We start from the raw sequence: 94984 nt of genomic DNA, 5'->3' as shown, positions 1-94984 counted from the left end.
GCCCACGCCAGGCGCAACGGCTGAAAACGGCCAGGGAGGGGATAAGGAATTCTCCCCTCCCCGGACCCCACCCCTCATCTTCTTTTTCAAGACTGCCGGGGAATGCGGCCCAGGGGTTTCGCCGAGGCTCCAAGAGCCTCGGCGCGCAACACGTTCCCCAGCCCCAACTCGAAGAAAAAGATGATGGGATCGAAGGCACTGCCTTCGATGGGGAAGAATTCCTTCTTCCCCTGGTCCGGGCGAACGCGAAGCGTTCGTCCCGAGGGCACGGGAGGCAACGCCTCCCGAACACTATCCCCCCGCCGCAGCCCTTCGCCGCCGCAGCACCACCACACCCCCGATCGCGATCGCGATGACGACCAGCGACATCCCCGTCGTCACCGTCCCCAGCGCGTAGATCTCCGGCGTCGTCACCGTCGTCGTCAGCCCCTGCAGTTCCAGCGGCAGCGTGTTCCGCCCCCCGATCGCCTGGCTCGTCCGCGCCACCTCGTCCCAGGACAGCGTGAACCCGAACAGCGCCACACCCACCAGGGAAGGCGCGATGATCGGCAGCACCACATGCCGCAGCGTCCGCCAGGGCGAGGCCCCCAGGTCCCGCGCCGCCTCCTCATAGGCCGGATTGAAGCGATTGAAGACGGCAAACAGGATCAGCAGCCCAAACGGCAGCGTCCAGGTCAGGTGCGCCCCCAGCGCCGAGGAATACAGCCCCGCCGCCGTCTCATACCCCTGCAGGAACCCCCACCCCGTCGCCTCGACCACCGCCTTCACCGCATCGTCCACGATCCGGAACCCCAACCCGATCCCGAGCGACACTACGATCGAAGGCACGATCAAACTCGCCACCGCGACATAGAACAGCGCCGACTGCCCGGCGAACCTCTTGCGGAACGCTAACCCCGCTGGCAGCGCCAGCAGCACCGTCAGCACCATCACCACCGCGCCCAGCCGCAGGGACCGCCCGAAGGCCGCCCAGATATCCACCACCCCCACGCCCTGCCAGAGCTTGGAGAACCAGAAGGTGGACACCCCGTTCATCGGAAAGGTCAGCCCGCCGGACGGCCCCTGGAACGACAGCACCACGATGGCCAGGATCGGCCCGTAGAGGAACAGCACGAACGCCGCGAACAGCGCCGCCAGCCACCAGAACGCCGCCGGCCGCCTCTCCCCACCCTTTCCTGTTCGGGGCCGGTTCACGTCACAGCTCCCGCCGGATATCGACCAGCCGCGTCAGCGCCCAGATCATCAGCAGCACGATCCCCAGCAGCACCACCGCATTGGCCGCCGCGATCGGAAACTGCAGGTAGCTCATCTGCACCTGGATCACCTTCCCGATGGAGGCGATCTGCTGCCCCCCCATGATCCCCACCGTGACGAAATCCCCCATCACGATCGTCAGCACGAAGATGGACCCGATCACGATCCCCGGCTTGCAAAGCGGGATCACCACGTTCCACAGCGTCTGCCACCCGGATGCCCCCGCATCCCGCGCCGCCTCGATCAGCGACCGGTCGATCCGCGCCATCGAGTTGAAGATCGGCACCATCATGAACAGCGTGTAGAGGTGCACGAAGGCCAGAACGACCGAGAACTCCGAATAGAGAAGCCAGTCCAGCGGCGCATCCGTCACCCCCAGCGCCTGCAGCCCCTGGTTCACCAGCCCGTTCCGCCCCAGCAAGGGCACCCAGGCCACCATCCGGATGATGTTGGACGTCCAGAACGGCACCGTGCAGATCAGGAACAGCGCCATCTGCATCGGCACCGTCCGCACATGAAAGGCCAGGAAGTAGGCAATCCCGAACCCCAGCACGAGCGTGCAGGCCCAGGCCATCAGCGCGAAGCGCAACGTGGACAAGTACGTCGCAAAGGTCACGCAAAGGCTCGGCAGCTTCGCGATGCAGCCGTCAAACACCTCCTGATAGTTCTCGAAGGTGAAGCCCGGCTGCAAACTGTACTCATCGTAGTGCCAGAACGAGACCGCCACTGTCAGGCACAGCGGCACGATGAAGAACAGCAGGAACACGATCGCGAAGGGCGCCGCCTGCCAATACGCCGCCCCCCGCGATCGCCGGGGCGCGGCGCGCAAGCCATCAACCACCACCGGCACGCCGCCCCCGTCCATCATCAGGCCGCCCCCTCAGGCAGCAATGAACTCGTTCCACTTCCGGATGAGATAGGTGTTCTCATCCATCACCGCGTTCCAGCAGGCCACCCCACCCATCCGCTGCTCGTAGGACCCGCCGTCGCGCACCGTCCCCGCCTTTTCCAGCAAGGCCCCGTCCGGCGCCTTGATGTCCTGCTCCGCCGGCTTCCCTTCCATCCAGTACGCCCACTCATAGGGCTGCATGTTCGCCTGCGCCGTCTCCAGCACCGCCGAGTAGTACCCCTGCCGGTTCAGGAAGGCCCCCGCCCAGCCCGAGAGGAACCAGTTGATGAACTCATAGGCCGCATCCAGCTTCCGCCCGTCCAGCGTGCGCGGCATGCCGAAACCGGACGCCCAGGCCCGGTACCCTTCCTTCAGCGGCTGGTACGTGCAGGCCACCCCCTGCGAACGCACCTTCGTCACCGCAGGCGACCACATGGACTGGATGACCGTCTCGCCGGAGGCCATCAGGTTCACGCTCTCGTTGAAGTCGGACCAGAAGGCCCGGAACTGCCCGGCCTTCTTCGCCTCCGTCAGCATGGCCATGGTGCGGTCGATCTCCGCCCGGCTCATGTTCCCCTTGTCCGGGTACTTATATTGCCCCGTCGCCTCCATCACCATCGCCGCGTCCATGATGCCGATGGACGGGATGTTGAGGATGGAGGCCTTCCCCTTGAACTGCGGGTTCAGCAGCTCCGCCCAGCTCTCGATCGGCCGCCCGATCAGGTCCGGCCGGATCCCCAGCGTGTCCGCGTTGTAGGTCGTCGGGATCAGCGTCATCCACTCGGTCGGGGATGTCGCCAGGTCCTTGCTGCCGCGCCCGTTGATGAACTGCACCTTCTTCGGCGCCGTCCCCTGCTCGCCCAGCGTCTTGCCGCCCGCCGTCACGCCGCGCGTGAACACCGGCGTGATCTTGTCGAACAGCTTGATCCGCCGCGCCTCGATCCCCTGCAGGTTGCCCGAGGGCAGCACGCGCTTGACCGAGAAATACTCCATGTCCAGCAGGTCGAAGGTGTTCGGCTGCGTCACCGCGCGCCGGATCACGTCGTCCGTCACCACCGGGACGTACTCGATGGTGATCCCCAGGTCCTGCTTCACCTTCGCCGCGATCTCGGCGCTCTGGTTCACCGCCGTGCCCAGGTAGCGCAGCGTCACCGGCTCCTGCGCGTGCACCGCTGGCGCCGCCAACCCGGTCGCCGCCCCCGCAACCGCCAGCCCCGCGCCGGCGCGCAGCAGCCCGCGACGATTCATTCCCGTCATGGCGAGATCTCCTCCAGGGCCGGCCTACCCGCCGGCGGTTGTCCATCACTCAGCGGATGGGCATCGCCCCTGCGCCAGCGCGCGGTCACGATGTCGCCCACCGCGAAAGGCTGGGCGGCGAAGCTGTTGTCCGGCAGCGCCGCGAACACCTCGGGCGCCCGCGCCGCATCCAGCGGCACCAGCCGCAGCTGCACGAAGCTGCCCTGGTACTCCACCGTCTCCACCCGCGCCGGCAGCCCGTCCGCCTCCGCCCCGGCCGAGAGCCGCATCCGGTCCACCCGCACCGCCACCGTGCCGCCGCGCGGCAAGGCGATCACGTTGTGCCCGCCGATGAAGCGCGCCACGAAGGCCGTCCCCGGCCGGGAGAACACCTCGCGCGGCTCGGCCGCCTGCTCGATCCGCCCCCCGTTCATCACCACCACCAGGTCGGAGAGCGCCATCGCCTCCTCCTGGCTGTGCGTGACATGGATGAAGGTGATCCCCAGCTCCGTCTGCAGCCGCTTCAGCTCCGCCCGCACCTGTACCCGCAGGAACGGATCCAGCGCCGAGAGCGGCTCGTCCAGCAACAGCACCGAAGGCTCCGTCACCAGCGCGCGCGCCAGCGCCACGCGCTGCTGCTGCCCGCCCGAGAGCTGCGCCGGCAACCGCGAGGCATAGCCCTCCATCCGCACCAGCGAGAGCATCTCCATCGCCCGCCTGCGCCGCGTCGCCTTGTCCACGCCGCGCATCCGCGGCCCGAAGGCCACGTTGTCCAGGCAGTCCAGGTGCGGGAACAGCGCGTAGGACTGGAACATCATCGCCGTCCCGCGCCCCGCCGGCGGCAGGTGCCCCACCTCGCGCGGCCCGATCAGGATATTGCCGTCGCTCGCCGTCTCGTGCCCGGCGATCATCCGCAGCGTCGTCGTCTTCCCGCAGCCGGAGGGCCCGAGAAGGCAGCAATACGACCCCGCCGGCACCTTCAGGTCGATCGAGTCCACCGCCAGGGCCGCCCCGTAGCGCTTGCTGACCTGGATCAGTTCAACGCTGGCCCCGCGCATCCGCCCCCGCTTCCCCCGGGCCACCGCCCGTTCCGCGGAAGCTACGCAAGGCCCATGCCACGGGAAGCGAAACCATCCCCCGCCGCTTGCCCCTCCCCGGTCACGGGACTAGCGTCCGCGCCAAGGGAGAGAGCGACAGGACGCATCGCGGGCCATGCTGCTGCAGCAGATCCGGTGCCTCGTCGCCGTCGCCGAAGCCGGCAGCTTCACCGCCGCCGCCGCCATCCTGAACCTCTCCCAGCCCGCCCTCGGCGGCCATGTCCGCAACCTCGAAGCCCAGCTCGGCACCCGCCTGCTGGATCGCCACTCCCGCGGCGTCGCCCTCACCCCCGCCGGCCAGGCCTTCCTCACCGAAGCCCGCGCCGTCCTCTCCGCCGTGGACCGCGCCCGCGCCGCCGTGCACCCCTTCATCGGCCGCACGGAGATGCAGGTCGCCCTCGGATTCACTCCCACCTCCGGCCGAACCCTCGTCCCCGACCTGCTCACCGAAGCCGCCGCCCGCCTCCCCGACCTACGCCTCCACCTCCGCCACGGCCTCTCGGACGACCACCGCCGCAACCTCCTCGCCGGCCATGAGCTCGCCGCCGCCTTCTGCTACGATCCCGAACCGCACGAGACCCTGAACATTCACCCCCTCTACGAGGAAGACCTCTTCCTCGTTGGCACCCCCGACCTCGTGGATCGCACCGCCGGCCCCATCCCCCTCGCGGAAACGGCAAGCCTCCCCCTCGTCCTGGACCACCGCTTCCACGGCGCCCGCCGCATCATTGAGGCCGCCGCCTCGACCGCCGGCATCCGCCTCAACATCGGCCTGGACGTGGAACCGGCCGAGGTGAAGCGCGCCCTCGTCATGCGCCGCACCCACTGCACCATCGTCCCCTACGGCCTTTTCATGGAGGAGATCGCCGGGGGCCTGATGGGCGCCCGGCGCATCACCGCCCCCGCCATCCACCGCACCCTCTCCCTCGCCATCCGGCGCACCCTGCCCAGCACCATGGCCCTGCAACTCCTCGGCCTCGTCCGCTCCATCGCCCAACGCAAGATCGCGGACGGCACCTACGGATGGCGCTCGCCCGGCGTTCATCACTGACCCGGCCATGGCGGTCGATGGCCAGGGAGAGGAAGAAGGAATTCTTCCTCTCCCCGGACCCCTCACCATCATCTTTTTTTCGAGTTGGAATCACCCGGCTGTCGGTGCGCCTGAGGTCGACGACCTTAGGCGACTGCAAGGGTAGGAAAGGGGCCCTTCACGAAGAACAACAGCGCAAGTCCGTCCCCGCGGCAGCCAGACGGGGGTCCAGGGGCCTCAGGCCCTTGGTGGGGGTTCCAGGGGGCAAAGCCCCCTGGTCCCGGACAGCGCAGAAGCCTCGCCTCACGCCGCGCTGATCTTCGCCTCCCGGATCACCCGCTCCCACCGCCGCAGGTCGTCCCCGATCAGCCGCGCAAAGGCCTCAGGCGTCCCCCCGGCCGCGACCATCCCCTGCGCCTGCAGCGCCGTGCGCGTCGCCGGCTCCGCCAGCCAGGCGTTGCAGTCGGCATTCAACCGGGACACCAGCTCCCCTGGCATCCCCGCAGGCCCAAGCAGCCCGTACCACAGCCCCACCGGCGGCATGGCCAGCCCGGCCTCGGCGATGGTCGGCAGGTCGGGCGCCGCTGCGGCCCGCGCCGCGCCGCCCACGGCCAGCATGCGGATCTGCCCGGCCTGGGCCAGGGGCAATGCGGTGTGCACGGGCAGGAACATCATGCCCACGCGCCTGCCGATCAGGTCCTGCACGGCGGGCGCGGAACCGCGATAAGGCACGTGGTTCAGCTCCAGCCCCGCCGTCAGCGCGAACAGTGCCATGGAGAGGTGCTGCGGCGTCCCGTTCCCCGGGGATGCGTAGTCCACCCGCCCGGGGTTGGCCCGTGCGTACTCCACCACGCCCCTCACGTCCCGCGCCGGAAAGTCCGGCTGCACCGCCAGGGCCAGCTCGGCGGTGGTCATCTTGATGATCGGCGCGAAGCTGCCCACGGGGTCGTAGGGTACCTGCTGGAATAGGCTCGGATTGATGACGAAAGCATTGCCCTGCATCATCAGCATGCGCCCGTCCGGCGCGGCCCGCGCCACCGCCTGGCTGCCGATGTTCCCGCTCGCCCCCGCGCGGTTGTCCACCACCACCGCCTGCCCGAGCCTCCCGGACAGGTAGGGCGAGAGCAGCCGCGCCAGGATGTCGTGCCCGGTCCCCGGCGTGTAGGGCACGACAAGGCTCACCGGCCCGTCCGGCAGGCGCTGCTGCGCCCCCGCCCTGGGCGCCGCCACCGGCAGGAGAGAGGCCGTGGCGAGGAACCGCCTGCGGGTGACCATCTCCGCTTCCTCCATTCTCGTTCTTCCGGGTGCCCGCCGGGGCGGCGCCGATCAGCGCGCCACGGTCAGCACGTCGGGGTCAGCACGTCGGGGTCAGCGCGCCAGGGTCAGCGCGCCGAAGTCAGCGCGTCAGGCCGAACAGCGCCTGCGCGTTGCGGAAGCTGATCTTGTCCCGGGCCTCCTGTGAGAGGTCGAGGGATTCCAGGATGGCGATGGTGTCGCGGATGTAGCCCGGCCCCCGCTCGGGATCGAAGGGCGAGTCCGAGGCGAACAGAACCTTGTCCTCCCCGTAGTACTCCAGCCCGCAGATCGTCGCGGGCCGGGACCCGAACACGGCCGTATCCGCGTAGAAGTCCTTGAAATACTCCGCCGGGCGGCGCTTCAGCCGCTTCAGCACCCCGCTCAGGTCCTCATCCGTGGTGCGCTTGCCCAGCTGGTCCCAGCCCGGCCCCACGCGCCCTTCGAAGTACGGCACCATGGCGCCGAGGTGGTGCGCCAGCACCTTCAGCTTCGGCAGCCGGTCCATGAAGCCGGAGAAGACCAGCCGCGCCATCGCCGCGCTCGTCTCGTAGGGCCAGCCAAAGGTCCACCAGATCTCGTAGCGGGACTTATCCTCCGTCGCGTAGTCCGGCATGCTGGACCCGCGGGAGGGATGCAGCAGCACCGGCTTCCCGTGCCGCGCCGCCGCCTCGAAGATCGGGAAGAACCGCTCCTCGTCCAGCGGCGCGCCGTTGACGTTGCTGTGGATCTGCAGCCCGTTCGCGCCCAGCTCCGTGAAGGCCCGCTCCGCTTCCCGCACCGCCAGCTCCGGCGCGTTCATGGGCAGGGAGGCGACGAAGCCCGCGAAGCGGTCGGGATAGTCGCGCACCAGCTCGGCCATGCCGTCATTGCCCAGCCGCGCCAACTCCAGCGACTCCTCCGGCGTCCCCAGCGCCTCCAAAGGCGGCATGCCCAGGGAGATCACCTGCGAGTAATCGTGGTGCCCGAACTGGTCCATCACCCGGAAGCGCTCGTCCAGGTCGTAGATCGCGGGAATGCCGCGCATCCGGCTCCCGATGTCCCGCGCAGCACCCTCGGAGGCGAGCATCCGCTCCCAGATCGCCTTGGGAAAGAAGTGGTTGAAGGCGTCGATGTAGCGCATGGCCCGGTTCCTCCCGCGTCGCGCCCCTTATCCCGCCGCCTCTCCCGCCCCCGCCAGAACGCTTTGCCGCGCCTTGCCATAAGTCCCGCTTACAGCTCCGCCCGCCGGCCGCTGTCGCGGCAGGGCCGGACAGCCTACCCGCCCCTGGCCCGCCACCAGACAGCAAGCGCCGCGTCATAGGGCAGCGCCGGCATCTCCCGCAGCCGCCAGCGCCATTCGGAGAACCCCGGCCCCGCCTTCGCCGCCGCCCCGCGCCCCAGGCGCAGGCCCAGCAGCCGCAGCACCGCCGCGCAACGCGGCAGATGGTACCCGGAGGACACGGGATGCACCGTCCCCTCCCATCCCCGCAGCATCCGCGCCACCGCCCGGGCGGAGGAGAGCGTGTCCGTCCCCGTCGGCTCCTCCTCGATGCGCGCGGGGTCGATCCCCCAGTCCCGCAGCAGCTTCGCCATCACGCTGGACTCGGTCGGCCCGTGCCGCCCCTGCCCGCCGGTCGGGATGAACCGCGCTTCCCCGCCCAGCCGCTCCCCCAGTTCCACCGCCGCCGTCACCCGCCGCCGCATGGTCTCGCTCGGCCGCGAATCCTGCCGCACCGCCGCCCCGAAGATAACGATCGCCTGCCCGCTCAAGCGGAGGGCGCCGCCAGCAGCAGCCGGTTCATCGGCTCCATCGCCGCTCGCAGGGCCGCGAAGTCCCGCGCCGCCTGCGCGGCGGGGGCCGGCACATCGGCCACCACCTCCGCCACGGTCCTCTTCCCGTCCACCCGGTTGAGGATCGCCCCTGCCAGCGGCGGCATCGGCAGCACCACCCGCAACCCATCAAAGGTCACGGGTAGCCCCCCGTTGCGGATGCCCTTGGCCCATTCCGCCCCCGTCCCGCTCCGCAGCACCGGCACCGCCCCCGGCGCGTCCCAGTCCGCCCGAACCTCCGGATCCGCCGCCCGCGCCAGGTAGGCGATATGAATCCCCATATTCCCTGCCAGCGCCTCCGCCAGCGCCGCCCGCTCGATCATGGACATCCCCGCCGTCCGTGCCCGCAGCTTCGGATCCGGCAGCAGGGGATCAGGATCATACCGAAGCGGCTCCACCAGGCAGGCGATCCGCATCCCAGCCCCCGTCACCAGCTCCACCAGCTGCGGCACCGTATAGGCCTGGTCCCGAGGGTTCAGCAGCAGATCATACAACCCCGGATCTCCCCCGCCCTGAGGCAGCGGCAGATGATCCGTGATCCAAGGGTTCTTCCGCATCCACGCCGTTTCCGGCAGATGCCGCATCACCCGCTTGGCGATGTCCACCCGCGCCGCCGGCGTCTCGGAAGGGGGCGCAATCCGCCGCAGCGCCTCCTGCAGCATGTACACGCCCGTGCGCCCGTGCGGCGCATAGACCATGATCCCCATCCCGCCCCCGGGGTTCAGCACCCCGGCAAGGTTCCGCAGCCCGGCATCCGGGTCCGGCAGGTGGTGCAGCACCCCGCAGCAATCCACATAGTCGAAGGTCCCGAGATCGGCGGGCATGTCGAGGATCGACCCCTCCACGAACCGGATGTTGGAAAGCCCCCGCGCCGCCGCCCGCGCCTCCGCCACCTTCCGCGCCGCCCCGGACCGATCGAGCCAGACAACCTCCCCCGGCCGCCCCGCCCAGGCCATCTGCTGCGCCAGCATGACCGCCCCGTCCCCGGTGCCCCCGCCCGCCACCAGCGCCCGCAACGGCAGGGAAGCCGCCCGCCGCGCCCCGAACACCCAGTGGTCCACCTCCGCCAGGTGCGAAGGGCTCCCCACGATCAGCCGGCGCGCCTCATCCCGAGGATCCCGCGCCGGATAGGGCAGCGCCTCGTACTGCGCGGCAAGCTGGGCATCGGTCGCATCGCTCATGCCCCCGGGAATAAGGCCCCCGCCCCACCCGCGAAAGCCCGGCCCCGCCCTTGCATGGCCCTGGGCCAACCGGAAAGGCCCCTCCCATGCTCCCCGGCATCGGCCACAACGGCGGCCCGCCCCTGGAGGAAGCTCCAGGCGCCACCGCCCGCCTCCTCCTCTGGCGCCAAGCCCACAGGAAGGCATGGAAAACTCCGCCCCGCGAGATCGCACTCCGCCGCCTCGCCCGCGCCGAAGCCCTCGGCATGACCTACCGGGAATACGCCCTCGAGATCATGGAGCGCGGCCGCCACCTCTGACGCCGCGCCCCCGGGCGGACCGCCGCGGCAGTTCAGCCCGCAGCCCAAAGCACCACGGCCCGCGCGGGCGGGCCGGGCCGGGCCGCCCTAAAGCAGCCCCTCCTTCGTCGCGTTCACCGGCTTGTCCTCCCGCATCGCCCGCTTCTGCCGCCGCAACTGCTTGGCCACCCGCTCCAGCGCCGTGGAGAACGCCGTGTAGGCGTTGTCGGCGTGCTCCCCATGCCCGTCGAAGAACAGCCCGCGCGCCGCATGGACCCGGATGTTGCACCCGAACCCCGCCCCCTTCCCGCCGGGGGAAAAGGTCACGGTGATGTCCTCCGCCCCGTCGAAATACTTGTCGGAAAGACGGGAAGCCTGCTCCGTCGCATGCGCCCGCAACGCCTCGCCCAACTCCATCTGATGGCCTGAGACGATGATCCGGCCCTCGTTCGTCACATCCGCCGGTGCCGCCATGCCACAATCCTCCTGACTTCATTCGGTAGAACGGGAAGAACGCCCCACCCCGCCCCGCGTTGTCCCCCGCGCGAAGATGACCGCCCCCATGCGGGATGGGCGGTTGAAGCCGCCCCCAATGGAGGACTATCTCCGGGGCCATGATCCGCCACGCCCCCGCCCTCGCGCTCGCCGCCCTCGCGGCCCTGGCTCTCGCCACCCCGGCCACCGCCCAGCGCGGCGCACGCCAGGCCCCGGCCGCGGAACAGCCAGCCCAGTCGGGCGGCCAAGCGGGCAGCCAGTCCGGCAACAGCCCCCAGCGCCTCGGCACCTTCGGGGAGTGGACCGCCGCCACCCACACGGAAGCCAGCGGCAAGGTCTGCTACGCCTTCACCCGCATGGAGGGCCGCAACAACACCCTCCTCACCGTCACCCACCGCGCCCAGGGCCGCGACCAGGTCTCGCTCCGCATCGGCCGCGCCTTCCCGCGCAACGCCGAGGTCAAGGTGGACGTCGGCAACAACGACCTGGACTTCTACACCTCCGGCGAGAACGCCTTCGCCCGCGACGGCCGCGCCACCGTCGCCGCCTTCCGCAACGGCCGCGACGCCGTCGCCAAGTCCCCCGCCCCGAACAACCGCAGCACCACCGAGACCTTCCCCCTCAGCGGCTTCACCGCCGCCTACGAGGCGATCTCGAAGGAGTGCCCCCCCGGATCCTCCTCCCGCCGATGAACGCCGAAACGCCGACCATCCCCGCGCCCGCCCCCCTCACGGCCACGGCCTCCCTCACGGAGGCCGAGCGCACCCGCATCCTCGCCAAGTCCGCCCTCTTCGCCCCCCCGGCGCAGGTGGACGAGAGCGGCCGCCGCGACCTCGTCGGCCTCTCGCGGGAGGAACTCGCGCAGGCCGTGGCCGAAATCGGCGAGAAGCCCTTCCGCGCCAAGCAGATCTGGCACTGGATCTACCACCAGGGCACCCGCGACTTCGCGGCCATGTCCAGCATCGCCAAGCCCCTCCAGGCCAAGCTAGCGGAACACTTCACCATCGGCCGCCCCACCGTCACCACGGAACAGACCAGCACCGACGGCACCCGCAAATGGCTCCTCCAGATGCGGGACCGCCAGCAGGTCGAAACCGTCTACATCCCCGATGACGACCGCGGCGCCGTCTGCATCTCCACCCAGGTCGGCTGCACCCTCTCCTGCCGCTTCTGCCACACCGGCACCCAGAAGCTCGTCCGCAACCTCTCCCCGGGCGAGATCGTCGGCCAGTTCATGGCCGCCCGCGACAGCTACGGCGAATGGCCCACGCCCAATGACGAGCGCCGCCTCGTCTCCAACATCGTCGTCATGGGCATGGGCGAACCCCTATACAATTACGAGAACCTCGCCCAGGCCCTGAAGATCGTCATGGACGGCGAGGGCATCGCCCTCTCCCGCCGCCGCATCACCCTCAGCACGAGCGGCGTCGTCCCCATGATGGACCGCGCCGGCGCCGAGCTCGGCGTCAACCTCGCCGTCTCCCTCCACGCCGTCACCAACGAGCTGCGGGACGAGATCGTCCCCCTCAACCGCAAATACCCCATCGAAGAGCTGATGGCGGCCTGCCACCGCTACCCCGGCGCCTCCAACGCCCGCCGCATCACCTTCGAGTACGTCATGCTGGACGGCATCAACGACAGCGAGGCCGAGGCCCGCGAGCTCGTCCGCCTCCTCCACGGCCTCCCCGCGAAGGTGAACCTCATCCCGTTCAACCCCTGGCCCGGCTCCCCCTACGCCACCTCCAAGCGCGCCCAGATCGAGCGCTTCGCCAACATCCTCAACGATGCCGGCTACGCCTCCCCCGTCCGCCGCCCCCGCGGCAAGGACATTATGGCCGCCTGCGGCCAGCTGAAGACCGAGAGCGAGCGCCAGAGGAAGGCCGCCCCGGCCGCCTGAAACGAGAGCAGGGGGAGAACGGATCTCCCCCTGCCCCCTCTCTCCCCTGTAAGAACTCCGCAGCCGTCCCGGCCGGGCCTCAGCCCGCCCCGGCCCGCCGCCGCGCGCGCGAGGCCCCGACCAGCCCCACCAGCCCAACGGCCAGCAACCCCAGCGAGGCCGGCTCCGGCACGCGCACGATCTGCCCGCGGATCTCCCCGCTGGCGAACTGCACCGTGTGGAAGTTGATGTAGGCCAGCCCCGCCAGGATGTTCGGCAGCTGCGCCGCCAGCGTCGTGTTGTTCCCCTCCGTCAGGTCCCACTTGGTCGTGACGGTCCCGCCCACCCCGTTCACCAGGGCCGTCACGATCGTGTCCGTCGGGTTGGTGTCGTTGAACGGCGTCCCGATGAACCCCCACACCACGCCCGCCGTCGCCCCGGGCGGGGCCGCCGCGTGGATATGCGCCACCGTCAGGTTGTCGTTCACATCGGTCGTCTGCGACCCCGTGAAGTCGATGTTGGAGACCGACATCTGCATCGTCAGCGCGGTCTGCGCGTCGTTCAGCTCAAGCGTGGCCGTCCCGAAGGAGGTCGGCCGCGGGGCGCCGGTGGTGGTGGTCGGCACCGTCGGCGGAACCTCCTGCGAGTTGGTCAGCGTGGCGCTGAACAGCAGCCCTGCATGGGCCTGGCCTGCCAGGAGCAAGGTGAGCGGCAGGGCAGCGAGCAAAGGACGAAGACGCATGGGCAGTGTCCTCCCTTGGCGTGGTCGTCCGTTGCTGGACGATCCGTCCGGACGGGCTTGGCCGGGGGGCGGAGCCGTTCCGGATTCGTGACGATAGGGGGAGCCGGGGGTGGGGTGGGCGACACGGTTTCGCGAGTGGGGGGCGGCGCTCTTGGCTCCGATCCGTTCATCTTCCTCATGGGACGCGCCCTGCCCGAAGCCCTTTCCGGAGTTGGCGCCGAGCTCGGCGTCAACCTCGCCGTCTCCCTCCACGCCGTCGCCAACGAGCTGCGGGACGAGATCGTCCCCCTCAACCGCAAATACCCCATCGAAGAGCTGGTGGCGGCCTGCCACCGCTACCCCGGCGCCTCCAACGCCCGCCGCATCACCTTCGAGTACGTCATGCTGGACGGCATCAACGACAGCGAGGCCGAGGCCCGCGAACTCGTCCGGTTGCTCCAGGGGCTGCCGGTGAAGGTGAACCTCATCCCGTTCAACCCCTGGCCGGGGTCGCCCTATGCGAATGCTTGACTAAGAGTATTTTTTCCTATACAACCAGAGCGGTAGCAGGAGCCCGCTCTGATGTGTTCCCTCACCCCACCCCGCTCCTTCGCCCCCCTCACCGACCTCCAGTGGCACGCCCTCCTCCCCTACGTCCTCCCCCGCTCCCCCCAGGGCCGCCGCACCGCTGATCTCCGCCACCGCATGAACGCCATCTTCCACCTCGCCCACACACCGGGCGATGCGTGGAAAACCCTCCCCTCCAGCTACGGCAACGCCCAAACCGTCGCCCGCTTCTTCCGCCGCCTCACCCATGGCGGCCTCTGGCACCGCCTCCTCGAAGCCCTGGCCGATTGCGCCCCCAACCACCCGCTGCGTCAGATCGAATACGCCATCTGCCGCGCCACCCGCCGCGCCGCCCGCCTCGGCGGCATGCCCCTTCTCCTGCTCATCAGGAAATTGGGCCTAAGAACCGCCCTAAACGGCCCGCCCTGGCTCCTGCCGGATCCCCTTTTGTCCGAAATGCTCGCCCGCTGCCCGCCACCCCGCTTCGCGGCCACGAAGGCGGCGGTCGCGGCGGCAAGGCAGCACCTCAAATCCATGGCCTGGCTCGCAAGGGCGGCGCTCGGCCGCAAATCCATGCCCCGGGTGGTCCGCTATGGCTGGCCGTAACCTGCCCACCCCCGCCACGGCGCCCAGCATCCCACCGTCCCGCGTCCTGCGTCGCGGGTGGGGCGGGACAACGCTGCGCGTTGCCCTGGTGCCTCACCCGGCCTCCACACGGGCGGCAGCGCTTCGCGCCGCGCTCGCAGCGCATCGGCTGCGGCAAGCCTCTGGCTTGCCCCGGCCGCTGCGCTGCGGCACATCCCGCCGGATTTCTCCCGCGGAAGGCGCATTCCCATGCCCGTGAAAGACGTGAAGAAGGTCGTCCTCGCCTACTCCGGCGGGCTGGACACCTCCGTCATCCTCAAATGGCTCCAAACCACCTACAGCGCTGAAGTCGTCACCTTCACCGCCGATCTCGGCCAGGGTGAGGAACTCGGCCCGGCCCGGGAAAAGGCCCGCCTCCTCGGCATCAAGGAGGAGAACATCTTCATGGACGACCTGCGTGAGGAATTCACGCGGGACTTCGTCTTCCCGATGTTCCGCATGAACGCGCTGTACGAGGGCTGCTACCTCCTCGGCACCTCCATCGCCCGCCCCCTCATCGCCCAGCGCCAGATCGAGATCGCGGAGAAGGTCGGGGCAGACGCCGTCTCCCACGGCGCCACCGGCAAGGGCAACGATCAGGTCCGGTTCGAGATCGCCTACTACGCCCTGAAGCCAGACGTGAAGGTCATCGCCCCCTGGCGCGAATGGGACCTCACCTCCCGCACCCGCCTCATCCAGTTCGCGGAAGAACACCAGATCCCCATCGCCAAGGACAAGCGCGGCGAAAGCCCCTTCTCCGTCGATGCCAACCTCCTCCACAGCAGCTCCGAAGGTAAGGTGCTGGAGGAGCCGTGGGACGAGCCGCCCGAGATCGTCTGGCAGCGCACCGTCTCCCCAGTCGATGCCCCGGACAAGGTCACGGAAATCACCATCCGGTTCGAGCGCGGCGACGCCGTCGCGATCAACGATGAAGCCATGTCTCCCGCCACCCTGCTCACCCGCCTGAACACGCTCGGCAAGGAGAACGGGATCGGCCGCCTGGACCTGGTGGAGAATCGCTTCGTCGGCATGAAGTCCCGCGGCGCCTACGAAACCCCCGGCGGCACCATCCTCTACACCGCCCACCGCGCGATGGAATCCATCACCCTGGATCGCGAAGCTGCCCACCTGAAGGACAGCCTCATGCCCCGCTACGCGGAGCTGATCTACAACGGCTTCTGGTTCTCCCCGGAACGCCGCATGATCCAGGCCATGGCCGATGCCTCCCAGGCCTCCGTGTCAGGCGAGGTCCGCCTGAAGCTCTACAAGGGCAACACCATCGTCACCGGCCGCCGCAGCCCCCACAGCCTCTACTCGATGAAGCACGTCACGTTTGAGGAAGACCAGGGCGCCTACGACCAGTTCGACGCCCAGGGCTTCATCAAGCTGAACGCGCTGCGCCTGCGCCTCGGCGCCATGGCCGGCCGCAAGGGCGGCGCTCTCTGATGCGCCGGGCCGCGGGGCAACCCCCCGCGGCCCCCCGCACCCCGCAAACGTCCCAAACCACCCCCGGCCCCCGCCGGACCACCACTCCCCAACCCCGCACCCGCCGGACCGCCACCCCCGAACCCGGCACCCACCGGAACACCACCTTCCAACCCGGCACCCCGCCGCGCCGCCACGCCCACCCGGCCTTGCCACCTCCCCGCGCGAGCAACCCCACCTGCCACCGTCCCACCCCCAACGGGCTGGACGCGGCCGCCCAGCCGGAATACCGCCTCCCCCGCCCGGCCCCCGCGCCAGGGCGGCCCGCAACGCGCCCCGGATCGGCAGCGGCGATGCGCCCTGAGGAGAACCAGCCATGATCCCCCGCCCCAACCGCGCCGGCATCATCGCCGCCCTGGACACGGGCAGCCCGGAACAGGCGGAACGCTGGGCGGATGCGCTGTCCCCCCATGTCGGTTGCCTGAAGCTCGGCCTGGAATACTTCGTCGCCAACGGCCCCGCCGCCATCGCCCGCATCGCCGCGAAGGCCCCGATCTTCCTGGACCTGAAGTTCCACGACATCCCGAACACCGTCGCCGGCGCCGTCCGCTCCGCCTGCGCCCTCCGCCCCGCCATGCTCACCATCCACGCCGGCGGTGGCCCTGCCATGGTGGAGGCCGCCCGCCGCGCCGCCGAGGAGTACGGCCCGGACCGCCCCGCCATCCTCGCCGTCACCGTCCTCACCAGCACCGATGCCGCCACCCTCGCCGCCACCGGCGTCTCCGGCGGCCCCGCCCAGCAGGTCCTCCGCCTCGCCCGCCTAGCACTGGACGCCGGCGCCGACGGCCTCGTCTGCTCACCCCGCGAAGTCCCCCTCATCCGCGCCGCCCACGGCACGCAGCCCCTGCTCGTCGTCCCCGGCATCCGCCCCGCCGGCAGCGCCGCCGACGACCAGTCCCGCATCGCCACCCCCCAGGAAACGGCGGATGCCGGCGCCGACTGGCTGGTGATCGGCCGCCCCATCACCGCCGCCCCGGATCCCGCCGCCGCCGCCGCCGCCATCGCGGAGTCCCTCCGCCCATGACCCTCGCCAAGATTTGCGGCCTCACCGACACCCCCGGCCTGGACGCCGCGCTCCAGGGCGGCGCCGACATGATCGGCCTCAACTTCTTCCCTCCCTCCCCCCGCTACCTCTCGCCCGAGGCAGCCGCCGCCCTCTCCGCCCACATGCCCGCGCAGGAGGACGGCGCCCCCCTCCGCGTCGGCCTCTTCGTGGACGCCACCGACGACGCCATCGCCGCCGTCCTCGCCGCCGTGGACCTGGACATGCTCCAACTCCACGGCGAGGAAACGCCGGAGCGCACCGCCGCCCTGCGAACCCGCTTCTCCCTGCCCGTCATGAAGGTCCTGGGCATCGCCACCCCCGCCGACCTCGACGCGCTGGAGACCTACGCCCCCGTCGCCGACGCCTTCCTGCTGGACGCCAAGGCCCCGCCCGGCGCCCCCCTGCCCGGCGGCAACGCAACCACCTTCGACTGGTCCCTCCTCTCCGGCCGCCCCATTCCCCGCCCCTGGCTCCTCGCCGGCGGCCTGACGCCGGACAACGTGGCCGAGGCCGTCCGTGCTACCGGCGCGCCGGGCGTGGACGTCTCCTCCGGCGTGGAGCGGGCGCGCGGCGTGAAGGACTCGGCCCGGATCGCGGCCTTCCTGCGCGCGGCGCGGGGAACATGACCGCCGCCACCCCCGGGAGGCTCCGCCTCCCGAACCCTCCGCCGGGGGAAGAAGGAGTCCTTCCCCCAGACCCCCATCATCTTCTTCTAGCCGTTGGTCCTGGGGAGACATGCCCCGCGCCGAGGCTCATGGAGCCTCGGCGAACCGCCAGCCGCGCCTTCCACGGCAGTCTCTCAGAAGGAGATGAGGGGTGGGGTTCCAGGGGAGGGGAGAATTCCTTCTCCCTCCCCCTGGGGCAACCCGCGTGAAGCCCTCTCACATCGCCCTCGCGCTGCTCACCACCGCGCTCTGGGGCTTCAACTTCGTCATGATCCGGGTGGCGCTGGATTCCGGCATGCCGCCGCTGCTGATGGCGGCGCTGCGCTTCGTGATCGCCGCCATCCCCGTGCTGTGGCTGCCCCGGCCGATGATCACCACGGGGCGGCTGCTGGCGATCGGCGCTTTCCTCTTCGTCGGGCAGTTCGCGCTGCTGTTCACGGGAATGGCGGCGGGGATGCCGCCGGGGCTGGCCTCGGTCACGCAGCAGTCACAGGCCTTCATGACCGGGCTGATCGCCGCGGCGGTACTGCGGGAGCGGCCGACCCCCCGCACCATCGCCGGAATGGGTGTAGCCTTCCTGGGGTTGGGGCTGATCGCGAGCACAGTGGGCGGTGGCGGAGTGACGGCGCTCGGGCTGGGGCTATGCCTGGCAAGCGCGGCCTGCTGGGCAGTGGGGAACGTGCTGCTGCGCGGTGCGGGCAGGACCGGGGATGCGCTGGGGCTGATGTCCTGGATGAGCCTGGTGCCCATCCTGCCCCTGTCCGCCATGTCCCTGGCGCTGGAGGGGCCGGACACGGTGGCCCATGCGCTGACGCACCTTCAATGGGGCGGGGTGGCGGGGGTGCTCTATGTCGCGGTGGCCGCCACCTCCATCGGCTATGGCATCTGGGGGTTCCTGATGGCCCGCTACCCGGCCACCACGGTCGCCCCCTTCGCGCTGCTGGTGCCGATCACGGGCGCGGCCTCCGCGGCGCTGGTGCTGGGTGAGAGCTTCGGGCCGGTCCGCCTGGCGGGGATGGCGCTGGTACTGGCGGGATTGGGAATCGGGGTCCTGCGATGGCGGCGTGACCCCGCCCCCGCCGCACGCTAAGACCCCCTCGCCCGTAATTTCGGGCCAACCACGCACGGGAGACTGCCGCCGTGAACAAGCCCCTCCCCAATTCCCTCCGCATGGGTCCGGACAGCCGCGGCCGCTTCGGCGAGTTCGGCGGCCGCTTCGTGGCCGAGACGCTGATGCCGAACATCACGGAGGTGCAGGAGGCCTACGACGCGGCGCGGAAGGACCCGGAATTCGAGCGGGAATGGCGGCGGCTGCTGAAGGACTATGTGGGCCGCCCTTCCCCGCTCTGGTTCGCGGAGCGGCTGACGAACCACCTGGGCGGCGCGAAGGTCTACCTGAAGCGCGAGGAGCTGAACCACACCGGCGCCCACAAGATCAACGCGGTGATCGCGCAGATCATGCTGGCGAAGCGCATGGGCAAGACACGCATCATCGCGGAGACGGGCGCGGGGCAGCACGGCGTGGCCACCGCCACGGCCTGCGCGCTGTTCGACCTGCCCTGCACCGTCTTCATGGGCGCGACCGACGTGGAGCGGCAGAAGCCCAACGTGTTCCGCATGAAGCTGCTGGGCGCGGAGGTGAACGCCGTGACCTCCGGCTCCGCCACGCTGAAGGACGCGATGAACGAGGCGCTTCGCTACTGGGTCGCGAACGTGGAGGACACCTACTACTGCATCGGCACCGTCGCCGGCCCCGCGCCCTATCCGCAGATGGTGCGGGACTTCCAGTGCGTGATCGGGGATGAGACGAAGGAGCAGTGCCTGGCGATCGAGGGACGGCTGCCGGACGTGGTGGTCTGCGCCGTCGGCGGCGGTTCCTCCGCGATGGGGATCTTCCATCCGTTCCTGGACGATGCCGAGGTGAAGCTGGTGGGTGTAGAGGCGGCGGGGCGCGGGATCGAGTCCGGCGCCCATGCCGCGGCCATCAACGGCGGCGCGCCGGGCGTGCTGCACGGGAACAAGACCTACCTGCTGCAGGACCGGCACGGGCAGATCACGGAGGCGCACTCCATCTCCGCCGGGCTGGATTATCCGGGCATCGGGCCGGAGCATTCCTGGCTGCACGAGATCGGGCGCGTGGAGTACGTGGCGGCGACCGATGACGAGGCGCTGGACGCCTTCCAGCTCTGCTCCAGGCTGGAAGGGATCATCCCCGCCCTGGAATCCGCCCACGGCCTGGCAGAGGTGATCAAGCGCGCCCCGACCATGCCGAAGGATTCCATCATCGTCCTCAACCTCTCCGGCCGGGGTGACAAGGACATTTTCACGGTGGCCCACCACATGGGGGTGGAGATCTGATGAGCGAGACGAACCCCGCGGCGGAGGGCTGCGTCGAGCCCGTGCCGGGCGGGCGCATCGCCCGGCGCTTCGCCAAGCTGCGCGCGGAAGGGCGCGGCGCGCTGATGCCCTTCCTGGAAGCCTACGACCCCGATCCGGCGACGAGCATGGCCATCCTGCGCGGCATGCCCGGCGCCGGCGCGGACCTGATCGAGATCGGCGTGCCCTTCACCGATCCCGCCGCCGATGGCCCGACCGTGCAGAAGGCCGGGCAGCGCGCGCTGAAGGCGGGCGGCACGCTGGCCGGCGCGCTGGCCATGGCGCGCGACTTCCGGCGCGACGACGAGGACACGCCGCTGGTGCTGATGGGGTACCTGAACCCCATCCTCGCCTACGGACCGGAGCGCTTCTGCGAGGATTGCCGCTGCTCCGGCGTGGACGGCCTGATCATCGTGGACATGCCGCCGGAGGAGGCGGACGAGGTGCAGCCCTTCGCCCACGGGCTGGACATGGTCCGGCTGGTGGCGCCCACCACCCTGGAATCGCGGCTGCCGGCCGTGCTCGATGGGGCGAGCGGCTTCATCTACTACGTCGCCATCACCGGCATCACCGGCACGCGCTCCGCCGAGGCGGCGGACCTGGCGGCGGCCATCCCGCGCATCCGGGCGGCGACCGACCTGCCCGTAGCGATCGGCTTCGGGGTGCGGACGCCGGCCCAGGCGGCGGATGCGGTGCGAGTGGCGGATGGCGCCGTCGTCGCCTCCTCCCTCATCGAGATCCTGGCGGGGACGCTGGACGAGGACGGGCGTGCCACGAAAGGCACGGTGCGCGCGGTGCTGGACGGGGTGCGGGCCCTGGCGGAAGGCGTACGCGGGGCGCGGGAGTAGGCTGGTCCGGTTCTGGGCTGGCGGTCTGTCCCGGGGAGAGGAAGAAGGAATTCTTCCTCTCCCCGGACCCCTCACCATCATCTTTTTCTTCGAGTTGTCCTGAACGTTGCTGACGGTGCGCCTCGGCTCGTGGAGCCGAGGCGACTGCAAGGGCAGGATAGGGACCCTCACCGGAGACCCCGTCTCAAACCAGTCTCCGCGGTAGCCCGATGCAGGTCCGGGAGGCTCAGCCTCCTGGCGGGGATCCAAGGGGCGGAGCCCCTTGGGGCCGGCGGACCGCCGCTACCGCCGCAGAGGCGGCCCGAGGAACTCCACGCCCCAGCGAGCGCCGAAGCTGTTCAGCACGTCGCGCGCCGGGATACCGCCGCGCATCAGCGCGCCCATGCCGGTGAAGAAGCCCAGGGCATCCATGCCCGGCAGGATCTGGATGGTCTGGCGGGCGGGGGCGTCGGTGAGGTTCAGGAAGGCGTGGGCGGCGCCGCCGGGGATGCAGACCACGTCGCCGGCACCCGCCTCGAAGCGGCGGCCGTCCACCTCGAAGAGGTAGCGGCCCTGGAGGACGCGGAAGACTTCCGTCTCACCGTGGCGGTGCAGGGGTGGGCCGTGGCCGGGGGCGTTCTCGGTATCGATCACGGTCAGGACGCCGCCCGACATTTCCGGCGGCAGGCGGACGCGGAGCGAGAGGCCGATCTCCGGCACCAGGATGGGCGGCTCCTCCGCGAGGGAGTGCCAGGGGTGGAAGGCCACGCGCAGTTCTCCGATTCCCGCGCGCAGGGTAGCGCAGTCCTGCGCCCTACACCTCCGTGCGGCGGAGGAGGTAGTCCAGCCCGCCCACGCGGAACCATCGGTAGCCGTAGGGCTCCATCAGGATGCGGTGGTGCTTGCCGTCGCCCGGTTCGCTGTGGTCCTCCGAGAGGAGATTGATCAGCAGACTGTCGTGGGAGCCGGACGCGCCGGGGTCGATGTCGATCTCGCGCGGCTCGGCGCCCAGGTTGTGGACGAAGAGCACGGAGTTGCCGCGCCAGTCGTAGCGGATGGCGAGGATGTCGTTCGCGCCCGTCGTTACCACCTCGTAGTCGCCCGAGCCGATCTCCGGGATCTCCTTCCGCATGCGGATCACGCGCTCCGTCCAGTTGAGGAGGGAGGCGGGGTCACGGCGCTGGGCGGCGACGTTCAGGTGCTCGAACCCGTAGGGGCCGCCGGAGATGACGGGGTTGGGCGGCTTTCCGTGCTTCGTGAAGCCGCCATGGGGCTCCGTTGACCACTGCATCGGCGTGCGGGCGCATTCCCGCTCGGGCAGGGAGAGGTCGTCGCCCATGCCGATCTCGTCGCCGTAGCGGATTACGGGGGTGCCGGGCAGGGTGAGCATGAGGCTCGTCGCCAGCTCGTAGCGGCGGCGATCGCCCTTCAGCATGGGGGCCAGGCGGCGGCGGATGCCGCGGTCGTAGAGCTGCATGGACTTGTCGGGGCCGAAGGCGTCGAACACCGTTTGGCGCTGGCGCTCCGTCAGGCGGCCGAGGTCCAGCTCGTCGTGGTTGCGCAGGAACATGCCCCATTGCGCGGTGGCGGGCTTGCCGCGCGTCTTCTCCAGCGCCTTGGCTAGCGGGCGGCTGTCGGCACTGGCGAGCGCGTAGAACAGGTGCTGGTTGACCTGGAAGTTGAACATCATGTGCATGCGGTCGCCGTCCTCGCCGAAGTATTCCTGGTCGGTCTTCGGCAGGACGTTGGCCTCGGCGAGGATGATGGCGTCGCCCTTTCGCCACTGCAGGAACTCGCGGAGGGAGCGGAGCATGTCGTAGCGCTCCACGGGCTTCGTGACCTCCGCGCCCTTTTTCGCGATCACGAAGGGCACGGCATCCATGCGGAAGCCGGAGACGCCCAGTTCCAGCCAGAAGCCCATGATCTTCAGGATCTCGGCCTGAACATGCGGGTTCTCGGTGTTGAGGTCGGGCTGGAACTCGTAGAAGCGGTGGAAGTAGTAGAGGCCTGCGGCCGTGTCGCGCGTCCAGGTGGTTTTCTGCACGCCGGGGAAGACCACGCCGTCGGCAGCGTTCGCGGGGCGCTTGTCGGACCACACGTACCAGTCCCGGTACTTCGAGTGCGGGTCGCGCCGCGCCTGCTGGAACCAGGGGTGCTGGTCCGAGGTGTGGTTGACGACGAGGTCGATGATCACGCGCATGCCGCGCTGGTGGCAGCCATGGGTGAACTCCACGAAATCGCCAAGCGTGCCGTAGCGCGGATCGACACCATAGTAGTCCGTGATGTCGTAGCCGTTGTCCTTCTGCGGGGAAGGCTGGAACGGCATGAGCCAGATGCAGGTGACGCCGAGGCCCTGGATGTAGTCCAGCCGGCGCGTCAGCCCCTCGAAGTCGCCGACGCCGTCGCCGTTGGCGTCCATGTAGCTCTCGACGGAGAGGCAGTAGACGACCGCGTTCTTGTACCAGAGGTCGTTGATCATCCGCGCCGCCCTGTCTGCCAGGGGGCGAAACCGGCTGTCCGGTCCTGGGTTTCGCGGCGGGCGCCGTGGATGGGGGTTCCTTCCGGCCGCGCCTGGGGCAAGGGCTGCGTGCGGAAGCACGAAAGGGGCCGCCGGCGGTCCGGCAGCCCCTCTCATCACCAGCTGGGAAGGCTTACCCGTGCTGGCCGGCGCCGCCCGTCGCGCCGCTCGTCTCCAGCAGCCTCAGCGCGGCGGCCCCGGCATCGTAAGTGGTGGCAGGATGGCGCGGGCCGAGCAGGCCACGCTCGGAGGAATCATAGGACCCGTAGGCGGAGCCGCCCTCATAGGGGGAGGAGCCCTCGGCAGCCAGGGCGCCATGGGCAAGCCCGGCCCCGGCCAGCACGGCCACGAGGCCGAGGGCCCGGATCGTCTTGAAAGCGGACATGATGCATATTCCGTGTAAATGGGGCGGCATTTTTTGCCGTCTAATGGCGGCCATATGCCCCTGCTCCGGGCGCCTCTACCCCTTCCTGACGAATAGCTTCCATCCATGGCGTGGATGTTCTAAGCCTTGACATCCTGTCGCGGAGTCGTCCCATGTCGCAGCGCAGCATCGAGACCGGCCTCCGCAAGTTCGACCTGAACCTCCTGCCGGTCTTCTGGACGTTGATGAAGACCCGCAGCGTCACCCGCACGGGGGAGGCGCTTTTCCTCTCCCAGCCCGCCACCTCCGCGGCCCTTGCGCGCCTTCGCACCGCCTTCAAGGACGACCTTTTCGTCCGCCAGGGCCGCACCCTGGAGCCCACGCCGAAGGCCGAGGCGCTGATGGAGCAGCTCGGCCCCTTGATGCAGGGCGTGGCCGGCGCGCTCGGGGAATCCATCCCCTTCGATCCTGCTACCGATGCCCGCACCTTCCGCATCGGCATGAGCGAGGACGTGGCCATGGCCGTCATGCCCGCCCTGCCGGCGATCCGCCAGGCCGCGCCGAACTGCCGCCTCATCATCCGGGCCGCCAGCTACCGCACCATCTCCGACATGTTCGGCACGCGGGAGATCAGCACGGCGATCGGCCATGTGGAGGAGCTGCCGGCCAGCGCGAAGCAGCGCGTGCTGCGCCGGGGCGGCTGGGTCGTGCTGCGCGACGCCGCCTCCTCCGGCCCCGTGGACCTGGACGAGTACTGCGCCCGGCCGCACCTCCTCGTCACCCCGCGCGGCGACCTGACGGGCTTCGCGGACGCGATCCTGGCGGGGCTGGGCCGCCAGCGGGAGGTGGTGCTGGGCCTGCCTGACTATGCCCTCATCCCCCGTGCCGTGCTGGGCACCAACATGCTCTGCCTCGTCAGCGAGATGGTGTACGAGGCCCTCTCGATCCTCGACGACAACCATCGGCTCGCCGCCGACCCGCCGCCCTTCCCCTGCGAGGATTCCGTTACCTACATCGCTTGGCGCAGCGCCGTGGACCATGATCCCGGCGAGATGTGGATCCGCAACCAGCTCATCCAGGCGCTCACGCGGCACTGAGGCGCTTCGGGGCAAGATTCCGCGAGGCGGACAGGTCCGTGGAGGGAAGGACTCCCTCCCTCCACGGGATCGGCGGGATCAGGCCGCCGCGGGCTGGATGCGGGCGAGCTCGCTGCCCAGGAAGGCCGCGATCGCGCCGGGACCGGAGCGGTCCGTTCCCGCCAGCCCGGCGGCTTCCTCGGCGGCGGGGTTGTAGTTGGTGTTGGTGTTCACGTCGTAGGTGAAGACCTCCCCCTCGGCCGTGCGGATGAACTCAATCCCCGCTACCTCGATCCCGTTGGCCGCCAGGAAGCCCTCCAGCTTCGCGCGCTGGCCCGCCTCAAGCCCTTCCGGCAGGACGCGGAAGCGCGGAGCGGGGGCGGAGGGGGCCCCGCCCACCGGAGTTTCGCCCACCGGGCAGAAGGCGTCCCCGACCGCCGCCGAGGGGGTGGGCACCTCGCACACATCGGCCGGGCAGAGCTCGAAGCCCGAGGAGGTATCCACCTCCACGGCGTAGAGGAAGCGGCCGCCGACGAACTCGGCGCGGGTGATGAAAGGCCGCGCGGCGCGGAGATAGTCCTGCAGCAGCCAGAGGCCGTCGGCAGGCAGCTCGTCCTCCGGCGCCTCGGCCAGGAAGGCGGCCAGTGCGTCCGGGTCGGCGAAGAGGCGCACGCCCAGGCCCTTGCCGCCGCGGTTCGGCTTCAGGATCAGCGGGCCGCGGCCGTAGCGGGCGCGGGCGGCCTTCACCACGTCCTCCGCCTCGCCCCGCACCACCACGGTGCCGGGCACGGCGACGCCGGCCGCCTCCAGCGCCGCGTACTGCCGGGCCTTGCTGATCTCCAGGTCCAGCGCGCGGGGGCCGTTCACCACCCGGCGCCCGTAGCGCTCAAGCCAGGCCAGCACCGCGGCCGTCAGCTCTGCCGAGTAGCGGTGCCCGCGCGTGTGGGAGGAGGCGGACATGCGGTTGTAGAACACGCCCTCCGGCGGCGGCCGGGAGAGGTCAAACGTGCCGGAGGAGAGGTTCCAGTCCGCCCAGGGCTGGCCTCGCTGGTCGAGCGCCGTGGCCAGGGGCGGAAGCCACTCGGGATTCTCGTGGATAATGTGGATCCGGGCCATGCTGGCGTCTCACGATGCGTTGTTGTGGCGGGCAAAGGTAGTGCGCCCCCTCATCGTGAAAAAGGAGGAGCCACGAAAGATGGGATCGGCGCCCCATCCTTCCGCCCGCCCCGGCACCCCGGCGCCAGGTCCTGGCCGGAGGCCGCTGGCTCAGCCGGCCACCTGCTCCCGCGCCGGCCCGCGCCGCTCCCGGAAGAAGGAGAGCCGGCGCTCCGCTGCCCAGTCCACCAGCTCGAAGCGGCCATCGGCGTGCTCGACCAGGGCGGTGCAGCTCTCCACCCAGTCGCCGTCATTCATGTAGAGAACGCCGCCGATGTCGCGCATCTCCGCGTGGTGGATGTGGCCGCACACCACCCCGTCGAAGCCCCGCTTGCGGGCTTCCAGCGCCAGGGCCTCCTCGAAGCGGTCGATCGCCTTCACCGCGCCCTTCACCTGCCGCTTCAGCCACATGGAGAGCGACCAGTAGGGATAGCCCAGGCGGCGCCGCGCCAGGTTGAACAGCCGGTTCATCTCCAGCGCGGCGTCGTAGGCCCAGTCGCCCATCAGCGCGATGAACTTGGCGTAGCGGACCACGCTGTCGAAGGCATCGCCGTGGACCACCAGCAGCCGCCGCCCGTCCGGGGTGACGTGCTCCGCCTCGGCCGCCAGCTTCACGCCGGCGATCTCCAGGCCCAGCCAGTCGCGGAAGGCCTCGTCGTGGTTGCCGGGAATGTAGACCACCTCCGTCCCGTGCCGGGCCATTCGCAGCACCAGGCGGATTACCTCGTCGTGGTGCGGGTCCCAGAACCACGACTTGCGCAGCCGCCACCCGTCCACGATGTCGCCGACGAGGTAGAGCTTGTCGCACTCCACTTGCCGCAGGAAGTCCGCGAGGAAGTCGGCCCGGCACCCCCGCGTGCCCAGGTGCACGTCCGAGAGGAACACGGTGCGATACCGCCGCCCTACCCCGGACTTGAGAATCTCACCCTGGTGCATCGGGCCCCCGTCGATCCGAACGGGGGCCGATTACCCGCGCGCCGGGGGCGTTCCCGTGAACGCCGCGTGACGGTCCTGCGAAAGCGTTACTTTTCGCGAAAGGCTGCAGGCCGCCCTAGTGGGTAGCCCTGGCTCTCCGCTGGTGGTGTGTCCCTCGATTGTTCTCAGGAGGGCTTCGCCGGGACGGAAGCGACCAACCCAGGCCCCTCGATCGGGCTGCCGCCGGTGCGATGCAGCACTGAAGCCTGCCGAACCCTTGTCAGCCAGGGCGCCGCGTCCAGTCGCCTAGGGTCATGGACCCTCGGCGCACCTCCAGTCCCACATCCCGCAGCAGCCCTGAAGAGAAAGACGAGAGGGGCGCAGCGGGGAGAGAACTCCTTCTCTCCCCCTGGGGCCGCACGGGGCCGGAACCCCGGAACGGGGTCAGTCCAGCCGTGCGCCGGAAGCCTTCACGATGCCCGGCCAGCACGCTGCCTCGGCCCTCACCAGGGCCGCGAACTCCTCCCGGCTGCCCGTGGCGAGGTCGAAGCCCTGGGCGCGCAGGTTGTCTGCCACCTCCGGGGTGGCCATGGCTTTGCGGGTCTCGGCGTGGAGGCGCTCCAGGATCGGCTCCGGCGTGCCGGCGGGGGCGAGGAGGCCCTGCCAGGTCACCACGTCGAAGCCGGGATAGCCGCTCTCGGCCACCGTTGGCACCTCGGGGAGGGAGGCGGCCCGGGCGGAGCCCGTGACGGCGAGGGCCCGGATGCGGCCCTGGCGGATGTACTCGATGGCCGCGGGCAGGGTGACGAGGAGACTGTCGATGTGGCCGGCCACCAGGTCCACCACGGCGGGGCCGCCGCCGCGATAGGGGACATGGGTGGTGCTGAAGCCCAGGGTCTGGCCGAGGAGGATGCCGCCGAGGTGGCCGATGCTGCCGTTGCCCTGGCTGGCGAGGGTGAGCTTGCCCTCGGACTCCTGCGCTAGGCGGCGGTAGTCGGCCAGGGTCTTCGCCTCCAGCGCGGTCTTCACCACCAGCACCTGCGGGGCGCGGACCAGCTCGGCGATGGGGGCGAAGTCGCGCACGGGGTCGAAGCCGAGCTTCGGGTATAGGGCGGGGTTGATGGCCAGGGGATCAGAGCCGACGAGGATCGTCAGCCCGTCCGGCCGGGCGCGGGCCACCAGCTCGAAGGCGATGTTGCTGCCGGCACCCGTGTGGTTCTCCACCACCACGGGCTGGCCCAAGGGGCCGGTCAGGGCGCGGGCGGCGCTGCGGCCGAGGATGTCCAGGCTGCCGCCGGGGGCCACGGGCACGATCATCCGCACGGGGCGGTCCGGCCAAGCGGTGGTGGCAGGTGCCTCGCCCTGGGCGAAGGCCGGGCGGGCGGTGGCAGGGCGGACGAGCGCCAGCGGCGCGGGCAGCGCCGCCGCCAGGGCGAGGAGGTTGCGGCGGGAGAGGTCGCGCATTGTTCGTTGCTCAGGTGTTCAGGGCCGCGGGAGAAGGTTTTTCTCCAACACGGATGAAAGTACCGCAATCGAAAGATTTTCCTGCTCTATATGGCTTGTAGCCTGGAAGGATTTGGCACGTGACAGCCCAACCAGAGATGGACCTCACCGATCGCGCGATCCTCCGCCTGATCCAGCGGGACGCCGCCCTCTCGCTCGCGGCCATCGCGGAAGCGGTGGGCCTGACCCCGACCCCTTGCTGGAAGCGCATACGCCGCATGGAAACCGCGGGGATCATCACCGGCCGGGCCACGCTGCTGGACCCGGCGAGGGTGGGGCTGCCCCTCTCCGTCTTCGTCTCGCTGGAAATCGGCGATCATTCCGCCGGCTGGATCGAGGCTTTCGCGCGGACGGTTTCCGCGATGCCGGAGGTGCTGGAGTGCTGGCGGATGGGCGGGGACGTGGACTACCTGCTGCGCGTGGCCGTGGCGGACATGCCGGCCTACGACGCCTTCTACCGCCGGCTGACGGCCGAGGTGCCGGACCTGCGGAACGTCACCAGCCGCTTCGCCATGGAGCGGGTGAAATCGACCACCGCCCTGCCAGTGTAAGGAACCCTGGCGTGTTGATGCCCTGGGGCGCCTGCCGCATAACGGCCCCGTGACACGCGCAACATCCCACCCCGTCCTGATCGCGCCCTCCCTCCTGGCCGCGGACTTCACGCGTCTGGCGGAGGAGGTGGAGGCCATCGAGGCCGCCGGCGCCGACTGGCTGCACCTGGACATCATGGACGGCCACTTCGTGCCGAACATCTCCTTCGGGCCCGCCATCGTGAAGGCGCTGCGGCCGCTGACGCGCATGCCCTTCGACGTGCACCTGATGATCTCGCCCGCCGATCCCTACCTGGCGGCTTTTGCGGAGGCGGGGGCGGACCTGATCTCGCTACACCCGGAGGCGGGGCCGCACCTGCACCGCTCGTTCCAGACCATTCGGGGCCTGGGCAAGAAGGCGGGGGTGGTGCTGAACCCCGGCACGCCGGTCGAGGTCGTGGCGCCCGTGCTGGACATGCTGGACCTGATCCTCGTCATGTCCGTGAACCCCGGCTTCGGCGGGCAGTCCTTCATCGAGAGCCAGCTGGGAAAGATCGCGGCCCTGCGGGGCATGATCGACCGCTCGGGCCGGGACATCCGGCTGCAGGTGGATGGTGGGGTGACGGCAAGGACGGCGCCGATGTGCATCGAGGCAGGGGCGGACGTGCTGGTGGCCGGCACCGCCGTGTTCGGCGCCCCCGATCGCGCGGCGGCGGTCGCGGCCATCCGCGGCCCTGTCGGCGCCGCCCGCAACATTGAGGATGCCCGGGCATGAGCGGCTGGCTGCGCGGCGCGCGCCGCACCCTCTCCGGCCTCAAGCCCATCCGCGTGCCGGAAGCTCCTTCCCGCGCCTTCCGCGACCTCTGGCCGGGCGATGTGACCCGGGCGGGGAAGCTGATGGAGGGCGAGCTGGAGGTGGCGGGCACGGTGCGCCCCCTGCCGGACGACCCCTCCGCCTTCGGCCCCGGCGCGGGCAGCCCGGCCTGGCGCGCGGCGCTGCACGGCTTCGCCTGGCTGCGCGACCTGCGCGCCCTGGGCACGGACGCCGCGCGGATGCATGCGCGGGACATCACCCGGCTCTGGCTGGAATCCGGCACCACGGACCCGGTGGCCGCCGCGCCGGAGGTGGTGGGCGCGCGGCTCTCCGCCTGGCTCGGCCACTGGGACTTCCTGGCCGCCACCGCCGAAGACGGGCTGCGCCGGGCCCTCATGGTGCGGCTGGCGGCCGATGCGCGGGGCCTTGTCGCCGGGCTTCCCGCCGAAGCGCGGCACCGCGGCGCGCTGGTGGCCCTGAAGGGCGCCCTGGCCGCGGCGGTGGCGCTGGAGGAGGAGCCCTGGCTCACCCGCTGCCTGAAGCTGCTGCCCGCCGAGATCGACCGCCAGATCCTGCCGGACGGCGCCCAGGTGGAGCGCAGCCCCGGCGTGCTGCTGCTGGCGCTGCAGGACCTGATCGAGATCCGCAACCTCCTCCACGGCGCGGGGATCGAGGCGCCGCCGCACCTGGCCCACGCGCTGGACCGCGCCGCCCCCGCGCTGCGCCTGTTCCGCCACGGCGATGGCGGCCTTGCCGCCTTCAACGGCACGCGGGAGGAGGCGGCGAGCCTGCTGGACCTCGTGCTGACGCAGGCCCAGGCGCGCGGGCGGGCGCCGCTGATCCTGGGCGACGCCGGGTTCCAGCGCCTGCAGGCCGGGCGCACCCTGGTGATCGCGGATTGCGGCACGCCGCCGCCGCGCAATGGGGCCACGCCCCCGGGCGGGCTGCCGCGCGGCGCGGACCGGCTGCACCATGCCGGGACGCTCGCCTTTGAGATGTCGATCGGGCGCGACCGCCTGATCATCAACTGCGGCGCGGCGCCGGCGGCCGAGGGCGCGTGGCGCGACGCGCTGCGGGCCACCGCCGCCCACTCCACCCTGACGCTGGCGGACACCAACAGCAGCGAGCTGACCGAGGACGGCCTCGGCCGCCGCCCCGAGCACGTGGAGGCCGAGCGCCACGAGGCGAGCGGCGCCCAATGGCTGGAAGCCACGCATGACGGCTGGAAGAAGGGCTTCAACGCCATCCACCGCCGCCGCCTGTACCTGGCGGAATCCGGGGACGACCTGCGCGGCGAGGACATCGTGGAGGCAGAGGACCTGCCCGCCTTCACCGTGCGCTTCCACCTGCACCCCGGCGTGACGACGACCATGGCCGAGGATGGCGGGTCGGTGATGCTGCGCCTTCCCTCCGGCAATGCCTGGCGGCTGCGCGCGAGGGGCGGGAAGCTCTCGGTGGAGGACAGCGTGCAGGTCTTCGGCGAGGCGCGGGCGGCGACCCAGGTGGTGGTCTCGGCCGAGGCCGGCGCCGGGCAGGTGCAGTGGGCCATCGGGCGGGTGGCCGCGACGGAAGGGTGATCCGGTGATGCCAGGGGGCGCCGCCCCTTGAATCCCCGGGCAAACGCGAAGCGTTTGTCCCGAGCCAGGAGGCTGGGCCTCCTGGACCTGCATCGGGCTACCGCTGGACTGACTTGAAGTGCGGCGCCTTACGGCCGGGCCCTATCCTGCCCTTGCAGTCGCCTCGGATCATCGACCCGAGGCGCACCGCCCGCGAAACCAGACCACCTCGAAGAAGAAGATGATGGTGAGGGGTCCGGGGAGAGGAAGAATTCCTTCTTCCTCTCCCCGGGACAGACCGCCACCCCACAACCCGCGCGCCCTCTCCACGTTTCCAAACCCGCGAGCCGCCGCACGGCGCCGCGGACGAGCGGGTCATCCCCGGGATTTCGAGGAGAGAGACATGGACAGCGATCGGATCATCGGAGCCGGCAAGCAGGCGGCGGGCGAGGTGCAGGAAGGCGTGGGCAACCTGATCGGCGACAGCCGCACCCAGGCCCAGGGCAAGAAGAACCAGGCCAAGGGCGAGGTTCAGAACCAGGTCGGGCAGCTGGAGGACTACATCCGCGACCAGCCGCTGACGGCCGCCGCGATCGCGGTGGGCTTCGGCTGGCTGCTGGGGCGCCTGCGGATCATCTGATCCCGCCGGGGCTTCAACCTTTCGTGGCGGCGCGCTGGTCCCCGTGGCTGGCGCGCCGTTTCGCGTTGGAGGCGGCGCGTAACGGATCGTCGCGCCCTCTTCGGGCCGGGGCGCTGTTTCCCATCTGCGCCGCATGATCCTTCTGCCGCGCCGGCCGCTGATCGGCCTTGCCCTCGGCGCCCTGGCGCGTCCGGTCCTTGCCCAGCCGGCCGGGGGTGCCCTCGGCGACGCCCTGCGGGAGGCGGCGGTGGCGCTGCCGCGCCTTCACAGCGTCACGGTGGCGCAGCAGGGGCAGGTCCTGGCGGAGATGCGCTTGCGCGGGCCGGCGCTGGACGTGCCGCACAACATCAAGTCCGCCTCCAAGACCCTGCTGGCCACGCTGGTGGGCATCGCGATCGACCGCGGCGTGCTGCGCGGGGTGGACCAGCCGGTGCTGCCGCTGCTCGGCCCGCGCCCGCCGGGGCTGGACCCGCGGGCGGAGGGCATCACCATCGGCCACCTGCTGACCATGCGGGCGGGGCTGGAGCGGACCTCCGGCCAGAACTATGGCGGCTGGGCGGCGGCGCGCGACCCGGTGGCCTATGCGCTGACCCGGCCCTTCGTGGACGAGCCGGGCGGGGCGATGCAGTACTCCACCGGCTCCACCCACATCCTCGGCGCCGCGCTGGCCCGCGCCGCCCGCCGGCCGCTGCTGGAGCTGGCGCGGGACTGGCTGGGGGAGCCCCTGGGAATCTCCGTGCCCTCCTGGCCGCGCGATCCGCAGGGCCGCTACTACGGCGGCAATGACATGCGGCTGACGCCGCGCGCCCTGCTGCGCTTCGGGGAGTGCTGCCGGCTGGGCGGGGCCTGGAACGGCGCCCAGGTGATCCCCGCGTCCTGGCTGGCGGAGAGCTGGGTGCCGCGCACGCAATCGGCCTGGAGCGGGCAGGCCTATGGCTACGGCTGGTGGATTGCGGCGGCGCGCGGCAGGCCGATCCACTTCGCCTGGGGCTATGGCGGGCAGATGCTCTACCTCGTGCCGCCCTTGGGGCTGACGGCGGTGATGATGTCGGACCCGGCCGCGCCGCGAGACCCGGAGCACATGGCGGGGCTGCATGCCCTGCTAACGGAAACGATCATGCCGGCGCTGGGTGCGGCGGGCTGAACCCATGGCCACTCCCCCTTGGCCACTCCCCCTTGGCCGCTCCCCCTGGCCGGCCCGCGCGGCCTAGCTCAGGATCGCGCGCCCCGGCCGGAGTCCGCGCATGATCACCATCCACCACCTGAACAACTCCCGCTCCCAGCGGGTGCTCTGGCTGCTGGAGGAGTTGGAGGTTCCCTACGAGATCCGGCGCTACCAGCGGGACCCCGCCACCATGCTGGCGCCGCCGGAGCTGCGGGCGGTGCATCCGCTGGGCAAGTCCCCGGTGCTGACGGAGGACGGGCTCACGCTCGCGGAGACGGGGGCGATCGTGGAGTACATCCTGGAGCGCCATGGCGGCGGGCGGCTGGTGCCGGAGAAGGACGGGCCGCACCACTGGGCCTATCGCCACTGGATGCACCACGCGGAGGGCTCGGCCATGCCGCCGCTGGTCATGGCGCTGCTGTTCAATGCCATGGGCAAACGCGTGCCGCCCGAGGCGCAGCCCATGGCGGAGAAGCTGGCCCAGGGCATGAAGGGCGCGATGGTGGAGCCGAACCTGGAGCGGCTGAAGGACTACTGGAACGCGGCCCTGGCGGAGACGGGCTGGTTCGCGGGGCCGGAGATGACGGCGGCCGACATCATGATGAGCTTCCCGCTGGAGGCCGCCTCCTCCCGCTCGCCCTTCGGGGACCGGCCGCACCCCGGGGCCTTCCTGGCGCGCATCCACGGGCGCCCGGCCTATCGGCGCGCGGTGGAGAAGGGCGGGGAATACGCCTACGCCCGGTGATGCGCCGGGATGCGTGACCGGGCGCGCGCAAGTAACGCTTCCCGCCCGGCCATGCCGACCCCAAAATAGGGGGATGGCTTCTCCTCTTCCTGTCCCGCACGACACGCCGGACCCCGACTTCGCCGATCTTCTCGCCCGGCGCCCGCACCTGAAAGCCCATGCGCTGGACGGGCTGGTGATGGACGACGTGCCGCTGGCGCAGATCGCGCGGCAGGTCGGCACCCCCACCTGGGTCTATTCCGCCGCCACCCTGCGGCGCCGCTACGGCACCCTGCGGGAGGCGCTGGACGGGGCGGGGCTGAACGCCTCCATCCACTTCGCGGCGAAGGCGAATGACAGCCTGGCGGTTCTGCGCGTGCTGGGGGCCGAGGGCGCCGGCGCGGACGTGGTGAGCGAGGGCGAGCTGCTCGCCGCCCGCGCCGCCGGCATCCCCGCGGGGCGGATCGTCTTCTCCGGCGTGGGCAAGACGGAGCGGGAGATCGCGCTGGCGCTGCGCGAGGGCATCCTCCAGATCAATGCCGAGAGCGCGGAGGAGATCGAGCGGATCTCCTCCGTCGCGGACGCGATGGGGCTTGCCGCCCCCGTTTCCCTCCGCATCAATCCGGACGTGGATGCGCGCACCCACGCGAAGATCTCCACGGGGCTGGCGGAGAACAAGTTCGGCATCCCCTACACGGACGCCCCGGCCCTCTATGCCCGCATGGCCTCGCTTCCCGGCATCCGGCCGGTGGGGCTGGCGGTGCATATCGGCAGCCAGATCACCGAGGGCATGGCGGGCTTCCGCGCCGCCTATGCCAGGGTGGCGGAGATGGCGGCGGCCCTGCTGGGGCGCGGCCTGCCGGTGGAGCGGCTGGACTGTGGCGGCGGCCTCGGCATCTCCTACCGCGACGAGGCGCCACCCGCCCCGGCGGCGCTTGCAGGGGCCATCAAGGCCACCCTCGGCCCGCTGGGCCTGCCCGTGATGCTGGAGCCCGGGCGCTGGATCGCGGCGCCGGCCGGCGTGCTGCTCGCCTCCGTGGTGCTGCAGAAGCGCGGGGCGAACCGGCGCTTCGTGATCCTCGACGCCGCGATGAACGATCTGGTGCGCCCGGCCATGTACGAGGCCTGGCACGGCATCCTGCCCGTGGCGCCGGACGCGCTCCACGCCCCGGCCTCCCCCGCCGATGTGGTGGGGCCGGTCTGCGAGACGGGGGACACCTTCGCGCGCGGCCGGGCCCTGCCGGACCTGCCGCCGGGGGCGCTGGTGGCCTTCCTCGATGCCGGGGCCTATGGCGCCACCATGTCCTCCACCTACAACGCCCGGCCGCTGGCCGCGGAGGTGCTGGTGGATGGGCACCGATGGGCGGTGACCCGGCCCAGGCAGCCGCTTGAGGCGCTGCTGGCGCATCAGGTGGTGCCGGACTGGCTGGGGGCCCAGCCTTCGGGAACCACGGCTTGAGCGGGCCCGGACCCCGCCAGACCGAACCAACGGGCCGGGCGGGCAGCCCCGTGCTGCGCCGCCTCGGCCGCCTCCGCGCAAGGGCGCGGGCCGCGCTTCTCTGGGAATCCCTCTGGCCCCGCGCCTGGCCGGCGCTGGGCGTGGTGGGGGTCTTCCTCGTCCTCGCCCTCTCGGGCTTCTTCCTCCTCCTCTCGCCACTCGCCCACCTGATCCTCCTGGCCGTGCTGATCGCGGCCCTGGTGCTGGCGTTGATGCGCGGCGCGCGCGGTTTCGCGGTGCCCGGGGACGAGGTGGCCGATCGCCGGCTGGAGCGAAGCTCCGGCCTCTCCCACCGCCCCCTTTCCGCCCTGCTGGACCGCCCGGCCGGGGGCGATGCCGCGGCCCAGGCCCTCTGGCGCGCCCACCAGGCGCGGGAGGCGGCGCGGATCCGGGCCCTGCGCGTCGGCCTTCCCCGCCCGGGGCTGGCCGCGCGCGATCCCCGCGCCCTGCGGACGGGTCTGGCCGTCGCCCTCCTCGCCGCCGTCGTGATGGCGGGCGGGGAGGCGCCGGAACGGCTGCGCCGCGCTCTCTGGCCCGAAGGTCCTGCCGCTGCCCCGCCCCTGGCCGCGAAGCTGGAGGCCTGGGTGACGCCGCCCGCCTATACGGGCGCGCCGCCGGTCTTCCTCGATCCCGCAGGCGGCAGCGTGACGGTGCCGGCGGGCAGCCGGCTGCGCGCCGTGCTCTCCGGCGGGCCCGCCATCGGCACGGCGCCCGAGCTTCTGCGTGACGACAGGTCCCTCGCCGCCTTCCAGCCCCTCGGCCCCGGCAGCCATAGCGCGGAGGCGGTGCTGGATGCGGGCGGGCGCCTCGTCATCCGCCAGGGCGGCGGAGAGGTGGCTGGCTGGACCGTGGCGGTGCAGGAGGATGCCGCGCCGCGCATCGCCTTTGCCGAGCCCCCGGCCCAGGCGGCGCGCGGCCTGGCCACGCGCATTCCCTGGCGCGCCGAGGATGACTGGGGCGTGGCCGCGGCTTCCGCCGAGATCCGCCTCGCCGCCCGGCCGGAGGCGCCGCCCCTCTCGATCGACCTGCCCCTTCCCGCGGGCCAGCCGAAGACGCCGCGCGGCGTGGCGCAGCCCGACCTTTCCGCCCATCCCTGGGCCGGCCTGGCGGTGCGGATGCGGCTGGTGGCGCGCGACGGCGCCGGGCAGGAGGGGCGGTCCGAGGAGGTTGCGCTGACCCTACCGGAGCGGGGCTTCAACCACCCCGTGGCGCGCGGGCTGGTGCTGCTGCGCAAGGGCCTCTCGCTGGATCCCAATGCGCGCGGGCGGGCGATGGAGGGGCTGGACCGGCTCTCCGAGCAGCCCCAGGCCTTCGAGAACGACACGGCCACGGCGCTGGCCCTGCGCTCCGCCCGCGGCCGGCTGGAGGACCAGCGGCCGGAGGCGGTGGGCGAGGCGCAGCAGACCATGTGGGACACGGCGCTGGCGCTGGAGGAAGGCCGCGCCGACCGCACCGCCCGCGCCCTGGCCGAGACGCGGGAGCGCCTGCGCGAGGCCCTTCGCGAGCGCGAGCAGCAGGAGCGCGAGCGCGCCGAGGCCCAGCGACAGGAGCAGGAGGCGCGCCGGGAGGCCGAGCGGCAGGACGAGGCCCGGCAGCAGGCCGAGGCGAACCAGCGCCCCGAAAGTGAACAACAGAACCAGCAGCGCCCGGGCGAGAACCGGGACCAGGCTTCGCGGCAGGAGCAGCAGCAGGCGCAGCGCGAGGCGGAGGCCCAGCGCCGCGAGGCCGAGCGGGACGCCAAGCGCGAGGAGACGGACCGCCGCATCCAGGAGCTGCGGGAGGCCGTGCGCCGCCATCTCGATGCCCTGGCCGAGCGCCTGCAGCGCGAGAACGGCGAGGAGAATGCCCCCCGTCCCCGCGCCCGCCAGCAGGAGCAGCGCGAGGCCGAGCGCCGTACCGACCGCATGCGCGAGCAGAACCGCGAGGACCGCCCCGAGGACGCCGAGCGCGAGCTGGCCGAGCTGGAGAAGATGCTGGAGGAGCTGGAGAACGGCCGCATGGCCGAGAACCAGCGGGAGGAGCGCCGCCAGCGGCGCGAGCGCGGCCAGCAGCAGATGGGCGTGATCCAGGACATGGTGCGCCGCGAATCCCGCCTTCTGGACGGCGCCCACCAGCGGTCCGAATCCGATGCCGCCCGGCGGGAGCAGGCGCGCCGCCCCAACTACCCCTGGAATCGCACCCCGCCGCCGCCCGAGCCCCCCGCGGCCGCCCCGGCGCCGACCGCCGATGCCCGCACCCAGCGCGCCCTGCGCCGCGCCCTGGGCGAGCTGATGCAGCAGCAGGGCGACCTGACCGGCGACGTGCCCGCCCCGCTGGGCCGCGCCGACCAGGCGATGCGCGAGAGCGCCGAGGCCCTGGCCGGCGGCGGCGACCCGCGCCCGCACCAGGAGCGCGCCATCCGCGAGCTCTCCGAGGGCGGGCGCCAGATGGCCCAACGGATGCAGCGCCAGTTCGGCCGCCCCGACCAGGGCGAGCAGGGTGAGGAAGGCGAAGGTGAGGGCCAGGGCGACGCCATGGCCGAGGGCGGTGAACAGGGCGGCGAGGGCCAGGATCAGCTGGCCCAGAACGGCGAGGGCCGCGATCCCCTGGGCCGCCGGCTGCGCGAGGGCACGGGCACGGCCGAGGAGGGCGGAGACACCCGCGTGCCCGACGAGGCCGAAATCCTCCGCACCCGCCGCCTTCAGGAGGAGCTGCGCCGCCGGCTGGCGGAGCGCGAGCGGCCGACGACGGAGCTGGACTACATCGACCGGCTGTTGCGGCTGTTCTGATTGGTCCGGCACCAGGGGGCGCCGCCCCCTGGACCCCCCGGGCAAACGCGAAGCGTTTGTCCCGAGCCAGGAGCCCCGGGGCACCTGGACCTGCTTCGGGCTGCCGCGGGGACTGACTTGAGAAGTGGCGCTGACGATGGGGCTTCATCCTGCCCTCGCAGTCGCCTCGGCTCTTTGAGCCGAGGCGCACCGTCAGCGAGGTTCAGACCAACCCATAGAAGAAGATGATGGTGAGGGGTCCGGGGAGAGGAAGAATTCCTTCTTCCTCTCCCCGGGACAGACCGTCAGCTCAGGACAGGAACCCCTGTTCCCGCAGCAGCGGCGCCGCGATCGCCCGCGCTTCGGCGAAGCCTTCTTCGGTCTGGCGGCTGATGGGGCCACTGACCACCAGGGCGCCGAGGAAGGTGCCGTCGTTCTCGCGCACGGGGATGGCGATGGAGGCGAGGCCGGGGTCGCGTTCCCCGGCGGTGGAGAGCCAGCCCTGGTGTTGGAGGGTTTCAGCCAGGGGGGTGGGGCTGCCGGTGCCGGCCAGGAGGACGTGGGCAGCGGCGCCGCCGGCGGAGAGGGGCAGGCGCTCGCCGGGTTCGACCTGGTGGCGTAGGGAGCGGGGGGCGTTGACGCGGCAGAGGCAAAGGCGGTCATCGCCGTCGCGCTGGTAGAAGGCGGCGCTCTCGCCGGTGCGCTCCATCACGGCCTGCAGGACAGGCATGAGGCGGGCGGTGACGTCGTGCGTGGCGGCGTAGAGTGCGCCTAGGCGGAGAGGGGCCGGGCCAGGGGCGTAGCGGCCATCGGCCTCCCTCCGCAGGTAGCCGTGGGCGATGAAGGTGCCGAGGATGCGGAGGAGGGTGGCCTTGTCCAGGCCACTGAGGGCGGCCAGTTCGCGCAGGTGCAGGCGCGGATGTGCATCCGTGAAGCAGGCGAGGACGAGGAGGGCGCGGTCCAGCACACCGGAAGGGGGCTTGGTGGCGGGGGCCGTGTTGGCCATGATGGCAAGGGCTGTCCTGGTTGTCTTTGCTTGACGCCGCCGGGCGCGTCCCGGACAGTTCATTCAGTAAAAGAGATTTCATCCAGTGAAGCAAGGCGGAGGGCCGCGCCCGTCGCCGGGAGAGGCAGCCCGATGAGCGAAGCCCCTGAGAAGACCGCTCTGCGGAACCACAGCGCGCATTGGGGGGTGTTCCGCGCGGGCTGGGCCGATGGGCGGCTGGTGGTGCAGCCGCACCCCGGCGATCCCGACCCCTCCCCCATCCTCGGCAACTTCGCGGACGCGCTGCACCACCGGGCCCGGATCGCGCGGCCGATGGTGCGGCGGGGCTGGCTGGAGAGGGGGCCGGGGCCGGACCGGCGGCGCGGGCGCGACGAGTTCGTGGAGATGGGCTGGGACGAGGTGCTGGACCTGCTGGCCGGGGAGCTGCGCCGCGTGAAGGAGGCGTACGGGCCGGAGGCGGTATTCGGCGGTTCCTATGGCTGGTCCTCGGCGGGGCGCTTCCACCACGCGCAGAGCCAGGTGCACCGCTTCCTGAACACGACGCTCGGCGGCTACGTGCGCTCGGTGAACTCCTATAGCGCGGGCGCCTCGGCGGTAATCATGCCGCACTTCATCGGGCCGTTCGACGCGGTGGCGCGGCGGGGCGTGACCTGGACGCAGGTGGTGGCGCATACGGACACGGTGCTGGCCTTCGGCGGCATGGCGCTGAAGAACTCGGCCGTGGCCAGCGGCGGCGTGAGCAAGCACATCGAGCGGGATTCGATGCGGCGCGCCCAGGCACGGGGCACGCGCTTCATCAACATCTCCCCGCTGCGGAGCGACCTGCCGGAGGAGGCGGGGGCGGAGTGGCTGCCCGTGGTGCCCGGCACGGACACGGCGCTGATGCTGGGCATGGCGCACACGCTGGTGGCGGAGGGGCTGCACGACACGGATTTCCTCGGTCGCTTCTGCGTGGGCTTCCCGCGGTTCGAGCGCTACCTGACGGGCGCGGAGGACGGGCAGCCGAAGGACGCTGACTGGGCGGCACCGATCTGCGGCGTCGCGGCGGAGACGATCCGCGCGCTGGCCCGCCGCGCGGCGCAGGGGCGCACGCTGGTGGCGATGGCGCACGCGCTGCAGCGCGCGGAGCACGGTGAGCAGCCCGTGTGGATGGGGGCGGTGCTGGCGGCGATGCTCGGCCAGATCGGGCTGCCGGGCGGGGGCTATGCCTACGCGCTCGGGGCGCTGGCGCATTACGGGCGGCAGCAGAACGCGGTGCCGATCCCGACCCTGCCGCAGGGCACCAACGGCGTGAAGAACTTCATCCCCGTAGCACGGATCAGCGACATGCTGCTGAACCCTGGCGCGCCCTTCGACTACAACGGCAAGCGGATGAACTACGCCGACATCAAGCTGGTGTACTGGGCCGGCGGCAATCCCTTCCACCACCACCAGGACCTGAACCGCCTGCGCGAGGCCTTCGCACGGGTGGACACGCTGGTGGTGCACGAGACGGCCTGGACCGCCACCGCCCGCCACGCCGATATCGTGCTGCCCTGCACGATGACGCTGGAGCGCGAGGACATCGGCGCCGCCGCGACCGACCCGCTGATGGTCGCGATGCACCGCCTGGCCGAGCCCTTCGGCGAGGCGCGGGACGACTACGCGATCTTCGCCGAACTCTCCCGCCGACTGGGCGCAGAGGAGGCCTTCACGGAGGGGCGCGACGCGGCGGGCTGGCTGCGGCACCTGTACGAGCGGACGCAGAAGGCGCTGGAGGCGAAGGGGCTCCCTGCGCCGGACTTCGACACCTTCTTCCGCGAGGGCGAGCTGGCCGTGCCGCAGGAGGAGGATGACGGCGGCATCGTCGGGCGCTTCCGGCGCGATCCCGATGGCGCGCCGCTGCCGACGCCGAGCGGGAAGCTGGAGATCTTCTCAGAGACCGTCGCCGGCTTCGGCTACGACGACTGCCCTGGTCACCCCGCCTGGCTGCCGCCGGTTGAGGTGCCGGATGCGCGGCACGGGCTGCGGCTGGTGGCGAACCAGCCCTACACGAAGCTGCACAGCCAGCTCGACTTCGGCGCCTATAGCGCGGGCGAGAAGCGGCGCGGGCGCGAGGTGGCGCGGATGAACCCGGCGGACGCCGCCGCGCGCGGCATCGCCGAGGGCGACATCCTGCGCCTGTTCAACGAGCGCGGCGCCTGCTTGGCGAGCGCGGCGCTGACGGAGGACGTGATGCCCGGCGTGGTGCAGCTGCCCACCGGCGCCTGGTACGACCCCGCCGATGCCTCGGACGACCGGCCGCTCTGCGTCCACGGCAACCCGAACGTGCTGACGCGGGACGTGGGCACCTCCCGCCTCGCCCAGGGCTGCACGGGGCAGCTGACGGTGGTGGAGGTGGAGCGCTTCGAGGGCAACCTGCCGCCGATCCAGGCCTTCGAGCCGCCTGTGCCCGCGTTGCGCGCGTGAGCCTCTACCGCGGCATGGACGCCGCGACGCTGGACGTGGAGTACAGCGCGCGCGCGACCACGGCTCCATCCAGCGCATTTCCGCCGCCGCCACGCAGAACGTGCGCAACGACTTGTACCTCGTCCCCGACACCATCCGCGGCCTGAAGAAGCAGGGCATGGCCTTCGACGCGGCGGAGACGGCGCGGCTCAACGCCTACCAGCGCGCGCTGGACGACGCGACGAGGTTCATCCCGGGCTGGGTGAAGATCGCGGTCGCCATCGCGCTCGGCCTCGGCACCATGGTCGGGTGGAAGCGCATCGTCGTCACGGTGGGTGAGAAGATCGGCACGACGCACCTGGCCTGCGCGCAGGGCGCCTCCGCCGAGATGGTGGCGGCCGTGACGATCGCCGCGGCGGACATGTACCACCTGCCCGTCTCCACCACCCACGTCCTCTCCTCCGGCGTGGCGGGGACGATGGTGGCGAACGGGTCCGGGCTGCAGTGGTCCACCGTGCGCAGCCTGCTGATGGCCTGGGTGCTGACCCTGCCGGCCGCCATCCTGCTCTCCGGCTGCCTCTACGCCCTGCTGCGCCAGTTCATGTAGCGGGTGCGGGCGCCGTGAGGTGTCACCGAACCGACATTGCACGGCGGCCCGTTCCCGTGATCAAGACGGCGCCGACCCGGAGGGATGCCGATGCAGGCCGAAGAGAGCGACTCCTCGTGGCTCAAGCTGGAGCTTGAGGACGACTTCGACGAGGAACTGGAGCAGGAGGTGGACGACGCCCGCCTGCCGCCCGAGCTGCGCGAGCTGCACCACCACCGGAAGAAGAGCGCGATCGACCGCGGCCTCTACTTCCGGGAGCTGCTTCGCCTGCAGGGCGAGCTGGTGAAGCTGCAGGACTGGGTGGTCCACAAGGGGTTGAAGGTCGTCGTCCTGTTTGAGGGGCGGGACAGCGCCGGCAAGGGCGGCGTGATCAAGCGCATCACCCAGCGCGTGAACCCCCGCCACTGCCGCGTGGTGGCCCTGCCCGCCCCTTCCGACCGCGAGCGGACGCAGTGGTACTTCCAGCGCTACGTGTCCCACCTGCCGGCGGCCGGCGAGATCGTGCTGTTCGACCGCAGCTGGTACAACCGCGCGGGCGTGGAGCGCGTGATGGGCTTCGCCGATGACGGGCAGGTGGAGGACTTCTTCCGCGACGTGCCGGACTTCGAGCGGATGCTCGTGCGCTCCGGCATCATCGTGGTGAAGTACTGGTTCTCCATCACGGATGAGGAGCAGCAGCTCCGCTTCCTCATGCGCATCCACGACCCGATCAAGCAGTGGAAGCTCTCCCCCATGGACCTGCAATCGCGCGTCCGCTGGGAGGCCTATACCCGCGCCAAAGAGGAGATGTTCCAGCGCACGAACATCGAGGAGGCGCCCTGGTACATCGTGGAGGGGAACGACAAGAAGCGGGCGCGGCTGAACTGCATCGCGCACCTTCTCTCCCTCATCCCCTACGAGGAAATCCCGCGCGAGACTGTGGAACTGCCGGAGCGGGTGTTCGACCCGGACTATGAGCGGCGGACGCTTCCGCCCGAACTCTACGTGCCGGAGAATTACTGAACGGCGGTGGGCGCGCCGGTGGCCCCAGGGGAGGCTTTGCCTCCCCTGGAACCGCTCCGCCGGGGGGCAAACGTGCCCTCCGGACCCTGCGATCGGGCCGCCGCGGATGCAGTGGTCGAAGAATGGCGCCGGGGGCCTTTGTGGCACCGCGTCAGTCCAGGCGGCCGTGTCGGTCGCCTGAGGTCATCGACCTCAGGCGCGCCTCCAATGCAGCATCCCGCGGCAACCCCAGAAGATGAGTGGTTCCAGGGGGAGAAAATTCCTTCTCTCCCCCTGGGGCCGCAAGCGCGCTCCAGAAAGGAAACTTCGTCCGCACGCTGATGACGGATGCGCTGGTCGGGCTTTGAGCCGTTCGGGGAGTAGCAGGGCGCGCGTGGCGAAAGGGCGGGTGACGGGCCCGGGCTGGTGCAGGGCTCAGACCGCCGGGGCGGGGTTGCGCGCGCTCCACTCGGCGAAGATGCGCTCGAGCAGCTCCACCTTCTTGCAGTCCTGCGCGGCGGCGGCCCGCTTGAAGGCGCGGCGGAACTCCGGGGTGACGCGGAAGTTCAGCGGCTCGGTCCGCTCCTTGGCCGGCTTCGGCGCCTTCTCCTTGGCCCTGCCGTCCTTCGCCGCAGGCTCGGCCGGCAGGGGGAGCGCCTCCGCCCTGGCGGCCAGCGTCTTCTTCACCAGGGCCTTCTTGGCCGGCGCCAGCTCGCCCGATCCCTTCCTGGCGGGAGCCTTCTTGGCGGGCGCCTTCTTGGCCACCGGCTTGGCGCCTGCGGGCCGGGCCTGCGCGGCCGGCCTGGGCTTGGCAGGCTTGCGGGCGGCGGGCCTGGCGGTGCCGTTGCTGGTCGGACCCTGCATGTCTCGGGCTCCTCGGGTGCCGGGCCGTGCTGGCCTGGGCGAACCGGTGAAGTTTTGGTGTCAGGCCAAGGCTATGGCCCGCGAAACTGGCGTGCAAGCGTGCAAGCGTGCAGAACGGTTTCGTCGGCAGGGGGGGCAGTGGCTTGGCGGAGCAGGAATTGTCGGTCCGGTCGGGGCATGTCGCGGCCCTTCGCCTGTTTGACCTGGCCTATGAGATCGACCTGAGGCGGGCGGAGGAGCTCTGGGCGCAGCGGACGGCGGGCGCCAGCGCGCGGGCCCGGCTGGCCGGCACGCCATCCAAGGCCGTGTCCTTCGGCGTGCCGCCCCTCGCCCTCGCCCTCGGCCCCGTGCCGGTCCCCCTCGGCGGCAGCACGGTCGCGGCGGAGGCCAGCGTGCGGCTCTACGACTTCGGGATCGCGGCGCTGGCGCTGCACATCCCCGCGCAGGACCTCTCCTGGCCGGCCTTCACGGCGCTGGTGAACCGGACCGATGCGGCGGTGGGCCCCGCGGCCAGCACCGAGGTGTGGGACGGGCTGCTGGCCCGGCTGCGCGAGGTGCTCGGCGAGGCGCTGGACCGCCCGACCGCGGCGCCATTGCAGGAGGACTATCTCATCGCCGTGGTGAACGCCTTCGGCGAGCCGATCACCGCGGAGGCGCTACAGCAGCGCGTGGACCTCGTGCCGCTGCTCTCGGGCGAGGAGAGGCCACTCTCCGAGGGGGCGCGGCGCGACCTGCTGGCGCAGCGCTTCTCCTACCACCCGGACGACCTGGCGGTGATCACCTGGGACCGCGCCTTCATCCTGGAGCCGCGGCGCGAGACGGACGTGGCCGACGTGCTGGAGATGGCCAACGCCCAGCTGCTGGAGCTGCGCAGCTACGACGAGATGCTGGACGACGAGTTGCCGCGCATGCGGGCCCTGGTGGAGGCGGCGCGCAGCCGCACCAACCTGCTGGCATCCCGCCGCTACGCGCGCCTCGCCCGGCAGCTGCACACGCTGGTGGCGGAGGTGACGGAACTGGCCGAGCGCGTGGACAACGCCCTGCAGGTGACGGAGGACGTGTACCTCGCGCGCGTCTATGCCGCCGCGATGGGGCTGTTCCGCGTGCCCCAGGTGAGCGCGGCGGTGGACCGCAAGCTCGAGATCATCCGGCAGACCTACACCGCCCTGCACGGGGAGGCGGCGGGCGGCCGCGCGGAGCTGCTGGAAATTGCCATCCTGCTGCTCATCGCCGTGGAGATCGTGCTCTCGCTCATCCGGCACTGAGCGTTCGCCGGGCGACGCCGGGCAGCTCGCTCCGGCGATGCTCCGGCACAGGTTGGCGGCGCATTTTTTGCGGTTGAGAGAGGCGCCTTTTCTCTCGCGGAAGGGTTAGCCGCCCACTTGACGCCCACCGGCGCGCGAATAGGGGTGTTCCGCACAGCGTAAAGTGGTGGTGCCCTTTTCGGAGTGGATGATGGCGCGACAGACTGGCGAGACCTATCGTGAGAGCCTGCAGGATGACCGCCAGGTCCCGGTTCCCACGGTGGAGGCGGCGCTCGCCAGCGATGGGCGGCATGCCGTGACCGCGCGGGGCATGGCAGGGCTGGAAGTCACCTGATGGGGGCTTCTCCCACGATCGGGGACTGGCGCATCCCGCCCGCACGCAACGCGGGGGAGCTGGTGTTCGACAAGCTCCGCGAACGCATCCTGGAGGGGGAAATCCCGCACGGCACCCGGCTGAGCGAGGCGAACATCGCCGCCAGCACGGGCGTGAGCCGCACCCCGGTGCGCGAGGCGCTGACGCGGCTGCTGGCCGCCGGCCTACTCCGCCCGGCGGACCCCTCCGGCGTGATCGTGGTGGATCCCCTGGCGGACCTCGAGGAGCTGGTGCTGACGCGGGAGGCATTGGAGGGCTGCGCCGCCCGGCTGGCCGCCGGCCGCGCCACGCCGGAACAGGTCGCCCGCATCGCCGCCCTGGCCGCCGAGGCCAGGCGCCAGGAGGCCATCGAGCCGGAGGTGCGGACGGAGCTGAACGTCGCCTTCCACGACGCCATCCTGGCCGCCACCCATTCCCCGCGCCTGATCGCCCTTGCGGAGGGGCACCGGGTCCTCTTCGGCAGCCGGCGGCTGATGCGCATGCTCGGCCCCGAGGAGACGCGGACGGCGCTGGACGACCACGGCGAGATCGCCGCCGCGATCGCCCGCCGGGACGGCGAGGCCGCGGAGAGGATCGCGCGCCGTCACCTGCACGCCACCTTTGCGCGCAGCATCAGGATCGCCAGGGGCGAAAGCTCCCGGCAGGAGTAGGCGAGGACCCGCGGGCGCATCGAGGCCGCTGGGCGCATCTCCCGAAGGGGATCGAGGGGGAGAGAATCCCTTCTCCCCCTAAGGCGGATGGCGCGCCTTCTCAGAACGCCACCCGAGCCCGTATGGCGAAGAGCGTCACCGGCCCGCGGTCCCGGTTGTAGGCGGGGTTGAAGACCTGCTGCGCATCGAAGGCTAGGTTCACGCCCGGCGCCACGGCCGCGTCGTAGAAGGCCTCGATCGCGTATTCCGGCCCGCCGCGCAGGGCGCCGTCGCCGGTGATGAAGCCGATGCCGCCGGAGGCGAGGTACTGGCGACGCCCGGCGGAGGCCCAGCCGACATTGCCTGCCAGTCCCACCGTGTCCTCCGGGCGGTTCCAGCTGGCGCCCTTGAGGGAGAGGCCGCCGGAGACGGCGCGGTCCATCTCCGTGAACATCCAGTTCTGCGTGCGGCCGTCGTTCCAGGAAAGGCGGGCGAAGGCGCCGAGGTTGTCGGCGATCTCCTGCTCCAGGTTCAGGGCGAGCATGGCCTTGGTGCGGTAGTTGCGCGGGTTCAGCTCGAAGCCCACGGGATTGACGGGATCCAGCAGCTCGCCCCAGCTCGACTGGCGGGTGCGGGAGAGGCCGGCGATGACGCGCACGGCGCCGGGGCGGCCGCCGAGGCGGGTGAAGCGGTCCACCTCGCCCAGCAACTGCCAGCCGCGGGTGATGGAGGGGTCGAGGAAGAGGCCGTTCACCCGGCGGGCCACCTGGAACGCGCCGGCGCGCAGGCCCCAGGTCCCGTCCTCCCACTCCGCCGCCGCACCGATGGTCCAGCCGCGGGCGTCGGCGGCGTAGTCCACGGCGCCGGCACCGACGAGAGCCCAGTTGAGGAACTGGGTACGGGCGTCGTGGGAGTAGCTGTTCCTGTCGAAGATGTCCCAGACCGACATCTTGCCGACCGTGAAGGTCAGCCGCTCCCGCGGCAGGGCGCCGTCGAAGCGCAGCGGGTCGTCCTCGCCCTCCACCGTGTCGTCGGAGAGGGCGATCGTCTGCCGGAAGAAGGCGCGGGGGACGAAGATGGTGGGCTCGGTCGAGCCGAGGCGGAAGGCCTCGTTGTTCGGGAAGGCCGCGACGCCCGTGGAGTTGGAGAGGCCGAAGCCGCGGGTGACGGAGACGTCCACCACCGCCTCCGCCCCGTGCCAGAGGCGGCGGCCGATGATGAGGTCCGAGGAGAAGGTGTTCGCGGCGGAGGCCTCGGGCTTGAGGCTGCCCGCGCCCTGGTAGGGGGAGCGGAAGCGGGGATGTCCCTGCAGCACGAATGTGGCCTGGCCGTGGACCAGCCAGCCCTCCTCCTGCAGGGCCTTCAGTTCCCGGGCGATGCCGGGGAAGATCGCCGCTCCATCGTCGCCGCCGCCGGGCGAGCCGGCCTGCTGGGCGATGGCGGGGGAGGTAAGTCCCAGCAGCCCCAGGAGCAGGGATGCGGCGCGCAGCAGGCGCCGCGGCGACGGGCAGGCAACGCGGCGTTTCATGGCGGGCTCCGATCTGTCGTGCTAAAAAGTGAAGACATGTTCATGTCACGATCTGTGCAGTAATTATGTAATAAAATCAGTTACTTGCTTTGCTACCGCGCTCCTCTTCCCGCCGCAAGCGGCTCTGCCTCTGCCAGCGGAGGACAGGCGGGCGTGGATTGACGCCGCGTCGGCCTCCGCACACATCGCGGGTACCATGCACTCCATCCCCCTCGCCTCGGCCCTCGCCCTTGCCCTGCTGCTGCCGGCTCTGCCGTCGGCCCGGGCGCAGGGCACCCCGCCCACCGCCGCCCAGGCCACGGAAGGGCTGCGGGTGTTCAACCGCACGGGGCAGGAGGCGCGGGCGCTGCATGCCGTGCGCGCCGGCCGCCCGGACTGGGCGAGCAACCTGCTGCCGCGGCCCCTGGCGAATGGCGACAGCTACCGCCTGCGCACGAACCCCCAGGCCGGCTGCCGCTTCGACATCCGCCTCGTGCTGGCGGACGGGCGGGAGGCCGTGGCGCGCAACCAGGAGATCTGCACGCAGCACGAGGTCTCGCTGGATGCCGGCGCCATCGTGGCGGCCGGAGGTGCGGCCCGCCCCCCTTCGCCGGAGACGCCGCCCTCGCCCCAGGCCATCCCGCGCCCCGGGGCGCGCGCCTCCACCGGCACGGGCTTCCTTGTCGCGGGGGAGCGGGTGCTGACAAACCGCCACGTGGTGGATGCCTGCGACCGCGTGCTCGTGCGCGGGCCGGACGGGCGCAACCACGCCGCCGTGCCGCCCGCGCGCACGGATGCCAATCTCGACCTCGCCCTTCTCGCCGTGCCCGGCCTCACCGGCCCGGTCCTCTCCTTCCGGCAGGACCCGCCGCTGCGGCGCGGGGAGGGGGTGGTGGCCTTCGGCTACCCGCTCACCGGCCTCCTCTCCTCCGACGCCAAGCTGACGCGCGGGGAGGTCAACAGCCTCGCGGGGCTGCGGGACAACCCGAACCAGATCCAGATCAGCGCCCCCGTGCAGCCCGGCAATTCCGGCGGGCCACTGCTGGACATGCAGGGCAACGTGGTGGGCGTCATCGTCTCCAAGCTGAATGCCCAGGCCGTGGCGGGGCGCACCGGCGATATCGCGCAGAACATCAACTTCGCGGTGAAGGGAGAGCGCGCAGCGGCCTTCGTGCAGGCCGCGGGGGTGAGCCCGGCCGGCGCCCGCAGCAACGGCCCGGACCGCAGCGCCGCCGATATCGGCGAGATCGCGGAGCGGGCGACCGTGCTGATCCGCTGCGAGAAGTAGCCCCCTTTCCATCCTCCCGGCGGTAGCCTCACAGTGCCGTGATGCGCCGCCTGCTGCTCCTCCTGACCCTTCTCGCCACGCCCGCCCTGGCGGCCGAGCGCGGCAGCGCCTGGCGCATCGTGAACCGCACGGGGCAGGAGGCGGTGGGCCTGGTTGCGGTAGAGGCAGACGCCACCGGGGCGCGCGGCCGCAACCGCCTGCGCGAGCCCGTGGCGGACGGGGCGGAGAAGGGCTTCCGGCGGGCGGCCGGCTCCTCCTGCCGCCTGGACGTGCGGCTGCGGCTGGCCGACGGGCGGGAGGCCGTGGCGCGCGGCCAGGATGTCTGCGCCCAGCCGGTGGTGGTGTTCGAGGCGGCCGCGGTGCAGGCCGCCGCCGCACCGCCCCCGGCGCGCGGGCGGGGCCGCAACGAGGGCAAGGAGGCGGCCACCCTCACCGGTTCCGGCTTCCTCGTCGCGGCGGAGCGGGTGATGACGAACCAGCACGTCGTGGATGGCTGCGCGCGGATCACGCTGCGGGCGCCGAGCGGCTTCCGCTACGACGCCGTTCCGCCCGTGCAGGCGAATCGCGACCTGGACCTGGCGGTGCTGCGCGTTCCCGGCCTGCCCGGGCCTGCCCTGGCCTTCCGCGAGGAGCTGCCGCGGCGCGGCGAGGGGGTGGTGGCCTACGGCTTCCCCTTCAACGACCTCCTCTCCTCCGACGCGAAGCTGACGCGCGGCGAGGTGAGCGGGCTGGCGGGCATCCGCGACAACCCGAACCAGATCCAGGTCAGCGCGCCGCTGCAGCCCGGGAACTCCGGCGGGCCGTTGCTGGACATGCGCGGGCGGCTGGTTGGCATCAGCACCTCCGGGCTGCGGCAGCAGGGGCGGCTGACGCCGCAGAACGTCAACTTCGCCGTGCGCGCGGACCGCGCCCTGGCCTTCCTGCGCGCCGCCGGGGTGGCGCCGCGCCTGGCGGCGGAAGGACCGGAGCTGGGCGCGGTGGAGGTGGGGGAGATTGCCGGGCGGTCGGTGTTCCTGATCCGATGCGAGAGGGGCGCGGCGCCGGGCTGAACCGCTCCGGCACGGGAATCAGGGCTGCGGCCCTGATCAGCGCGCGACCACCGACGCGCTGAACAAGGCCATCGAGGACACCGCGAAGCTCGGGCTGAACGTCCATGTCGAGGTGGCCCGCATCCCGGACGGGGCCGGCCGGCTGCCGCAGATCCGGATCGAGGCGGAGAAGAGGAGCGGGGCGAAGCCGGCGGCGGCGCTAATGCGCCTCCGCCCAGGAATGCCCCGTGCCGACCTCCACCGCCAGCGGTACGGAGAGGGTGGCCACGCCCTCCATCACGCTCTTCACCACGGGCGTCGTTGCCTCGAGCTCCGCCTCCGGCACCTCGAAGAGCAGCTCGTCATGCACCTGCAGCAGCATGCGGGCGGCAAGGCGTTCCGCCTTCAGCACGGCGGGCAGGCGGACCATGGCGCGCTTGATGATCTCGGCGGCACCGCCCTGGAAGGGCGCGTTGATCGCCGCGCGCTCCGCATTGCCGCGCAGGCCCTGGTTCTTGGAGGCGATCTCCGGGATCCACAGCTTCCGGCCGAAGGGGGTGGTGACGTAGCCGTTGGTGCGGGCGTCCTCCTTGAAGCGCTCCATCGCGTCGCGGATGCCGGGGTATTGCGCGAAGTAGGCGTCGATGATGCCGCGCGCCTCCGCGGCGCCGATGCCCAGGCGGCCGGCGAGGCCGAAGGCGGACATGCCGTAGATGATGCCGAAGTTGATCGTCTTGGCACGCCGCCGCGCCTCCCGGTCCACCTTGTCCAGCGGGATGCGGAAGATGTCCGCCGCCGTGCGGGCGTGGATGTCCTGGCCGGTCTCGAAGGCTTCCAGCAGCGAGGGCACCTGGGCGACGTGGGCCAGCAGGCGCAGCTCGATCTGGGAGTAGTCGGCGGCCAGCAGCCGGTGCCCATCCTCCGCCACGAAGGCGCGGCGGATGCGCGCGCCCTCCTCCGTGCGGATCGGGATGTTCTGCAGGTTCGGCTCGGTGGAGGAAAGGCGGCCGGTGCTGGTGATGGCCATGGAGAAGTCGGTGTGGACGCGGCCGTCATGCGCCAGCTGGGCCTGCAGCCCCTCCACGTAGGTGGAGTTCAGCTTCGAGAGCTGGCGCCAGTCCAGCACCTTGCGCGGCAGCGCGTGGCCGGTGCTGGCGGCCAGCTCCTCCAGCGTCGCGGCATCGGTGGAATAGGCGCCGGACTTGCCCTTCTTGCCGCCCTGCATCCCCATCTTGCCGAAGAGGATGTCGCCGAGCTGCTTCGGCGAGCCGACCGCGAAGGGCTCGCCCGCCAGTTCGTGGATCTCCTTCTCCAGCGCGGCCATGCGCTCGATGAACTCGGCGCCGGTCTGCTTCAGAGCGGGGCCGTCCACCTTCACGCCCGCCACCTCCATGTCGTGCAGCACCGCGATCATGCGGCGCTCCACGTTCTCGTAGAGGGCCAGCGCCTTCTCCTCGCGCAGCTTCGGGTGCAGCGCGTGCCAGAGGCGCAGCGTGACGTCCGCGTCCTCGGCGGCGTAGCGCGTCGCCTCGTCCAGCGGGACCTGGGCGAAGGGCTTGCGGGCGCGCCCCGTGCCCGTCACCTCGTCGTAGGTGATGGGCTGGTGGGAGAGGTGGCGGCGCGAGAGCTCGTCCATCCCGTGCCCGTGGCGGCCGGCATCCATGCTGTAGGAGATGAGCATGGTGTCATCGACCGGCGAGACCGTGAGGCCGCCATTCACGTCGCGGCCCAGCACCTCCAGGTCGTACTTCGCGTTGTGCAGCACCTTCAGCACGGAAGGGTCCGCCAGCAGGGGCCGCAGCACTGCCATCGCCTGGTCGAAGGGCACCTGCTCCGGCGCTGGGGTGAGCATGTCCACGCCCTCGTGCTGCAGCGGCAGGTAGGCGGCCTTGCCCGGCGCATGGGCCATGCAGACGCCGACGAGGGAGGCGTTCAGCGCGTCCAGGCTGCTCGTCTCCGTGTCCAGCGCCATCACCCCCGCCGCGCGCGCGGCATCGGCGAAGTCGCGCAGGGCATCGATCGTGGTGATGGTCTCGTAGGGGCCGAAGGCGGCGCCCTCCTCGGGCAGGGAGAGGGCGACAGGGGCGGGCGCCGGGCCGGCGGGGCGGGATTTCGGCACCTCGCCGGTGGCGTCCAGGCCCAGGCGGTGCTGCACGCTGCGGAAGCCGTGCAGCTTCAGGAAGGCCATCAGCTTCCCCGGCTCCGGGGCGCGGGTCGCCAGCTCCTCCACCGGGCAGGGCAGGGGCGCGTTGCGGTCCAGCTCCACGAGGCGGCGGGAGATGCGGGCCATCTCCGCGTTCTCCTCCAGCGCCTGGCGGCGCTTGGGCTGCTTGATCTCGGAGAGGCGGGAGAGAAGGGTCTCCACGTCCCCGTACTGCTCGATCAGCCCGGCGGCGGTCTTAATGCCGATGCCCGGCACGCCCGGCACGTTGTCCGTGGAATCGCCGGCCAGGGCCTGCACCTCCACCACCTTGTCCGGCATCACGCCGAACTTCTCCATCACCTCGGCGGCGTGGATGGGCTTGTTCTTGATGGGGTCCAGCATGCGGACGCGGTCGTCCACCAGCTGCATCAGATCCTTGTCGGAGGAGACGATCGTCACCTGCCCGCCCTCGGCCGCGAACTTCGTGGCGTAGGCGGCGATCAGGTCGTCGGCCTCGTAGCCGTCCAGCTCCACGCGGGCGACGCAGAAGGCGTCCGTCGCCTCCCGGATCAGGCCGAACTGGGGCTTCAGCTCCTCCGGCGCCTCCGGGCGCTGGGCCTTGTACTGATCGTAGATCTCGTTGCGGAAGGTGGCGCGGGAGGCGTCGAACACCACGGCGATGTGGCTGCCCGCGTGCTTGCTCAGGAAGTTCGCCAGCATCTGGGTGAAGCCGAACACGGCATTCACGGGCACGCCCGCCGGGTTCGTCATCGGCGGCAGGGCGTGGAAGGCGCGGAAGATGTAGCCGGATCCGTCCACCAGGATCAGGTGGCGGTCCGTGTTCACCTCGTCCGTCACGGGATCAGCCGCGGGGGTCTTGTCCGCCGCCTCGTCCACGTTCTCGCGCTCTGCCATGCCATGCCCCGGATCGGCGGCGCCGGGTGCCCGGCCGCCCTGAAAGAGAGGAAGGAGGCCGGGCGCGGGCCCGGCCGGACCTCAGTGGTGGCCGTCATCCCCCGCGCCGGGCGCGAGGTGGTAGGTGCGGGAACAGTAGGGGCAGGTGATCTCCTCCCCCTCGATGTGCAGCCACACCCGCGGATGGCCGAGCGTGCCGCCGCCCCCGTCGCAGGGGATGTTGCGGGCGGTGACGGTGATCACCTCCTCCGGCGTCAGGCCGGGGACGCGGTTGGGGGCGTAGCCGGTGTATTCGGGATCGCGCATCGGGCTGGGTCGTCCTGCCATTCGTCCTGGGGGAACCTGGCCCGATAGATAGGCCCGGGAGCGCGATCCGGCCAGCGCCCGGCCTTCCCCACCATCGCCTGTGACGAAGTGCGACGGGCGGCGTTCCCCCCCGGCCAGTTCCAGCAGTGAGACCATGTCCGAGCCCGTCCTCCGCCCGGCCCCGCCGCAACGCCCCGGCCTCGTCGCCTCCAGCCTGTCCAACGGGGTGGCAGCCGCGGGGGCGCCGGAGGCAGGGCCCGGGATGCTCTATGCCGGCATCGCCCTGGTTGCCGTGCTCTACTTCACGCGGGAGCTGCTGGTGCCGCTGGCCCTAGCGGTCCTGCTAGCCTTCGTGCTGGCCCCGGTGGTGCGGGCCTTCCGCAAGTTCGGCGTGCCCCGGGTGGCGGCGGAGCTGGCCGGCGTGCTGCTGGCGGTGGGCGTCATCTCCGGCATCGGCGTGCTGATGGGCCGGCAACTGGCGGACCTGGCGAACGAGCTGCCCTTCTACCAGGCCACCGTGATGCAGAAGCTGAACGGGCTGCTGGGCGACCACGGGCTGATCGGCCGCGTCACCGGCATGATGCAGGATCTCGGCCGCAACCTGGCCCCGCGGGCGGAGGCCCCCTCCTCCCCCGCCGCCGCGCCCCAGGCCGGGCTGCCGCCCATGCCCGTGGAGGTGCGGGAGCCGACGCCGGGCATCCTGGTGGTGATGCAGCGCGTGGTCGGGCCGCTGCTGGGCCCGGTGGCCACCACGGGCATCGTGATCGTCTTCGTCGTCTTCCTGCTGCTCTACCGGGAGGACCTGCGGGACCGGCTGATCAAGCTGATGGGCTCGCGCGACCTGCAGCGCACCACGGCGGCTCTGAACGAGGCCGCCTCCCGCCTCTCCCGCTACTTCCTGGCGCAGACCGCGCTGAACGCGGGCTTCGGCGTGCTGATCTCCGTCGGGCTCTGGGCCATCGGCATCCCGAACCCTCTCCTCTGGGGCGTGATCGCGGGGATGATGCGCTTCGTCCCCTTCATCGGCGGCTTCATCGCGGCGGCGTTTCCCGTGCTGCTGGCCATCGCGGTCGATCCCGGCTGGACGATGCTGATCTGGGTCGTCGTCCTGTTCGGCGTGCTCGAGCCCGTGATGGGGCAGGTCTTCGAGCCGCTGGTCTATGGCCACTCCACCGGCCTCTCCCCCGTGGCGGTGCTGCTGGCCACGGCCTTCTGGGCCTGGCTCTGGGGACCGGTAGGGCTGCTGCTAGCCACGCCGCTGACGGTCGGGCTGGTGGTTCTGGGCCGCCACGTGGACCGGCTGGAATTCCTGGACGTGCTGCTGGGGGACCGCGCCGCCCTGGCCCCGCCGGAGGCCTTCTACCAGCGGGCGCTGGCCGGGGACGGCGATGGGCTGGCCGAACAGGCGGAGCTGCAGCTCCGCACCCTGCCGCTGCACGCCTACTACGACACGGTCGCCCTGCCCGGCCTGACGCTCGCGCAGGGGGATGCCACTCGCGGGGCCTTGGACAAGACGCGGCTGGACACGCTGCGCGCGCGGGTGGACGGGCTGCTGGACGACCTCTCCGAGCACGAGGACCTGGAACCGGCCGCGCTGGTGACGGACGGCCCGGTGGAGCGGGACGAGCCCGCCGCAGCCCCGCCGCCCGCCGCCCCGCCTGGCTGGGAGGCAAGGGGCAGCGTGCTCTGCGTGTCCGGGCGCGGCCGGCTGGACGGACAGGCCACCGCCATGCTCGCCCAGGTGCTGGAACTGGCGGGCTACGGCGTCCAGACCCTGTCCACGGAGGCCCTGCGCGACGCCGCGCCACCGCCCCAGGGCGTGCGGGCTGTCGTGCTTTCCGCGCTGGATGGCGGCAGCGGCGCGGCCAGCGCCCGCTACGCCATGCGCCGCCTGCGCCGGCGCTTCCCCGAGGCCCTGCTGGTCGCCGGCGTCTGGGGCGCGGAGCGCGACAGCTCCGTGCTCGCGGCCCTGCGGGAGGAGAGCGACGGCGCCTGCGAGGCCCGGTCCCTGCGGGACGCGCTGGTCTGCCTGGGCGGACCCCGCGACGCCTGAACCGCGCATCGAAGCGGGCGCATCCCCGAGGCGGGCCGCGGCGTTGCCCCGCCATGCCCGAGATCACCATCCTGCCCGCGGACGCCGCCCTGAACGGCGAGAGCCCGGCCTGGTGCACCCGCACCCGGCGCCTGCTCTGGATCGACTCGCGAGCGCCTGCGCTGCACCGCTTCGACCCTACGACCGGCAGGGACGAGGCCTGGGAGATGCCAGCCCTGATCGGCGCCTGCGCGCCCACCGCCCGTGGCGTGCTGCTGCCCCTGCGCACAGGACTGCATCACCTGGACCTTTCGGCCGGCACGCTGGACTTCCTTGCCCCCGCGCCCTGCGATGCACGGCGCTTCGTGCTGAATGACGGCCGCTGCGACCCCGCCGGGCGATTCCTGCTCGGCGCGATGTACGAGCCGCTGCCGCCGGGCGAGCTGTCCGATGCGCCCCAGGCCGCCCCTCTGTGGCGATACGGCGATGGCCGCTGGACCACGCTGACCGATCCCGTGGCCACCAGCAACGGCCTGGCCTGGAGCCCGGACGGGCGGACCATGTACCACGCCGACACGCCCGCCCACGTCATCCGCGCCTACGACTACGACCCCGCCACGGGTGACGTGTCCAATCCCAGGGTTTTCGCGCGGGTGGAGGAGGGCGAGGGCCCCGACGGCGCCTCGGTGGACCGCGACGGCTTCTACTGGTCCGCGATCTACGGTGCCGGCTGCCTGCTGCGTTTCGACCCGGACGGCAGGCTGGAGCGCCGAGTGGACCTGCCCGTGCGCTGGCCGACGATGCCCGCCTTCGGGGGCGAGGACCTCGGCACGATCTTCGTCACTTCCGCCAACAAGGACTTGCCGCCAGACGAGCGCGCGGGGCGGGCGGACGGGAAACTCCTCGCCCTCCCCGCGCCGGTTCCAGGGCTGCCGACCGTGGAGGTGGCTGGGTTCTGATCGGTGCGGCCCCGGGGGCTCCGCCCCCTGGACCCCCGCCAGGAACCTGAGGTTCCTGGACCTCCCGTCTGGCTGCCGCCGCGCCGGCCTGACACGGGGTCTCGGTATGGAGGGGCTTCTTCCTGCCCTTGCAGTCGCCTCGGGTCCATGACCCGAGGCGCACCGTCAGCCCCGTGATTCCAATTCGAAAAAGAAGATGATGGAGAGGGGTCCGGGGAGAGGAAGAATTCCTTCTTCCTCTCCCTGGCCACAGACCGCCTCACCCCAGGCTAGCCCAGACCGGTTCCTTCAGCTTCCCGACGAAGGCCGCGTGGCGTTCCAGTTCCTCCGGCGTGTTTACGATGGGCCGGGGCGTGCGGGCGACGGGGCCCGCGGTGGTAGCGAGGCTGGTGCGGGAGCCGCCGAGGGTGGTGGCGAGCTCCAGGCCGGGCTGCTTGCCGCCCATGAGTTCCAGGTAGACTTGGCCGAGGAGTTGCACGTCCAGCAGGGCGTTGTGGGTGGTGCGGGCCGAGAGGTCGATGCCGAAGCGGCGGCAGAGGGCGTCCAGCGAGTTGGGCAGGCCGGGGAAGCGCTTCTTCGCCATCTCCAGCGTGTCCACCATGCGGCTGCGCGGGATGCGCGGCGTGTCGCAGCGGTCGAACTCGTAATCGAGGAATTTGAAGTCGAAGGGCGCGTTGTGGGCGATCACGGGATCGTCCCGCAGGAACTCGAGGAGTTCGGGCAGGATCGCGGCGAAAAGGGGCTTGTCCGCCAGCATGGAGGCGGTGAAGCCGTGGACCTTCGTGGCCTCGGGCGGCACGTCGCGCTCGGGGTTGATCAGCTTATGGAAGTGCCGCCCGGTGGGCATGAGGTTGACCACCTCGATCGCCGCCACTTCCAGCACGCGGTCGCCGGTGGCGGGGTCTAGGCCGGTGGTCTCGGTGTCGAGGATGAGGGCGCGGGACATGGGGGAGATATAGCCTCACCGGGGCCCGCGACCCAGGGGAGGCGTTGGGGGAGGGCCGCGTGGCCCTCCCCCGGTCGCATCAGGCGGCGGCCTTGATGGCGGCCTTCTTCACGTCTTCGCTGACGGCGCCGGCGAAGGTCTCGAAGTTCTTCTCGAACAGGCCCTGCAGCTTCTTCGCCGTGGCGTCGTAACCGGCCTTGTCGGCCCAGCTGCCGCGGGGGTTCAGCACCTCGGCGGGCACGCCCTCCAGCGCCTTCGGGATGGAGAGGCCGAAGAAGGGCTCGGTCTCGAACTCCACCTTCGCCAGGCTGCCGTCCAGCGCGGCGCGCAGCAGGGCGCGGGTGTGCTTGATCGACATGCGGTGGCCGGTGCCGTAGGCGCCGCCGGTCCAGCCGGTGTTCACCAGCCACACCTGGGCGCCGTCGCGCTCGATCAGCTCGGCCAGCATCTTGCCGTACACCTCGGGGTGGCGCGGCAGGAAGGGGGCGCCGAAGCAGGTGGAGAAGGTGGCCTGCGGCTCCTTGCCCAGGCCCTTCTCCGTGCCCGCCACCTTCGCGGTGTAGCCGGACATGAAGTGGTACATGGCCTGCGCCGGGGTCAGCTTGCTGATCGGGGGCAGCACGCCGAAGGCGTCGGCCGTCAGCATCACCACGTTCTTCGGCAGGCCCGCCTGGCCGCCCGGCACCGTGTTCGGGATGAACTCGATCGGGTAGCAGGAGCGGGTGTTCTCGGTGAGGGAGCCGTTCTCGAGGTCGAGGTTGCCGCGCTCGTCGCCGATCACGTTCTCCAGCACGGCGCCGAAGCGGTGGGAGGCGTCCCAGATCTGCGGCTCGGCCTCGCGGGAGAGCTTGATGACCTTGGCGTAGCAGCCGCCCTCGAAGTTGAAGACGCCCGTCTTCGTCCAGCCGTGCTCGTCATCGCCGATCAGCGCGCGCTCGGGGTCCGAGGAGAGGGTGGTCTTGCCGGTGCCCGAGAGGCCGAAGAACAGCGCCGTGTCGCCCTGCTTGCCCACGTTGGCGGAGCAGTGCATCGGCAGCACGCCCTGCGCCGGCAGCAGCCAGTTCATCACGGTGAAGATGCTCTTCTTGATCTCGCCGGCGTAGGAGGTGCCGGCGATCGCGATGATCTTCTTGGCGAAGGAGAGGGCGATGAGGGTGGTGGAGTTCGGGCGGCCGCCGTGCTCGGGCTTCGCGTCCATCTCGGGCGCGTGCAGGATCACGTAGTCCGGCTCGAAGCCGGCCAGCTCCTCCACCGGCGGGCGGATGAACATGTTGCGGGCGAAGAGGGCGTGCCAGGCATTCGTCGTCACCAGCCGCACCTTGATGCGGTAGGCGGGATCGGCGCCGGCGTAGAGGTCCTCGGTGAAGAGCTCGGGCTGCTTGCCGAGATAGGCGCGGACGTCGGCGGTGAAGGCCTCGAACTTCGCGGGGTCGAGCTTCTGGTTGACCTTGCCCCACCAGATCTCCTTCGTGACCTCGGCGTCGTCGGCCACGAACTTGTCGGCCACGGAGCGGCCGGTGTGCACGCCTGTCACGCCCATGAAGGCGCCGTCGGCGGAGAGGCGGCCCTCGCCGCGGCGCATGGCGTGCTGGATCAGCCCGGGGGCGGTCAGGTTGGCGTGGATCGCGGCCGTGGCCGTGACGCCGGTGCCGGACAGGGCCCGGGCGTGGCTGATCTCGTTCATTGCTAAGTACATGCCTCTGGATGGCTCGACCCCCCCTTCGCCAGGGAGTCGCGTGGAACAACGACATAATCGCCCAGCTTCGGCGCAAAATTAAGGCCGGATACGCTCACATCGAAAAATAACCGGACAGTTACTTAGCAAGCGCAGCATGACGCGATCGTGAGACGAGGCTACGCCTCCCCCGGCTCCGGCCGCAGCGCCGCCGCGCGCAGGCGGTGTGCCCGGCCGAAGCCCAGCACCAGCAGCGCGCCTCCGGGTGCCACCCGCCAGAGGCTGAAATCCGCGAAGCCGGCATAGGGTTCGGCATAGGGGTGGCGGGCCAGCCAGCACGCCTTCAGCTCGGGGTCGTCCACCGTCTCGGCCAGCCCTGTCACGCTCACGCGCGGCGTGGTCTGCGGGTTCGGGCCTTCCGCGGCGCCCTGGAACAGCAGGGCGCAGCGCCCGTCGCCCCGGAGCTGGCGCGTGTGCTCCGACAGGGCGGAGAGGAAGAGCAGCACGGCCCCGTCCGGCGCGACGGCAGGGGTGACGAGGGATGCGAAGGGCTGCCCGCCCTCCCCCACCGTGGCCAGGGTGGCGGAATCGGCCCGGCGCATCAGCCGGCGCGCCTCCACGGCCGGGTCGGTTGCCGCGCCCCCCGCCTCTCCCGGTTCTTCCCCTGACATGGCAAACTCCGCTCCATCTCGCGGCCACAATCGGCTGCCACACCATCCCGCGTCGCCGCCGCGACCAGGCCTTCAGGGACGCCCGATGCCCCACACCATCGCCCTCGTCGATGATGACCGCAACATCCTCACCTCCGTCTCCATGACGCTGGAGCAGGAGGGATTCACGGTCCGCACCTACACGGACGGGGAGAGCGCGCTGCAGGGCCTGATGGCCCGTCCCGTGGATCTCGCCGTGCTGGACATCAAGATGCCCCGCATGGACGGGATGGAGCTGCTGCAGCGCCTGCGCCAGCGCAGCGGGATGCCCGTGATCTTCCTGACCAGCAAGGACGACGAGCTGGACGAGCTGATGGGCCTGCGCCTGGGGGCTGACGACTACATCACCAAGCCCTTCTCCCAGCGCCTGCTGCTGGAGCGCATCCGCACCCTGCTGCGCCGGAACGAGGCGAGCCGGGCCGAGGGCAGCGGCACGCCCCAGGGCGGCGTGATCGCCCGCGGCGACCTGGTGCTGGATGAGACGAAGCACACCTGCACCTGGAAGGGAAAGCCGGTGCAGCTGACCGTGACCGAGTTCCTGCTGGTGAAGGCCCTGGCCGTGCGCCCGGGCATGGTGAAGAACCGCGACCAGCTCATCGACGCCGCCTATGGCGAGAACATCTACGTGGACGACCGCACGATCGACAGCCACGTCAAGCGCGTGCGGAAGAAGTTCCGGGCCGTGGACGACGCCTTCGGGCAGATCGAGACGCTGTACGGGATCGGTTACCGCTACAAGGAAGCGTGAGGATCCATTCGCTGGGTGGATAGCTGGCATCCACAGCTTCGAGTGGAGTTCGGCGGCGCGTGGGCACATATCCGGGCCAACAGACGACGACATGGTGCCGCCGCCTACCACTCAAGGCATGATCTGATGTCCACCATCCGCAACTTCGCCCTCGCCGCCGCCCTGATCGGCGGCGCGCTGGCCTCTGCCCCCGCCTTCGCCGACCAGGACCGCGTGCCCGAGGGCGCCACGGCCTCCGGCCCCTGGGTCCAGCAGGCCAATAGCCGCACCCCGCTGGCCGACAATTCAGCCAATTCCGCGCAGGACCTGCTGGAGCGGAGCGGCGCCACGGGCGGCGGCGGTCAGCACGCCTGAACCGCCGCTTCGCGCCGCGAAGCCGACAGAAAGGGCCGCCGGATCCTCCGGCGGCCCTTTTTTCATGCACGCCGCCTCGGGAAAGCCACTCCCCGGTCTCACCTTCGGCCCCGGAATCGTCGTAGGTTGCCCCCATGCCGGATGCCAGCGGCCCGATCTCGACCGAAATCCCGCCCGCCGTGCCCCTGGAGCGGCGCGGAAGGAACCGGCGCGTCTCGCCGCTCCTGCGCCGCATCCTGCTGGTGAACATGCTGCCGCCCTTCCTGCTGGCGGCCACCCTTCTCTACCTGGACCAGTACCAGGACGGCCTGCTGGCCGCGGAGGTGCAGGGGCTGCGCACCCAGGCCCGGATCTACGCCAACGGCATCGCCGAGGCCGGCGTGCGGATCCAGGACGACCGCGCCACCCTGGTGCCGGAGACCGCCCGCCCCCTGCTGCGCCGCCTGACGGAGCCGAGCCCGGGCACCCAGGCGAAGCTCTTCGACAACAACGGGCTGCTGGTGGCCGACAGCCGCGTGCGGGAAGGCCCGGGCGGCGCCATCGTGACCGAGCCCCTGCCCCCGCCGGAGCAGCCGGGCCCGGTGGCCGGGCTGATCGGCCGCATCTACGAGCGCCTGGTGGACTGGCTGCCCCGCCCCCGCGTGCACGGCCCCGCCGTGGTGGTGGACGAGAGCGCGGACGCCGCCTCCTTCGACTGGCAGCCCGACCTGGGGCCGGACCGGCGGGAGGAGCTTCGCCTGGCGCTGGAGGGCGGGGTGAACCCCTATGTCCGCCGCACCGGCGACGGCCGCCTCCTCGTCTCGGTGGCCGAGCCCGCGCGCCGCGCCAACCAGCCCGTCGGCATCGTGCTGCTGACGCGGGAGGCGCGGGAGGTGGACGAGCGCGTGATGGAGATCCGCGGCTCCGTCCTCGTCCTCTTCGTCATGGCGCTGGCGCTCACCGTCGCGCTCTCCGTCTATCTCGCCCGCACCCTCGCCTCGCCGATGCTGGAACTGGCAGCCTCAGCGGCCTCCATGCGGCAGGGCAAGGGACGCGGCGGATCGGTACCCGCACCTCTGATGGGGCGGCAGGACGAGATCGGAACGCTCGCCCGCGCGCTGCAATCCGGCGCCAACGCCCTCTGGGCGCGCGTGGACGCCAATGAGCGCTTCGCGGCCGATGTGGCGCACGAGCTTCGCAACCCCCTCACCTCCGTCCGCTCCGCCATCGAGACGCTGCGGCGGGTGGAGAACCCGGAGCAGCAGAAGCGGCTCCTCGCCATCATCGCCGAGGACGCGGTGCGGATGGACCGCCTCATTGGCGATATCTCCGACAGCTCCCGCGTGGATGCGGAGCTCTCCCGCTCCGTCGCCGAGCCGGTGGATGTGGGCCCTATCCTCTCCACCCTGGTGGAGCTGCACGGCGCCACGCGCGGCGAAGGCGATCCCGTGATGGAGATCGACTCGCCCGCCCGCCTGGTGGTGCGCGGGGTGGAGGGGCGGCTGGTGCAGGTCTTCCGCAACCTGCTGGGCAACGCCGTGTCCTTCTCCCCGCCCAACGGCGCCGTCCGCGTGCGCGCGAAGACCACGGGCGCCATGGCGGAGATCGCCATCGAGGACGAGGGGCCCGGCATCCCCGAGGCCAAGCTGGAGGGCATCTTCGACCGCTTCTACACGGAGCGCCCGAGCGGCGAGCGCTTCGGCCAGCACTCCGGCCTTGGCCTCTCCATCTCCCGCCAGATCGTGGAAGGGCTGGGGGGGCGCATCTCCGCCGAGAACCGGCGCAACCCGGACGGCTCCGTGGCCGGGGCGCGCTTCGTGGTGCGGCTGCCGGTGGCCTGAACGGGCTGGCCCGGCTTCGGGGTTTTGGCCTGGGCTGCGGGCCCTGGTTGCCCCAGGGGGAGAGAAGGAACTCTCTCCCCCTGGCCCCCCTCTCATCTTCTTCTTCAAGGCTGCCGCGACGTGCTGCGCTGTTGCGCGCCGAGGGTTCGTGACCCTCGGCGACTGACAAGGTGGCCCGGGCCGACGCGGGGTCGAAGGCTTCGATCATCGCGTCCGCGGCAGCCCGATCGCGGGGTCCGGGATGGCGGTTGCCACCCCGGTGGAGGGGTCCAGGGGAGGCAAGGCATCCCCGGGAGCCGCACGAAATACTCTGTTGCACTTGGGGCAGTGATCCGCGGGGGCTGAGCGCCGTTTGGAGCGGGACCGCAGAGCGGGCGCATCCCCGGTGGAGAGACGGATGACAAGACCCAGGCCTGCCACCCTCGTGCCCCCCGGCATCCCGGCGTGACGGCGCAGGATCCGGCCTCCGGCGCGAAGTTCCGGGCGAAGGAGGCCGGCGCCCCCTTGCTGGCGGCCTGCGGCCTGACCGCCCTGGCGGGGTGGGTGGATGCCCAGGTGGTGCTCCGCGGGGGCGAGATCCTGCCGGTCTACATGACCGGCAACTCGGCGAAACTGGCGGAATCCCTTGCGTCCGGCGCCCTGGCGAAGGCCTGGCCGCTCGCCGCCGTGATCCTGGCATTCCTGGCGAGCTCCACCCTGGCCGCGCGGCTCGCCCGTGGCGGGGATGGGGGACGCCCGGCGCCGGCCCTCCTGCTGGTCGGGGGGATGCTGGTGCTCGCCATCCTTCTCGGCCTCGGCGCCCATGAGGGGCGCTGGCCGCTGGGGGTCCTGCTGGCGGTCGCGGCCGCCATGGGGGCCGTGAACCAGGTTCTGCAGGGCGATCCCGGCGTGACCTTCATCACCGGCGCGCTCGTCCGCACGGCCCGCGCCCTGGCCGCCGGCGAGGTGCTGCGCGCGGGCAGGAACCTCCTCCGCTGGGCGTCGCTGCTCGCGGGGGCGGCGGCCTCCGCGCTGATCGACCCCGTTGCCGGTGCCTACGCCCTGGTCCTGCCGGCCGGCGCCACCCTGCTGGCGGGCGCATTCCTTGCGCTGCGCCCATCCGTGAATCCCGCCCAGAAGGAGCACGCCGCTTGACCGACGCCGCCCATCCGGTCCGCCCCACCGGGCCCGGCACGCCCGAGGGGCCCGCCCTGCCCGCCGCGGCGCCCGCCGCCCCGCCGCCGCCCTCCTCCATCGACCGCGGCGGGGTGGAGGACGGCGCCGTGGCGTTCGAGAACTGGAAGGGCGAGGCGGACAAGCCCGCGCCGCCCCCGCCCGCGCCGATGCCGCCGGGGAAGCGCGTGGGCTTCGCGGTGATGGGGCTGGGCCGGCTGAGCCTGGAGGAGATCCTGCCCGCCTTCGCCGAGTGCAAGGCGGCGCGCCCGGTCGCGCTCGTCTCCGGCAGCCCGGAGAAGGCGCGGGTGGTCGCCGCGCAGTACGGGATCGCGCCGGAGAGCGTGTACGGCTACGACGAGGTGCACCGCCTCTCGGAGAACCCGGAGGTGCAGGCCGTCTATGTCGTGACGCCGAACGGGCTGCATCGCGACAACGTGCTGGCCGTGGCAAAGGCGGGCAAGCACGTGCTCTGCGAGAAGCCGATGGCCAACACCTCCGCCGAGGCGCGCGAGATGGTGGAGGCCTGCCGCAAGGCCGGCGTGCGGCTGATGATCGCCTATCGCTGCCAGTACGAGCCCTTCAACCGTGAGACCGTGCGCCTGGTCCGCTCCGGCGAGCTCGGCCGTCCGCGCGTGCTGGAGGCGACCAACACCCAGGTGCAGGGGCCGGCCGACCAGTGGCGGCTGAAGGCGCCGCTGGCCGGCGGCGGCGCGCTGCCGGACATCGGCCTCTACTGCCTGAACGGCGTGCGCGCGGTGCTGGGCGAGGAGCCGGTGGAGGTCTTCGCCCGCATCGTGAACCCCGAGGGCGACGCGCGCTACGCCGACATCGACGAGACGACGGTGTTCATGCTGCGCTTTCCCTCCGGCGCCATCGCCAACTGCGCCACCAGCTACGGCGCGCACGAGAGCAAGGACCTGCGCGTCCGGCTGGAGCGCGGCTGGATCGACCTGGAGAACGCCTTCGCCTATCGCGGCCAGCGCATGCGGATCGCGCGGCGCAAGGGGGAGAGCGAGTCCGTGGAGGAGCTTCGCCTGGGCGCGAAGAACCAGTTCGCGCTGGAGATCGACCACTTCGCCGAGTGCATCCTGGAGGGCCGCGAGCCGCGCACGCCCGGCGAGGAGGGGGTGCAGGACCACCTGCTGATGGAGGCGCTCTACCGCTCCGCGCGGGAGGGCGTGCCGGTGGCGATCCCGCCCGTGGAGGGAACCGACGCCTTCCGCGGGCCCGAACTTGGCTGAGGAGGGGGGCTGATGGGCTGGCTCGCCTGGCTGGCCGCGGTGGTCGCGGGGATCGGCAACCCCGTCCAGTCCGCCGCCGGCGCGCGGCTGCACGAGGGGATGGGAAGCACCGCGCTCGCGGCGCTGGTCGTCTACGCGGTCGCGTTGCTCGGCCTGCTGCTGCTCTCACCCTTCCTCGGCCTCTCCTTCCGCGACCTCGGGCCGCGCCTGGCCGGCCTGCCCTGGTGGGCCTGGGTGGGCGGGCTGTGCAACCTGGCCTTCGTGCTGGCGGGGATGCTCGCCACCCGCCCGCTCGGGGCCGGGACCTTCACCGTGATCACGGCCTGCCTCGCCGTCGTCGCCTCCATCCTGCTGGACCGCTTCGGGTTGATGGGGCTGGAACCGCGGCCGCTCTCGGCCATGCGGCTGCTCGGCGCTGCCATGGCGATCGGGGCGATCGTGCTGGTGGCGCGCTCGTAGCCCTTTCCCGAACCGGCACCGCCGCGGCGCGTTGAAGCCCCTGCGTCAGCGTCGGGTCAGGTCATGCAGCAGCCGGAACAGCTCACCACCAGCAAGCTGCAGAGCATGGTCGAGGGCTTCTTCTGGGTCCTGCCGAATATCGGGATCGGGCTGGCCGTGCTGGCAGGGTTCTGGATCGGGGGGCTGGCGGCCCGGCGGGCCGTGCTCTTCGCCTTCACGCGCCGGCGACGCCCGGACCTGGGCGCGCTGCTCGGCGGCTTCGCCCGCTGGTCCCTCATCTTCGCGGGGATCCTCGTCTTCGCGACGATCGTCTTTCCCTCGGTGAAGCCGTCCGACCTGCTGGCGACGCTCGGGGTGGGCTCGCTCGCGGTCGGGCTGGCCTTCCGCGACATCCTGCAGAACTGGTTCTCCGGGGTGTTGATCCTCTACAGCCAGCCCTTCCGCGTGGGCGACCAGATCGTCTCCGGGGCGCATGAGGGGACGGTGGAGCAGGTCGAGGCGCGCGCGACCATCATCAAGACCTATGACGGCCAGCGCGTGCTGATCCCCAACAGCAATCTCTACACGCGCAGCATCATCGTGCGGACGCACTTCCCCCTGCGGCGCAGCCAGGCCGACGTGACGATCGGCTACGACAAGGACCCGGACGCCGTGGCCGCCGCTGCGGTGCGCGCCCTTTCAGGAGTGGAAGGCATCGCGAAGGATCCGCCGCCCGATGCCCGCGCCTGGGAGTTCGGCGAGGCGGGCGTGACGCTGCGGGTGCGCTGGTGGACGGACAGCGTGCGCAACAAGGTCGTGACCGGGCAGGGGCGCGCCATTGCGGCGATCCGGAAGGCCATGCGGGAGGACGGGGTGGACCTGGCCTTTCCCACCCGCATCGTGATGCTCCACGACGAGGTGAATGGCGACCATCTCGGCCCGCGCGGAGAGGTGGCGCCGCGGCGCGCCAATGGCGCGGCACGGGAGGGCGCGTGACGGCACGCCGCGCCCGCGGCTTCCCGCCCCCCCGGCGCGAGTGCCGTCCTGTGCCCCGCCTCAGGCCGGGCGGGCGCTCTCCGCCAGGAAGCCCTCCATCGCGGCGTTGAAGGGGCCGGGCGCCTCGATGCAGGGAAGATGGCCGGCAGCGGGGATCTCGACGAAGTGCGAATCCGGGATCACCTCGGCCATGCCGCGCATGGTCTTCGGCATGGCGCCGTCCGCCTCCCCCGCGACCAGCAGCATGGGCTGGCGCAGGGCGGGAAGCTCCGCGCGGAGGTCGTAGGATTGCAGGGCGCGGGCGCAGGCGACGAAGCCGGCCTCGGGCGTCGTGGTGATCATCTTCCGCACGGGGGCGATGGCGGGGTTTCCCGCCTCGATGGAGGCGGGGGAGAACCAGCGCTTCACCGTGGCGTCGGCGAAGGTCTCCATGCCCTTCTCGCGCGCGAGGTCGATCCGCTCCTGCCAGGCCTGCGCCCCGCCGGGCGCCGTGGCCGCCTGCCCGTCCGAGGCGATGACGGCGGAGACCAGCCCGGGATGGCGCGCGGCAAGGAGGAGGGCGGTGGCGGCGCCCATGGAGACACCCGCGAAGACCGCGGCGCGCGCGCCGAAATGCGCCATCAGCGCCGCCGCGTCCTCGGCCAGCACCTCAAAGCTCGCGGGCTCCGCCGGAACCTCCGTGCCGCCATGGCCGCGCTGGTCGTAGCGGAGAATGCGGTAGCGCCCGGCGAAGGCGGCCACCTGCGCGTCCCAGACGGAGAGGTTCGTCACGAGGGAGTTGCTGAACACCATCCAGGGCGCGCCCTCCGGCCCGTCCAGGCGGCAATGGAAGCGGAGGCCGTTCGCGCGCACGGCCTGCGTCTCGTCTGTCAAAGCCTTCTCTCCCGCTCAGTCCAGCGTCATGCCCGTCTCGCGCACGAAGGCGGCGAAGCGGGTCGTCTCCTCCGCCATGTACCCCGCGAACCTCTCCGGCGAGGAGGGGGCGGCTTCCAGCCCGTTCTCCTCGCACCAGCGCCGCATGCCCGGATCGGCCAGCACGGTGCGGACATCGCGGTTCATGCGGTCCCGCACCGCATCCGGCAGCCCCGCCGGCGTCAGCAGCCCAAGCCAGGTGAGGAAGACGTAGCCGGGTAGCCCCGCCTCGGACATGGTTGGCACGTCCGGCAGCATCGCGGCGCGGTTGCGGCCCGTGACCGCCAGGGCGCGCACGGCGCCCGCGCGGATATTGGGCGCGGCGGTGATCAGCGTGTCGAACATGCCCCCGATCTTGCCGCCCAGCAGGTCGGTGTTGGACTGCGCCGCACCACGATAGGGCACGTGCAGGATGTCCACCCCCGCCATCGACTTGTACATTTCCAGCGAGCGGTGGGAGGCGCCGCCATTCCCCGAGGAGCCGAAGGCGAGTTTGCCGGGATTGGCCTTCGCGTAGGCCGTGAGCTCCGCGAGGTTCCGCGCGGGGATGGAGGGATGGATCGTCAGGGCGAGCGGCGATTCGATCAGCAGCGAGACGGGCGTGAAATCCGCGACCGGATCGTATTCCAGCTTCCGGTAGAGGCTGACATTCATCGCGTGGGTGCCGGCGAAGCCCATGTAGAGGGTGTTGCCGTCCGGCGCCGCGCGCGCGGCGAGCGTGGCCGCAATATTCCCGCCCGCGCCCGGGCGGTTATCCACCACCACCGGCCGTTCCCAGACCACGCCCAGCCCTTCCGCCACCCTGCGCGCGACGAGATCCGTGATGCCGCCGGGCGGGTAGGGCACGATCAGGCGGATGCTGCGGCCCGGGAATTCGGCGCGGGCCGGAAGGGCGGGCAGGGCCAGCCCGGCGCCCAGCAGCGCGCGGCGGCGCATCACGGCACGCCCCGCGCGAAGGAGACCAGCGCTTCCGCCACCGCCGCGGGCTGTTCCGGCACCAGGGCGTGCCCGGCGCGCTCCACCACCACGCGAGTCACGCGCGGGCCGAGGGTGGCCTGCAGATCCTCCAATGAGGGAGGCGCCGCGATCGCGTCCTCGGCCGCCGCGACATAGAGCAGCGGGTGGCGCTCCGCCGCGCGCAGCCAGGCCTTGTCCTTCGTGGCGGCCGCCGCGGCGCGCTGCGCCATGGAGACCTCCGGATGCCAGCCCGGCAGCCACACGCTCGCATCGTTGCCGGGGGCGAAGTAGGCGCGGCGGAGGTGCGACAGCCGCTCCTCGTCGGAGAGGGTGAGGGTGAAGCTGGCGGTGATGGAGCGGCGGATCTCCGGGTCCACCTCGGTGCCCGTCACGGCCGCGAGCAGGGCCACGGCGCGCACGAGGTCCGGCCTGTCATGCGAGAGGACGCGCGCCACCCAGTTTCCCGCCGCGTGGCCTACGACGATCGCGGGGCCGCCACCTTCGGCCTCAATCGCGGCGGCCACGTCGGCCGCCATGTCGTGCAGCGTGGCGCCGGGAGGCAGCGGGGCCGATCCGCCGATGCCGCGCGGCTCCGGCCGCAGCACGCGGAAGCCCGCGGCGGCCAGGCGCGGCGCGAGATCGTCGAAATCCTCCTGCCCGCGCCCGAGGGAGGGCAGCAGGACGATGACGGGGCCGCTTCCCTCGCGCAGCAGGGCCAGCCTTCCGGATGGCAGTTCCAGCGTCCCGTGTTCCATCATCGCGGCCAGCATCCCCGGCATTCCACCCATCAGCAGCATCAGGACCGGGACCGCGATTCGACGCCGCATTGCCTCCCTCCGCCTGCTTTCTTGAAGGTCACGGTGCCAGCGGGCGCGCCCGATGTCAAAAGGTCAGCCAATTGACACATAGGGGCGGCTTTGGCAGGCTTGCCTCCATGAGGGGGATCGGGCGCAAGCTGCGATCCGCAACGCAGGGCCTGAACGGCCCGCGAAGAACGTCCAGAAGGTTCGAACAGGAATGAGCACCCCAATCGGCCGCCGTGCGGCCCTTCTCGGGACTGCCGGCGCGGCACTCGCCGCCGCGGCGGGCCCGGCCCTGGCCCAGAATGCCCGCACCGGCCGCGCCATTGTCGGCTTCCCGCCCGGCGGCACGGCGGACAGCGTCACCCGCCTCTATGTCGAACGGCTGCGCGCCGGCGGGACGCAGATGGTGGTGGACAACCGCCCCGGCGCCGGCGGCCGCCTCGCGCTCGAGAACCTCAAGCCCCTGGCGCCGGACGGCACGGCCTTCGTCATCACGCCGGCCTCCATGCTGACGATCTACCCGCATCTCTACGCGCGGACGTTGCGCTACGACCCGCTGAAGGACTTCACGCCCGTCTCGCCGGTCTGCATCTTCCCCTTCGGCCTCGCGGTTTCCTCGAAGCACCCGGCGAAGACGCTGCAGGAGTTCGTTGCCTGGGGGAAGACGCGCCCCTCCGTGGACTGGGCCTCGCCCGTCCCCGGCTCCATGCCGCACTTCATCGGCACGGAAATGGCGCGCATGGCCGGGCTGACGATGAGCCACATCCCCTATCGCGGCTCCGCGCCGGCCGCGGCCGACCTGCTGGCCGGCACGCTGGCCGCGGTGATCCTGCCGCTGGGCGAGCTGACGGCCTTCCATCGGGCGGGCGAGGTGCGTCTCCTCGCCATTTCCTCCCCACAGCGCCTGCCGCGGCTGCAGGAGGTGCCGACCTTCGCGGAATCCGGCTTCCCCGACCTGGTACACGAGGAGTGGTACGGTGCGGTCCTGCCCGCCGGCGCCTCGCCCGCCACGGTCTCGGCCCTGCACGAGGCGATCGCCGCCGCCGCGGCCACGACGGAGATCAGGGAGGCGTTGACGCGGATCGACATCGCGCCGCTGACGCTGGAGCCCGGCGCCTTCCGCGAGCGCATCGCGCGCGAGACGGCGGCCTGGGGGCCGATCGTCGCCGCCTCCGGCTTCAAGCCGGACGAGTGAGGGCCAGGTCATGGACACCAACTTCCCCCCGCCGCCCTTCCCCGACCGCTTCGATCCCTTCCCCGAGGGGATCGAGCCGGCGGTGCCGATCGAGGGCTATCCCAACACCTGGACGCATACCCCCGCCCAGCCCCTGATCCGCCGCCCGGTGACGCGCACCGAGGCGACGGGGCCGCTGGACCTGTGGCGCAAGCTGCCCTGCGACGAGAGCAACCTGGCCGTGCTCGGCCCGGGGCGGATGGCGCAGGGCCAGCTGATGCACATGTCCGGCCGCATCCTGGACGAGGCGGGGCGGCCGGTGCGCGGGGCGGTGGTGGAGCTGTGGCAGGCCAATGCCGCCGGCCGCTACTACCACCCGATCGACCAGCGCGACGCGCCGCTGGACCCGAACTTCGTCGGCAACGGCCGCGTACGGACGGATGAGGAGGGGCGCTACGCCTTCTTCACCATCAAGCCCGGCGCCTATCCCGTGCCGGTGAAGGACACGTGGTGGCGGCCGCCGCACGTCCACTTCTCCGTGCTCGGCCCCTCCTCGCTCTCGCGCCTCGTGACCCAGATGTACTTCCCGGGCGACCCGATGAACGAGTGGGACCGCATCCTGCAATCCATCCCCGATGCCGCCGCCCGGGACCGGCTGGTCGCGCGCCAGACCCACCCCGCTGAGGTCGGTGACGGATGGATCGCCTTCACCCACGACATCGTCCTGCGCGGGCGATACGCGACGCCGGAGGCCTGAGCGGATGAGCAGCCTCGCCCCGATCTCCCAGCACACGATCGGCCCCTTCTTCCCGCAGACCTTCTTCACGGAGGGCGACAACGACCTGACGCGGCTGCATGCCGGGGCGCAGCCCACGGCGCGCGGAGAGGCGATCCTGATCCGCGGGCGCGTGACGAAGGAGGGCGGCTTCCCCTGCATCAACATGATCCTGGAGGCCTGGCAGGCCGATGCGGAGGGGCGCTTCAACCACCCGGCGGACCCCGAGCAGCACCTGGCCGACCCGGATTTCCTGGGCTGGGGCCGCGCCTGGACGGATGCGGAGGGGCACTACGAGTTCCGCACGCTGATGCCCGGCGGCTTCGACGACCCGGCCGGGCGGCGGGCGCCGCACGTCAACCTCACCGTCATGGGCGCGGGGCTGATGCGGCGCGTGCTGGCTACGCTGTTCTTCCCGGACTTCGCGGAGGCGAACGCGGCCGATCCGCTGCTGAGCCTCGTGCCGGAGGCGCGGCGCGGGAAGATCGTGGCCGTGCCGGAAGGGGAGGAGGGCGGCGTGCGCGTTTTCCGCTTCGACATCCACCTGCGCGGCGGCGTGGAGGAGGAGACGCCCTTCTTCGAGGACTGAGAAGGAGCGAGGGAGACGACGTGCCCATCACCTACGGCATGATGAAGCGCGCGACCGCTCAGCTCTACGAGTGGTCGCTGCGCAAGGTCCCGGACGACACGCTGGACGCGCTGCGCCGCGCGCGGGAGAGCGAGACGAACGAGGTGGCGCGCAAGACGCTGGGCATCCTGCTGCGCAGCGCGGAGATGGCGGAGACGCAGGACCGGCTGGTCTGCTCGGACTCCGGCGTGCCGAACTACGTCATCGCCATCGGCACGGGCGTGCGGCTGGAGGGCGACATCAAGCGCGCCCTGGTGGACGGCTTCGACGAGCTGGTGGCCACGACGAACCCGCCGCTGCTGAAGCACGTGACCAATCCCCTGACCAACGAGCGCAGCTACCGCGGCAAGGAGATGCCGCTGGTCACCTGGGACCTGATCGACGGCGCGGAGTATGTGGACATCACCTGCCAGCCCAAGGCGCTCGGCTCCGGCCGCTGGGCGGCGATGGAGATCTTCACCTTCCCCACGCTGGAGCAGATCGAGGCCTTCGTCATGGAGTGCGTGCTGAAGGCCGGCTCCCAGCACTGCCCGCCCGTGAACATCGGCGTGGGCATCGGCGGCACCTTCGATTACTGCGCGAAGCTCGCGGCGCGGGCCACGCTCCGCCCTTACGGCACGAAGAACCCGGAGCCGATCCTGGCGGCGATGGAGGAGCGGCTCCTCAAGGCGGTGAACGCCACGGGCTTCGGGCCGATGGGAACGGGCGGCGACACCACCGCGCTGGGCGTGCACGTGGAGTACGCGGCGGGGCACGGCTTCACGCCCGTTGCCGTCGCCTACAATTGCTGGATCAACCGCCGCACCCGCGCCCGCCTCTACGAGGACGGGCGGCTGGAGCGGATCGAGTAGGGGGCCGCCGTGGAGGAGGAGATCCGGCGGCTGCGGATGCCGCTCTCGGCCGAGGACGCGCTCTCGCTGCGCGCCGGCGACATGGTGCTGCTGGATGGGGAGATCACCATCACCGCCGGGCTGCCGACGCACCATCGCATCGTGGAGGTGGCGGAGGGGAAACGTGAGGCGCCGCAGGACCTGCACGGGGGCAGCCTGTTCCACCTCGGCAGCTACTCGCGCGAGACGGAAGGGGGCGGGTTCGAGGTGCTGTACATGAACCCCACCACCAGCACGCGCTTCAACCCGCTGATGCCCGGGCTGATCCGCCATTTCGGCCTGCGCGCCGTGGGCGGCAAGGGCGGGCTGGACGCGGCCTGCGTGGCGGCGCTGCGCGAGGTAGGCGGGGTGTACCTCTCCTTCGTCGGCGGCGGGGCGCCGCTGCTGTCGGACGCGATCCGGGCGGTGGTCTCGGTGAACTGGAACGACCTGGTGTCCCACTACCGCCTCGTTACGCTGCAGGTGGAGGGGCTGGGGCCGCTGACCGTGGGCATCGACGCGCACGGCAACAGCCTCTACGGCAGCCTCAGCGAGACGGCGGCGGCGCGCATGCCGGAGATCATGGCCGAACTCGCCCGCGCGCGGGCGGCGGCGGAGGGAACGGCATGAGCCGCGAGACGATCCTGGCCCTGGCCACCCTGCCCCAGGACCTGCGGGACGCGCTGGCGGCGGATTACGCCGTGGTGGGCGCGGAGGACCCGGCGGCGGCCGAGGCGCGCATCGCCGTGACCACGGGCATGGTGGGCGCCGATGCCGGGGCCATGGCGGCGCGGCCGGGGCTGCGGCTGATCGCCTCCATGGGCGTGGGGCTGGACAAGATCGACCTCGGCGCCGCCCGGGCGCGCGGCATCGCCGTGAGCCACACGCCGGACGAGCTGACGGAGGACGTGGCGGATTTCGCGATCGGGCTCATGTACGCCGCCGCCCGCCGCATCGCGGAGGCGGACCGCTTCGTGCGCGCCGGGCGCTGGATGCAGGGGCGGATGAGCCCGGGCACCAGCCTGCACCGCAAGCGCGCGGGGGTCGTCGGGCTCGGGCGGATCGGGGCCGCCATCGCGCGGCGCGCGGCGGGGATCGGGATGGAGGTGGGCTGGACCGGCCCGCGCCCGAAGCCGGAGGCGCCCTGGCGCTACCACCCGGACGTGCCCGCCCTGGCGGAGTGGACGGACGTGCTGATCCTGGCGACCCCGGGCGGGCCGGAGACGCGGCACATGGTGGATGCGCGCGCCCTGGCCGCGCTGGGGCCTCGCGGCGTGCTGGTGAACATCGCGCGCGGGTCGGTGGTGGACGAGGCGGCGCTGCTGGCGGCGCTGGAGGGGGGCGGCATCGCCGCGGCGGGGCTGGACGTCTTCGCGAGCGAGCCGGGGCTCGATCCCCGCTTCACCGCGCTGGAGAACGCCGTGCTGGCGCCCCACTACGCCTCGCTGACGCATGAGACGCGGGCGGCGATCATCGCGCGGATGCTGCGGGATATCGCGGCCTTCCGCGGGGGCGAGGCCTTCTACGATGCGGCGGCCTGAGGCGGCAGCGCTTCTGCGCGCGGGCGCGGATGTGCGACAAGGGGGGATGAACGCCCCCTCCGGCCGGCTCGACCTCAGCCGCAGCGCCGTGCCGCGCTACATCCAGCTCGCCACCCTGTTCCGCCGGAGGATCGAGGGCGGGACCTGGAAGCTCGGCCAGCAGATCCCGACGGTGGACGAGCTGGCGGCCGAGTGCAGCGTGGCGCGGGCCACCATCCGCCAGGCGCTGGACGAGCTGGAGGCGGACGGGCTGATCGAGCGCTTCCGCGCCAAGGGCACCTTCGTCCGCAAGACGCCCGCGAACCGGCTGTGGTGCGACGTGGAGGCGGACTGGAACGGCCTTCTCCGCTCCCGCGAGGGCGCCGAGATCGAGATCCTGTCCGACACCGCCGGCATCCCCGGCGGCACCATCCCCGACAGCATCGGCGAGCCCGCGCCGCTCTACCGCCACATCCGCCGGCGCCACTGGCGGGACGGGCAGCCCTTCCTGCTGGCCGATGTCTATCTCGACGCGCGGCTCTCGCCCCTCGTCACCGCCGAGGACCTCTCGACCAAGACCGCGCTGCGCCTCGTCTCCGGCCTGAAGGGCGTGCAGGTGGTGGATGCGCGGCAGACGCTGACGATCGGCGTGGCCGATGTGGAGAGCGCGGATGCGCTGCAGCTGCCGCTGAACGCGCCCGTGGCCTTCGTGCACCGCGCGGCGGTGGACGCGAAGGGCACGCTGGTGCTGGTGGCGGACGGGATCTACCGCGGCGACGTGGTGCGGATCGACATCAAGCTGAAGTAGGCCGGATCGGGCTGGACGGGGCGGAGGCCGGCCCATAAAAGACATATGACTGACCTAACGGATATTGAGGAACGCCATGCCCTGCCCGGAGATCCGGCCATGAAGCTGCACTGGTCCCCGCGCTCGCCCTTCGTGCGCAAGGTGATGGTCGCGGCGCATGAGCTGGGGCTGGCGGATCGCATCCGGACGGTTCGCACCATGGTCCGCATGGGCAAGCCGAACGAGGAGCTGCTGCCGGACAATCCGCTGAGCAAGATCCCCACGCTGGTGCTGGATGATGGGACGGTGCTGTTCGACAGCCTGACGATCATCGAGTACCTCGACGACCTCGCCGGCGGCTCCCTCTTCCCGCCGAAGCCCCAGCGCTTCGAGGCGCTGACGCGCCACGCGCTCGGCAACGGGCTGCTGGACCTGCTCATCCTGTTCCGGAACGAGCGCGACAAGCCGGCGGAGCGGCAGACGGCGGAGTGGCTGGACAGCTTCGCGGCGAAGACGCGGGCATCCCTGGACCGGCTGGAGAGCGAGGCCCCTTCCCTCTCCGCCAAGCCCTTCGACATCGGGCACATCGCGATCGGCTGCGCCCTCTCCTACCTCGACTTCCGCTTCCCCGACATGGGCTGGCGCGCGGGGCATCCCGCCATCGCCGCCTGGCACGCCGGGTTCTCCGCGCGTCCCTCCGTGCAGGCCACGGAGGCGGTGGATGACTGAGACGCGCCAGGGCCCGCTCTCCCATGTGCGGGTGCTCGATCTCAGCCGCATCATGGCCGCGCCCTGGGCCACGCAGATCCTCGCCGATCTCGGCGCGGACGTGATCAAGGTGGAGCGGCCCGGCGCCGGCGACGACACGCGGGGCTGGGGCCCGCCCTTCCTGAAGGACCGGGAGGGCAACCCGACGAAGGACGCGGGCTACTTCCTGGCTGTGAACCGCGGGAAGCGCAGCGTGACGGTGGATATGGCGAAGCCGGAGGGCCAGGCGGTGATCCGCCGGCTCGCCGAGACCGCCGACATCGTGCTGGAGAACTTCAAGGCGGGCGCGCTGGCGAAGTACGGGCTGGACGCGGCGTCGCTGCGGGCGGTGAACCCGCGGCTGATCTACTGCTCCGTCACCGGCTTCGGCCAGGACGGGCCGCGCGCGGACCAGGCGGCCTACGACTTCGCGATCCAGGCCATGGGCGGGCTGATGAGCGTGACGGGCGAGCGCGACGATGCGCCCGGCGGGGGGCCGCAGAAGGTCGGCGTGCCGATCGTGGACCTGATGACAGGCATGTATGCCGGGATCGCCGTGCTGGCCGCCCTGGCGCGCCGGAACGAGACGGGGGTGGGCGAGACGATCGATCTCGCCATGCTCGACGTGGGGGCGGCCTTCCTGGCGAACCAGGCGACGAACTGGCTCCTCTCAGGCCGTGCCCCGAAGCGCGGCGGCAACCGGCACCCGAACATCCAGCCGCAGGACGTGTTCCCCTGCGCCGACGCGCAGCTCGTGCTGGCCGTCGGCAATGACGGGCAGTTCCGGAAGCTCTGCGAGGCGATCGGGCGTGCGGAATGGGCGGATGACGAGCGCTTCGCCACCAACGCCGCGCGCGTGCGCAACAACCCCGAGCTGACGCCGCTGCTGGCGGCGCGCTTCCGCGACTTCCCGCGCGCGGAGCTGATGGCGGCGCTGGACGCCGCCGGCGTGCCCTGCGCGCCGATCAACACGATCCCCGAGGTCTTCGAGGACCCGCAGATCCGCCACCGCGAGATGCTGCGCCACCTGCCGCACCCCGTGGCCGGCACCGTGCCGCAGGTGGTGAGCCCGCTGCGCTTCGCCGAGAGCCCCCTGCGCTTCGACCGCGCCCCGCCCACGCTGGGCCAGCACACCGAGGAGGTGCTGGCGGAGCTGGGGCTGGGCGCGGACGAGATCGCCGGCCTCGCCGCGCGCGGCGTTACCTGAGAGGAGCCGAGCATGGCCCGTATCCCGCTCCCCGGCCCTGAGGAGCTGACCCCGGAGCAGCGCAAGGTCTATGATTCCGTCCTCGCCGGCCCGCGCGGCCAGGTGATCGGCCCGCTGCGCGCGGTGATCCACAGCCCGGACCTCGCCGCGCGCTGGTCGGCGCTGGGCGAGATCCTGCGCTTCGGCACCGTTCTGCCCAAGCGGCTGAACGAGCTGGCCATCGTCGTCACGGGGCGCCGCTGGTCCAGCCAGGTGGAGTGGTGGGTGCACGCCCGCGCGGCCGCTGAGGCCGGGATCGCGCAGCACGCGATCGACGCCATCCACCGCGGCGAGGCGCCCGCCTTCGCGGATGCGGAGGAGACGCTGGTCTACGAGTTCGCCCGCGCGCTGCAGGTGGACGGGCGGGTGCCGCCCGCGACCTACGATGCGGCGCGGGCGCGCTGGGGCGAGCGCGGCGTGGTCGAGCTGACCGCCGTGATCGGCTACTACACCATGGTCTCGATGACGCTGAACGCGCACGAGATCCCCCTGCCCGACGGCGTCGCGCCCGTATTGACCCCGCCCGAGAGCGGGCTGGCGCCGCTGCCGCCCGCGCAGCAGCCCGCGAACGCCGCGGAGTAGGAGGAACCGTGATGATACCGGGTCTGGAAGGGTTGGAGCGCTTCCGCGTGGAGTTGGAAGAGCACGTCGCCACCGTCACCATCACCGCGCCGCCGGTGAACGCGCAGGACCGGCGCTTCCGCGAGGAGATCGTGCGCGTCTTTGACGTGATCCACGACACGGCCGATGTGCGCGCGGTGGTGCTGACGGGCGAAGGGCGCGCCTTCTCCGCCGGCGCCGACCTGCGGGAACGCCCGAACCTGGCGGAGGAGCCCGGCGGCTATCCCCGCCACAACCGCCTCGTCCGCGCCTCCTTCGACGCGGTGATGGAGTGCGGCAAGCCGATCGTCGCCGCGGTGAATGGCGCGGCCATCGGCGCGGGCTGCGTGCTGGCGCTGTGCTGCGACATCCTGGTGGTGGCGGAGGAGGCCTTCCTCTCCATGACCGAGGTGGATGTGGGCCTGGCGGGCGGCGTGCGGCACGTGCTGCGCTTCTTCGGGCAGTCCGACGCGCGGCTGATGATCTACACGGCGAAGCGCATGACCGGGCCGGAGCTGCTGCGGATGAATGCCGCCTCGCTCTGCGTGCCGAGGGAGCGGCTGGTGGAGGAGGCGACGGCGATCGCGCGGCAGATCGCGTCCAAGGCGCCGCTGGCCGTACAGGCCGCCAAGCGCTCCTTCAATCTAACGGAGGAGATGCCGCTGCGCGACGGATACCGCTACGAGCAGAGCCAGACCGTGGCGCTGGCCCGCACGGAGGATACGCGGGAGGCGCAGCGCGCCTTCGCCGAGAAGCGCAGGCCTGTCTTCCAGGGGCGCTGAGGCGCCCCCTGGTTCTTCAAGGCCGCCACGGAAGCGGCCCCCTCGAGGAGACGCCACGGTGCAAACGAGACGCCAGACGCTGGGCCTGCTCACCGCGGCGGGCCTCGCCCCCGCATTCCCTGCAGGCGCGCAGCCGCGCTTCCCGGACCAGCCGGTGCGCATGATCGTCCCCTTCGCCGCGGGCGGCCCGGCCGACATCATCGCGCGCGTCCTCGGCAACGCCATGGGATCGCGGCTGGGGCAGCCCGTGGTGGTGGACAGCCGCTCCGGCGCAGGCGGCATGGTGGGGGTGGAGGCGGCGGCGCGGAGCCGGCCCGACGGCCTCACCGCCGTCCTCGCTTCGACAGGCGCGGTGGTGGTGCTGCCGCAGCTCATGCCGCGCATGGCCTACGACGTGGGGAAGGACCTCGCACCGGTCATCCATGTCCTCTCCGTGCCGCAGATCCTCGTCGTCAGCCCGAAGCTCGGCGTGCGGTCGGTCGCGGAGCTGGTGGCGCTGGCGCGGCGGCAGCCGGGCAAGCTGAGCTACGGCTCGGCCGGCAACGGCAGCTCCCTTCACCTGGCCGGGGAGCTGTTCAGGATCCGCACGGGCATCGACATCGTCCACGTTCCCTATCGCGGCGCGGCACCCGCCGTGACGGACCTGCTGGGCGGCACGATCGACATGCTGCTGGCCGACGTGCCCGTGGTGATCCCGCATATCCGGGCCGGCGCCCTGCCCGCCCTTGCCGTCACGGCGGAGGAGCGCCTGGCGGCCCTGCCCGACCTGCCCACCATGGAGCAGGCCGGGGCGAGGGGCGTGATCTCCGACACCTGGTACGCCCTCTTCGTCCCGGCCGGTACGCCGCCGGACCGCGTCGCGGTCCTGCACGCCGCCGCCGCGGCGGCGCTGGGCGAGGGCGAGGTGCGCCGCAGCCTTTCCGATCAGGGCGGCACGGTGCATGGCGGCCCGCCCGAGGCGCTTGCCGCCCTGGTTCGCGCCGAGACGGCAAAGTGGGGCGAGGTCATCCGGGCCGCGAACATCCGGATCGACTAGGGCGCGCCGCCGGCAGCCCCGGGGGTGCCACGGCCGCCAAGCTCCTCCTGGAGGGCGTCGAGGCACCGCGCGAGGGACACCCGCCAGTCCAGCGCCCGGATCCCGTGGACGCGCTCGATCCGCTCGCAATCCAGCCGCGCATCGCCCGGCCTCTGGGCCGGGGTGGGGTAGTGCGTGCTCGGGATGGCCGTCAGGGCCGGCACCTTCCACCCCCGCGCCCTCGCCTCGGCGAAGATCGCTTCCGCGAAGCCGTGCCAGCTCGTGTGCGGCATCCCCGTGAGGTGGAATACGCCGAAGCCGGGATCGCCGGCGGGCCGTGAGGGCAAGCGGGGCAGTAGCCGGGCGATGGCATCCGCCAGGTCGTCGGCGAAAGTCGGGGCACCGAACTGATCGGACACGACGGAGAGCCGCTCCCGCTCCGCCCCCAGCCGGAGCATGGTACGGAGGAAATTCGTGCCGTGCGGGCCGCAGACCCAGGCCGTGCGGAGCACGAGGCTGCGCGGGTGGGCGGCGAGCACCGCCTCCTCCCCCGCCAGCTTGGAGCGGCCATAGACGTTCAGGGGCCCCGTCGGCGCATCCTCGCCGAGGGGCGCCGGGCCGTCCCCGGCGAAGACGTAGTCCGTGGAGAGGTGGACCAGGGGGATGTCCCGCACCGCCGCGGCCCGGGCCAGCCATCCGGCCCCGTCCGCGTTCACGGTGAAGGCAAGGGCGGGCTCGGTCTCCGCCCGGTCCACCGCCGTGTAGGCGGCCGCGTTCACCACCGCGTCCGGCGCCACCCTCTCCACGGCCCGCGCGATGCCGGCGGGGTCGCACAGGTCCAGCTCCGGCCGGCCCAGCGCCACCACCTCGTGGCCGTCCCGCGGCAGCCGGTCCAGCAGCGCCCGGGCGAGCTGGCCCGTGCGGCCGGCGATCAGGACGCGCATCGGGCAGCCCTAGAAATAAGCGGGCAGGTCGCGCAGGCGGGGGTGGCGGCCGTCCTTGTCCGAGAGAAGGGGCCCGCCGGGCAGGTCGGGCCAGGGAAGCCCAAGATCCGGGTCGTCCCAGGCCAGGCCGCGATCCAGCTCGGGCGCGTAGAAGGCATCCACCTTGTAGGCCACCTCCGTATCCGCCTGGAGGGTAAGGAAGCCATGCGCGAAGCCCACAGGCACGTAGAGCTGCTCCGCGCCATCCCCCGACATCTCGCAGGCGAGGGCGCGGCCGAAGCTCGCGGAATTCCGGCGCAGGTCCACGATCACGTCCAGGATCGCCCCGCGCAGCACGCGCACGAGCTTCGCCTGGGCGGCGGGGGGCGCCTGGAAGTGCATGCCGCGCAGCGTTCCGGCCCCGCGGGAGAGGGAGTGGTTGTCCTGGACAAAGCGCTCCGTCACGCCCAGCGCCCGGAAGTCGCGCTCGCTATAGGTCTCGGAGACGGAGCCGCGGGGATCGACGAAGCGGCGCGTGCAGAGGAGCAGCGGCCCCTCGACCGGAAGGCGCCAGGCGGAGACGTTGCCGCTCACCGCATCCGGCTCGCGCAGGGGCGGCCGGAGAAGGAAGGTGCCGGCCGGTTCCTCGCCCCGCCCGGCCACGGCCACCTCGCCTTGCGGCATCCATTTTCCCCTTCCTGCCCTGCCGCTTCGCGCGGCGGGCCGGCCGTCGGCCCCGGCGGGCCGTATCCCGCCGCCGTCGGGCGCCGATGACCGTTCTGGCAGACGATCCTCGCCCACCGGGCAGCCCCGGATCAAGGGATGTCCCGCGCGGGCGGGTGTTGCGCCCGGAACGGCACGGCCCCGGAACGGTAGCCTTGTCAGCCCGCGGCGGGACGGGAATACCCCATCCAATGAGGGTCCTGCTCGTCCATCCGAACTTTCCCGGCCAGTACGCCCACCTGCTGCCCGCCCTGGCCGCCCGGAAGGGAACCCAGGTGGTCGGGATCGGCGCGCGGAACGTACCGGTGCCGAACGGCGTGGCCCTGCGCGTCTACGAGCCGCCGCCGGCCGCGCCCGAGGCGGTCCACCGCTCCGCGCGCCCCACCCATTCCGCCACGGTCCGGGCGGAGAAGGTGGCGGCCCATGCGCTGGAGCTGCGCCGCGGCGGCTTCGTCCCGGACGTGATCTTCAGCCATATCGGCTGGGGCGACACCCTGTTCCTGAAGGACGTCTTTCCCTCCTCCGCCCTGCTCCTCTACGCGGAGTTCTTCTACAGCCCGACCGGCGCCGATGTCGGCTTCGAGCCCGGCAAGCCCGCCACGGTGCAGGACGCGATCCGGGTGCGCGGCATGAACCTGCCCCTGCTCGCCTCCGTCCAGGCCTCGGACTGGGGCATGGCCCCCACCCTCTGGCAGCGCGCCCGCTTCCCGGACTGGTACCAGGGCCGCATGAGCGTGGTGCACGAGGGGATCGACACGCAGGTCTGCCGCCCCGACCCCGCGGCGCGCTTCACCCTGCCCGACGGCACCGTGCTGAGGCCCGGCGACGAGGTGGTGACCTATGTCGCCCGCAACATGGAGCCCTATCGCGGCTTCCCCACCTTTATGCGCGCCCTGCCCGCGCTGCTGGCCGCCCGCCCGAACGCGCGGGTGGTGATCGTCGGCGGCGACGGCACCAGCTACGGCAGCCCGCCCCGCGACCATGCCAATTGGCGGGAGGCGATGCTGGCCGAGACCGGCCCACTGGACCCCGCGCGCGTCCACTTCCTCGGCCAGATCCCGCACCCGGCGCTGCACGCGCTGTTCCGCGTCGCCTCCGTCCATGTCTACCTCACCATGCCCTTCGTCCTCTCCTGGAGCGTGCTGGAGGCCATGGGCTGCGGCGCCCTCATCCTCGGCTCCGCCACGCCTCCCGTGCAGGAGGTGATCGAGGACGGCCGGAACGGGCTGCTGACGGATTTCTTCGACCACGCTGCCCTCGCCCGCCGCATCGCCGAGGTGCTGGCCGACCCGAAGCGCTTCGCCCCCCTCCGCCGTGCCGGCCGCGAGACGATCAAGGAACGCTACGACCTCCGGCGCGTCTGCCTGCCCCGGCAACTCGCCGTTCTCGATGCCCTTGCCGCCCGGCGCCGGCCGCAGACCTATCTGGAGAAGGGCTGAGGGGGCGCGTGGTGGCCCCAGGGGCTCTGCCCCTGGACCCCGCCGGGGTGGCAACGGCCCCCCCGGACCCCGCGACCGGGCTGCCGCGGATAGGATGATCGAAGGGCGGCGCCGCAGGCCCTTTGGCACCATGCCGGGCCAGGCCGCCGTGTCAGTCGCCGAGGCTCATGGAGCCTCGGCGCGCCACCGGCGGAGCATCCCGCGACAGCCCAACAGAAAAAGATGAGAGGGGGTCCAGGGGGAGAGAATTCTTTCTCTCCCCTGGGGCCACCGGAGCGGACAGGTCAGGACAGGTGCTCGCCAGCCCCGTCCGGCACCGCCCGCGCCAGGACGATGCGGAAGCTCGCGCCGGAATCGGAGGGCAGAAGCTCGATCCGCCCACCCGCGCCCTCCACCAGGGATCGCGCGATGGCCAGGCCCAGCCCGGTTCCGCCCTTTTCCCGCGCCGTGGTGAAGAAGGGGTCGAAGGCGCGGGCGGCGTTGGCGGGGGAGAGGCCGGGGCCGTCGTCGGACACGGTCATCGTGGCGGTCGTGGCCTCCTGGCCGAGGGTGATCGTCACGGCGGTGCCGGGGCCGGCATGGGCCAGGGCGTTGCCGAGCAGGCTATCCAGCACCGTCGCGGCCGCCTGCGGGGCGATGGCGGCCTCGGCCTCGCCCGAGACGGCGATCCGAAGGGCGGGGTGGCGGGCCGCGGCGGCATCGGCCAGGGGGCGCAGCGCGGCCCGGCCGCCCGCGGCCGCCATGTCGGCGCGGGCGAGGGCGAGCAGGCCGCTGACGAGGCGGTCCAGCCGCGCCACGCCGTCCTCGATCGCCGCGGCGAAGCGGGCGCGCTCCCCGGCGGACATGGCCTCGCCGTGCTCGGCCAGCAGCTCCGCCGCGCCGCGCATGGAGGCGAGGGGCGTCTTGAACTCGTGGCTGATATGGGCGGCCAGTCCGCGGACATAGGTGGCGCGGCCTTCCAGCGTCGCGGTCATGCGGGCGATGGCGTCGGACAGCTCGGCGGCCTCGCGCACGGCGGTGCGGGGCACGGGGGGAAGGCGCCCGCCGGGCACCGTGGCGCCGCCGGCGGCCACCTGGCGCGCGGCGCGCACCACGGCGTCCAGCGGGCGGGTGATGAGGCGCGAGGCGAGCGCGGCGAGGCCGGCGACGAGCAGGAGCAGCAGCAGGGCCACCGCCGCGATCTCCGGCACCTTGCGGGAGACGGTCTGCGTGACGGTGGCGGGGGTGCGGGAGAGGAGGACGATCGCGTCCACCCGGTCGCCGTCCAGCACGGGCATGGCGAGGTGGACGCGAAGGCCGGCTGTGCGGCTGATGCCGCCGGGCACCTCCGTCGCGATCTTCTCCCGCCGGCGCAGCACGGCGAGCGGGTGGCCGGCCCGCGCCGCCTCCACCTCCTCCAGCCCGGCGAGCGAGAGGCCGGTGTCGGCGCCGGTGGAGGCCACCACCACGCCCGCGGCGTCCAGCAGCCGCAGGGCGGCGAGCGTCACGGCCTGGGTGTCGCGCAGCACGGGCAGCAGGCGGGCGCCGGCCTCGGCGGCCTCCGGCGCGGGGGGCGGGCCGGGGCGCGGATCGGGCGCGAGCGGCAGCACCGTGTCGTGCGCCAGGTCCAGGCCGCGGCGCCGCGCCGTCTCCAGCGCGCGCGGGTTGAGGCCGTTGGACAGGCTCTCCGGCGCGATGCCGCGGGCGGCGCGCCAGGCGCCCGTGAGAACGGCGGCCTGGGCGCGCAGCTCCGTCTCGGTCTGCCGCACCAGCGCGCTCTCGTACAGGCGCAGCGCCCAGAAGCCCGTGATGGGCAGGACGAGCACGACAAGGTTGCTCAGCAGCAGCAGGGTCCGCAGGCGCGGGCGCCGGAAGGCGAGCATCGCGGGGCGGTGTCTGGCGGCTACTTCCGGCCGCCCTCGGTGACGAAGCGCGCCGGACGCTCGCCGCCGGGCTCCTCGGCCGTGGTGATGGTGCCGGTGGCCAGCAGGACCGCGAAGAGGAGCATGGGCGCCGCCCAGACCTGCATGGGGATACCCCAGAAGGAGTGCCGCGTCGGCCCGCCCTGGTTCAAGCGCAGCCCGAGCAGGAGGGTGGCGATGCCCGCCAGCCCCATGGTGAGCGCGACACCGCGGTCCACCTCCGGCCCGTCCACCTGGCGCAGGACGATCAGGGGCAGGAACATCGCCAGGGCAGCGAGGAAGACCACCCAGTAGCCGCGGCCATTCCAGAACAGGATCACGCGCCAACCTCCCTGATGCCGATGCGCGGGCGCCCGGGCCGGGCGCCCTTCGGCCGCTCGGAGAGTGCAGTGGCGCAGAAGGGCGGGCAACCGGCGGTGCCGGGAGTCCCGGCGGCCCGAACGGCCACACAGGGGCGGGGGATGTCAGGCATGCGCACGATGCCGGTGCCGGCGCCGGCGCCCGGCCGTCACCGTCCGCGAACCCTGCCCGTCGACCGGTCCACCCAACCCCCGCTTACCGGGCCGCGCCGTCCGGCACGCGGAAGTCCTCGTAGGCAGGAGAGACGGTGCGGCTCGCCCTGTCGATCTCCACGGTGATGACCACGCCGTTCGCCATGTCCACGAGGGCGAAGGGCCAGAACCCGTTAGCCTCGGCAAGGCTCGCGTACAGGCGGCTGAAGTACCGGTCCGTGTCGCCGTCAACGGCGTAGGGAAGCACCACCGTCAGCACCGGGAACCGGCGCCCGTTGCACAGCTCCGCCTTCACGACCCGTGCCCGGGCCGCCCGCAGCACCTCCCGCACCGGGTGCCTCCATGTCGCCAGGTCGATGGCCCGGCACCCCTGCACGGTCCTGGCGTAGAGGGCGGTGGATGCGAGGTCAGGCGCGGGGGCCGCCAGGGCGGGCATGCCGGCCAGGACGTGGCCAAAGATGCCGCAGATCGCCAGCGCGCACCCGTATGTCTGTCTCACCATCATTCTCCCGGCTCGGCCCGCCCCCGGTGTACCGCCCACCCTAGTCGCACGGCCCGAGCCGGTAGCCGAAGCCCGGCAGCGTCTCCACCGGCGCGGCGCCGAGGGCGGCGAACTTCGCGCGCAGGCGCCGCACATGGCTGTCGATGGTGCGGTCGGACACCACGCGCTCCACCGTGTAGGCGCCGTCCATCAGCGCGTCGCGGTTCAGCACGCGGCCGGGGCGGCGCATCAGGGTGCGGAGCAGGCCGAACTCCGTCGCGGTCAGCACCACCTCCGCCCCGTCCCAGGTCACGCGCGCGGTGCCGGGATCGAGCGCCAGGCGGCCGTGGCGCAGCGCCTCGTCCGCGGGCGCCGGCGCGGCGGGCGCGCCGCGCCGCAGCACGGCGCGCACCCGCGCCACCAGCTCCCGCGGGCTGAAGGGCTTCGTCAGGTAGTCGTCGCCGCCGATCTCCAGACCCACGACGCGGTCCACCTCGTCGTCGCGGGAGGAGAGGAACAGCACGGGGATGGCGGAAGCGGCCCCGCCGGAGGCGCGAAGGGCGCGGCACATCTCCGTGCCGTCCATCTCCGGCAGCATCACGTCCAGCACGATCAGGTCGGGCAGCGCCTCCCGCGCGGCGGCCAGGCCCGCGGCGCCGTCCGCCGCCTCCAGCGTGCCGTAGCCGGCGCGGGAGAGGGCGAAGCGCACGACATCCCGGATCGCCGGGTCGTCATCCACGATCAGGACGCGCGGCATGGTCCTCCCCGTCTGCACCGGATTTGCACGGGCCCGGCACCGCCTTTCCCCGCCCGCGTCATCCGCCGGGCACGGCGGGCCGCGAGAATGCCGACCTCGACCCAGGAGGCCAAGACCGTGAGCGACATCCCCCATCCCTCCCCCGCCGCCGCCGCGCAACCCCGCCCGCCGCTGCGGCTGGGGCGCGCGGGCAAGCTTGCCCTCGTCGGCGGGCTGCTGCTGGTGCTGCTGCTGCCTCACTTCATGATCGAGGGCGTGATCGAGGAGCGCGAGTCCTACCAGGAGCAGGTGCGGGAGGGCATCGCGCGCAGCTGGGGCCCGGCGCAATCCGTGCTCGGCCCCGTGCTGATGGTGCCGACCCGCACGCCCATTCCCCGCGCCGTGGGCGAGACCGGCCCGCAGCGCTGGGAACGCGGCGCGGTGGCCGTGCTGCCCGCCCGGATGGGTGCGGAGGCCAGGCTGAAGCCGGAGCGCCGCCGGCGCGGGCTGTTCGAGGCGGTCATCTACGAGGCGGAGGTCGCGCTCTCCGCCACCATCGCCGTGCCGGCGATCTCCGCCGAGCCGGGCACCGACCTGCTCTGGGGGGAGGCCTTCCTCGTCACCGGCGCGAGCGACCTGCGATCCGCCGCCGCCGGCGCGCGGCTCTCGGCGGATGGGCGCGAGCTGGCGGCCCGCGACGCGCCGGACGCCAACTGCTTCGGGGCGGAGCTGGTGCGCTGGGACCTGGGGCTGGACGGTCCGCCGGAGCCCGGCCGCACCCTGACGCTGGCGGGCGGCTTGTCCATGCGCGGCACCGGCAGCTTCGGCGTGCTGCCCCTGGCGCGCCGGGCGGAGCTCTCCGTCGCCGCGCCCTGGCCGACGCCGAGCTTCACCGGCGCCGGGCTGCCCGTGCGCTCCGACGTGACGGAGACGGGCTTCAGCGCGAGCTGGCAGGAGGGCACGGGGCAGCCACTGGTCCGTCACCTCGGCAGCAACTGGTGCCAGGCGCTGACCGCCTCGGGCAGCAGCGTCGGCGTGGACCTGCTGGAGGCGGTTCCGACCTACCGCATGGTCACCCGCGCCTCGAAATACGCGGCGATGTTCCTGGCGCTCGCCTTCCTCACCTACGTGCTGTTCGAGCTGGTGGCGGGGGTGCGGATCCACCTCGTGCAGTACGGGCTGCTCGGCCTCTCCGTCGTGCTCTTCCCGCTGCTGCTGCTCGCCTTCGGGGAGCCGCTGGGCTTCGCCGCGGCCTACCTGATCAGCACCGCGGCCGTGGTGGCGCAGGCCTCGGCCTATACCGCGGCAGTGACGCGGCGGGTGGCGCTGGCCGGGCTCTTCGCGGGGATTCTCGGCGGGCTGTTCGGCTTCCTCTACGTGGTGCTGAGCCTGGAGGCCTATGCGCTGCTGGCCGGGACCGTCGCCCTCTTTGCCGCCCTCTCGGTGGTGATGGCCGTCACCCGCCGCGTGGATTGGGCGGGGGAGTAGCCGTGGCGCCCGTCATGGGCCGGGGGTCGGGACATCCCGGCCCCTTCGGCATGGGGGATGGCGGCCGGGGCGGCAGGGCCCATCTGGTCCGGCGATGGAGATGATCCTCGCCGCCGCGTGGCACGGCCTCTGGGGCTTGGTCAGGGCCCTTGGCGCCCTGGCCAGCCTCGTCCTCGACCCGCTCTCCCTCCTGCCATCCGGGAAGGGCGGCTCGGGCCAGGCCCCGCCGGAGACGGAGGAGCCGGCCGCGCGGCAGGTGGTCGCGGGTGACCCGCCGGTGCCGGTTGGGCAGGCCCCCCGGGAGAGGCCGCCCCCGCCGGGCCGCGGCCCCTAAATCGGGAAAGGGCCGCCGGCGAACACGCCATGATGATCGCGGGACGGTCCTGACAACGCTCTTAGGGATAGTGAGGATGACCCGGGCACGAACCGAGCGGAGGGGCTGCTGCCGATGAGACGCCTGCTCGCCCTGCTTCTCTTCGCCTGCGTCCTTGCCGCTCCCCCGGCAGGCCGCGCCGCCAGCTTCGACTGCGCCCGCGCCGCCGCGCCGGACGAGCGCGCCGTCTGCGCCGACCCGCGCCTTTCCGAACTGGACGACCTGCTGGGCGCCGCCAACCGCCAGGCCAGGGCAGAGGCGACGTCGGACGAGGCGCCCCGGCTGACGGTGGTGGCGCGCGGCATCCTGGCCGACCGGCGCGGCTGCGGCGCCCGGCGGGGCTGCCTGCTGGCCGTCTATGCGGGCGGCATCGAGAGCTACCGCCGCTTCGGCTCCTCCACTTCCCTCCCCAACTGGCTGAGCGCGACAGACATGGCCGAGGGCGCGGCGCCGGAGAGCAACGCGCCGCCCGCCCGGATCGCCGCCTGCACGGCCACGCGGGTGGCCGATATCGGCGCAAGGCTGGAGGGCGAAGGACCTGGCGAGTTCTCCTCGGGCACCTCCGTCGTTTTCGCCAACGGCGTGCGGCAGGTCTCCTACGAGCGGGAGGAGGCGGTGATCGCTTCGAAGCCCGGCGACCGGGTCGTCATGTGTCTCACCGTCATCCCGCGCGCCTGCCCGCCAGGCGACGACCGCGGGCGGTACTACAGCGTCACCAACCTGCGGACGCGCGCCTCCTGGTCCCTGCCGGACTCACAGCACCTCTGCGGTGGGGCCTAGCCACCTCGGCCCGAACGGGCAAATTGCCTCTGGCGAGAGCAGGTGCTTCTGATCGGGTGAGCAAAGCCTGCGGTGGGGGTCTGTCCCGGGGAGAGGAAGAAGGAATTCTTCCTCTCCCCGGACCCCTCACCATCATCTTTTTCTATCAGCTGGCCTGAGCCTCGCTGACGGTGCGCCTCGGCTCGTGGAGCCGAGGCGATTGCAAGAGCAGGATAGAGACCCTCACCGGAGACCCAGTCTCAAGTCGGTCCCCGCGGCAGCCCGATGCAGGTCCAGGAGGCTCAGCCTCCTGGCGGGGGTCCAGGGGGCAGAGCCCCCTGAAGCCGGACAGGTCCGAACAAGAACGGCTCAGCGTCCGAACATGGCACGTGTCTTGCTGAAAGCGTTTTCAGACCGCCCTTACCGGCCCTGACGGGCCTCTCGATCGGAGCCTCCATGGACCGTCGCTCGCTCCTCCTGTCCGGCCTCTCGCTCGCGGGCCTGCCGCTGGCGCGCCCTGCCCTCGCGCAGACGCGGCCGTTGCAGAAGGTCCGCATCGCCGTCAGCACCACCGTGCTGAATGTCGGCTATCCCATGCTGACCCTGCCGCTCACCCTCGGCTACTGGAAGGAGGAGGGGTACGACGTGGAGCTGATGCCGGTCGGCGCCTCGTTGCAGTCGATCCAGCAGATGGTGGGCGGCAACGCCGAGTTCGGCGAGGTGAACGCCAGCGTCATCGTTCAGGCCAATGCCAAGAACGATCTTCCCGTGCGGATCGCCATGGGCAACGGGGTGATCGACTGGTCGGTGGGGGTGAACGCGGACGGGCCGATCACCTCGGCCAAGGACCTGAAGGGCAAGACGATCGGCGTGTTCAGCCTGGCGACGGGCGGCATTGCCTACCTCAACAGCTACCTGCGCTCCAACGGGCTGGATCCCGCGAAGGACGTGGAGATGATCCCGCTCGGCCTCGGCGCGCCGCCGGTGGAGGCGCTGCGCTCCGGCCGGGTGCAGGGGCTGCTCTACTGGGCATCCGCCATCGCCTCCTTCGAGAATGCCGGGCTGAAGCTGCGCAAGTTGGTGGGCGACGACTGGCGCCAGTACCCCGACTACACGCTGGCCGTGATGCAGGGCACGGCGGAGAAGAACCCGGACATGGTGGTCGGCATCGCCCGCGGCATGGCGAAGGCGACCGTCTATGCACTGGCCAACCCGGATTGCGCGCGCCAGCTGCACTGGGATCGCTACCCCGCCACCAAGCCGAGCGGAGCGGACGCGGCGACCCTGGCGCGCTGGGACCTGAACACGCAGCAGGCGCAGCTGGACAGCCTGAAGGACGCCTTCGCCCTCAACGGCGGCAAGTTGTGGGGCAATGCGGACCCGGCCGCCTATGACCGGCTGGTGCGGTTCATGCTGGAGACGAAGCAGATCGACAAGCCGGTGACCGCCGCCTCCATGATGGTGCGGATCCCCGACTACTTCGAGAAGATCAACCGCTTCGACACCGCCACGGTCCAGGCCGCCGCCGCGGCGTGCAAGTCCTGATGGCGGGGGACTTCCTCCGCATCAGCGGGGTTTCCAAGACCTACGCCGCGCAGGACGGCAGCAGCGTGCAGGCCCTGACCGCGATCGACCTCGGCATCCGTGAGGGCGAGTTCGTGACGGTGGTCGGGCCCAGCGGCTGCGGCAAGAGCACGCTGCTGAAGATCCTGGCGGGGCTGCTGCCGCGCTCCTCCGGCGAGGTGACGATCGGGGGGCGGCCCCTGGCCGGGCCGAATCCCGCGCTCGGCGTGGTGTTCCAGGCGCCGGTCCTGCTGCCATGGCTGACGGTGCTGGAGAACGTGCTGGTGCCGGCGAAGGTCCAGAAGCTGGATCTCAGCGCGGCACGCGGACGGGCGCTGGAACTGCTGGCGATGGCCGGGCTGTCGGGTTTCGAGAACCGCTACCCCTCCGAGTTGTCCGGCGGGATGCAGCAGCGCGCAGGGATCTGCCGCGCCCTGGTGCACGACCCGGCCATCCTGCTCATGGACGAGCCATTCGGTGCCCTGGACGCGATGACGCGCGAGACGATGAACGAGGAGCTGCAGCGCATCTGGCGCGAGCGGCGCAAGACGGTGCTCCTGGTGACCCACAGCATTCCCGAGGCGATCTACCTGGCCGACCGCATCGTCGTGATGGCGCCACGCCCCGGCCACATCGTGGAGGTGGTGGAGGTGGACCTGCCGCGCCCCCGCACGCTGGAGATGCAGAACACGCCGGAGTTCGGCCGCTACGTCAGCCACCTGCGCGGCCATTTTCGCGCGGCCGGGATGCTCGCGGCATGACGCGCCGGGGCTTTTCGCCAAAGGGGATGCTGCTGCCCGCGCTGATGGCCGTGCTCGTCTTCGGCGGGTGGGAGGCGGCGGTGTGGCTGCTCTCCATCCCGAAGATCGTGCTGCCGCCGCCATCCGCCATCGTGGTGGCGCTCGTGGAATCGCTGGGCTCGGCCGAGTTCCACTGGCACCTGCTGATCACCCTGTGGGAGATCATCGCGGGCTTCGCGCTGGGCTCGCTCGGCGGCCTGATCCTCGGCTTCATCATCGCCCTCTCGCCCATGGCAGAGCGGCTGATCTACCCCTATGTCGTCGCCTTTCAGACCCTGCCGAAGGTGGCGGTGGCACCGATCATCGTGATCTGGTTCGGCTACGGCCTCTCCTCCAAGATCATCATTACCGCGACCATCGCCTTCTTCCCGCTGCTGGCGAACACCATCATGGGCCTGCGCGCGGCGCCGGCGGACCAGATCGAGATGCTGGTCTCCTGCACCGCCTCGCGCTGGCAGGTGTTCCGCATGGTCAGGATGATGTCCGCCCTGCCCTACATCTTCGTGGGGCTGGACGTGGCGGTGGTGCTCTCCGTCATCGGCGCCATCGTCGGCGAGTTCGTGGGCGCCAAGGCGGGCTTGGGCTTCCTGCTGATGCAGAAGAACTTCAACTTCGACATGGCCGGCACCTTCGCCATCCTCGTCGTGCTCTCGCTCATCGGCGTGGTGCTGCACGCCATCGTCCAGGCGGTGCAGCGCCGCGTCATCTTCTGGATGAACACGGCCGGCGACCGGCCCGTCTCCCTCTGAACCGCCACCTTCCCGGAGGAACCACAATGTCCGAATCCGTGATGACCAAGGCGCCCCGCGCCGCCACCGCCGACGAGGTGCCCGTCCTCGACCTGACGCCGCTGAACGAGGGCGGCGACATCGGCCCGCTGGCCGAGCGCCTGCGCCAGGCCTGCCTCACCACCGGCTTCTTCTACGTGAAGAACCACGGCATCCCAGGGGATGTGTTCGACGGCGTGTTCGCGGCCACCAAGCGCTACTTCGACCTGCCGGAGGAGCAGCGGATGGCGCACAAGATGGACGACCGCTTCCGCCGCGGCTTCATGCCCCAGGGCATCAACCAGCACCCCGGCTACGCGCCCGACCTGAAGGAGAGCTACGAGATCGGCGTGGACCTGCCGCTCGACCACCCCTCCGTCGCCGCCGGGCTGCCGCTGCACGGCCCGAACCGCTGGCCCGCCGATGCCCCCTGGCTGAAGGAGGCGGCCGAGGCCTATTTCGAGGCAACGAAGGCGCTGGGCCTGCGGCTGACGCGCGTGTTCGCCGTCAGCCTCGGCATGCCGCCGGACCACTTCCTGCAGTGGTGCACCAATCCCATGGTGCAGATGCGCCTGTTCCACTACCCGCCGCAGCCGCCCGTGCCGGACGAGAAGGCCTTCGGCGTGGCGCCGCACTCCGACTACGGCATGATCACGCTGCTGTCCCAGGACCCGATCGGGGGTCTGGAACTCCAGAAGCGCGACGGCGAGTGGGTGAGCGCGCCCTATATCCCCGGCACGCTGGTGGTGAACCTCGGCGACCTGTTCCAGCGCTGGACGAACGACCTCTACGTCTCGAACCTGCACCGGGTGGTGAACCGCACGGGGAAGGAGCGCTTCTCCATCCCGATGTTCTTCAACCTGGACTACACCGCGCCCGTCGCCTGCCTGCCGACCTGCCAGTCGCCGGAGAACCCGCCGAAATACGAGACGATCAACGCGGGCGACTACCTGCTCAGCCGCTTCCGCACGGTGCAGAAGTACCGCGACACCGCGGCCTGAGGTGTGTCCGCGCCCCCTGGTCCCCTGGGCAAGGTCACGGTGCGGGAGGTCGCCTCCGCCGCCGGGGTTTCCATCGCCACCGTCTCCCGCGTGCTGAACCAGCCGGCGCTGGTCCAGCCCGGCAAGCGGGAAGCGGTGGAGCGGGCCATGGCGGCGCTGGACTACATCCCGAACCGGCAGGCGCGGTCACTGATCTCGCAGCGCTCCGGCAGCATCGGGCTGCTGGTGCCCACCATCGCCAACCCGCTGTTTGCCCCGGTGATCGGGGCGATCGAGCGGGTGCTGGACGCGGCCGGCTATGCCCTGCTGATCCACTGCACCCACCGCGACCCGGAGCGCCAGCACCGGCAGGTCCGCCACCTGGTGGAGCGGGGGGTGGACGGCCTGATCATCACCGGCGCCCCCATCGGCCCGGAGTTGGCGGCGCTGCTGCGGCGCACGGGCACGCCGGTGATCGTGCAGGACGCGCTACTGGAGCCGGCCGGCGCCCCGGCCGTGGCCTTCGACAATGCGGGCGCCATGGCCGCCGCGGTGCGGCACCTCCATGGCCGGGGTCACCGCGCCATCGCCCTGCTCTCCGGCCCCGTGCACAACACGGCGGCCGTCGCGGAACGGTTCGGCGGCGCCGAGCGGGAGATCCGCGCGCTCGGGCTGGAACTGCCGGAGGCGTGGCGCGTGCTGACGGCGGATTACGACAACGCCGCCGTGCGGGAAGGCGCGTCCCGCCTGCTCTCCTGCGGCCGTCTCCCGACCGCGGTGGCCTGCACGGGCGACATCCTGGCCCTCGGCCTCGTCGCCGAGTGCCAGGCGCGCGGCCTCGATGTCCCGCGCGACCTTTCCGTCACCGGCTGCGGCGATACCGATCTCGGCCACTACGTGGAGCCCGCCCTCACCACCGTCCGCCTGCCCTGGGACCGGATGGGCGAGGCCGCGGTGGAGGGGCTGCTCGCCCTCATCGAGGGGCGCCGGGCCGATCCCCTCACCGTCCTGCCGCACACGCTGGTGGAGCGGCGCTCCGTCCTCCCTCCCCGCCCCGGCCCATCCCCGAAGGCATCCTGATGTTCGACGCCCCGATCTCCCCCTTCATCGCCGGCCTCCCGAAGGCCGAGCTGCACATGCACCTGGAGGGCTCGCTGGAGCCCGAGACGATCATGCGCCTCGCGGCCCGGAACGGGGTCCGCATCCCCTACGCTAATGCCGAGGAGCTGCGCGCGGCTTATAGCTTCACCGACCTGCAGTCCTTCCTCGATCTCTTCTATCTCGGCCTCACCGTCCTCCAGACCGGCGAGGACTTCTACGAGATGACCAAGTCCTACCTGGACCGCGCGGCGCAGGACCGGGTGCGCCATGCCGAGGTCTTCATCAGCCCGCAGGGGCATCTGCGCCGCGGCATCGCGATGGGAACGGTGATCGACAACATCCTGCGCGCCTTCGACGACGCGCGGCGCGAGCACGGCATGACCGGCGGCCTGATCGCGGGCATCCAGCGCCAGTTCGACGAGGAGGAGGCGCTCTCCATGCTTCGTGAGCTGCGGCCCTGGCGTGACCGGATCATCGGCCTCGGCACCGGCGGGCCGGAGCGCGGGAATCGCCCCGCCAAGTTCCGGCGGGCCTACGCCTACGCCAAGCACGACCTGGGCTGGCGCACCACCATCCATGCCGGCGAGGAGGGCGGCTCCGATTTCGTCTGCGAGGCGATCGACGAGCTGCACGTGGACCGCATCGACCACGGCGTGCGGAGCGAGGCGGACCCGAACCTCATGCGCCGCCTGGCCGAGACGGGCATGCCGCTCACCGTCTGCCCCTGCTCCAACATCATGCTCCGCGTCTTCCCAGACATGGCCGCCCACAATATCCGGCGGCTGCACGAGGCCGGGCTATGCCTGACCGTGAACTCCGACGACCCCTCCTACTTCGGCGCCTACGTGAACGAGAACTTCGCCTCCATCCAGCAGGCCCTGGGCTTCTCCGACGCGGACCTCTGGGGCTTCGCGCGGAACAGCTTCCTCAGCGCATTCCTGAATGAGGAGGACCGGGCCCGGCACCTGGCGGAGCTCGCTGCGCACAAGCCTGTGGCGTCTCCATCCTGATCGGTCAGGACTCAGGGGGCGCTGCCCCCTGGACCCCCGCCAGGAGCCTGAGGCTCCTGGACCTGCATCGGGCTGCCGCGGAACTGACTTGAAGCGTCGGCCCCCTACGACCGGCACCCTTCCAGCCCTTGCAGTCGCCTCGGCTCATCGAGCCGAGGCGCACCGTCAGCGAAGCTTTGACCAACCCATAGAAAAAGATGATGGAGAGGGGGCCGGGGAGAGGAAGAATTCCTTCTTCCTCTCC

Annotated in this window: 91 protein-coding genes and 2 pseudogenes; 60 read left to right on the top strand and 33 right to left on the bottom strand. The window is 71.8% G+C overall.

The window, feature by feature from the left end:
• Nucleotides 1-291 precede the first annotated feature (291 nt).
• From NRP21_RS20925 to NRP21_RS20910, 4 genes are read right to left on the bottom strand one after another with little or no spacing between them, the layout of a single operon-like run.
• Entirely contained in the window at nucleotides 292-1194 is a 903-nt protein-coding gene (locus tag NRP21_RS20925; RefSeq protein WP_257718176.1) for an ABC transporter permease, read from the bottom strand.
• A gap of 1 nt (nucleotide 1195) precedes the next feature.
• On the bottom strand, nucleotides 1196-2122 hold the full coding sequence (locus NRP21_RS20920; protein WP_257718175.1) for an ABC transporter permease: 927 nt from the start codon (nucleotides 2120-2122) through the stop codon (nucleotides 1196-1198).
• Nucleotides 2123-2134: 12 nt separating this feature from the next.
• Nucleotides 2135-3400 (bottom strand): ABC transporter substrate-binding protein, encoded by a 1266-nt coding sequence (locus NRP21_RS20915; RefSeq protein ID WP_257718174.1) that lies wholly within the window; start codon nucleotides 3398-3400, stop codon nucleotides 2135-2137.
• Nucleotides 3397-4437, bottom strand: coding sequence for an ABC transporter ATP-binding protein (locus tag NRP21_RS20910; protein ID WP_257718173.1), 1041 nt, complete (start codon nucleotides 4435-4437; stop codon nucleotides 3397-3399). Before NRP21_RS20910 ends, NRP21_RS20915 begins: the two co-directional genes overlap by 4 nt.
• Before the next feature lie 154 nt (nucleotides 4438-4591).
• Here NRP21_RS20910 and NRP21_RS20905 point away from each other — a divergent pair, with 154 nt between their 5' ends.
• Nucleotides 4592-5527 (top strand): LysR family transcriptional regulator, encoded by a 936-nt coding sequence (locus tag NRP21_RS20905; protein WP_257718172.1) that lies wholly within the window; start codon nucleotides 4592-4594, stop codon nucleotides 5525-5527.
• A 282-nt stretch (nucleotides 5528-5809) separates the two neighbouring features.
• Here the strand turns inward: NRP21_RS20905 and NRP21_RS20900 are convergent, their stop codons facing one another.
• From NRP21_RS20900 to NRP21_RS20885, 4 genes are all read right to left on the bottom strand, one after another.
• Complete coding sequence (locus NRP21_RS20900) at nucleotides 5810-6781, bottom strand: Bug family tripartite tricarboxylate transporter substrate binding protein (RefSeq protein ID WP_257718171.1); 972 nt, start codon at nucleotides 6779-6781, stop codon at nucleotides 5810-5812.
• A 121-nt stretch (nucleotides 6782-6902) separates the two neighbouring features.
• On the bottom strand, nucleotides 6903-7922 hold the full coding sequence (locus tag NRP21_RS20895; protein WP_257718170.1) for an amidohydrolase family protein: 1020 nt from the start codon (nucleotides 7920-7922) through the stop codon (nucleotides 6903-6905).
• 134 nt (nucleotides 7923-8056) lie between these two features.
• On the bottom strand, nucleotides 8057-8551 hold the full coding sequence (locus NRP21_RS20890) for a YdcF family protein (RefSeq protein WP_257718169.1): 495 nt from the start codon (nucleotides 8549-8551) through the stop codon (nucleotides 8057-8059).
• A complete protein-coding gene (locus tag NRP21_RS20885; protein WP_257718168.1) occupies nucleotides 8548-9792 on the bottom strand; it encodes a class I SAM-dependent methyltransferase in 1245 nt (414 codons plus the stop codon). Before NRP21_RS20885 ends, NRP21_RS20890 begins: the two co-directional genes overlap by 4 nt.
• 86 nt (nucleotides 9793-9878) lie before the next feature.
• Between NRP21_RS20885 and NRP21_RS20880 the strand changes: the two genes are divergently transcribed.
• Nucleotides 9879-10091 (top strand): hypothetical protein, encoded by a 213-nt coding sequence (locus tag NRP21_RS20880; RefSeq protein WP_257718167.1) that lies wholly within the window; start codon nucleotides 9879-9881, stop codon nucleotides 10089-10091.
• An 87-nt stretch (nucleotides 10092-10178) separates the two neighbouring features.
• Here NRP21_RS20880 and NRP21_RS20875 read toward each other — a convergent pair whose 3' ends face one another.
• Nucleotides 10179-10544, bottom strand: coding sequence for an HPF/RaiA family ribosome-associated protein (locus NRP21_RS20875; protein ID WP_257718166.1), 366 nt, complete (start codon nucleotides 10542-10544; stop codon nucleotides 10179-10181).
• 140 nt (nucleotides 10545-10684) lie between these two features.
• Between NRP21_RS20875 and NRP21_RS20870 the strand changes: the two genes are divergently transcribed.
• Nucleotides 10685-11257, top strand: a complete 573-nt coding sequence (locus NRP21_RS20870; protein WP_257718165.1) for an invasion associated locus B family protein — start codon at nucleotides 10685-10687, stop codon at nucleotides 11255-11257.
• On the top strand, nucleotides 11254-12462 hold the full coding sequence (gene rlmN / locus NRP21_RS20865; protein WP_257718164.1) for a 23S rRNA (adenine(2503)-C(2))-methyltransferase RlmN: 1209 nt from the start codon (nucleotides 11254-11256) through the stop codon (nucleotides 12460-12462). The genes NRP21_RS20870 and rlmN overlap by 4 nt, the downstream gene beginning before the upstream one ends.
• A 79-nt stretch (nucleotides 12463-12541) precedes the next feature.
• On the opposite strand, the gene NRP21_RS20860 is transcribed toward rlmN, so the two are convergent.
• Nucleotides 12542-13183, bottom strand: a complete 642-nt coding sequence (locus NRP21_RS20860; protein WP_257718163.1) for a CHRD domain-containing protein — start codon at nucleotides 13181-13183, stop codon at nucleotides 12542-12544.
• Nucleotides 13184-13288: 105 nt separating this feature from the next.
• On the opposite strand from NRP21_RS20860, the pseudogene NRP21_RS20855 reads away from it, so the two are divergent.
• The 8 genes and pseudogenes from NRP21_RS20855 to trpA all read left to right on the top strand — a co-directional run.
• Nucleotides 13289-13681, top strand: a pseudogene (locus NRP21_RS20855) (23S rRNA (adenine(2503)-C(2))-methyltransferase RlmN); the annotation flags it as partial.
• A 63-nt stretch (nucleotides 13682-13744) separates the two neighbouring features.
• Nucleotides 13745-14335 carry a transposase gene (locus NRP21_RS20850; RefSeq protein ID WP_257718162.1) on the top strand — a complete coding sequence of 197 codons (591 nt, stop codon included), beginning with the start codon at nucleotides 13745-13747 and terminating at the stop codon, nucleotides 14333-14335.
• A gap of 228 nt (nucleotides 14336-14563) precedes the next feature.
• Nucleotides 14564-15799: an argininosuccinate synthase gene (locus NRP21_RS20845; protein ID WP_257718161.1), complete on the top strand. Its 1236-nt coding sequence runs from the start codon at nucleotides 14564-14566 to the stop codon at nucleotides 15797-15799.
• A 355-nt stretch (nucleotides 15800-16154) separates the two neighbouring features.
• Nucleotides 16155-16862, top strand: coding sequence for an orotidine-5'-phosphate decarboxylase (gene pyrF, locus NRP21_RS20840; RefSeq protein WP_257718160.1), 708 nt, complete (start codon nucleotides 16155-16157; stop codon nucleotides 16860-16862).
• Nucleotides 16859-17509, top strand: coding sequence for a phosphoribosylanthranilate isomerase (locus NRP21_RS20835; protein WP_257718159.1), 651 nt, complete (start codon nucleotides 16859-16861; stop codon nucleotides 17507-17509). The genes pyrF and NRP21_RS20835 overlap by 4 nt, the downstream gene beginning before the upstream one ends.
• A gap of 244 nt (nucleotides 17510-17753) precedes the next feature.
• A complete protein-coding gene (locus NRP21_RS20830) occupies nucleotides 17754-18638 on the top strand; it encodes an EamA family transporter (RefSeq protein ID WP_257718158.1) in 885 nt (294 codons plus the stop codon).
• Between the two features lie 50 nt (nucleotides 18639-18688).
• A complete protein-coding gene (trpB, locus tag NRP21_RS20825) occupies nucleotides 18689-19906 on the top strand; it encodes a tryptophan synthase subunit beta (RefSeq protein WP_456300245.1) in 1218 nt (405 codons plus the stop codon).
• Nucleotides 19906-20772, top strand: a complete 867-nt coding sequence (gene trpA, locus NRP21_RS20820) for a tryptophan synthase subunit alpha (RefSeq protein WP_257718157.1) — start codon at nucleotides 19906-19908, stop codon at nucleotides 20770-20772. The genes trpB and trpA overlap by 1 nt, the downstream gene beginning before the upstream one ends.
• Before the next feature lie 282 nt (nucleotides 20773-21054).
• Here trpA and NRP21_RS20815 read toward each other — a convergent pair whose 3' ends face one another.
• The 3 genes from NRP21_RS20815 to NRP21_RS20805 all read right to left on the bottom strand — a co-directional run bounded on the left by NRP21_RS20815 (nucleotide 21055) and on the right by NRP21_RS20805 (nucleotide 23654).
• Nucleotides 21055-21519 (bottom strand): cupin domain-containing protein, encoded by a 465-nt coding sequence (locus NRP21_RS20815; protein WP_257718156.1) that lies wholly within the window; start codon nucleotides 21517-21519, stop codon nucleotides 21055-21057.
• Nucleotides 21520-21565: 46 nt separating this feature from the next.
• On the bottom strand, nucleotides 21566-23230 hold the full coding sequence (locus NRP21_RS20810) for an alpha-amylase family protein (protein WP_257718155.1): 1665 nt from the start codon (nucleotides 23228-23230) through the stop codon (nucleotides 21566-21568).
• A 172-nt stretch (nucleotides 23231-23402) separates the two neighbouring features.
• On the bottom strand, nucleotides 23403-23654 hold the full coding sequence (locus NRP21_RS20805) for a hypothetical protein (RefSeq protein WP_257718154.1): 252 nt from the start codon (nucleotides 23652-23654) through the stop codon (nucleotides 23403-23405).
• 152 nt (nucleotides 23655-23806) lie between these two features.
• Between NRP21_RS20805 and NRP21_RS20800 the strand changes: the two genes are divergently transcribed.
• Nucleotides 23807-24730 carry a LysR family transcriptional regulator gene (locus NRP21_RS20800; protein ID WP_257718153.1) on the top strand — a complete coding sequence of 308 codons (924 nt, stop codon included), beginning with the start codon at nucleotides 23807-23809 and terminating at the stop codon, nucleotides 24728-24730.
• Nucleotides 24731-24808: 78 nt separating this feature from the next.
• Here the strand turns inward: NRP21_RS20800 and NRP21_RS20795 are convergent, their stop codons facing one another.
• The 3 genes from NRP21_RS20795 to NRP21_RS20785 all read right to left on the bottom strand — a co-directional run bounded on the left by NRP21_RS20795 (nucleotide 24809) and on the right by NRP21_RS20785 (nucleotide 28243).
• Complete coding sequence (locus NRP21_RS20795) at nucleotides 24809-25825, bottom strand: ATP-grasp domain-containing protein (protein ID WP_257718152.1); 1017 nt, start codon at nucleotides 25823-25825, stop codon at nucleotides 24809-24811.
• Between the two features lie 150 nt (nucleotides 25826-25975).
• Complete coding sequence (locus NRP21_RS20790; protein ID WP_257718151.1) at nucleotides 25976-26800, bottom strand: UDP-2,3-diacylglucosamine diphosphatase; 825 nt, start codon at nucleotides 26798-26800, stop codon at nucleotides 25976-25978.
• A 423-nt stretch (nucleotides 26801-27223) separates the two neighbouring features.
• The gene (locus NRP21_RS20785; protein WP_257718150.1) at nucleotides 27224-28243 is read right to left on the bottom strand and encodes a tripartite tricarboxylate transporter substrate binding protein; all 1020 of its coding nucleotides are present in this window, start codon (nucleotides 28241-28243) and stop codon (nucleotides 27224-27226) included.
• A 119-nt stretch (nucleotides 28244-28362) separates the two neighbouring features.
• On the opposite strand from NRP21_RS20785, the gene NRP21_RS20780 reads away from it, so the two are divergent.
• The 8 genes from NRP21_RS20780 to NRP21_RS20745 all read left to right on the top strand — a co-directional run bounded on the left by NRP21_RS20780 (nucleotide 28363) and on the right by NRP21_RS20745 (nucleotide 37977).
• Nucleotides 28363-28833 (top strand): Lrp/AsnC family transcriptional regulator, encoded by a 471-nt coding sequence (locus NRP21_RS20780; protein WP_408639647.1) that lies wholly within the window; start codon nucleotides 28363-28365, stop codon nucleotides 28831-28833.
• 49 nt (nucleotides 28834-28882) lie between these two features.
• Complete coding sequence (rpe, locus tag NRP21_RS20775) at nucleotides 28883-29587, top strand: ribulose-phosphate 3-epimerase (protein WP_257718149.1); 705 nt, start codon at nucleotides 28883-28885, stop codon at nucleotides 29585-29587.
• Nucleotides 29584-31203, top strand: coding sequence for a heparinase II/III family protein (locus NRP21_RS20770; RefSeq protein ID WP_257718148.1), 1620 nt, complete (start codon nucleotides 29584-29586; stop codon nucleotides 31201-31203). Before rpe ends, NRP21_RS20770 begins: the two co-directional genes overlap by 4 nt.
• A 382-nt stretch (nucleotides 31204-31585) precedes the next feature.
• Nucleotides 31586-31822 carry a CsbD family protein gene (locus tag NRP21_RS20765; protein ID WP_257718147.1) on the top strand — a complete coding sequence of 79 codons (237 nt, stop codon included), beginning with the start codon at nucleotides 31586-31588 and terminating at the stop codon, nucleotides 31820-31822.
• Between the two features lie 133 nt (nucleotides 31823-31955).
• Nucleotides 31956-32966: a serine hydrolase domain-containing protein gene (locus NRP21_RS20760; RefSeq protein ID WP_257718146.1), complete on the top strand. Its 1011-nt coding sequence runs from the start codon at nucleotides 31956-31958 to the stop codon at nucleotides 32964-32966.
• Between the two features lie 100 nt (nucleotides 32967-33066).
• The gene (locus tag NRP21_RS20755) at nucleotides 33067-33732 is read left to right on the top strand and encodes a glutathione S-transferase family protein (protein ID WP_257718145.1); all 666 of its coding nucleotides are present in this window, start codon (nucleotides 33067-33069) and stop codon (nucleotides 33730-33732) included.
• 73 nt (nucleotides 33733-33805) lie between these two features.
• Entirely contained in the window at nucleotides 33806-35170 is a 1365-nt protein-coding gene (gene lysA / locus NRP21_RS20750) for a diaminopimelate decarboxylase (RefSeq protein WP_257718144.1), read from the top strand.
• Nucleotides 35167-37977 (top strand): DUF4175 domain-containing protein, encoded by a 2811-nt coding sequence (locus NRP21_RS20745; protein ID WP_257718143.1) that lies wholly within the window; start codon nucleotides 35167-35169, stop codon nucleotides 37975-37977. Before lysA ends, NRP21_RS20745 begins: the two co-directional genes overlap by 4 nt.
• 289 nt (nucleotides 37978-38266) lie before the next feature.
• Here the strand turns inward: NRP21_RS20745 and NRP21_RS20740 are convergent, their stop codons facing one another.
• A complete protein-coding gene (locus NRP21_RS20740; RefSeq protein WP_257718142.1) occupies nucleotides 38267-38962 on the bottom strand; it encodes an IclR family transcriptional regulator in 696 nt (231 codons plus the stop codon).
• A gap of 132 nt (nucleotides 38963-39094) precedes the next feature.
• Between NRP21_RS20740 and NRP21_RS20735 the strand changes: the two genes are divergently transcribed.
• The 3 genes and pseudogenes from NRP21_RS20735 to ppk2 all read left to right on the top strand — a co-directional run bounded on the left by NRP21_RS20735 (nucleotide 39095) and on the right by ppk2 (nucleotide 42998).
• Nucleotides 39095-41410, top strand: a complete 2316-nt coding sequence (locus NRP21_RS20735; protein ID WP_257718141.1) for a molybdopterin guanine dinucleotide-containing S/N-oxide reductase — start codon at nucleotides 39095-39097, stop codon at nucleotides 41408-41410.
• 214 nt (nucleotides 41411-41624) lie between these two features.
• A pseudogene (locus NRP21_RS20730) lies at nucleotides 41625-41996 on the top strand (inorganic phosphate transporter); the annotation flags it as partial.
• A 90-nt stretch (nucleotides 41997-42086) separates the two neighbouring features.
• Nucleotides 42087-42998, top strand: a complete 912-nt coding sequence (gene ppk2 / locus NRP21_RS20725) for a polyphosphate kinase 2 (protein WP_408639646.1) — start codon at nucleotides 42087-42089, stop codon at nucleotides 42996-42998.
• Nucleotides 42999-43412: 414 nt separating this feature from the next.
• Here ppk2 and NRP21_RS20720 read toward each other — a convergent pair whose 3' ends face one another.
• Nucleotides 43413-43841, bottom strand: coding sequence for a hypothetical protein (locus NRP21_RS20720; protein WP_257718139.1), 429 nt, complete (start codon nucleotides 43839-43841; stop codon nucleotides 43413-43415).
• 158 nt (nucleotides 43842-43999) lie between these two features.
• On the opposite strand from NRP21_RS20720, the gene NRP21_RS20715 reads away from it, so the two are divergent.
• The 3 genes from NRP21_RS20715 to NRP21_RS20705 all read left to right on the top strand — a co-directional run bounded on the left by NRP21_RS20715 (nucleotide 44000) and on the right by NRP21_RS20705 (nucleotide 46129).
• The gene (locus tag NRP21_RS20715) at nucleotides 44000-45106 is read left to right on the top strand and encodes a hypothetical protein (protein WP_257718138.1); all 1107 of its coding nucleotides are present in this window, start codon (nucleotides 44000-44002) and stop codon (nucleotides 45104-45106) included.
• 190 nt (nucleotides 45107-45296) lie between these two features.
• The gene (locus NRP21_RS20710; protein WP_257718137.1) at nucleotides 45297-45440 is read left to right on the top strand and encodes a hypothetical protein; all 144 of its coding nucleotides are present in this window, start codon (nucleotides 45297-45299) and stop codon (nucleotides 45438-45440) included.
• Nucleotides 45440-46129: a GntR family transcriptional regulator gene (locus NRP21_RS20705; protein ID WP_257718136.1), complete on the top strand. Its 690-nt coding sequence runs from the start codon at nucleotides 45440-45442 to the stop codon at nucleotides 46127-46129. Before NRP21_RS20710 ends, NRP21_RS20705 begins: the two co-directional genes overlap by 1 nt.
• Before the next feature lie 100 nt (nucleotides 46130-46229).
• Here NRP21_RS20705 and NRP21_RS20700 read toward each other — a convergent pair whose 3' ends face one another.
• Nucleotides 46230-47636 (bottom strand): carbohydrate porin, encoded by a 1407-nt coding sequence (locus tag NRP21_RS20700; protein WP_257718135.1) that lies wholly within the window; start codon nucleotides 47634-47636, stop codon nucleotides 46230-46232.
• Nucleotides 47637-47832: 196 nt separating this feature from the next.
• Here NRP21_RS20700 and NRP21_RS20695 point away from each other — a divergent pair, with 196 nt between their 5' ends.
• Both NRP21_RS20695 and NRP21_RS20690 read left to right on the top strand, forming a co-directional pair.
• On the top strand, nucleotides 47833-48903 hold the full coding sequence (locus NRP21_RS20695; RefSeq protein WP_257718134.1) for a S1C family serine protease: 1071 nt from the start codon (nucleotides 47833-47835) through the stop codon (nucleotides 48901-48903).
• A gap of 41 nt (nucleotides 48904-48944) precedes the next feature.
• Nucleotides 48945-49952, top strand: a complete 1008-nt coding sequence (locus NRP21_RS20690; protein ID WP_257718178.1) for a S1C family serine protease — start codon at nucleotides 48945-48947, stop codon at nucleotides 49950-49952.
• 199 nt (nucleotides 49953-50151) lie between these two features.
• Here the strand turns inward: NRP21_RS20690 and polA are convergent, their stop codons facing one another.
• A complete protein-coding gene (gene polA / locus NRP21_RS20685) occupies nucleotides 50152-52920 on the bottom strand; it encodes a DNA polymerase I (RefSeq protein WP_408639648.1) in 2769 nt (922 codons plus the stop codon).
• A gap of 150 nt (nucleotides 52921-53070) precedes the next feature.
• Nucleotides 53071-53295, bottom strand: a complete 225-nt coding sequence (locus NRP21_RS20680) for a zinc-finger domain-containing protein (protein ID WP_257718132.1) — start codon at nucleotides 53293-53295, stop codon at nucleotides 53071-53073.
• A gap of 154 nt (nucleotides 53296-53449) precedes the next feature.
• On the opposite strand from NRP21_RS20680, the gene NRP21_RS20675 reads away from it, so the two are divergent.
• Nucleotides 53450-55348 carry an AI-2E family transporter gene (locus NRP21_RS20675; RefSeq protein ID WP_257718131.1) on the top strand — a complete coding sequence of 633 codons (1899 nt, stop codon included), beginning with the start codon at nucleotides 53450-53452 and terminating at the stop codon, nucleotides 55346-55348.
• Between the two features lie 53 nt (nucleotides 55349-55401).
• Nucleotides 55402-56286 carry an SMP-30/gluconolactonase/LRE family protein gene (locus NRP21_RS20670; RefSeq protein WP_257718130.1) on the top strand — a complete coding sequence of 295 codons (885 nt, stop codon included), beginning with the start codon at nucleotides 55402-55404 and terminating at the stop codon, nucleotides 56284-56286.
• 259 nt (nucleotides 56287-56545) lie between these two features.
• Here the strand turns inward: NRP21_RS20670 and dnaQ are convergent, their stop codons facing one another.
• The 3 genes from dnaQ to NRP21_RS20655 all read right to left on the bottom strand — a co-directional run bounded on the left by dnaQ (nucleotide 56546) and on the right by NRP21_RS20655 (nucleotide 59578).
• Nucleotides 56546-57232 (bottom strand): DNA polymerase III subunit epsilon, encoded by a 687-nt coding sequence (dnaQ, locus tag NRP21_RS20665; protein ID WP_257718129.1) that lies wholly within the window; start codon nucleotides 57230-57232, stop codon nucleotides 56546-56548.
• 79 nt (nucleotides 57233-57311) lie between these two features.
• Complete coding sequence (gene pckA / locus NRP21_RS20660) at nucleotides 57312-58916, bottom strand: phosphoenolpyruvate carboxykinase (ATP) (protein WP_257718128.1); 1605 nt, start codon at nucleotides 58914-58916, stop codon at nucleotides 57312-57314.
• Nucleotides 58917-59086: 170 nt separating this feature from the next.
• Nucleotides 59087-59578, bottom strand: a complete 492-nt coding sequence (locus tag NRP21_RS20655; protein ID WP_257718127.1) for a HugZ family pyridoxamine 5'-phosphate oxidase — start codon at nucleotides 59576-59578, stop codon at nucleotides 59087-59089.
• An 85-nt stretch (nucleotides 59579-59663) separates the two neighbouring features.
• Between NRP21_RS20655 and NRP21_RS20650 the strand changes: the two genes are divergently transcribed.
• From NRP21_RS20650 to NRP21_RS20620, 7 genes are all read left to right on the top strand, one after another.
• Nucleotides 59664-60365, top strand: coding sequence for a response regulator transcription factor (locus tag NRP21_RS20650; RefSeq protein ID WP_257718126.1), 702 nt, complete (start codon nucleotides 59664-59666; stop codon nucleotides 60363-60365).
• Between the two features lie 126 nt (nucleotides 60366-60491).
• Entirely contained in the window at nucleotides 60492-60719 is a 228-nt protein-coding gene (locus NRP21_RS20645) for a hypothetical protein (protein ID WP_257718125.1), read from the top strand.
• 134 nt (nucleotides 60720-60853) lie between these two features.
• Nucleotides 60854-62539, top strand: coding sequence for a sensor histidine kinase (locus tag NRP21_RS20640; RefSeq protein ID WP_257718124.1), 1686 nt, complete (start codon nucleotides 60854-60856; stop codon nucleotides 62537-62539).
• A gap of 444 nt (nucleotides 62540-62983) precedes the next feature.
• Complete coding sequence (locus tag NRP21_RS20635; protein ID WP_257718123.1) at nucleotides 62984-63673, top strand: DUF1275 domain-containing protein; 690 nt, start codon at nucleotides 62984-62986, stop codon at nucleotides 63671-63673.
• Nucleotides 63670-64935 carry a Gfo/Idh/MocA family protein gene (locus NRP21_RS20630; RefSeq protein ID WP_257718122.1) on the top strand — a complete coding sequence of 422 codons (1266 nt, stop codon included), beginning with the start codon at nucleotides 63670-63672 and terminating at the stop codon, nucleotides 64933-64935. The genes NRP21_RS20635 and NRP21_RS20630 overlap by 4 nt, the downstream gene beginning before the upstream one ends.
• 12 nt (nucleotides 64936-64947) lie before the next feature.
• Nucleotides 64948-65394 carry a DMT family transporter gene (locus NRP21_RS20625; RefSeq protein WP_257718121.1) on the top strand — a complete coding sequence of 149 codons (447 nt, stop codon included), beginning with the start codon at nucleotides 64948-64950 and terminating at the stop codon, nucleotides 65392-65394.
• A 63-nt stretch (nucleotides 65395-65457) separates the two neighbouring features.
• Nucleotides 65458-66369, top strand: a complete 912-nt coding sequence (locus NRP21_RS20620) for a mechanosensitive ion channel family protein (protein WP_257718120.1) — start codon at nucleotides 65458-65460, stop codon at nucleotides 66367-66369.
• Nucleotides 66370-66429: 60 nt separating this feature from the next.
• Here the strand turns inward: NRP21_RS20620 and NRP21_RS20615 are convergent, their stop codons facing one another.
• From NRP21_RS20615 to NRP21_RS20605, 3 genes are read right to left on the bottom strand one after another with little or no spacing between them, the layout of a single operon-like run.
• Nucleotides 66430-67242: an alpha/beta fold hydrolase gene (locus tag NRP21_RS20615; RefSeq protein WP_257718119.1), complete on the bottom strand. Its 813-nt coding sequence runs from the start codon at nucleotides 67240-67242 to the stop codon at nucleotides 66430-66432.
• Nucleotides 67243-67257: 15 nt separating this feature from the next.
• A complete protein-coding gene (locus NRP21_RS20610) occupies nucleotides 67258-68217 on the bottom strand; it encodes a Bug family tripartite tricarboxylate transporter substrate binding protein (RefSeq protein ID WP_257718177.1) in 960 nt (319 codons plus the stop codon).
• Nucleotides 68217-69065: an alpha/beta fold hydrolase gene (locus tag NRP21_RS20605; protein ID WP_257718118.1), complete on the bottom strand. Its 849-nt coding sequence runs from the start codon at nucleotides 69063-69065 to the stop codon at nucleotides 68217-68219. The genes NRP21_RS20610 and NRP21_RS20605 overlap by 1 nt, the downstream gene beginning before the upstream one ends.
• A 190-nt stretch (nucleotides 69066-69255) precedes the next feature.
• On the opposite strand from NRP21_RS20605, the gene NRP21_RS20600 reads away from it, so the two are divergent.
• From NRP21_RS20600 to NRP21_RS20545, 12 genes are read left to right on the top strand one after another with little or no spacing between them, the layout of a single operon-like run.
• Nucleotides 69256-70236, top strand: coding sequence for a tripartite tricarboxylate transporter substrate-binding protein (locus tag NRP21_RS20600; RefSeq protein WP_257718117.1), 981 nt, complete (start codon nucleotides 69256-69258; stop codon nucleotides 70234-70236).
• A gap of 10 nt (nucleotides 70237-70246) precedes the next feature.
• Nucleotides 70247-70972 (top strand): dioxygenase family protein, encoded by a 726-nt coding sequence (locus tag NRP21_RS20595; protein WP_257718116.1) that lies wholly within the window; start codon nucleotides 70247-70249, stop codon nucleotides 70970-70972.
• A 4-nt stretch (nucleotides 70973-70976) separates the two neighbouring features.
• Nucleotides 70977-71579, top strand: coding sequence for a protocatechuate 3,4-dioxygenase subunit alpha (gene pcaG, locus NRP21_RS20590; RefSeq protein WP_257718115.1), 603 nt, complete (start codon nucleotides 70977-70979; stop codon nucleotides 71577-71579).
• 20 nt (nucleotides 71580-71599) lie between these two features.
• On the top strand, nucleotides 71600-72469 hold the full coding sequence (locus NRP21_RS20585; protein ID WP_257718114.1) for a fumarate hydratase: 870 nt from the start codon (nucleotides 71600-71602) through the stop codon (nucleotides 72467-72469).
• A gap of 9 nt (nucleotides 72470-72478) precedes the next feature.
• Nucleotides 72479-73117 carry a fumarate hydratase C-terminal domain-containing protein gene (locus tag NRP21_RS20580; RefSeq protein ID WP_257718113.1) on the top strand — a complete coding sequence of 213 codons (639 nt, stop codon included), beginning with the start codon at nucleotides 72479-72481 and terminating at the stop codon, nucleotides 73115-73117.
• Nucleotides 73114-74028, top strand: a complete 915-nt coding sequence (locus NRP21_RS20575; protein ID WP_257718112.1) for an NAD(P)-dependent oxidoreductase — start codon at nucleotides 73114-73116, stop codon at nucleotides 74026-74028. The genes NRP21_RS20580 and NRP21_RS20575 overlap by 4 nt, the downstream gene beginning before the upstream one ends.
• A gap of 46 nt (nucleotides 74029-74074) precedes the next feature.
• Nucleotides 74075-74815, top strand: a complete 741-nt coding sequence (locus NRP21_RS20570; RefSeq protein WP_257718111.1) for a GntR family transcriptional regulator — start codon at nucleotides 74075-74077, stop codon at nucleotides 74813-74815.
• A 45-nt stretch (nucleotides 74816-74860) separates the two neighbouring features.
• The gene (locus NRP21_RS20565) at nucleotides 74861-75523 is read left to right on the top strand and encodes a glutathione S-transferase family protein (RefSeq protein ID WP_257718110.1); all 663 of its coding nucleotides are present in this window, start codon (nucleotides 74861-74863) and stop codon (nucleotides 75521-75523) included.
• Complete coding sequence (locus NRP21_RS20560; RefSeq protein WP_257718109.1) at nucleotides 75516-76748, top strand: CaiB/BaiF CoA transferase family protein; 1233 nt, start codon at nucleotides 75516-75518, stop codon at nucleotides 76746-76748. The genes NRP21_RS20565 and NRP21_RS20560 overlap by 8 nt, the downstream gene beginning before the upstream one ends.
• 12 nt (nucleotides 76749-76760) lie before the next feature.
• A complete protein-coding gene (locus NRP21_RS20555; RefSeq protein ID WP_257718108.1) occupies nucleotides 76761-77369 on the top strand; it encodes a carboxymuconolactone decarboxylase family protein in 609 nt (202 codons plus the stop codon).
• An 11-nt stretch (nucleotides 77370-77380) separates the two neighbouring features.
• Nucleotides 77381-78169 carry an enoyl-CoA hydratase/isomerase family protein gene (locus NRP21_RS20550; protein ID WP_257718107.1) on the top strand — a complete coding sequence of 263 codons (789 nt, stop codon included), beginning with the start codon at nucleotides 77381-77383 and terminating at the stop codon, nucleotides 78167-78169.
• Between the two features lie 58 nt (nucleotides 78170-78227).
• Complete coding sequence (locus NRP21_RS20545) at nucleotides 78228-79205, top strand: Bug family tripartite tricarboxylate transporter substrate binding protein (protein WP_257718106.1); 978 nt, start codon at nucleotides 78228-78230, stop codon at nucleotides 79203-79205.
• Here the strand turns inward: NRP21_RS20545 and rfbD are convergent.
• Nucleotides 79202-80128, bottom strand: coding sequence for a dTDP-4-dehydrorhamnose reductase (gene rfbD, locus NRP21_RS20540; protein ID WP_257718105.1), 927 nt, complete (start codon nucleotides 80126-80128; stop codon nucleotides 79202-79204). The genes NRP21_RS20545 and rfbD overlap by 4 nt on opposite strands.
• Before the next feature lie 9 nt (nucleotides 80129-80137).
• Nucleotides 80138-80791, bottom strand: a complete 654-nt coding sequence (gene rfbC, locus NRP21_RS20535; protein ID WP_257718104.1) for a dTDP-4-dehydrorhamnose 3,5-epimerase — start codon at nucleotides 80789-80791, stop codon at nucleotides 80138-80140.
• Between the two features lie 230 nt (nucleotides 80792-81021).
• Between rfbC and NRP21_RS20530 the strand changes: the two genes are divergently transcribed.
• Nucleotides 81022-82269 carry a glycosyltransferase family 4 protein gene (locus tag NRP21_RS20530; RefSeq protein WP_257718103.1) on the top strand — a complete coding sequence of 416 codons (1248 nt, stop codon included), beginning with the start codon at nucleotides 81022-81024 and terminating at the stop codon, nucleotides 82267-82269.
• 284 nt (nucleotides 82270-82553) lie between these two features.
• Here the strand turns inward: NRP21_RS20530 and NRP21_RS20525 are convergent, their stop codons facing one another.
• The 4 genes from NRP21_RS20525 to NRP21_RS20510 form a co-directional block, all read right to left on the bottom strand.
• A complete protein-coding gene (locus NRP21_RS20525) occupies nucleotides 82554-84131 on the bottom strand; it encodes a sensor histidine kinase (RefSeq protein WP_257718102.1) in 1578 nt (525 codons plus the stop codon).
• Nucleotides 84132-84151: 20 nt separating this feature from the next.
• Nucleotides 84152-84490, bottom strand: a complete 339-nt coding sequence (locus NRP21_RS20520; RefSeq protein ID WP_257718101.1) for a hypothetical protein — start codon at nucleotides 84488-84490, stop codon at nucleotides 84152-84154.
• 235 nt (nucleotides 84491-84725) lie between these two features.
• The gene (locus NRP21_RS20515) at nucleotides 84726-85181 is read right to left on the bottom strand and encodes a hypothetical protein (RefSeq protein ID WP_257718100.1); all 456 of its coding nucleotides are present in this window, start codon (nucleotides 85179-85181) and stop codon (nucleotides 84726-84728) included.
• Between the two features lie 43 nt (nucleotides 85182-85224).
• Nucleotides 85225-85920: a response regulator transcription factor gene (locus NRP21_RS20510; RefSeq protein ID WP_257718099.1), complete on the bottom strand. Its 696-nt coding sequence runs from the start codon at nucleotides 85918-85920 to the stop codon at nucleotides 85225-85227.
• Nucleotides 85921-86037: 117 nt separating this feature from the next.
• Here NRP21_RS20510 and creD point away from each other — a divergent pair, with 117 nt between their 5' ends.
• The 9 genes from creD to NRP21_RS20465 all read left to right on the top strand — a co-directional run bounded on the left by creD (nucleotide 86038) and on the right by NRP21_RS20465 (nucleotide 94740).
• Nucleotides 86038-87387, top strand: coding sequence for a cell envelope integrity protein CreD (gene creD / locus NRP21_RS20505; RefSeq protein WP_257718098.1), 1350 nt, complete (start codon nucleotides 86038-86040; stop codon nucleotides 87385-87387).
• Between the two features lie 100 nt (nucleotides 87388-87487).
• Nucleotides 87488-87721, top strand: coding sequence for a hypothetical protein (locus NRP21_RS20500; RefSeq protein ID WP_257718097.1), 234 nt, complete (start codon nucleotides 87488-87490; stop codon nucleotides 87719-87721).
• A 114-nt stretch (nucleotides 87722-87835) separates the two neighbouring features.
• Nucleotides 87836-88540: a lysozyme inhibitor LprI family protein gene (locus NRP21_RS20495; RefSeq protein WP_257718096.1), complete on the top strand. Its 705-nt coding sequence runs from the start codon at nucleotides 87836-87838 to the stop codon at nucleotides 88538-88540.
• A 435-nt stretch (nucleotides 88541-88975) separates the two neighbouring features.
• Entirely contained in the window at nucleotides 88976-90064 is a 1089-nt protein-coding gene (locus NRP21_RS20490; RefSeq protein ID WP_257718095.1) for an ABC transporter substrate-binding protein, read from the top strand.
• The gene (locus NRP21_RS20485) at nucleotides 90064-90843 is read left to right on the top strand and encodes an ABC transporter ATP-binding protein (protein WP_257718094.1); all 780 of its coding nucleotides are present in this window, start codon (nucleotides 90064-90066) and stop codon (nucleotides 90841-90843) included. The genes NRP21_RS20490 and NRP21_RS20485 overlap by 1 nt, the downstream gene beginning before the upstream one ends.
• Nucleotides 90840-91631 carry an ABC transporter permease gene (locus tag NRP21_RS20480; protein ID WP_257718093.1) on the top strand — a complete coding sequence of 264 codons (792 nt, stop codon included), beginning with the start codon at nucleotides 90840-90842 and terminating at the stop codon, nucleotides 91629-91631. The genes NRP21_RS20485 and NRP21_RS20480 overlap by 4 nt, the downstream gene beginning before the upstream one ends.
• 26 nt (nucleotides 91632-91657) lie before the next feature.
• Complete coding sequence (locus tag NRP21_RS20475; protein WP_257718092.1) at nucleotides 91658-92650, top strand: isopenicillin N synthase family dioxygenase; 993 nt, start codon at nucleotides 91658-91660, stop codon at nucleotides 92648-92650.
• Nucleotides 92651-92653: 3 nt separating this feature from the next.
• Complete coding sequence (locus NRP21_RS20470; RefSeq protein ID WP_257718091.1) at nucleotides 92654-93709, top strand: LacI family DNA-binding transcriptional regulator; 1056 nt, start codon at nucleotides 92654-92656, stop codon at nucleotides 93707-93709.
• Nucleotides 93709-94740, top strand: coding sequence for an adenosine deaminase (locus NRP21_RS20465; RefSeq protein ID WP_257718090.1), 1032 nt, complete (start codon nucleotides 93709-93711; stop codon nucleotides 94738-94740). The genes NRP21_RS20470 and NRP21_RS20465 overlap by 1 nt, the downstream gene beginning before the upstream one ends.
• Nucleotides 94741-94984 lie beyond the last annotated feature (244 nt).

It is taken from the genome of Roseomonas populi (genome assembly GCF_024594815.1).
Taxonomy (GTDB): Bacteria; Pseudomonadota; Alphaproteobacteria; order Acetobacterales; family Acetobacteraceae; genus Roseomonas; species Roseomonas populi.
The sequence above is the reverse complement of the archived record's forward strand: the minus strand, read 5'-3'. Positions and strand labels throughout refer to the sequence as shown.

Coding starts and splice junctions, on each gene's coding strand:
- NRP21_RS20920 (WP_257718175.1), bottom strand. CDS start 2,122: ATGATGGACGGGGGCGGCGTGCCGGTGGTGGTTGATGGCTTGCGCGCC.
- NRP21_RS20915 (WP_257718174.1), bottom strand. CDS start 3,400: ATGACGGGAATGAATCGTCGCGGGCTGCTGCGCGCCGGCGCGGGGCTG.
- NRP21_RS20910 (WP_257718173.1), bottom strand. CDS start 4,437: ATGCGCGGGGCCAGCGTTGAACTGATCCAGGTCAGCAAGCGCTACGGG.
- NRP21_RS20905 (WP_257718172.1), top strand. CDS start 4,592: ATGCTGCTGCAGCAGATCCGGTGCCTCGTCGCCGTCGCCGAAGCCGGC.
- NRP21_RS20900 (WP_257718171.1), bottom strand. CDS start 6,781: ATGGTCACCCGCAGGCGGTTCCTCGCCACGGCCTCTCTCCTGCCGGTG.
- NRP21_RS20895 (WP_257718170.1), bottom strand. CDS start 7,922: ATGCGCTACATCGACGCCTTCAACCACTTCTTTCCCAAGGCGATCTGG.
- NRP21_RS20885 (WP_257718168.1), bottom strand. CDS start 9,792: ATGAGCGATGCGACCGATGCCCAGCTTGCCGCGCAGTACGAGGCGCTG.
- NRP21_RS20880 (WP_257718167.1), top strand. CDS start 9,879: ATGCTCCCCGGCATCGGCCACAACGGCGGCCCGCCCCTGGAGGAAGCT.
- NRP21_RS20875 (WP_257718166.1), bottom strand. CDS start 10,544: ATGGCGGCACCGGCGGATGTGACGAACGAGGGCCGGATCATCGTCTCA.
- NRP21_RS20870 (WP_257718165.1), top strand. CDS start 10,685: ATGATCCGCCACGCCCCCGCCCTCGCGCTCGCCGCCCTCGCGGCCCTG.
- rlmN (WP_257718164.1), top strand. CDS start 11,254: ATGAACGCCGAAACGCCGACCATCCCCGCGCCCGCCCCCCTCACGGCC.
- NRP21_RS20860 (WP_257718163.1), bottom strand. CDS start 13,183: ATGCGTCTTCGTCCTTTGCTCGCTGCCCTGCCGCTCACCTTGCTCCTG.
- NRP21_RS20850 (WP_257718162.1), top strand. CDS start 13,745: ATGTGTTCCCTCACCCCACCCCGCTCCTTCGCCCCCCTCACCGACCTC.
- NRP21_RS20845 (WP_257718161.1), top strand. CDS start 14,564: ATGCCCGTGAAAGACGTGAAGAAGGTCGTCCTCGCCTACTCCGGCGGG.
- pyrF (WP_257718160.1), top strand. CDS start 16,155: ATGATCCCCCGCCCCAACCGCGCCGGCATCATCGCCGCCCTGGACACG.
- NRP21_RS20835 (WP_257718159.1), top strand. CDS start 16,859: ATGACCCTCGCCAAGATTTGCGGCCTCACCGACACCCCCGGCCTGGAC.
- trpA (WP_257718157.1), top strand. CDS start 19,906: ATGAGCGAGACGAACCCCGCGGCGGAGGGCTGCGTCGAGCCCGTGCCG.
- NRP21_RS20810 (WP_257718155.1), bottom strand. CDS start 23,230: ATGATCAACGACCTCTGGTACAAGAACGCGGTCGTCTACTGCCTCTCC.
- NRP21_RS20805 (WP_257718154.1), bottom strand. CDS start 23,654: ATGTCCGCTTTCAAGACGATCCGGGCCCTCGGCCTCGTGGCCGTGCTG.
- NRP21_RS20800 (WP_257718153.1), top strand. CDS start 23,807: ATGTCGCAGCGCAGCATCGAGACCGGCCTCCGCAAGTTCGACCTGAAC.
- NRP21_RS20795 (WP_257718152.1), bottom strand. CDS start 25,825: ATGGCCCGGATCCACATTATCCACGAGAATCCCGAGTGGCTTCCGCCC.
- NRP21_RS20790 (WP_257718151.1), bottom strand. CDS start 26,800: ATGCACCAGGGTGAGATTCTCAAGTCCGGGGTAGGGCGGCGGTATCGC.
- NRP21_RS20785 (WP_257718150.1), bottom strand. CDS start 28,243: ATGCGCGACCTCTCCCGCCGCAACCTCCTCGCCCTGGCGGCGGCGCTG.
- NRP21_RS20770 (WP_257718148.1), top strand. CDS start 29,584: ATGAGCGGCTGGCTGCGCGGCGCGCGCCGCACCCTCTCCGGCCTCAAG.
- NRP21_RS20765 (WP_257718147.1), top strand. CDS start 31,586: ATGGACAGCGATCGGATCATCGGAGCCGGCAAGCAGGCGGCGGGCGAG.
- NRP21_RS20760 (WP_257718146.1), top strand. CDS start 31,956: ATGATCCTTCTGCCGCGCCGGCCGCTGATCGGCCTTGCCCTCGGCGCC.
- NRP21_RS20755 (WP_257718145.1), top strand. CDS start 33,067: ATGATCACCATCCACCACCTGAACAACTCCCGCTCCCAGCGGGTGCTC.
- lysA (WP_257718144.1), top strand. CDS start 33,806: ATGGCTTCTCCTCTTCCTGTCCCGCACGACACGCCGGACCCCGACTTC.
- NRP21_RS20740 (WP_257718142.1), bottom strand. CDS start 38,962: ATGGCCAACACGGCCCCCGCCACCAAGCCCCCTTCCGGTGTGCTGGAC.
- NRP21_RS20735 (WP_257718141.1), top strand. CDS start 39,095: ATGAGCGAAGCCCCTGAGAAGACCGCTCTGCGGAACCACAGCGCGCAT.
- ppk2 (WP_408639646.1), top strand. CDS start 42,087: ATGCAGGCCGAAGAGAGCGACTCCTCGTGGCTCAAGCTGGAGCTTGAG.
- NRP21_RS20720 (WP_257718139.1), bottom strand. CDS start 43,841: ATGCAGGGTCCGACCAGCAACGGCACCGCCAGGCCCGCCGCCCGCAAG.
- NRP21_RS20710 (WP_257718137.1), top strand. CDS start 45,297: ATGGCGCGACAGACTGGCGAGACCTATCGTGAGAGCCTGCAGGATGAC.
- NRP21_RS20705 (WP_257718136.1), top strand. CDS start 45,440: ATGGGGGCTTCTCCCACGATCGGGGACTGGCGCATCCCGCCCGCACGC.
- NRP21_RS20700 (WP_257718135.1), bottom strand. CDS start 47,636: ATGAAACGCCGCGTTGCCTGCCCGTCGCCGCGGCGCCTGCTGCGCGCC.
- NRP21_RS20695 (WP_257718134.1), top strand. CDS start 47,833: ATGCACTCCATCCCCCTCGCCTCGGCCCTCGCCCTTGCCCTGCTGCTG.
- NRP21_RS20690 (WP_257718178.1), top strand. CDS start 48,945: ATGCGCCGCCTGCTGCTCCTCCTGACCCTTCTCGCCACGCCCGCCCTG.
- NRP21_RS20680 (WP_257718132.1), bottom strand. CDS start 53,295: ATGCGCGATCCCGAATACACCGGCTACGCCCCCAACCGCGTCCCCGGC.
- NRP21_RS20675 (WP_257718131.1), top strand. CDS start 53,450: ATGTCCGAGCCCGTCCTCCGCCCGGCCCCGCCGCAACGCCCCGGCCTC.
- NRP21_RS20670 (WP_257718130.1), top strand. CDS start 55,402: ATGCCCGAGATCACCATCCTGCCCGCGGACGCCGCCCTGAACGGCGAG.
- dnaQ (WP_257718129.1), bottom strand. CDS start 57,232: ATGTCCCGCGCCCTCATCCTCGACACCGAGACCACCGGCCTAGACCCC.
- pckA (WP_257718128.1), bottom strand. CDS start 58,916: ATGAACGAGATCAGCCACGCCCGGGCCCTGTCCGGCACCGGCGTCACG.
- NRP21_RS20655 (WP_257718127.1), bottom strand. CDS start 59,578: ATGTCAGGGGAAGAACCGGGAGAGGCGGGGGGCGCGGCAACCGACCCG.
- NRP21_RS20650 (WP_257718126.1), top strand. CDS start 59,664: ATGCCCCACACCATCGCCCTCGTCGATGATGACCGCAACATCCTCACC.
- NRP21_RS20645 (WP_257718125.1), top strand. CDS start 60,492: ATGTCCACCATCCGCAACTTCGCCCTCGCCGCCGCCCTGATCGGCGGC.
- NRP21_RS20640 (WP_257718124.1), top strand. CDS start 60,854: ATGCCGGATGCCAGCGGCCCGATCTCGACCGAAATCCCGCCCGCCGTG.
- NRP21_RS20625 (WP_257718121.1), top strand. CDS start 64,948: ATGGGCTGGCTCGCCTGGCTGGCCGCGGTGGTCGCGGGGATCGGCAAC.
- NRP21_RS20620 (WP_257718120.1), top strand. CDS start 65,458: ATGCAGCAGCCGGAACAGCTCACCACCAGCAAGCTGCAGAGCATGGTC.
- NRP21_RS20610 (WP_257718177.1), bottom strand. CDS start 68,217: ATGCGCCGCCGCGCGCTGCTGGGCGCCGGGCTGGCCCTGCCCGCCCTT.
- NRP21_RS20605 (WP_257718118.1), bottom strand. CDS start 69,065: ATGCGGCGTCGAATCGCGGTCCCGGTCCTGATGCTGCTGATGGGTGGA.
- NRP21_RS20600 (WP_257718117.1), top strand. CDS start 69,256: ATGAGCACCCCAATCGGCCGCCGTGCGGCCCTTCTCGGGACTGCCGGC.
- NRP21_RS20595 (WP_257718116.1), top strand. CDS start 70,247: ATGGACACCAACTTCCCCCCGCCGCCCTTCCCCGACCGCTTCGATCCC.
- pcaG (WP_257718115.1), top strand. CDS start 70,977: ATGAGCAGCCTCGCCCCGATCTCCCAGCACACGATCGGCCCCTTCTTC.
- NRP21_RS20575 (WP_257718112.1), top strand. CDS start 73,114: ATGAGCCGCGAGACGATCCTGGCCCTGGCCACCCTGCCCCAGGACCTG.
- NRP21_RS20570 (WP_257718111.1), top strand. CDS start 74,075: ATGAACGCCCCCTCCGGCCGGCTCGACCTCAGCCGCAGCGCCGTGCCG.
- NRP21_RS20565 (WP_257718110.1), top strand. CDS start 74,861: ATGACTGACCTAACGGATATTGAGGAACGCCATGCCCTGCCCGGAGAT.
- NRP21_RS20560 (WP_257718109.1), top strand. CDS start 75,516: ATGACTGAGACGCGCCAGGGCCCGCTCTCCCATGTGCGGGTGCTCGAT.
- NRP21_RS20555 (WP_257718108.1), top strand. CDS start 76,761: ATGGCCCGTATCCCGCTCCCCGGCCCTGAGGAGCTGACCCCGGAGCAG.
- NRP21_RS20550 (WP_257718107.1), top strand. CDS start 77,381: ATGATACCGGGTCTGGAAGGGTTGGAGCGCTTCCGCGTGGAGTTGGAA.
- rfbD (WP_257718105.1), bottom strand. CDS start 80,128: ATGCGCGTCCTGATCGCCGGCCGCACGGGCCAGCTCGCCCGGGCGCTG.
- rfbC (WP_257718104.1), bottom strand. CDS start 80,791: ATGCCGCAAGGCGAGGTGGCCGTGGCCGGGCGGGGCGAGGAACCGGCC.
- NRP21_RS20530 (WP_257718103.1), top strand. CDS start 81,022: ATGAGGGTCCTGCTCGTCCATCCGAACTTTCCCGGCCAGTACGCCCAC.
- NRP21_RS20525 (WP_257718102.1), bottom strand. CDS start 84,131: ATGCTCGCCTTCCGGCGCCCGCGCCTGCGGACCCTGCTGCTGCTGAGC.
- NRP21_RS20510 (WP_257718099.1), bottom strand. CDS start 85,920: ATGCCGCGCGTCCTGATCGTGGATGACGACCCGGCGATCCGGGATGTC.
- NRP21_RS20500 (WP_257718097.1), top strand. CDS start 87,488: ATGATCCTCGCCGCCGCGTGGCACGGCCTCTGGGGCTTGGTCAGGGCC.
- NRP21_RS20495 (WP_257718096.1), top strand. CDS start 87,836: ATGAGACGCCTGCTCGCCCTGCTTCTCTTCGCCTGCGTCCTTGCCGCT.
- NRP21_RS20490 (WP_257718095.1), top strand. CDS start 88,976: ATGGACCGTCGCTCGCTCCTCCTGTCCGGCCTCTCGCTCGCGGGCCTG.
- NRP21_RS20485 (WP_257718094.1), top strand. CDS start 90,064: ATGGCGGGGGACTTCCTCCGCATCAGCGGGGTTTCCAAGACCTACGCC.
- NRP21_RS20480 (WP_257718093.1), top strand. CDS start 90,840: ATGACGCGCCGGGGCTTTTCGCCAAAGGGGATGCTGCTGCCCGCGCTG.
- NRP21_RS20475 (WP_257718092.1), top strand. CDS start 91,658: ATGTCCGAATCCGTGATGACCAAGGCGCCCCGCGCCGCCACCGCCGAC.
- NRP21_RS20465 (WP_257718090.1), top strand. CDS start 93,709: ATGTTCGACGCCCCGATCTCCCCCTTCATCGCCGGCCTCCCGAAGGCC.